Origin of the sequence: Oceanimonas baumannii, from assembly GCF_002245495.1 — a bacterium.
GTDB lineage: Bacteria > Pseudomonadota > Gammaproteobacteria > Enterobacterales > Aeromonadaceae > Oceanimonas > Oceanimonas baumannii.
Genome location: NZ_NQJF01000012.1, coordinates 1 through 114,202, shown reverse-complemented (window position 1 = coordinate 114,202; position 114,202 = coordinate 1). Strand labels below are relative to the sequence as shown.

The window sequence follows — 114,202 nt, the reverse complement described above, 5'->3', positions numbered from 1 at the left end:
GAGAAACTCCCGGTGCGGCCCACCTGAACGGCAATACCCTGCCCCTTCGCGGCTTCTGAACCGCACTTTAAGCACCAACAAAAACGCCAGCCTTACGGCTGGCGTTTGACTGCGTGCGTCGAAGAATCAGGCTTCGAACGGATGACGCAGAATCATGGTCTCGGCGCGGTCCGGACCAGTAGAGATGATGTCCACGGGTACGCCAGTCAGCTCTTCGATACGCTTGATGTAATCACGAGCAGCCTGAGGCAGGCCTTCAACCGTGGTCACACCAAAGGTGCTATCGCTCCAGCCAGGCATGGTTTCGTACACCGGGGTCACGGTCTCGTAGCCTTCGGCAGCCATGGGCGGTACGTCCTGTACGGAGCCATCAGGCATCTGGTAGCCGGTACAGATCTTGATCTCTTCCAGACCATCCAGCACGTCCAGCTTGGTCAGGCAGAAGCCGGTGATGGAGTTAACCTGAATCGCGCGCTTCATCGCCACTGCATCCAGCCAGCCGGTACGACGCTTACGACCGGTGGTCGCACCGAACTCGTGACCTTTCACACCCAGGTGCTCACCCACGTCATCGAACAGCTCGGTGGGGAACGGGCCAGAGCCCACGCGAGTGGTGTAGGCCTTGATGATACCCAGCACATAATCCACGTAGCAGGGACCAAAACCAGAGCCGGTGGCCACACCGCCGGCGGTGGTGTTGGAAGAAGTCACGTAAGGGTAAGTGCCGTGGTCGATGTCGAGCAAAGTGCCCTGGGCACCTTCAAACATGATGCGGTCACCGTTGCGACGTGCCTTATCAAGCATGTCGGTCACGTCAACGACCATGCTGGTCAGCAGTTCGGCGTAGCCTTTGGCCTGCTCCAGAACTTCATCGTAGGACACTTCATCAGCGCCGTAGAAGCCCTTCAGCTGGAAGTTATAGTAGGCCACGATTTCCTTCAGCTTTTCGGCAAAGGAAGCCATGTCAAACAGGTCACCTACGCGCAGACCGCGACGGGCTACCTTGTCTTCATAGGCAGGACCGATACCACGACCGGTAGTGCCGATGGCCTTGGCACCACGGGCAACTTCCCGGGCCTGGTCCATGGCAACATGGTAAGGCAGGATCAGCGGGCAGGCTTCACTCAGCTTGAGGCGCTCGCGCACCGGTACACCGTTTTCTTCCAGACCGGCCATTTCCTTCAGCAAGGCGTCAGGAGACAGCACCACGCCGTTGGCAATGATACAGGTGCAATTGTCGCGCAGGATACCGGAGGGGATGAGATGGAGGACGGTCTTCTTGCCGTCGATGACCAGGGTATGTCCGGCATTGTGGCCGCCCTGATAACGTACAACATAACGAGCCTTGTCGGTCAGCAGATCGACAACTTTGCCCTTGCCTTCGTCACCCCACTGGGTGCCAAGTACAACAACGTTTTGTCCCATTTTCACTAACTGTCGAGTTGTTAAAAATGGAGTCTACCAAATTTTGACCAAAGCCGGAACTGCCAGACGGCCAGATTGCTGAAAATATTACCAGGTAATAAAAAAGCCCGGTTACCCGGGCTTTTTTTGTTAGTTGGATCCGGAGGGATCCTTGAGGAAGCGGAAGAAATCCCCTTCAGGCTTGAGGATCATCATATCGCCGCCCTGCTCGAAGCTCTTGCGATAAGCTTCAAGGCTGCGAATGAAGGTGAAGAATTCAGGATCCGCCGCATAGGCATCAGCATAAATCTTGGCTGCCTCGGCATCGCCTTCACCACGCAGAGTACGGGAGTTGCGCTGAGCATCGGCAATCATGACCGTTACCCGGCGATCCGCTTCGGCTTTGATAATCTCGGCCTGCTCGCGACCTTCAGAGCGATGCTCCCGGGCGACAGCAGTACGTTCAGCACGCATACGCTGATAAATGGAGTTGGACACTTCAGTAGGCAGGTTAATCTGCTTGATACGCACGTCCAATACCTTGATACCCAGCTCGGATGACGACTCCAGCAGCCCCTTCAGCGCGCTTTCCATCACATCACCACGCTCACCAGACACAATATCGCTGATGGTACGGCTACCGATTTCTGAACGCAGGCTGTTATTGATCCGCCGGCGCAACAGGCTTTCGGCCTGCAGCCGGTTACCGCCACCGGTGGCCAGATAGTACGAAGCAAAGTTATCAATACGCCACTTCACGTACGAGTCGATAATCAGATCTTTTTTCTCGGAAGTCACAAAACGATCAACCTGGTCATCCAGAGTCTGGATACGGGCATCAAGTTTGCGCACCTGATCGATCATCGGCACCTTGAAATGCAGACCCGGCTGATACACCACCGGCAACTCCGAGTCCTGTTCGCGCTTCACCTTACCAAATTGCAGTACGATACCCCGCTCGCCTTCGGCTACCACAAAGACCGAAGAAAACAGCAAAATCGCCAGCAGGGCCAGCACCACGATTAATAATCTTTTCATCGCTTAGTTTCTCCCTGACGTCGGACGAATGTTGGTTCTGTCGGTAGTCGGCCGAAGCTGGCCACTGTCCTGACCGGAAGAAGTGTTGGTGTTGTTCAGGTAATCTGACGTGATCACATTGGGATCCACCTTGGTGTCGCGCCGTGCCTGTTGTTCCATGAGCTTATCGAGCGGCAGATACATCAGGCTGTTATTACCTTCGGGCGTATCAACCACGACCTTGTTAACCTTGCTGTAGATTTCTTCCATGGTTTCAAGGTAAATACGCTGACGAGTCAAATCAGGCTGAAGCTCATAATGAGGCAGCAGCTCACGGAAACGGGCCACTTCACCTTCTGCACGCAGAGAGATCTGTTGTTTATACGCTTCCGCTTCCTGCAACAGACGCTGAGCCTGACCCCTTGCCTTGGGTTCAATTTCCCGGGCATAGGCTTCGGCTTCACGAATAAAGCGCTGTTCGTCTTCCTGGGCAGCAATTGCATCGTCAAAGGCATCTTTTACTTCTTCCGGCGGACGAGCCGGCAGGAAGTTAAGATCCAGGATCATCAGGCCCAGCTGATAGGGTTCGATAATCTCTTGCAGCAACTCTCGGGTTTCCTGTCGTACCCGTTCACGCCCCACCGTCAGCACGTCGTCCATGGTACTGTGACCAACAACATAACGCAGCGCACTGTCGAGCGCCTGATGCAGGCTGTCATCCGCATTGGTCACGTTGAAAAGATAGTCACGGGGCTCGATAACCCGGTACTGCACATCCATTTCAACACGCACCAGGTTTTCGTCCCGGGTCAGCATAAAGCCGGACGCAGGCAGAGAACGCACGGTTTCAACATCCACCGGATACACCCGGTCAATAAAAGTGGCTTTCCAGCTCAGACCTGGCTCTACCGTCTGATAGAACTTGCCAAAGCGCAGCACCACACCTCGCTGGGCTTCACCAATGGTATAGAAACCACTGACCACCCATACCGACAGTGCAATCACCAGCGCGACTATCACTCCGAAAGAGCCAAGACCACCACCGCCGCCGCCAGAACTGCGACCGCCCAATAGTCCGCCCAGTTTTCCGCTCAGGTTACGAATCACCTTGTCCAGATCCGGCGGACCCTGATGCTTGCCGTCATTCCCCCAGGGATCACGGTCTTTGCCACCATTTCCAGGCTCATTCCAAGCCATTTGTATCTCCGTCTTTCCGGTTTATAAAATTAACTCTATCAAGTAATCGATCATTCAGGCAATCAATCACTTATAAAGCGTTCCAGTTGTTCACCTTCCTGTTTGAGCAGCCGGTGCCAGTCGGCCTGCTGCAAACGTATATCCACCACATACTCACCCTGCTCACCAAAGCACTCCGCCACGATGCCATTCAGCGCATAAAGCCGGCTGCGCAGACGCGAAGCCGAAGGTGGCAGTGTCAGCCGATGCTCAACCAGAGTGCCGGCCAAGCGCTCATTCAGCGCTTCCAGCAAGCCATCAATGCCCAGGCCTTGTTGTGCCGAGACCCACACCGCACGGGGCCGGCCCTCATCATCACGTTCAGTGCGGGGCAAGGGTTGGTCAAGCTTATCGATCTTGTTGTAAACCATCAGCACCGGAATTTCATCAGATTCGATTTGTTCCAGTACCGAGTTCACTTCATCGATATTATCGCGCATCTGTTCGTCGGCACAGTCCACCACATGCAGCAGCAGATCCGCATCACGGGTTTCCTGCAGCGTAGCTTTAAAGGCCGCGACCAGATCGTGAGGCAGATGACGTATAAAGCCAACGGTGTCTGCCAGAATGGCCGCTCCCACATCGGGCAGCTCGATTTTACGTAACGTAGGATCCAGCGTGGCAAACAGCTGATCTGCGGCATACACCCCAGCCTGTGTCAGGCGATTAAACAGGGTTGATTTTCCGGCATTGGTATATCCCACCAGAGACAGCGTGGGAATCTCATTACGCTGACGTGCCCGTCGTCCCTGCTCCCGCTGACGTGACACTTTTTCAAGACGCTTACGGATATATTTAATACGTTCGCGCAACAGGCGGCGGTCGGTTTCGAGCTGGGTTTCACCCGGCCCGCGCAGACCTATCCCCCCTTTTTGCCGTTCAAGGTGGGTCCAGCCCCGCACCAGCCGGGTAGACAGGTGACTTAACTGGGCCAGTTCAACCTGCAGCTTACCCTCGTGAGTACGGGCTCGCTGGGCAAAAATATCGAGAATAAGACCGGTACGATCCAGTACCCGGCATTTGACTTCCCGCTCCAGGTTTCGCTCCTGAGCCGGTGACAGGCTGTGGTTGAAGATAACCACATCCGCCTGATGCATCTGCACCAGTGCAGCCAGCTCTTCTACCTTGCCGGTGCCGATAAAAAATTTGGACTGAGGGGCCGCCCGACTGGAGGTCACAACGGCGCAAGTCGTGACACCCGCCGAGTCAGTCAGCAGCTCAAGTTCTTCAAGATCTTCCCGTTCGCTGTCGTCGGTAAAATTGATATGAACCAAAATGGCGGACTCACCACCCTGATAACGCTCAAACAAAGGGGCTCCTCCGTCGCCTGGCCGGTGTCAGTGCGACATGCTGGCTGCTGGTAAAAGTGTTCAGATTCAAGCTTGATCCTGCTGCTCGCTGTCCGCCTGATCCTGATTGCCACCAGTCGCCGTCAGGTGCTGTACCGGCCGGGCTGGAACCACGGTGGAAATGGCGTGCTTGTATACCATCTGGCTGACCGTATTTTTCAGCAGAATAACGAATTGATCGAAAGACTCTATCTGGCCCTGCAACTTGATGCCATTCACCAGATAAATAGAGACGGGTACCCGTTCCCGGCGCAGTGCGTTCAAAAACGGATCCTGCAGTGATTGCCCCTTAGCCATTTTTGTTGTCCTTATCTTTTGTAATAGTGGAAAGTTATTATTGTTCTGTTGATTGAGCCAGCATTACCTGCTCAATCAGCTGCCGTCCGGCGTCCTTGTCGTCAGTATCGAGCCAGGTCAGCTCGGGCCAGCCCCGTAACCAGGTCAATTGCCGTTTGGCCAACTGACGGGTGGCGGCAATGCCTCGCTGTACCATTTCATCATAGCCAACATTGCCGGCCAGGTAATCCCACATTTGCCGGTAGCCCACACAGCGAATTGAAGGCAGTTCCGGGTGCAGATCCCCTCGTTCATACAGAGCCCGGACTTCCTGTTCAAACTCCTGCTGCACCATCTGTTCAAAGCGCTCGGCAATACGCTGATGCAGGGTGGCACGCTCTGCCGGTGCAATCGCAAACTGTAACACTTTGTAAGGCAAGGGATCACCCTTGCTTTGAGTCAATTCTGTGAGCGTTTTACCGGAAATCCGAAAAACTTCCAGCGCCCGGGACAGCCGCTGAGGGTCGTTGGGATGAATGCGTGCAGCCGAGATAGGATCGATACGCGCCAGCTCGTGATGCAGCGCCTGCCAGCCATGTTCGGTGGCCTCACGTTCAATGTCTGCTCTGATGGCGGCGTCCGCCGATGGCAAGGGCGACAATCCCTCCAGCAGCGCCTTGAAATACAGCATGGTGCCACCCACCAACAACGGAATACGGCCGGCAGCGGTGATGTCGCGCATGGCTTCCAGGGCATCACGGCGAAAGTCGGCAGCGGAATAAGCCTCGGCCGGGTCGATCAGATCGATCAGCCGGTGCGGTGTGGTGACCAGCTCCTCAGCCGTGGGTTTGGCGGTGCCGATATTCATGCCTTTATAGACCAGTGCAGAGTCGACACTAATCACGTCACAAGGAAGCTCACGACACAGCTGTGTCGCCAGGCCTGTTTTACCCGAGGCGGTCGGCCCCATCAGGAATATTGCCAGGGGCTTAGTCCCCATATATCCACCTGTTCAGTTGCGGTTGCAGGTCTACCGGGCACATAAACTCCGGAAGCGGTTCGCTCAGCTCGGGCAGCAGTTGCTGCCACAGCACAGTGGCACGCTGCCAGTTCCACTCTTCTCTGGCAATCGCCTGCTGTGTCAGCCAGTGACACAGGGCGTCAGGCCGGCGAGCCTCTTCCTGCTCCAGCCGCACCAGCAGTTCAGGAAACAGGCGGGCCAGATCCGCATGACGCAGTGGCTGAGGTACCCGGGTGAGAATAATGGTGTCACCAGGGCCCGTTTTCAACTCCAACCCCAGCTTTTGTAATAAAGCTTCATGAGTCGTGATGAGATGTTTTTGCCCGGCCGGCAGCGACAAACGAACTGGCAACAACAGTGGCTGGGGCGTTAATCCCTGTTGCCAGGCTGCCAGCAGAGCCCGGCCGTTAAGCCAGGCGCTGGCCAGATTCAGCTCGCACACCCACAACCGCTCGCGATAACGCACCACCAGTACCCGGTTCTGTTCCAGCAATAAGGGAGCCCCGTCTGCCGGAGCTCCAGCTGGGGTAACGGCTGGCGGTTCAGCATTGTCCTCTTTAGGCAAGGTGGTCATCAGGCTGTCTACCCCCTGCCACTGGCGCTGACTGAGAGCGCTGTCACTGCGTTCTGGTCTTTTCCCGTAGCCATGTCCGGCAGGTGTATAACGCGGAGCCGATGACACCGCTGCCGAATCATACTGAGCGTCGTATCCTGCATCGGGCTCGCCGGAAAAGCCTATTGTTTCCGTTTGTTCCGCTGACCCTGCAGGCGCACTCTCCTCCTGCTCCAGGGTTTGCTGCAGTACCTGATAGATAAAGTCGTGCACCAGCCGGGCCTGATGAAAACGCACCTCATGCTTGGCGGGGTGCACATTGACATCCACCTCATGGGCATCCAGCTCCAGATAAAGCACAAAGGCAGCGTGCCCTTCCGCCGGCAGCCGCTCCCCATAGGCCTGACGCACGGCATGATTAAACAGCTTGTCACGCATCATGCGGCCATTCACATAGGTGTACTGTACATCGGGCTGATTGCGGGCCGCCGAGGCGGGTGCCAGCCAGCCCCACAGGCGCAGGCCGTGATGCTCACTGTCGAATTTCAGGGACGGACTGACAAAGGCCTGACCACACACTGCCGCCAGCCGCTTATCGTGCTGAGAAGGCAACGTGCCGGCCCGGTACTGACGCACCGGTTTACCGTTGTGCCGCAGCGTAATACTGACATCGAAACGGCTGAGCGCAATGCGCCGCAGTACCTCGTCAATATGGCCAAATTCGGTTTTTTCGGTGCGCAGAAAGCGCCGTCTCGCCGGTGTATTAAAAAACAGATCGGCCACTTCCACCGTAGTCCCTTGCGGATGGGACGCCGGTTGCAGCTGAACCGCCATATCCCGGCCTTCGGCCATGGCCTGCCATGCCTCCTCCTGCTCAGCAGTGCGGGACGTAAGCAGCAGTCGGGATACCGAGCTGATGGAAGCCAGCGCTTCGCCGCGAAAACCCAGGCTGACAATCGCCTCGAGATCATCCAGCGTACTGACTTTGGACGTAGCGTGACGGGACAATGCCAGCGTAAGCTCGTTTTTGTCGATGCCACAACCATTGTCACGGATACGGATCAGCTTGGCTCCGCCTTTTTCTATATCAACGTCAATGCGGGTGGCACCGGCATCCAGGCTGTTTTCCACCAGTTCCTTGACCACTGAAGCCGGCCGCTCGACCACTTCACCGGCGGCAATCTGGTTAGCCAGCCGGGCCGGCAGGATCTGTATTCCCATGCTTAGCTACCCGGTATATTCAATATTTGTCCGACCCGGACCACATCACTCCGCAGATCGTTATGGCCCTTGATGCGATTCACCGAAATGCCGTAACGCTTGGCAATCACCGAAAGACTTTCACCATTTCTCACCGTATGACGAATGGACGATCCCGGAGCAACCTTGGCAGCCATCATGGTGCCATTGGGTGGATTCTGACGATAATAGGACTTGATACCGTTCAACAATGCCCTGGCAATTTTTTGCTGATGAGACGAGGTCAGCAGCAACTGTTCTTCATGGGGGTTGGAAATAAACCCTGCCTCGATCAGCAGCGAAGGGATATCCGGCGACTTGAGCACAGCCAGGCTGGCGTGCTCGGGCTTGCGCTTGTGCAGCCGAACGACCTTGGCCATTTCTGCCAGAATATGTTCACTGATGGCATAACTGTCGGCCCGGGCTCGGTCCATCGACAGATCAAGAAACGTCCGGGTGAGATAAGGATTACCATCGGTCTGGGAAATGACTTCGCCCACCCCACCCAGCAATTCAGACTGACGCTCCTGCTTTTCCAGCCAGCCGGCCATTTCCCGGTTGGCCCGGTTCGATGACAACAGCCAGACAGAAGCACCGCGCGGGCCCTGATTAGCCACGCTGTCAGCATGAATAGACAACAGCAGATCGGCACCGGCCTTCCGGGCAATTTCCGAACGCTGATTCAGGTTAACGTAATAGTCACCGGTGCGGGTCAGCACGGCCCGCAACCCAGGCTCCTTATTAATCAGCTCGGCCAGCCGGCGGGAAATGGACAGCGTAATGTGCTTTTCATGGTTCTTTTTGGGACCCACCGCGCCGGGATCTTCACCACCGTGACCAGCATCGATGGCCACCACCAGCTCACGCAACCCGGCCGGGGCGAGTTTGTGCACCGCTGGCTCTGGCTTACGGCTTTGATCCTGGTAGGGCAGGTCGATCACCAGCCGGTGACCATAATTCCCTGCCGGAGCCAGTGGAAATACCACCGGCTTGACCTGTGTCGTCAGCTCAAACACCAACCGGTAGCTGCCTGGCTGAGCAGGCTTGCTGTCACGAATACGGGTGATCAGCTCACTGCTGTTTTTAATGGCTGAGAAATTTACCTGACTCCGGGTTTGCGCCAGATCCACCACCAGCCGGTGCGGACCATTCAGCATAAAATGATCAAAACGCGGGCTTCCCTGCATATCCAGCACAATGCGGGTACTATCGGGAGAGGGCCAGATACGAATGCCTTCCAGCTGATTGGCCCAGGTACCGACAGAACACAATAAGCAAAACAATCCCAGTAAGGCTCTCATGACTGCACCGCCTTAAGCATATTGCGGCCAGTGTCGGTGCTGGCATGCAATACCACACGACGGGCATCGCCGTCATAACTGAAGGTAATATCCAGATCCGGAGCAGGCAGCATGCCCGTTCCTCGCTCAGGCCACTCCACCAGACACAGGCTGTTGTCGGTAAAATAGTCGCGAATGCCCATATACTCGAGTTCTTCCGGATCCGCCAGGCGATAAAGATCGAAATGATAAATCGCGCGCTCACCACACTGGTAAGGCTCAACCAGGGTATAGGTGGGGCTTTTTACGTTTCCCTGATGCCCCAGCGCCTGAATAACGCCACGGCTGAACGTGGTTTTTCCGGCCCCAAGCTCACCATGCAAAAAAATGACACAGGCAGCGTCACTGCTATGGGCCAGGGCATCGCCCAGCGCCAGGGTGGCGGCCTCATCGGCCAGTGTCAGAGTCAGGCTTGTTGTTGTCATATTCGTCCGTTCGATTGATAAGGCTTCTTATGGGGTTGAGCAAATCTGATGCCAGCATGCCTACCATGCCAGACTGGGCGGCCATATCGCCGGCTTTGGCATGCAGACACACTCCCAGCCGGGCGGCTTGCTCCGGTGCCAGTCCCTGGGCCAGAAAAGCGCCGATTATACCAGATAACAGGTCACCCATACCTCCTGATGCCATGCCGGGATTACCATACGGGCACAGCGCCAGCCCCTGTTCACCGGCAATCAGGGTTCCCGCCCCTTTCAGGACCACAACGGCACCGGTTTGTTCCCTGAGCCGCTGTACCGCCAGCAGCCGGTTTGACTCTATTTCTGCCGCCGTGCACCCCAGCATGGCAGCCGCTTCCCCGGAGTGCGGAGTGATCACCGTACTAGCCGACACCCGTTCTTTAAGCAAATGCAGAGCATCTGCATCGATCACCATCGGCTTGCCCGCCGCGAGCGCAGCAGTCAGCAGTTGCCGGCTCCAGTCATGGCGCCCGAGCCCGGGGCCGACAATCAGGGCATCAGACCAAGCCCACTGCTCAAAGCCGGGGAACACAGCCGTCATCAGTTCAGGCCGGGTCAGATTCAGCCAGTGAACATGGCCTGCATGGCTGAGCAGCCGCACCAGGCCGGTCCCACAACGCAATGCTGCTTCGCCCGCCAGCCGGATGGCCCCGCTCATACCCTGGTATCCTCCCGCTACCAGCAAACGGCCGGTTTCTCCTTTGTGAGCACCACACCGCCGCACGGGCAACAGGTTCCGCTGATGGTGCCAGTGTAATAACTGTACCGCCGGCTGCTGCTCCAACCGGTGCTGAATGCCGAGATCTGCCAGCCACAGGCGACCACAGACATCGGGCCCCCGACCGGTCAGCAGTCCGCTCTTAAGCCCGACGAAAGTAATGGTGGCAGCAGCAGACACCGATTTTACGGGAATGCAGCCGGTACCGGCACACAGTCCTGAAGGAACATCAATGGCCAGTACCGGTACATGCTGCCGGTTGATAACATCAATATGCTGTTGTGCTACCTCTCTAGGAGCTCCATTCAGGCCGGTCCCAAGCACCGCATCGATTACCAGATCAGGCGCTCCCTGCAACGCTCCCAGCCTTTCTATGGCTCCACCGTCGGCACGGTAATGATCCCGGGCAATGGCCGCATCGCCAGTCAGGGCATCTGCATCGCCCATTTGCACCAGTTGCACCTTGATACCGGCAGCCCGGGCCAGCCGGGCAACCACATAGCCATCACCGCCATTATTGCCCCCTCCGCAAAAAACCCACCAGTGCCGGCTACCGGGCCACTCCCGCCGGGCCAGTTCAAAGGCAGCCAGCCCGGCACGGGACATCAGTTCAAACATGGCCATGCCCATGGCCGCGGCTGCTTGCCGCTCACCCTCTCTAATCTGCTCCGGCAGCCAGAGTCCTTGTGTTAGAATATGGGGCTTTTCCAGACCGGTAATGCTCATGACCACTCCCGATTTCGATGCATTGGCTCACGATATCAAGCTCTGGGCAGCAGAGCTAGGATTTGACCAGGCCGGCATTACCGATACCGATTTGTCTGATCAGGAGCCGTTGCTGGCAGAATGGCTGGCAAAAGGGTATCACGGGGAAATGGAGTATATGGCTCGCCATGGCATGATGCGCGCCCGCCCCCATGAACTGCTGCCGGGCACCTTACGGGTCATTTCGGTACGCATGAGTTATCTGCCTGAGCAGGCAGCCATTGCCCATGTACTGAGTAATCCGGACAAAGGCTATATCAGCCGCTATGCCCTGGGCCGGGACTATCACAAAGTGCTGCGCAACAGACTGAAAAAGCTGGCAGACAAAATTCAGGAGCGGGCCGCCGAGCTGGTAGCCCGCCCTTTTGTTGATTCGGCACCAGTGCTTGAGCGGCCGCTGGCTGTTAATGCCGGCCTGGGCTGGACCGGCAAACACTCACTTATCATCAACCGGAAGCAGGGCTCTTTTTTCTTTTTGGGGGAATTGCTGGTCAACCTGCCGTTGCCGGTAGACTCACCGGTAGAAGAAGGCTGCGGCAACTGTGTGGCCTGTCTGACCATCTGCCCCACTCAAGCCATTGTGGAGCCCTATGTGGTCGATGCCCGGCGCTGTATTTCCTATCTCACCATTGAACTGGACGGCCCCATACCGGAAGCCCTCCGCCCGCTGATGGGTAATCGTATTTACGGCTGCGACGACTGTCAGTTGATCTGTCCCTGGAACCGCTTTGCCAATGCCAGCAAGGAGCCGGATTTTTCCCCAAGAGAGCAATTGCATGCGCCGCAATTGCTGGCGCTGTTTGACTGGAGCGAAGCCCACTTCCTGAAAGTAACTGAAGGCAGTCCCATTCGCCGGATTGGCTACCGCCGCTGGCTGCGTAACATTGCCGTAGCGCTGGGTAATGCACCGGCAAGCCCCATGGTGATACAGGCACTGGAGCAAAAGCGGGATGAAGTGGATGAGATGGTACAAGAGCATATTGACTGGGCACTGACTCAGCAGACCGAGAAGCTGGCAAGCCAGAACCGTAAAACTGCCCGTTTAATCCGGGCCGTAGACAAGGGCATGCCGGCTCATGCGCGCTAACGCCCGCCCCATTTCCCAGTCGACACGGGAAAACACCCGGAACTGAGGGCAAACGGCATTCGGTGAAGGCACAGGGGCCGCGGCGCCCTTTTAAACTTTTTGCTTTTAAAACGCAAAAAACCGACCTAAGGGTCGGTTTTTTTAATTTGGAGCGGGAAACGAGATTCGAACTCGCGACCCCAACCTTGGCAAGGTTGTGCTCTACCAGCTGAGCTATTCCCGCGTAAACTTTTATATTGTGTATGGCCGCGGTGCGACCCTTATCAACTTCAGCAAGGTCAAGCTCTGTATCAGCCGAGCTATTCCTGTTTAACGCTGCTTTAGATACCGTTCTGGTCAAACGACATCTTGTAATTTGGAGCGGGAAACGAGATTCGAACTCGCGACCCCAACCTTGGCAAGGTTGTGCTCTACCAGCTGAGCTATTCCCGCGTAAACTTTTATGTTGTGTATAGCCGCGGCGCGACCATCATCAACTTCAGCAAGGTCATGCTCTGTATCAACCGAGCCATTCCTGTTTAACGCTGCTTTAGATACCGTTCTGGTCAAACGACATCTTGTAATTTGGAGCGGGAAACGAGATTCGAACTCGCGACCCCAACCTTGGCAAGGTTGTGCTCTACCAGCTGAGCTATTCCCGCGTAAACTTTTATGTTGTGTATAGCCGCGGCGCGACCATCATCAACTTCAGCAAGGTCATGCTCTGTATCAACCGAGCCATTCCTGTTTAACGCTGCTTTAGATACCGTTCTGGTCAAACGACATCTTGTAATTTGGAGCGGGAAACGAGATTCGAACTCGCGACCCCAACCTTGGCAAGGTTGTGCTCTACCAGCTGAGCTATTCCCGCACTTACCGTAACCAGTGGCTTGCTTCACAATTCCTCTTGGCTACGGGTGGCGAATTATAAGCACCCCCCGATCGAATGCAAGCCTTTTTTTGAAGGTTATTTCCGTTTGCCGAAAATGTCGCCAACCGGTTTAAATACACCGGAAAACCGCTTAAATGGTAAACACATGCTGACGGTAGAACTGCAGTTCGGCAATGGACTCCCGAATATCGTCCAGCGCCTGGTGACTGCCCTTTTTGGTGAACTGCTCCAGCAATGCCGGCTGCCAGCGGCGCACCAGCTCTTTTACCGTGCTGACATCCACATTACGGTAATGGAAAAAGGCTTCCAGTACCGGCATGTGCCGCACCAGAAAACGACGGTCCTGGCCAATGGAGTTACCACACAAGGGCGAGCTGCCTTCCGGCACCCACTGACGCAAAAACGCCAGCGTCTGTTCCACTGCCTCATTTTCGGTAATGGTACTGGCCTGCACCCGGGCGATCAGACCGGAGCCGGTATGGGTGTGTACATTCCAGTCATCCATTTTTCCAAGTTCGGCTTCACTCTGATGAATAGCCAGCACAGGGCCTTCAGCCAGAATATTCAGCTCCTTGTCGGTCACGATACTGGCAATTTCAATCACACGGTGTTCATCCGGGTCAAGCCCGGTCATTTCCAGATCGATCCACACCAGATTTTCTGCACTTTGACTCATGGTTTGCTTTCCTGCGGCTTGGCAAATAAGGACAAGATTGAACGGGAAAGTGTATCATAGCCGGCAGTGAAAACAGGTTCGAGGACAGCGTGACCAAGAAGAAACGCCTGAGTAAAGGCCAGAAGCGCCGCGTTAGCGACAATCACAGCCGCCGGCTGAAAAAACAGCAGGCCGAAACGATTGACGATACCTTGCTGGGCGCACCGGAAGAAGGGGTGGTGATCAGCCGTTTTGGCCAGCATGCCGATATAGAAGACAACACCGGCAACATTCATCGCTGTAACCTGCGCCGCACATTGGGCTCGCTGGTCACCGGCGATCGGGTCGTCTGGCGGCCGGGTACCGATGCCCTGCAGGGCATCAGCGGCGTAGTCGAAGCAGTGCATCCGCGCACCACCGTGCTGACCCGCCCGGACTATTACGACGGCATCAAACCCGTGGCCGCCAATATCGATCAGATAGTGGTGGTCTCCGCCGTCTTGCCCGAGCTGAGCTGCCATATCATCGACCGCTACCTGGTGGCCGCCGAAGATGTGGACATGCCGCCCATGCTGGTGCTCAACAAGGTCGATCTGCTGAGCAACGAACAACGACAACAGGCCGAGCAGGATCTGCAGCGTTACCGTGATATCGGTTACCAGGTGTTGCTGGTGAGCTGTGATAGCGGTGAAGGGCTGGCCGAATTGCAGCAGGCACTGAGCGATCACACCAGCATTTTTGTCGGCCAGTCGGGCGTGGGCAAATCGTCTCTGGTGAATGCCATTATGCCGGATGTGGAAGCCCAGACCGGTGCCGTGTCTGATAACTCAGGCCTGGGCCAGCACACCACTACCACTGCTCGTCTTTATCACTTTGCTACCGGCGGCTCATTAATTGACTCTCCCGGAATCCGAGAATTTTCTCTCTGGCATCTGGCACCCGAGCGGGTTGCCTGGTGTTTTCGTGAGTTTCGCAACTATCTGGGCGGTTGCCGCTTTCGTGACTGCAAACACGGCAATGATCCCGGCTGCTTGCTGCAGGAGGCCGCGGCCGATGGCCGTATTCATGCCGAACGCCTGGAAAGCTATCATCGCATTATGGACGCCATGGCGGATAAACCCGACCGCTACCACCCCAATTCCTGACGGTATAAAACCAGAATGAAAGATCACCTCAAAATTTTACTGCAATATCTGCTGCCCAAACATGCAGTGTCCCGCCTGGTAGGCAAACTGGCTGCCGCCGAGGCCGGTGCACTGACCCAATGGCTGATTAAACACTTTATTCGCCGGTATAAGGTGGATATGAGCGAAGCCGCCCATAGCGAACCCGGGCACTACAAAAGTTTTAATGCGTTTTTTACCCGCCCGCTGAAAGAAGGTGCCCGTCCGGTCGTGGATGATCCCACAACACTGGCCATGCCGGTAGATGGAGCCATCAGCCAGCTGGCTCCCATCGAACAGGGCCGCATTATCCAGGCCAAAGGCCACGACTACAGTGCCCGAGCCCTGCTGGGTGGCGATAAGGCACTGGCTGCTCCTTTTCTGGGCGGTGACTTTGCCACCATCTACCTGGCCCCACGGGACTATCACCGTATTCATATGCCGCTCGACGGCGTGCTCAGAACCATGGTGTATGTGCCCGGTGAGCTGTTTTCCGTCAACCCGCTGACCGCATCCCGGGTACCGGAGCTGTTTGCCCGCAACGAACGGGTGGTGTGCATTTTTGATACCAGTGCCGGCCCCATGGCCATGGTGCTGGTCGGTGCCACCATCGTTGCCAGTATTGAAACCGTATGGGCCGGCACCGTCACCCCGCCGCCAGGCAAACAGGTACAGCGCTGGGACTATCATCCAGACACTGCGCCACGCCTGAGCAAAGGGGAAGAAATGGGCAGATTTAAACTGGGAAGCACCGTTGTCTGCCTGTTCGGCCCCAACAAGGTCGCCCTTAACGAAGAGCTGGAGCCCGGCACTCCCACCCGAATGGGCACCAGTTTTGGCCACCTAGTTCAACCATAATTAAACCAGCCTAGCTGAGAGAGGCCGTCGTGTTTGTCCCTATTCTGTTGTTTTTCACGTTGTTATTTCTGCCGGCTACGGTACCGGCAGATCAAAGCGTGGCCGATATTGAGGCACTGCTGAAAGAAATTCCGGAAGGGGACAAACCCGAACTGCAAAAGCTGCGTGACAGCTATAGTCAGGCGCTGCAACTGGTGCGTGAAGGAGAACGCTATCGCAGCCAGACCGACAGTCTGCGCAAGTTTATGGATGAATTTCCGGCGGCACTGAAAAAACTGGAACAGCAAAAAGCCAGCCTGAAGCAGACCACGACCGAAAACATTGCCTTGCTTGACGGTGTGGATCTCGATCAGGCCCTGGTAGATGCCCAGGCCCGCCGGCTGGAACTGCGACGTCAGCGGGAAGAACTGACCAACACCCTGAACCTGCAGGAACTGAGCAGCGGTGGCGTACACAGCCAGCTTGATGAGTTACGTCAGCAACTGCGCCAGACCCAGCAAACCCTGGATCAACAGCAATTTACCGAAAACCCCAGCCGGCAGCAAAATGCCAACCGCATTCTGACCATGGTCCAGGAGCAGACCCTGCAACGACGCCTGCAAATGCTGGAGCTGGAACAACTGTCAGCAGGGAACCGCGACACTCTGAATAAGCTCAGGCTGGACATATTACAAAGCCGGCTGAACGACCTCGAGCAATACATCGACGCCCTGCAAAACCGCCAGAACGAGCTGCGCAGGGCAACCACCGAAGCGGCCATTGCCGAAAGTGAACGACTGCTGGATGAAGTCGAAACCAGCTCACCTCTGCTTGCCCGGGAGCAGGAACGCAATCAGCAATTATCCTCGTCACTGGCAGAACGCAGTCGCACCATTGAGGCCCTGCAGCTGGAAAACCAAACGGTGGAAAATGCCGTCAGTGAACTGAGTACCCTTAAAAGCAACCTGAAAGAACAGCTGGAATGGCTGGAGATAAGCCGGGGCTTCGGGGAAAACCTGCGTAATCGTCTGAGTGAGCTCCCCGCCTCTTACCCTCTGCGCCAGCTTGAAGCCCGCATAGTACAAAGCAGGGTAGATCGTTATGGCTATCAGGAAGCGCTCGACGACATTAATAATCATATTTACCACAATCGCCTGCTGACCCAGGAACAGGAGCTGAACGAAGAACAGCAATTGCTGCTGGATGAACTGCTTAACACCCGCGCCCGTTTGCTGGAGCGGCTGCTGTCTGTCACCGATAAAGAAATTCATGAGCAAACCCGACTTAAGGTGGCCTACAGCCGCCAAAACAGTCAACTGGAAGAAATCAGAACCCTGACCGACGAGCGTCTGTTCTGGCTGCCCGATCTTCGCCCGATCGGCAGCAGCTTCCCTGCCGCCATGATGGAAACCCTGGACTGGCTTGCCCGTACCGCCACCTGGACCGCTCTGCCCCGCGCTCTGCAGCAGCAAAGCGGCGCCAGCCTGACACTGTATGGTATCAGTACCATGGTGGTCCTTTACTTGTGGCTGCTCAGCCGGCGCAGCCAGAAAGACTATCTGGAACGCATCCATTCGCGTATCGGGAACGTCACCCTGGACAAATACGGTTACACCTTCAACACCCTGTTGCTGAGCCTGCTGACCGCAGTACCGATACCGGCCTTGCTGTCTTTACTGTCGCATGCCATTGACTCCCCGCTGGCATCCCCCATTGTGGTCTCGCTGTCGGTCGCCCTGCGTGCGCTGATGCTGCCCGTGTTTATTTTGCTGCTGGTTGGCAACCTCACCCAGCCGAAAGGCTTGTTGGTCATGCACTTTAATCTGCCTGCCGAACGAGTCAGAAAGGTATGGCGGCAATTCCGGGCCCTGATGCTGAGTCTGCTGCCCATGCTGCTGCTGTTTTATACCGCCAAGGAATTCAGAGAGTTTTCCCTCTACGATACCCTGGGCCGGCTGGCATTTATCTATACCTGCGTCCTGCTCAGCCTGTTCTCCTGGCGGTTATATCGCCAGGATATGCCTCTGTTGGTCTCGGCACCGCAAAAGGAACACCTGACACTGGCCAATCACCTGCTCTGGGGACTGCTGATTATCGCCCCGCTGCTGGCCGGTGCCGCTGCTACTATGGGATATCTGTTTACGGCCCATACATTACTGCGCCAGCTGGAAATTTCGGTGCTGGCCGGTCTTGGCTTCGTGATGGCCTATTACTCGGTGCGCCGCTGGATGCTGCTGCAGCGCCGCCGGCTCGCCTTTGAACGGGCCAAAGCCCGCCGGGCAGAAATACTGGCCCAGCGCAAAGAAAAAGAGCGTGACGAACCTCAGGAAACCCCTCCCAGCCCGGAAGCCGAAGCCGCGGCCGTGGCAGAAGTGGATCTGGATGCCATCAGTGCTCAGTCACTGGGGCTGCTGCGCTCGGTGCTGATGCTGGGTTACATTCTGACCCTGATGCTGCTGTGGTCAGAAATCAACACCGCTTTCAGCTTCCTTGACAGCATTAATGTCTGGCATGTTTCCAGCAGCCTGGCAGGCGAAGACACCCTGGTCCCCATTTCCCTGAAAGATCTGGTTTTAACCCTGTTCCTGGCAATAATGACACTGATCACCGCCCGTAATCTGCCCGGATTAATGGAGCTGAGTGTACTGCAACACCTTAACCTGTCGCCTGGCACCGGCTTTGCCATTACTACCATTTCCAAATATCTGGTGCTACTGTTCGGAGCCTTTGCGACCTTTGCCATGCTGGGCATTGACTGGTCCAAACTGCAGTGGCTGGTGGCGGCGCTGTCGGTCGGTCTGGGCTTTGGCTTACAGGAAATCTTTGCCAACTTTGTATCTGGCCTGATTATTTTGTTTGAAAAACCCATTCGCATCGGCGACACCGTCACCATTCGTGACCTGACCGGTACCATTTCCAAAATAAAAACCCGGGCCACCACCATCGTAGACTGGGACCGGCGTGAAATTATTGTGCCCAACAAGGCGTTTATTACCGAGCAGTTTATTAACTGGTCGCTCTCCGATGCCATTACCCGGGTCAAGCTCTATGTGCGGGTACGGCTGGATGCGGATGTAGAAACAGTACAGCAGCTACTGCAGGATGCTATTAGCGAGTGCAGCCTCATTCTCGATAACCCGGTTCCGGAAGCCTTTCTGATAGAACTCACCGACTCGGCACTGGTCTATGAAGTACGGGTATATGTTAATGATATGGGCCACCGGATGCCCATGACACACGAGCTGCACCACTTGCTGCTTGAGCGGCTGCGCCGGCACGATATCCGCATTCCGCATCAGCAGGTGGATATTCGGCTGGTCGGTGAACAGGGCCAGGCCGTCGCTCAGGAAGACAATAACAGGTAAAGATACCGGGAGGCGGTGATGTTACGGATATTAGCGTTAGCACTGTTGTTGAGCGGTTGCGCTGCTCCTTATGATTACGCGGAAAATACAGACTTCAGCCAGTTTGATACCGTTGCGCTATCCCCGGATGTCGATACCAACAGCCTGGATGGTGCCCGTATTACGGCTGCCGTTCAGGCCCTTCTTCCCGGCCGGGGCCTGATACTCAGTGAGCCGGAGCAGGCCTCACTCTGGCTGAGCTACCGGCTTGATGAAAGTGTGCGGGTACTCAGCACTATGCCCAATATGTTCGGCCAGAGCCGGTTCTGGGATGAAGAGCGAATATACGGCACCCGGCGCGAGCAACACCTGACACTGTTGCTGATTCAGCCTGGCTCAGGCAAAGTGCTGTGGAAAAGCCGTCATCCCAGCGCCTTTCCCGGAGAAAACATGCATGGCGCCGCCCGCCGGGACAAAATCAGGCAACAGGTAGCCGCGTTACTGGAAAACTACCCGCCGCCCCCTTCGGGGGAGCTGTAAGCAACACAGCGGTGCTTACAATCACGGCGCCGTGATTGCGCTCCACACCGACCTGCTTATAGCTGACAGCTATAAGCAGGTGTTTTACGCCCGGGTAACCGGAAAAGCAATCACCTGATCCAGCCGCTCGGCCCCCAGTGCCAGCATAATCAGCCGGTCAATGCCCAGCGCCACCCCTGCGCAGTCGGGCAATCCCGCCTGCAGTGCGGCCAGCAGATATTCATCCACCGGCTTCTCTTTCAGTCCTCTGACACGGCGCAAGTGATTATCCTGTTCAAAGCGGGCACGCTGTTCGGCAGCATCGGTCAGTTCATGAAAGCCATTGGCCAGTTCAATCCCTTTGAAATAAACCTCAAACCGTTCAGCCACCCGTCCGTCAACAGGGCTGATCCGTGCCAGCGCCGCCTGGCTGGCCGGAAAGTCATACACAAAACAAGGTGAGTGCTGACCAATCACCGGCTCCACCCCAAAGGCAAATAACAGCTGCAGCAGCGTGTCTCTGTCTTCTTCCCGGGCCACCAACTCATCAGCCCCCAGCCCCTGGCCAGCAGCCTGCAACTCCGCCATCGATGCGCTCAGCGGGCATACCCCAAGCACTTGTTCAAACGCCATGGCATAACTGAGGCGTACCGGCTCATCACAGCCCAGCACACACTGCAGCAACTCAGCCATTTCATCCATTAACCGGTGATGATCAAAGTCCGGACGGTACCACTCCAGCATGGTGAACTCCGGATTATGCAGCCGGCCCGACTCTTCATTACGGTAAGATTTACAAATCTGATAGATAGGGCCGCAGCCGGCAGCTAACAGCCGCTTCATATGAAATTCCGGCGACGTCTGCAGGTAAAGCGTCTGGCCCTGCGCCATGCCCGGGCCAGTGAAGTCGGTCACGAAGTTTTCCAGGTGCAGGTCCGTAACACCTGCCGCCGCCATGGTCGGCGTATCCACTTCCAGTACGCCTCGTCCGGCAAAGAAAGTACGAATAATATGAAGCAGCTCGGCCCGCCGGCGCAGCAGGGCAAGATCAGCGGAAGGAGACCAGGTTGGCATCGTCATAACAGGCACTCGGCAAAAAGGCGAGTTTAGCCGGAATCACTCTTAACTGGCAGATCCGATATCGCCTTTCAGTTCAATCTGGTTGCCTTCAGGATCAAACAAATAGATGGACAAGCCTTCACCCTGGGCACCATAGCGCACAGACGGCGGTTCACAGATCACCCCCGATAAGCTGAAATAGTTGAGCAAGGCATCGGGATCGAAGGGATCAATACGCAAACAAAAATGATCCATATTGGCCCGGCAGGGATCAACCGCTTCACCATCTCCGCCCAGCGGTCCGCGGATATCCACCAAATCAATGAGCTGATCACCGGCCCGTAACTGGTAAAGCCCGATATCGGTTTTTTCCCGTTCCAGGGCGCATCCCAGCACCTTGCAGTAAAAGTTCAGCATCCGCTGCGGGTTGCGCACCCTCAGCACCAGATGATCCAGCCCGGTAATCCTGAACATAGCCCCACCCTCACCCTTTGGTTTGACCAATAATGGCGTAAATTTACACAAAATAAAAGCACCGCTGACACGCCCGGACAAGCAGCAACAGGGCGTGTGAGCCACGTTAACGGAGCCTGACAAGAAAACTTCTGAACTAAAAGTCAGGAATTGTTGCAAAAAAGTTCGCCGTGGCTAGAATGCCTAAAACCGGGGGCCTAAAAACCCCCGGTTTTTTTATGCCTGTCATTTACTGAGGTAATACCAATGCGTATCGAAGAAGACTTGAAACTGGGCTTTAGGGATGTGCTGTTTCGCCCCAAGCGTTCTACGCTAAACAGCCGCTCTCAGGTCGAACTGAACCGCGAGTTCACCTTTAAGCATTCAGGTCGCCGCTGGTCCGGTGTACCGGTTATCGCCGCCAACATGGACACAGTGGCCACCTTTGAAATGGCCCGCGCCCTTGCTGGGCACGAGATGCTGACCGCAGTTCACAAACATTATTCGGTTGAACAATGGCAGGCATTTGTTAACAACGCCGGCACTGACGTACTCAAGCACGTGATTGTGTCTACCGGCACCTCCGAGCGTGACTTTGAAAAACTGCAGCAGATCCTTTCCCTGTCCGACGACCTGGGCTTTATCTGCATCGACGTGGCCAACGGTTACAGCGAACACTTTGCTGCCTTTGTTTCCCGTGTGCGTGAACAGTGCCCCGGCCACACCATCATCGCCGGTAACGTCGTCACCGGTGAAATGGTGGAAGAGCTGATCCTGTGCGGTGCCGATATTGTTAAAGTCGGCATTGGTCCCGGCTCTGTATGTACCACCCGCGTGAAGACCGGTGTGGGTTATCCTCAGCTGTCCGCCATTATCGAGTGCGCCGATGCCGCTCATGGTCTGGGCGGCCAGATCATCGGTGACGGCGGCTGCACCTGCCCCGGTGATGTCGCCAAGGCCTTTGGTGGCGGTGCCGACTTTGTCATGCTGGGCGGTATGCTGGCAGCCCACGAAGAATGCGGTGGCGAATTGATTGAACGCGATGGCCGGCAGTTCATGAAGTTCTACGGCATGAGCTCGGCCAGCGCCATGGACAAGCATTCCGGCGGGGTAGCCAAATACCGTGCAGCGGAAGGAAAAACGGTTGAGCTGGCCTATCGCGGCCCGGTCGACAACACCGTTAACGACGTGCTTGGCGGCGTGCGTTCCACCTGTACCTATGTGGGTGCCCAGCGCCTGAAGGAACTGACCAAGCGCACCACCTTCATTCGCGTACGCGAGCAGGAAAACAACGTTTACGGCAAGGAATAACAGCTATAAGCGGTAAGCTATCAGCAATCGGCCCGGTTGGTACAGCCCTCCGGGCCTACTGGCACAGGGGTTATGTTTGACTTACAGCTTAAAGCTGATGGCTTACAGCTGCTTTACATAAAAAAACGGCGCCGAAAGGCGCCGTTTTTTTATGTAAAGCCTGAGCTTATTTTACGCGGGAAACATACTCACCGGAGCGGGTATCCACACGCAGAACTTCACCAATCTGAATAAACAGCGGCACACGAACCACCGCACCAGTGCTCAGAGTAGCGGGCTTACCACCGGTACCGGCGGTATCACCCTTCAGGCCCGGATCGGTCTCAACCACTTCCAGCTCGACGAAGTTGGGCGGCGTCACGGAGATAGCAGCGTTGTTCCACAGTGTCAGGGTGCAGACATCCTGCTCTTTCAGCCACAGTCTGGTCTCGCCCACGGCTTTTTCATCCGCAGCAATCTGTTCAAAGGTGTCGTTGTTCATGAAGTGATAGAACTCGCCATCGTTGTACAGATAAGCCAGCTCTACGTCCATCACGTCGGCCGCTTCCACACTATCGCCGGACTTGAAGGTCTTTTCCAGCACCTTGCCATTGAGCAGGCGACGGATCTTCACGCGATTGAACGCCTGTCCTTTACCGGGCTTAACGAATTCGTTTTCGATAATGGCACAAGGCTCGCCGTCCAGCATAATCTTGAGACCGGACTTGAATTCATTGGTACTATAAGAGGCCATTTTACCCTCGTAGATTGACAGAGTTGCAGAAAATGCCGGCAATGATACTCCCAAATGCGGGCGATTTACATATTTCCTGGCAAAAAGAACTGGGCCAGTCCTTTACTCACCCAGAACAGTTGCTGGACTATCTGGGCCTGGACCCGACGCCCTGGCAGCAAGGGCTGGCTGCCCGTAAATTGTTTGCCATGCGCGTCCCCCGTCCCTTTGCCGACAAGATGCGCCCGGGCGACCCGTCGGATCCGCTGCTGCGGCAGGTGTTACCCCTGAACGAAGAGTTTGCGCAGGTACCGGGCTTTGTTACCGATCCGCTGGAGGAACACGACAGTGCTCTGCCCGGTCTGCTGCACAAATATCGCTCCCGGGTACTGCTGGTGCTGCGCGGCGGTTGTGCGGTGAACTGCCGTTACTGTTTCCGCCGCCACTTTCCCTATGCCGATAACAGCCCCGGCCAGAGCGGCTGGCAGCCGGCCGTAAACTATATTGCCGCCCACCCGGAAATTAACGAGGTGATCCTGTCCGGCGGCGATCCGCTGATGGCCAAGGACCACCACATTGCGGCCCTGCTGAGCGAGCTGGAAGCCATTCCTCACCTGCGCCGGCTGCGCATTCACAGCCGGCTGCCGGTGGTGATTCCGGCCCGTCTTACCGAAGAGCTGCGTGAACGACTGAATCAGAGCCGGCTGCGCCCGGTGCTGGTGCTGCACGTTAACCACGCCAACGAAATCGATGATGACATGGCCAGGCGTCTGCAGGGCTGGCAGCGGGCCGGCATTACTCTGCTGAATCAGAGTGTGCTGCTGGCCGGAGTCAACGACAATGCCGATGTCCTCGAAGCACTCTCGGAGCGGTTGTTTGAAGCAGGTGTATTGCCCTATTACCTGCACCAGCTGGATAAAGTAGCCGGTGCGGCACACTTTGCGGTGAGTGACGAACAGGCAAGAGCCCTGATGGCACAACTGCTGGCCCGCCTGCCAGGCTTTCTGGTACCCCGTCTGGTACGGGAAGTCGGCGGCGAGGTCAGTAAAACTCCCCTCGATTTACATCTTGAACCTGTTAAGGAATAAAGCATGCACGACTCGGTAACAGACCGGCTTAACGATACCCTGAAAGAGCTGTATCACCAGGCTATCGACGCTGACAAAAAACTCGCCGCGCTGCGCGCCAAGGGACAGGCCAAATTCAACGCCGTGCTGCGTGAAGACAGTCAGTTCACCACCCATGCCGACCACTTTATGCCCTATGTCGCCGAGCTGGCGGATGAACTGGAAATGTTGTCATCCAGCTCGGAGACCGAATATCAGGCGCTGCTGGCACGCATGGTGCACAAAATCCAGTTGCTGGCCTCCACCCTGAGTCAGTTTATGCGTCTGAATTGATCTCAAAGTCGGTGAGCCGGGCCGGGCCGCGGTTTTCCAGCCACTCCCTGACTTCCATAGCGGCCAGTGACGTGCTGATATAAGGTCCCTGCAACAGGACATTGTTGCCAAGGGCCGTGACCTGGCCCGCTTCCACCGCACTGCTGATCCCACAGCATACCACCGGCAGTTTCAGCACCCGGGCCAGTTCAAACAGTCTGCCCAGCTGTTCTTTTGCCACTTCATTCTGCTCAATGCCACAACACCAGGATGCATCCAGCTGCAGCCAGTTCAGTGGCAGCTGGAGCAACTGCCCCCATTGCGAGCACCCGGAGCCGAACCCGGCCAGCAAAATACCGATCCCCCGGTGGTTCAGGCTATTCAGCAGTGTTGAGGCCTTCGGACCGGCTTCTCTGATCATCTTTTCCGTCAGCTCCAGTACCAGCGCGTCTCCGGGTAATCCGTGGCGATTGAGCAGATGGGCAAGCCGCTCTCGCAAAGACAAGCGGAATGCCGATGCCGGTAACGGTAAAGAGATAAACAGCCCCGGATTTACCGCTCGCCACTCGGGCAGCAATTCGCCCACCCGGTTCATCACCCACTGCAATAAACGCTCCGACAGCTGGTATTGTTCGGTCATGCGCACCAGCTCGTTATCGGTGATTTCACCAAAGCGAGGATGTCGCCATTGCAGCGATAGCCTCAGACCGGCACAGTGCCCCACCGGAGTGACCAGCGGACTGAAGTACAGGCTGAGGCTATCACTTTCCAGTGCCGCCGGCAGATCACGGGCCAGCTGCTGACGACGTTCAATGTCTTTCAGCATGGAAGGGTCGAAAATCACATAGGGCAGGTTATCCCGGCGACATAACTCCAGCGCCAGCTCGCCCCGGGCCAGCAAATCCACCATATTTCCGGCATCCGCCGGATATAACACCACGCCGATTTGAGGTGCGGGATAAAAATCATGGCCACCAATGGTTTCAGAAGAAAGTAACTCCTGGCGAATACGTGCCAGCTGAGCGCGTATTTCGCTCAGTTCCAGCATGCCCTCCGTCATCACGAGCAAACCATCACGTCCCAGCGAAGACAGATATTCACCGGGTAACAGACATTGCTCCAGCCGCTGCGCCAGCCGCTGTTGCAACAGATCCGCCACTTTAAAGCCAAATTGTTGCCGGATGCGGGAAAAGTCTTCCAGCTCCAGCAATGTCAGACAAAATGGCCGGCGGCGTACAATCAAATGTTCCAGCCGGTGCTGCAGCGAAAAGCGGTTGGGCAGCCCGGTCAGGGGATCATGCAACAGCCGGCGGCGATAGCCCCACAGCTCGGCACCCAGCATCCCCAGCAGCAGCAAACCGCAAACCGCTAGGCTGACGATACAGACAGACAACTGTCTGCCAAGCTCCTGATAGGCCTGATCATACTCGGCATAAAACAGCACGTTACTTTGCATAGTCGCCGTCATGGTCCGGGACAGAGGCTCGGTATAGGGACTAAGTTCAGCCAGCAGCAACTGATATTCCGGAATACCGGGACGGATGGCCTTCACCATGGGCTCCATCGACCTGACCCGGTTTTCAATTTGCTGGACAAGTTGCCACAGTTCGGGCCTGTCGGTCAGCGTATCTCTGAGCTGGTTACTGAGCAACGCCGGTGTGCGGCTCCATAAAATATCGTAACGCAGCATCAGCTCATCGTGACTGATGGCCCCCGCATGCAACAGCCTGACGCCATCCAGAAAACGGTTCATCTCCAGTTTCAGCTGCATCAATGACCAGGGCAACTCGTAGTTGCGCTGTTCTAGCAGCATATTATGTTGTTTTATGCCCTGCAGTGAGTAGGCAGCCCCCCCACCAAATAACAGCATGCATAATACAAGCAACGGGATAACGGCACGCTTTACCGAACGAGAAATCCCCAGGGGATCCGTGCCAGGAATCGGGATCAAAAATCGCTTCACAGGGGTTCCGTTCTTACCGTAATGTGGCTGAGCTGCCAGGTCATATAATGCAGAAACTCCGCCTGCTGCAGCTCGGACAGAGTGTCGTAGGGCAGCATCAGCCACAGCGGTCCTTTACCGCGTCTGCTCATCACCTTTTCATCTTCACTCCAGGCCAGTATCGGGTGATAAGGTGCCAGTTCCTGCCAGTTTGCAGCCACACTGAATCCGTTCAGCGCCTGCAGGTAAATCGTTTTAATCCGCTCTCCGGAAAACAGTCTCTGGAGCAGTACAGACAGATCCGGCCCCTTATAGGTGTGAAACTGCCGGGACCAGGGGTGAAGGATGGCCATTTCTTTTTGCGGCAACGCCTGCAACTGAGACAGTGTATATTCAACTTGCTCATAATGATGGCCATCTTTTTCGATGTTGCCGGAAATGGTCAGTATAACCGGTTCGCCCGCCCGGGCTGCCCATGACATCAGGCACAGAATAATGACGCTAATGCGCTTCATAGTGCGTTCCTTAGGCCGCAGCGGCCGCTGCCGGCAGATCCTGAAAACTACAAAGGCTCATCGGCCCCCATCAAGATAAGGCTGTCATCATACCCAAAACATTTCGTGTCACCGAAGTGTAATTGAAAGACCGGTACCTGAAGCACATTAAATAAAAAAAGCCGGACCTTTCGGTCCGGCTTTTTGAGGATAGCCTGAAAGGCAATAGTGTGATTTAAATCACATCATGCCGCCCATGCCACCCATTCCGCCCATACCACCCATGTCAGGCATGGCCGGGGCATCGTCCTTCGGCAGGTCGGTCACCATCGCTTCGGTGGTGATCATCAGACCAGCTACAGAAGCGGCGAACTGCAGCGCAGAACGGGTGACCTTGGTCGGATCCAGGATACCCATTTCCAGCATGTCACCGTAGGTGTCGTTACCGGCGTTGTAACCGTTGTTGCCTTCGCTGGCCTTAACCTTGGAAACCACCACAGAGGCTTCTTCACCGGCATTGGTAACAATCTGACGCAGTGGAGCTTCCATGGCGCGCAGGGCAACCTTGATACCCACGTTCTGGTCTTCGTTGTCACCGGTCAGGTCAACCAGCTTGGACGCAGCACGTACCAGCGCTACACCGCCACCGGGCACCACGCCTTCTTCCACCGCAGCGCGGGTCGCGTGCAGGGCGTCGTCAACGCGGGCTTTCTTCTCTTTCATTTCTACTTCGGTGGCAGCACCCACTTTGATCACGGCAACACCGCCGGCCAGTTTGGCCACACGCTCTTGCAGCTTCTCACGGTCGTAATCGGAAGAAGACTCTTCGATCTGCTGGCGAATCTGCGCCACGCGAGCATTGATGGTCTCGGCTTCACCCACACCGTCAATGATGGTGGTGTTGTCTTTGCTGATCACTACACGCTTGGCACGGCCCAGATCTTCCAGAGTGGCTTTTTCCAGCTCCAGACCCACTTCTTCGGAGATCACGGTACCACCGGTCAGAATGGCGATATCCTGCAGCATGGCCTTGCGACGGTCACCAAAGCCCGGGGCTTTAACACCGGCTACTTTCACGATACCACGCATGTTGTTGACTACCAGCGTGGCCAGGGCTTCGCCTTCCACATCTTCGGCAACGATCAGCAGCGGTTTGTTCTGCTTGGCCACACCTTCCAGTACCGGCAACAGTTCGCGGATGTTGGATACTTTTTTGTCAACCAGCAGGATGAAGGGGTCTTCCAGCTCAACGGTGCCGGTTTCCTGCTTGTTGATGAAGTAGGGAGACAGGTAGCCACGGTCGAACTGCATGCCTTCTACCACGTCCAGTTCGTCTTCCAGGCCCTGGCCTTCCTCAACAGTGATAACCCCGTCGGTACCCACTTTTTCCATGGCTTCAGCGATCAGGGTGCCGACTTTTTCGTCGGAGTTGGCAGAGATGGTACCCACCTGAGCAATGGCCTTGGTGTCTTTGCACTCAACAGACAGGCTCTTCAGCTCAGTCACCGCCTGAATCACGGCCTTATCGATACCGCGCTTCAGATCCATCGGGTTCATGCCCGCGGCAACGGCTTTCAGACCTTCATTCACGATGGCCTGGGCCAGCACGGTAGCGGTGGTAGTGCCGTCACCAGCTTCGTCGTTGGCCTTGGACGCCACTTCTTTCACCATCTGGGCGCCCATGTTTTCGAACTTGTCTTCCAGCTCGATTTCCTTGGCCACTGACACACCATCTTTGGTGATATTGGGAGCACCGAAGGACTTGTCCAGTACCACGTTGCGGCCTTTCGGGCCCAGGGTTACCTTAACGGCGTCGGCCAGGATGTTAACGCCTTTGAGCATTTTTACACGGGCGTCGTTACCAAATTTTACGTCTTTAGCTGCCATTGTTTATCTTCCTTAAAAGTGGATGAACCGGATTATTCTTCGACGATAGCGAGAATGTCGCCTTCAGACAGGATCAGTACTTCCTGACCGTCCAGCTTCTCGGTTTTAACGCCAAACCCTTCGTTAAAGATCACCTTGTCACCGACCTTTACAGACATGGCTTTCACTTCACCGTTGTCCAGCGTGCGGCCATTACCCACTGCCAGTACTTCTCCACGAGTGGATTTCTCTGCGGCAGAGCCGGTAAGAACGATACCGCCGGCCGACTTGGCCTCGGCTTCAATACGCTTGATAATAACGCGATCATGCAATGGACGAATGTTCATCGATAACTCTCCTGGTGAGTTTTGTTACCTTGTTAGATAAACGGCCAAAGGCCGATACTTGTTCCGTTGACTTCCTATATGGGAGCGCATTTCCGGCCTTCAAGAGGTCAAGGAAAAAATTTTTTAAAATCCATGTACCAGCGGCGTTATCATGGCCGCCATGTTTCCGGCCTGCGCCCGCAACACAAAGGTTATTTTTTGGAACGCACCAACTCTCTGCTCACTGCTCCCATCGGTCCCAAACTGGCACGCATGACCGGCCCCATGGCGCTGGGCATAGTAGCAATCCTGGCGTTCAATCTGGTTGATACCTTTTTTATTGGCCTGCTGGGAACAGAGCCGCTGGCGGCGGTGACTTTTACCTTTCCGGTCACCTTTGTGGTGACTTCCCTGGCCATGGGGCTGGGTGCCGGCCTGTCGGCCAGTCTGGGCCAGGCCCTGGGAGCTGGCCAGCATGGACAAGCCGCCCGCTTTACCAGCAACAGCCTGCTGCTGTCATTGCTGTTGATTGCCGGCTTGTCGGGCCTGGGCCTGGCAAGCATGGATATATTGTTTGCCTTGCTGGGTGCCGGCCCTGAATTAATCCCCCTGATTAAGGATTACATGGTGGTCTGGTATGCCGCCTCTCCCATGCTGATCGTGCCCATGGTATGCAATGCGGCAATTCGCGCGACCGGAGATACCAAAACACCGGGGCTGGTGATGCTGGTGGCCGGACTGGTAAATGGTGTGCTGGATCCCTTACTGATTTTTGGCCTGGGCCCGTTTCCGGCCCTCGGCATTCGCGGTGCTGCCATTTCCTCGGCCCTCTCCTGGCTGATGGCCATGGTGGTCGCCCTGTATTTATTGCAGCACAGGGAACAGCTGCTGAGCTGGCAACCTCCGGCTTTTCGCCAGATGCTGGCGCACTGGCGTCAGCTGTTACACGTAGCCATTCCCGCTTCTTTTACCAGCGTCTTGAACCCGGTCGCCACCGCGCTGCTGATGCTACTGCTGGCGGATTTTGGCAACGAAACCGTGGCCGCATACGGTGCCGCCTCACGGATTGAAGCCGTGGTACTGATTGTGATGATGGCTCTGAGCTCGGTGCTGGCTCCCTTTATTTCCCAGAACACCGGTGCGGGTCAGCATGAGCGCAGCCGTCACGGCCTGCTGCTGGCCATGCGCTTTGCACTGATATTCCAGCTGGTTGTGTTTATGGTGCTGTGGTTGCTGGCACCCCGGATTGCAGAATGGTTCACCGACAGTCCGGACGTCAGTGCACTGTTGCAGCAATATTTGCGACTGGTGCCGCTAAGTTATGGCTTACAGGGCTGCTTTATGTTGCTGGGAGCCGCACTGAACGGTCTGCGGGTGTCGGTCATTTCACTGATGTTAAACGGTCTGCGTCTGTTTGGCCTGCTGTTACCGCTGGCCTGGCTGGGTGCCGGAATGGCCGGTGCCGAAGGGATTTTTACCGGCATCCTGCTGGCCAATCTGCTGGCAGGCACGCTTGCCTGTCTGTATGCCTGGCGGCGATTTCCCTGGCGTATTCGCCACCCGCTGAGTTAACAACTGGAGAAACAGAGCTCAGGACTGTGACTTTTTACCAACCAATTCATGGGCCGAGTATTGCGCACGGCCCTCACCAGCAAACACCATGTATCGCTTCCGGCTCCCCAAGGGAGGTTACTTCTCGTCTTTGCGCTCGGCTTCACCTTCAAAGGTGATGCCTTTGCGATCGTCATCCTCATGGATACGAGTTTCGGTGTGATAGTAATATTCAGCACTGAAGGTGTGGCCCTTATCGCCACGGACATGTGCCCGGGACAGAAAACGATCGGCCAAGGCGGTACGAACCGGCGGCAACAACAGTAATACACCGGCAAAGTCGGTCACAAACCCCGGCAACAGCAACAGTACGCCACTCAACGCCAGCATCATGCCAGAGACCATTTCCCGGGCGGGTGTTTCGCCACGATTAACTTTTTGCTGAGCTTCCATCAGGGTTTGCAGGCCCTGAATACGCACCAGACTGAGGCCGATAATGGCCGTCAGCAGGATCAGGGCGATGGTGCTCCAGGCACCGATGGCCGAGCCCACCTCGATAAACACGAAAATTTCGAGCAAGCCGGCACCAATAAAAAATAACAGTATTCTGCCCACAATCACCTCTTTTTGCCGTTAACGGCTTACAATGGGTCAAGTTAATGCAAATGGGGACGTGCAACCCCTTTTTCAAATGCCGATATTCAGCCGGCCACAGGAGACATATTTTGAAACCTGCCTTGTTTATTGCCGCTATGGCCGGATTATTACTGATACTGGCCCCTTTTGCACTGAAGCATTTAACTGTGTCAGCACCGCCCGAAGACCACATTATGACGGTAGACGAGGCCTTTGCCGTCAGCTTGGAACGCCATCAACACGCCCTGCAGCTGAATATTGATATCGCCCCCGGTGCCTACCTGTATCGCGACAAGCTGCACATTGAACCGGAAGGCCTCGCACTGGGTCAATGGCAATTGCCCGCCGGAGAACCTTATGAAGACGAGTATTTCGGTAAAAGCCAGGTTTACCGCGAGCAGCTTGCACTGGAATTGCCCTTGTTGAACGGCTCCTCTGATGGCCATCTGATGCTGCATTATCAGGGCTGCGGATACGGCCTGTGTTATCCGCCGCAGCAGCGGAAACTTGAGGTTAACTGACTCATTCCAGCAAGTATTCCACACTGGTCACAACCCGGATTTTCTTAATTTCGGGTGTATAACTGTCCAGATCGGTAATGGAAAAATAGCCCTGCTGAGCCGAGCGGATACCACCCACCTGAGCATCGGCATCACTGGCAAACTGGCGGGCCGCTTCCCTGGCATTGGCCGTTGCGTCAGCGATCATGTCGGGTTTAATATCGTTGAGGCCGGTAAAAATATACTGGGTTTTATGCTCATAGTTCTGGGTCAGCAAGACCCCCTGGCTCACCAGCCCGGCCACCGCTGGCTGCGCATTTTTAACCAGTGCAACCTTGTGGCTGCGTACCAGCAACACGGCATCAGCACGATAGCGCTGAGGTGCCCGCTGCTGACCATACTGATTGGCCCAGACATCATTCACCACTGGCGCGGAAAAGCTCAGTTCGCTTTGCTCAAAACCCTGCTGTAATAAAAACCCGGTAATGTTATTTCTGTCTTTATCAATGGCAGTGTAAAGACTTTCCAGACTATCGGCCGACACCGAAAAGCTGAGCGGCCATAACACCAGATCCGCCTGCACCTCCCGCTCAGCCAGGCCCTTGACCGACACCACCCGATCAGACTGCTTCCAGATTTGCACAGCATCCTTCAGATAGCTGCCACCCCATATCAGGCCAAGAGCGATAAGCCCGCCCAGCAGTGCTGCCTGACCGTTTCCATTTGCTTTCATACCAAACCCCGTTAGCATTTGCTGACATTCACGTTTCGATTGTAACCCATTCCATGACTGATGCTGCGTTCACCGCTCAATGGTACCTTTATCTGCTACGCTGCCGGGATAACAGCCTGTACGGAGGGATTACACTTGATCCCGTCCGCCGCTGCCATGAACACAATGAAGTACGAGGGCGCGCCTCGCGCTATGTCTGGGCACGTCGCCCCGCCACGCTGGTCTGGCAACAACCGGTCGCCGGCAAGTCTGTCGCGCTGAAACTGGAATACCGGCTTAAGCGCTTGCCCAGAAAACAAAAGGAGCAATTGCTGGCCCAGCCCGAAAGCTGGCAACAATTGCTCCTTGCTCAATCCGGCACCGTCGGTGCCGACTCAATCATTACTGTTGAGTAGCTTCTTCCTTCTGCGCAGCAACGGCTTCTTCTGCATCGGCCGCCTTTTCAATCTCCAGCAGCTCAACTTCAAAAATCAGCACGGCATTGCCGGGAATGCTACCGGCACCGGTTTCACCATAGGCCAGATCAGCGGGAATAAAGAACTTGTACTTGGCACCGACCGGCATCAGCTGAACACCTTCAGTCCAACCCGGAATAACCTGATTCAGCGGGAAGCTGGCGGGCTCACCACGCTCTACCGAACTGTCAAAGGTAGTACCGTCAATCAGGGTACCGGTGTAATGCACAGTCACCACATCTTCTGCCGCCGGCTTGTCACCTTCGGCATCGGTCAGCACTTCATATTGCAGGCCGGATTCGGTGACCTGAACGCCGTCACGCTTGGCGTTTTTCTCCAGAAACTCCTGACCTTCTTTCAGCGTGGCCGCAGCTTCTTCCTTGGATTTGGTTTCGATCAGCTCGTTGATATGAGTGTCGTAATCCATCAGCGCCTGCTTGACTTCCTCTTCGGTCATTTTGGCATCGGTACCGAAGCCATCTTTTACACCCTGCAGAATAACGTCATTATTGAGCGTGATCCCCAGCTCCTGCTGCTTCTCCAGGGTAGAGCCGATGTAACGGCCCATAGACAGACCGATGGCATAGGCTGACTTGTCCTCGAAATTCCCCAGCTCCGCAGAACCTTCGGCTGACGGTGCCACTGTATTTTCAGCGGTTTTGTTTTCAGCAGCAGTGGCGTTTTCTGCCGCCGGAGCAGCCTTGTCTGCCGGTGCCACAGAGGCAGCCTGCTCTTCATTACAACCACTTAACCCCGCCATCACGGCGGTTGCCAGCAAACTGACCTGTAACAGCTTTTTCATTATCAACTCCGAATCGGGTGCACAGACACCTTGGAAAATGAGAGACTTATACTCAGGGATTTATACTAACCTTGCAACTTGTCCATGCGAAACCCTTTCTCGGCAAAAAACCGCCCCAGCCTTGTTGCTGCGGCAATCATTGTCCTGACCCTCTCCGGTTGTGACTCTGCAGAGCCGCCCCTGAGCCGTCAGCCGCTTTCCACTGGCAGCATATTGGCAGCACAGACCAATGGCCATTTTACCCTGGTTGCCCCCGGCAATGGTCCGGTACAGGTCTGGCAGCAGGGCGACGCAGCCCCGTTGTATCAGTGGCACCAGGGGAAAGAAACCGATCCCGTGGTCTTGCTGGCCATCAGCCCTGACGGTCACACGGCTGCCACCGCCACTGAACAAACCGTGGCAGTCTGGTCGCTGGAAAGTGGCCGGAACCTGGGATTTTACAGCCTGGATCATACCCTGCGGGCCTTGTCGCTGGCCGACAGTGGCCAGGCACTGTTACTGGGCTACCACAGCGGCGAGGTGGAATTTGTGGAGCTGAACAGCGGCCGCCGGCTGCTGTTTCTCGGTCATGACGATGTCATTAACAGCCTGGATTTATCTGCCAACGGCCAGTATGCCTTAAGCGCCAGTCAGGATGGCAGGGTGATTTTCTGGCAAACAGAGAATGCTGCCATGCTGGCGGACTGGCAGCATGAGAACAGTGTCAATCTGGTGACTCTGGATCAGGGCGGGCGTTACGCCTTCAGTGCCGATGCTCAGGGACAAGGGCAAGTACACCGCCTGCCCGGCGGTGAGCTGCAGGCACAGCTTGAGGTACCGGCCCGAGGTCAGACCTTTGTCAGCGCCCGCATTGACGCCGCCCGGAATCGTCTTGCCACCGGCGGCACTGCCCGCCGGCTGGATTTATGGCAACTCAGCGATGGGGCTCACCTGAAACAATGGCAAGTAGGACTGCACACTCAGCTGAGGCCAGCCAGTGCCATGGTGTATAGTGTTGCCTTTACCGCACCCGACCAGCTTTACAGTGCCAGCTCTGCCGGCCTGGCGGAAACCTGGACCATAACCAACAGAGAACACCATGATGAATGACGAACTGCTGCAACGACTGGAGCAGCTGGAAACCAGGCTGGCCTTTCAGGACGACACCATCGACCTGCTTAATCAAGAGATTACCGCCCAGGGCGGCGAAATCGCCCGTCTTAAACAGCAGCTCAGCCTGCTCAGCAAGAAATTCAGGGAAATACAACCCGGCCAGATAGCCAGCCAGGCGGAAGAAACCCCGCCGCCCCATTACTGACGGAACGGAGCAGGAAAGACAGCGACTTCCGCCTCCCGCGCTTAAATGTCACGCAGCGCTGACAGATAAAACGCAAAAAGGCGCCGAAGCGCCTTTTTTTCTGTTTGTGTCACGCTTAGTGGTGGTGGCCACAGCAACCGCCGTCGTGGTCATGCTCATGGCCATGATCATGTTCGCCATGAACATGGCCATGGGCCAATTCTTCTTCGGTGGCTTCGCGCACTTCGCGCACTACGCCCTTGAAGCACAGGGTCATGCCTGCCAGCGGGTGATTGCCGTCTACCTTTACGTATTCCTCGGCTACTTCCAGAATGGTCACCGGACGCTGACCGTCATCGGTCTCCGCCACAAAGGTGTCACCTTCCGACACTTCCATGCCGTCAAACAGCTCGCCGGGAACAGACTGCACCAGCGCCTCGTCGTAATCACCATAAGCCTGATCCGGGGTCAGGGTAACATCAAAATCTTCGCCTACTACCTTGCCGGCCAGCTGGTTTTCAAGGCCAGCCACCAGATAACCGGTACCGTGCAGGTATTGCAGCGGCTGCTTGTTTTCGGTGGTGTCCAGAATCTCGCCATCGGCGTTGCTGACGGTAAAGTCCAGTGTCACCACTGCATTATCGGATACTTTCATAGGAATGAGCCCTGCATATAAATGGTAAGGAATAGAATACATGATGGGCCGGCCGGATGAAATGAAGGCCTGAATTGACAGCGGCCCCGAAGGGCCACCAACGGCAGAATTCAAGGGAACACAGGGAATGAGACTTGCTCTCTGCCAAAGCCAGTCTAGCCTGAAAGGCAGGTCACAACCAAGCCCTGCAGACGGCAAACGCCGATAAAGCCGACAATATGCAGGGATTTGTATTACTCGGGCCGGAATATGCCGATAATATCACCACCAGCGGCAGATTCTGTTTTGGCTTCCGCCTGACTTTGGTGGTGACCACAGTTCACACACTCGACTTTCTCGACACCATGCTCCATATACAGCATCATGGTATCTGCCGACTGACACTGCGGACAGACGGCACCGGCAATAAACCGCTTTCTGCGACGGGTTTCCACAACAGGAGATCCTGTACTATTCATCATATTGAAAATTCTCCGCCAAAAACGAACCAATCACAATGACCGCAAGCGCCCATTACAGCATTCATTACCAGCTTTTCGATCTGCCTCACTTAACGCCCGGCAAGCGCCGCCGACACCTTAAAGGAGTGTTGCTGCTGGTACACCGGGGCTCAGGCCTGCTGCAGCTGGGCCGGCAGTATTTTCCGCTGACCACCGGGGAGGCGGCCTTTTTGCCCGCCGACACCCTGTTTGCCTGGCACGCTCTGGCGGACAGTCACGTCAGCCGGATTGAACTTTCCTGCCGGCTGGATCAGCCGGCGCAACCCGGCCGTTGTCAGCCCAGCGGACTACTGGCGGCCATTGCCGGTAAACTGGCCGCCTGGCAAGGCGAAAAGCACTGGCAAGGAGCCTATGGCCGCCTGTGCCGGGCTTTGTATGACGAGCTGCCGGCACAGCAACTGTTGCCTTTCGAAGCCATGTCTCCCCTGCTCTCTCAGGTGAGCAAGGCGCCCGCCGGCTTCAACCTCAACCAAGAGCAACAGCAGGTTTTTCGCCGGCAGTTCGGTTGTGATCTGGCAAGCTGGCAGCGTCAGCTCGCTCTGCTACATATGCTACGGGATCTGTCCAAAAGTGCAGACCCCGACCAGCTGGCCAGGGAGCATGGCTTTGCTTCCTTTCCTCAATTTGAACAGGATTGCCGTCACTGGCTGGGAAGCCCCTGTCATACCGGGGGCAAAACCGGCTAAAATACGCCTTTTGCATTTTTCCGGGTTTCTATGATCACCCTCAGCCAGATTGAATTGCTTCGGGGCGGCCGCCCCCTGCTGAAAGACGCCAGCGCTACCATTCACGGCGGCCAGAAGGTCGGTCTGGTAGGCAAGAACGGCTGTGGCAAGTCCACCCTGTTTTCCCTGCTCAAAGGTGAGCTCACCATCGACAGCGGCCAGTTTGGCCTGCCTGCCGACTGGCAACTGGCCAGCGTAGCCCAGGAAACGCCGGCGCTGGACTGCTCCGCCCTCGACTACGTGATTGACGGTGATCGGGAGTACCGCCGGTTGTGCCGGGAGCTTGAAGCGGCCGAAGCCCGCCACGACGGTATTGCCATCGCCGAGCTGCACGGCCGGCTCGAAACCCACGGCGGTTACTACATTCACGCCCGCGCCGCTGCCCTGCTGCACGGCCTGGGCTTCGCCAACGAGGCCCATGCCCGCCCGGTGAGCGATTTTTCCGGGGGCTGGCGCATGCGCCTCAACCTGGCCCAGGCACTGATCTGCCGCTCCGACCTGCTGCTGCTTGATGAGCCCACCAACCACCTGGATCTGGATGCGGTGATCTGGCTGGAACGCTGGCTGAAAAGCTACGATGGCACCCTGATTCTGATCTCCCATGACCGGGATTTTCTCGACGCCGTGGTCGGTCGCATCATTCATATCGAAAACAGCCAGCTCAACGAATACACCGGCAACTACTCCGATTTCGAGCGCATGCGCGCCGAGCAGCTGGCGCTGCAGCAATCGCTTTATGAAAAGCAGCAGCGGGCGCTGAGCCACATGCAAAGCTATGTGGACCGCTTTCGCTACAAGGCCAGCAAGGCCAAGCAGGCCCAGAGCCGGCTCAAAGCCATGGAGAAGATGGAGCGCATCTTGCCCGCTCACGTCGACTCACCGTTCAACTTCAGTTTCCGTCCGCCGGCCAGCCTGCCGGTGCCGCTGATCGCCATGGAAAAACTGGCCGCCGGCTATGGCGACAAAGAAATTCTGTCGAACATCAAACTCAACCTGGTGCCCGGCTCACGTATCGGTCTGCTGGGCCGCAACGGTGCCGGCAAGTCCACCTTTATCAAACTGCTGGCGGGCGAGCTGACACCACTTTCCGGCAAGCTGGAAGCGAGTAAGGGCGTGGCCCTGGGGTACTTTGCCCAGCACCAGCTGGAAAGCCTGCACCCGCAGGAATCGGCGCTCACCCATCTGGCCCGGCTCGACCCACGAGCCACCGAGCAAAGCCTGCGCGACTACCTGGGTGGCTTCGATTTTCACGGCGACAAGGTAAAGGAGCCTGTCGGCCCATTCTCCGGGGGAGAAAAGGCCCGGCTGGTGCTGGCGCTGATCGTCTACCAGAAGCCCAACCTGCTGCTGCTGGACGAACCCACCAACCACCTGGATCTGGACATGCGCGAGGCTCTGACCCTGGCGCTGCAGGCCTTTGAAGGTGCCATGGTGATCGTGTCCCACGACCGCCATCTGCTGCGCGCCACCACCGACGAGTTCTATCTGGTGGACAGTGGCCGGGTGCAGTCCTTTGACGGCGACCTTGATGACTATCACCAGTGGCTGACCGAGCAGGACAAGGCCGAGCAGCCCGCCGACAATACCCCCGCCGGCGACAACTCGGCCCAGGCGCGCAAGGCGGAAAAACGCCGCCAGGCCGAACTGCGCCAGCAGACCCAACCGCTGCGCAAGGCCATCACCAAACTGGAAAGCCAGATGGAGCGCTGCCAGCAGCAGTTGGCGGACATTGAAACCCAGCTGGCAGATCCGGATATTTATGCGGCCGAGCACAAGGCCCGGCTGCAACAGTTGCTGAAAGATCAGAGCCCACTGCAGCAACAACTGACCGAGAGCGAGCTGGAATGGCTGGATCTGCAGGAACAACTGGAGACACTGGAACAGTCATGATCACCACCGATACCCTGTGGCAGTTCAGCGAACAGCATTATGGCCGTCCCGGGGTCGCTGCCGCCTGCCTGAGCCTGCAGGACGAGCACGGTGCCAACGTCAACCTGCTGCTGCTGCTGCTGCTGCTGGAAGAGCAAGGGCTGACGCTCGACATTACGCCCTTTCTGCCAGTGCTTGAACGCCGGCGCGGACTGTTTCAGCACTGGCGCGCCCTGCGCCGGCGACTCAAGCCCGGGCTAGATGCTGACGACTATGCTCAGCTGCTGCAACACGAGCTGGAGCTGGAACGCTGGCAACAGCAAGAGCTGCTCGCGGTGCTGGCCAGTCATACACCCGAACCCGGCAGCGGCGCTCTGCTCACCTACCTCAATCTGCTACAGGTGACCGACGCTCACCTGTGGCAACTCAAACTTGCCGGTTAAGAGACACCATCATGCTTAGTTATCGTCATGCCTTTCACGCCGGCAATCACGCCGATGTGCTCAAGCACGCAGTGCAGGCCTTTATTCTTGAATCACTGTGCGCCAAGGACAAGGGCTACAGCTATATCGATACCCACTCCGGCGCCGGCGGTTATACCCTCAGCCATGAGTGGACCCAGAAGAAGGCGGAATACCAGGGCGGTATTGCCCGGTTGTGGCACGAACAGGAAGAGTGGCCACAACTGGCCGGCTATTTTGCAGCGATCAAGGCCATGAACCCGGGTGACGGGCTGGAGCACTATCCGGGTTCCCCCCTGGTGGCGGCACATTTTCAGCGCCAGCAGGACAGAGTCAACCTGATGGAACTGCACCACAACGAAGTGGAGCTGCTGCGCCAGAACCTCGCCGGTGATGGGGTGGCCATTCACCATCGCGATGGTTTTGAAGGTCTGGTGGGCCTGCTACCGCCCACGCCCAAGCGCGGTCTGGTGCTGATTGACCCGCCCTATGAACTGAAAGAAGACTACCAGCGGGTGGCAACAACCCTGCAAAAGGCATACAAACGCTGGCCCATCGGCATTTACTCCGTCTGGTATCCGCTACTGGCCAAAGCCGTGGATCGCAGCGAAGGGCTGAAAGCGGCCCTGGCCGGACTGGGCTTTGAGCAGGTGCTGTGCGCCGAGCTCAGGGTACAGGCCCAGGCCGACGATTTCGGCATGCACGGCTCCGGCATGGTAGTGCTGAACCCGCCCTGGAAACTGGATGAAAAGCTCGCCGGGCTGCTGCCTTCCCTGAGCCAGACCCTGGCCCAGGACGAACAGGCCGGCTTTACCCTGGAATGGCTGAAATAAACTAATCGCTTGCAAAGCAGTGCACTACCATCGGGCAAAGCGCACTGCTGCGCCCCCTAGCGCAGAGGGCACGGCGAAGCAGACACCCTTTGCCCTCCCTAGGACACTTGGAGCTGACTGGGGCTTGCAGACGACGCCGATGTTCCCAGAAGCAGCAGTGGGGATTGCCGGAGCCGACCGTCACATGCCAGGGAAGGCATGTGCCGAGCGCCCCATGGACGGGCTCGATGCGTGTCGGCGGAGTGCAGCGGCACTGCTGCTTCGAGGACTCAGACTCAACAAGCGGCCACCTGTTCCAGTCCCTCATCCCCAATCCTTATTCCCGGCCTTGCAGTGCTTCCTCCTTGAGCCAATCACGTAGAGCGGCAATGTCATCAAGGCGTGAAGAGTCGGGCCTCCACACCAGATAGTAACGATGGTGAGGTACGAGTTCGGTGGCAAAAGGCCGGCACAGCCGCTCCTGACGCAGCAAATCCGCCACCAGCACCGAGCGACTGAGCGCGACACCCTGCCCCGCCAGCACCATTTCCAGCCCCAGGTTACCGTCATCCACCGTCAGCTGACGGCATTGTGACAGTATGCGCTCATGACCACTCAGGGCCAGCCAGTTGGCCCAGCTGACCCCGGCATACTCGGGGCCAGACACCAGCGGCAGACTGATCAAATCCTCCACCAGCTGCAGCCGGGACACCAGCGCCGGCGCGCACACCGGAAAGGCGGTGTCGCTCATCAACAGCTCGCTGTGCAGCCCCGCATAACTTCCTTCACCATAGCGGATGGCAAGATCCACCTCTCCACCGGCAAAATCGGCCAGTTGCTGGCTGGGGTGCACACGAAGCTCAATATGAGGATGACTTTCGGCAAAACGCCACAGCCTTGGCATAAGCCAGCGCGCCGCCAGGGAGGGAAGTACACTGAGTTGCAGCGGACCGGCATCGGGCTGAGTAAGCTGGCTCAAGCCGCGTTCCAGCTGAGCCAGCCCCTGCTCCACAAAGGGCAGCAGCTCGCGGCCCTCATGGGTCAGCACCATGCCGGTCCCCCGGCGCACAAACAGGCGACAGCCAAGGGAGGTTTCCAGATTACGGATCTGCTGGCTGACTGCTGCCTGGGTCACACACAGCTCGGCAGCAGCAGCAGAATAACTGCTGTGGCGGGCTGCCACGGCAAACACCCGTAACCCGCTCAGGCGACTGGCGGTAATCAGCCGGGGATTCAGGGTTCAGCCCTTGTTCAGCACCGGCTGAGCATACATGGCCAGTACGCGGTCACGCAGTTCGTCAGGTACCTGGCTGATATGATGTTCAAACTCCCGGCGGGCGTTGTCATCTACTCCCTCAACCTGCCCTGCCGCCAACAAATTACTGGGAAACAGATGGTAATTGGCGTGTATTTCCCGATCCACCGCCTGCGCCAGTTCGTCGGCATTATCGAAGTCACCGGTCATCGGCTGGCCAAAAGCCACGTGCACCCGGCCCTTCTGGCCGGTAATGCCTTGCACAATGCTCTGAATATCTTCGAACTCACTTTTTTCGTAGGCACCGGCAGTGTCTTTGGCGTGCAGTTCCCGGGCCTTGGCTACATCACCGGGATCATATTCATAAGAAATAGACACCGGCACCAGATTCAGGCTGCGAATATAGTCGCTGAAGGGAATCTTCTGCCGCTTGCCTTCCATGTAGAACATTTTAAGAATGGCCGGATCTGTCTTGTCGTCACCGTCTTTGGCCCGGCCTTCCTTTTGAGCGATCCAGATTGAGTGTTGTTCATCAAGGGAATGACGCAGATAGGCCGACAGCTCACTGAAGGCCTTCATCATCTCCCGGGGCCCCTTGGCGGAGCGCTTGACGATAAAACTCTTGTTGAGCTTCATCAGCTCAGTGGCACAGGGTTTGCGAAGCAGGTTATCACCGATGGCTATTCGCACCGTATGCAACTGGTGGGTATAGAGACCCCAGTTAACAAAAGCCGGATCCATGGCGATATCTCTGTGATTAGAGATAAACAAATAGCCGGTATCAGGATTCAGGTGCTCCAGCCCGGAGTAGGTGACGCCCGAGGTCGTGCCGGAAATCATCTTTTCCATAAAGCGGGCTACTTCCAGCTGCACCTGATGCACACTGGTTACACGACGCCAGCGCCAGGTCAGATAAAGGCGGATCAGCCCTTTAACCAGACTGCCTCCCATCCGGGACAAGCCAGCATAGCGATAACGGGCAATCGCGCCGATAAATTCGTCGTCTGCAATCAGCCGGGCAATGGCACCGGCCACCTCATCATCGCGGTAAGGGCGAATCTCTTTAAATAAATCTGTGTCAGAAACCATGAAAGCCTTGGGTCGAAGACAAAAAAACGGCCAGATTTTACACCCTTTACGCCCAAACTCTAACGGTTAACCACAAATCAATACCAGATCATCACAACACAGGCCGCAGTCAGCACCCCCATTACGGCATTAAAGCGCTGCCAGTGGGTATCGGTATGCAGCCAGCGGCGAACGCGCATGCCTATCAGTGTCCACAGATGGCCGGTGACCATACCACATATTAAAAATACCCCCAGCACCCCCCAGGCCGAGGGCCAGTACTGCTCTCCGCTCAGGGTAAAACCGCTGATGGCGGAAACAGCCATCAGCCAGGATTTCGGGTTGAGAAACTGGAACAATGCTCCCTGATGCCAGCGCATACTACGTTCATCATCACCCGGAGGCGGTGCAGTGGCGATACGCCAGGCCAGCCACAACAAATAACCACTGCCAGCAATTTTCAATCCCCATTGCAGCACCGGCCACATTTCAAACAGCCGGCCCAAGCCCAGCGCAGTCAGTAACAGCAACAGCTGCAGCCCCAGCATAATACCCAGCAACAACTTCAATGAGCTCCGGTACCCACTGCGGGTGCCGGCGCTGGCCAGCAGCATATTGTTGGGGCCGGGTGTGCCACAGGCCGCCAGTGCAAAGCCCGTCACCGGGCCCAGCAGAGTAATGTCCATCATGTTATTGTCAGTCAGTAAGATATGCCGGTTGAGGGCATTGTTTTACTCGATTTTCCCGTCAGGGCCCAGTATTTTAGGTTTATAGAAGGCCGCTCTTTTATCAGCATTTTAATCTTATACAGGACATCATGATCCATCCAAGCCGGTTTCAGCCATCCTGGTGGGCTCGACATGCGCACCTGCAAACCATTCTGGCCCGTTATCTGCACCGCACCCGGCAACCATACCGGAATGAGCGTCTGGAATTGCCTGATGGTGATTTTGTGGATCTGTCCTGGGCGACCCCTTTGCAGGATGAGAGCAGGCCGCTGGTGGTATTGTTTCATGGCCTTGAAGGCAGTGTGCAGTCTCATTATGTACAGGGCATGATGGCAGTATTGCATAGCACAGGCTGGCAGCCGGTACTGATGCATTTTCGCGGTTGCAGCGGCGAACCCAATCGCCTGTTGCGGGCCTACCACTCCGGGGAAACGGAAGATCCAGCCTTTTTAATCAACACCCTGCGGCAGCGCTTTCCGGATCGCCCTATGGCAGCCATTGGTTATTCCCTGGGGGGAAATATGCTGGTGAATTACCTGGCTCGTTACCGCAATAACCCGCTGAGCACCGCCATTGTGATATCGGCTCCCCTGCAGCTGGCCGCCTGTGCCGATCGCATTAACCGCGGCACCTCACGCATTTATCAGCGCTACCTGCTGAACCGCATGAAACAAAACTGGCAACGGAAGCTGGCCCGCCACCCCGCCGCCGGCATCCGCAACGATATATATGCCATTCACAGCCTGCGGGAGTTCGACCATTGCCTGACGGCTCCGCTGCACGGCTTTACCGATGCCGATGAGTATTACCGCCGCTGTTCTGGCCTGCCGAGGCTGCCAGATATCGTGACCCCCACCCTGATACTGCACGCCGCCGATGATCCTTTTATGACCGATGCGGTGATCCCCGAAGCCGATGCACTGCCACCGGCCATCAGCTATGAACTCAGTCGCCACGGCGGCCATGTGGGGTTTATGCAAGGCCCCCCCTGGCGTCCCCGTTACTGGCTGGAACAACGGGTTCCGGCCTGGCTACAGCAATATTTACCGTTAACTCAGGAAACTGAATGATTATTCCTTTTCGCGATTTGCCCGAAGATACGCTTAATAATTTAATCGAACATTTTGTACTGCAGGAAGGCACCGAGTACGGCGACCATGAAGTCTCTCTTGAGCAAAAAGTATTCGAGGTAAAACAACAACTTGAACGAGGTGAAGCCGTCATTGTCTACAGCGAGCTGCACGAAACCGTAAACATAGTACCCGCAGAGCGTTTGGCTCACAGACCTTGACCTTAGCCCTGAGCACTGCGTATAAACACTCTCGGTTTCATCAATTTTAAGGGTTTTCCATGTCTGCCAAGCACCCCATTATAGCGGTGACCGGCTCTTCGGGTGCCGGCACATCGACCTCTACCGAGGTGTTCCAGTCCATGTTTGCCCAGCTGGGTGTGCAAGCTGCCATGCTGGAAGGCGACAGCTTCCACCGCTATACCCGCCCGGAAATGGACGTGGCCATTCGCCGGGCCCGGGAACAGGGACGGCATATCAGCTACTTTGGCCCGGAAGCCAACGATTTCGAGTTGCTCGAACAGTTTTTCAAGGAATATGGCAACACAGGTACCGGCCAGTTCCGACGCTACCTGCACACCTTTGATGAAGCCGTGCCCTTTAATCAGATGCCGGGAACCTTCACTCCCTGGCAGAAATTGCCCGATGATACCAGCCTGCTGTTTTATGAAGGGCTGCACGGTGGAGTGGTCACCGGTGAACAAAATGTCGCGCAGCATGTGGATTTACTGGTGGGCATGGTTCCCATCGTAAACCTGGAGTGGATTCAGAAGCTCATCCGTGACACCGCCGAGCGCGGCCACTCACGAGAGGCAGTCACCGATTCCATCGTCCGTTCGATGGAAGATTACATCAACTTTATTACCCCGCAGTTTTCCCGCACTCATATCAACTTTCAGCGGGTGCCGACGGTGGATACTTCCAACCCGTTCAGTGCCAAGGTCATCCCCAGCCTGGATGAAAGCATGGTGGTCATTCGTTTCCGTGGCATCAGGAATGTGGATTTCCCTTATCTGCTGGCGATGATTGACGGCTCTTTTATGTCTCGGCGCAATACCATAGTGGTACCCGGCGGAAAAATGGGGTTTGCCATGGAGCTGATTTTACGGCCCATGCTGGAGCAACTGCTGGAAACCGGAAAAATACGCTAAGCCGGTTTATGGTTTGCCGCACGTCAACATGCCGGGAGATATCCGGCACGAGCGTGGGCAAACCCTGTCAGAGCACCGGCTCAACGCTCACGGATTTCGTAAGACGACGAGACCTTCACCGCTTTTTCCAGCATTTTCATCACTGAACAATATTTCTGCATGGACAAATCAACCGCCCGTGCCACCTGTTTTTCCGGCAGGTTTTCACCGGTTACCACAAAGTTCAGATGAATGGCGGTAAACACTCTGGGCGGATTCTCGGCCCGCTCGGCCTGAAGCTCCACTTCGCAACCGGTCACGGTCTGACGGCTTTTCTCCAGAATAGAAACCACATCAATGGCGCTGCAGCCACCGGCACCCAGAAGCACATGTTCCATGGGGCTGGCTCCCTGACCGGGGTTGGTGCCATCCAGCACAATTTTGTGACCGGATTCTGATTCGCCTTCAAAACACATGCCCTGCAACCAGCTGACCTTGGCTTTCATAACACCTCCTTATTAAAACAGGTATAATACCCCATTGCTCTGGCCGTAAAAACCGGTGTGGCTCTTGATGAAGACCGCCAAGCCTTTTATGCTAGCCGCTCACCCATGCAATTAGGTATAAGGCCGGGCCCTTGCAGCCCAGCTAGTCTCAAGAGGAATATTCATGGTTATCGGCAAGCCCCAAAGTGACCCGACCCTGGAATGGTTTTTGTCACATTGCCATATTCACAAGTACCCGGCCAAAAGCTCCCTGATCCATGCAGGCGAAAAGGCCGAGACCCTCTACTATATCGTCAAGGGCTCAGTTGCCGTACTGATCAAGGATGAAGACGGAAAGGAAATGATCCTGTCTTACCTTAATCAAGGTGACTTTATCGGCGAGCTGGGTCTGTTTGAGGATACCGACAACCCGGTGCGCACCGCCTGGGTACGGGCCAAGTCCCCCTGTGAAGTAGCAGAAATTTCCTATAAAAAATTCCGTCAGCTGATCCAGGTGAACCCGGAGATTCTGATCCGACTGTCTGCCCAAATGGCCAGCCGCCTGCAGACCACCAGCCAGAAGGTCGGCGATCTGGCCTTCCTCGATGTGACCGGTCGCATTGCTGAAACACTGCTGAGCCTGGCGCGCCAGCCCGATGCCATGACCCATCCCGACGGTATGCAAATCAAGATCACCCGTCAGGAAATCGGTCAGATTGTAGGCTGTTCCCGGGAAACCGTGGGGCGTATCCTGAAGATGCTGGAAGAGCAGAACCTGATTACTGCCCACGGCAAGACCATCGTCGTGTTTGGCACCCGCTGAGCCTTGCCTGCCGTTTGTTGCGACGCCACCAATTCTGGTGGCGTTTTTGTTTTGATAATAAGGAAAAATGATGTCGAGCCGAGTTTATTGCATTGCTTCTTTTAAACCCAAGCCGGGCAAGGAACGCGAACTGTTTCGGGTGTTACAGGCTCTTGAGGCCGATACCCTGCGCGAAGACGGCTGCATTCAGTACCGGGTAACCCGTCATATCGACAGCCCCTTTGCCGGCGGCAATAGCTTTCCTCTGGTATTTAACGAGATCTGGGCCGATATGGCGAGTTTTGAGGCACACTGCCAGCGCAGTGGCATTCAGGCATTTTTTGAGGCTCATTGCGTCAGTACCGAAGGGCTGGTAGCCGAGCACAATGTCTGCATCTACAGCGATGAACCGGAAGACTTTGACGCGCCGCGTTTTTGAATAAAGGCAGCGGAATAAATAACAGCAGTAGAGTTACACTTCGCCGGCTCGCTGCGCAGGAATGGCGCAGCGAGCTCTCATGGAAGAAATTACAATGTGCCAAAGCGGCAGTGCCCATGCTCCCACAAGGCTGCACGGCACTGCAAACGGCAAAAGCTGGTAATTAATCCACCAGGCCGTAGTCGTCGCGCAGAATGGCGATAATATCGGCCTTGGGATTATCGGACAGTACCAGCTTCTGGCCGGTGATCTTTTCGGCAATGCCCACGTAGGTACTGGAGATTTTCATCAGAACCTCCACCGGCAGGGCGTTATCACGGGCCAGCGCTTCACGCTCCGGCATCCGCTCCTTGTTAAGCAGAATGTCCGGATCGGGAAAATGTCTGAGCAGCAACTGCCGGAAGTCCTCTTTCGAGTTTTCCACAATGCGCCCTTCCCGGTATGCCGGACCATCCCAGATCCGAGATGAGTCGGGGGTTCCTACCTCATCCATGTAGATCAGTTTTTCATTGCCCTGGTCATCAGTGACGTAGCCAAACTCAAACTTGGTATCCACAAATACCTGATCGATTTTCGCCAACTCGTTACTGATGACGTCAAAGCCTTCCTTCAGTAAACGCTCATACAGGGCAATGTCGTCCCGGCTTTTAAAATTAAAGGCGGCGAAGTTGTCTTCGATGTTGCCACGGGTAATATTGACATCGTCCGCTTCCGGCACCCCGGGAATACCACGCAGAATCCCCTTGGTGGATGGCGTCATCAGCAATTCGGGCAGCTTTTGATCCTTGTTCAGCCCCTCGGGCAGACGAATACCGCAAAACTCCCGCTCGCCCTTTTCGTAGCTGCGCCACATGGAGCCGGTAATGTATTGACGGCAGATGGCCTCAATTTTTACCGGTGTAGCCTTTTGCACGATCCACACAAAAGGATGAGGAATATCAAGGATATGACTGTCGGCCAACCCCTGCTCCTGGAACAAGCGGAACCAGTGATTGGAAATAGCGTTCAGGGCAGCACCCTTACCTGGTACGCCATTCAGGCCCTCTTCGCCATGCCAGATACAGTCAAAAGCAGAGATACGATCGCTGATCACCATGATCGCCAGGGGGGCATCGGAAGCCACCTTATAGCCTTTCTCCCGGATCAGCCGACGGCTGTCTTCTTCAGTCAGCCAGTAAACGGAACGCACCTTACCGCTGTGTACCGGTTGACGGGTTCGAATGGGAAGGTCGTTGTTAACGGCCAAAACCTTGTCTGCGAGACTCATCACTTATGTCCTGTGTGTGGAAATATTGAAGCATCGCTGCACACACGCCCGGTATTGTTTTGGAGTTATAAAAGGGGCGGAGCAGTCAGCGCCTCCAGTTTACCAGATGTGGGAAACCGGCAATAGCCGCGCCAGCAGCCCATTCCAGTCCGGGCTGGCCGGTGCCAGCCACCACCCTCCCGCCAGCAAAAGCAGCAACAGCAGATTAGGCAGGGGAGCCGGCCACTCAATCACCTTAAGCGCGGTGCCAAATGACCTTTTAATACGTCGTCCTTCCAGGTCAATGCTGTACAGCTCATCCAGTAGCAGATGAATACAAGCCCCCAAAAACACAAACAGGCCAGTAAACCAGGCCATGTCTGTATCCAGCCCCAGCAGACGATCGCCCAGCACCACCGCCAGCAGCCCGAATACCAGATTGGCGAGAATAGAATGCAGGCTGGCACGATGCACGGTGAAGTGGGCAAACGCCCAGCACAGCGGATAGCGCACCAGCCCGTAGCCCACCGCCCCCAGCACCAGTGTATCCACCAGTGTCAGATGTTGCTGGCCAAACAACAGCACCAGCATCGCCGCCAGGGCACCGAACAAACGGAACACAATATCCAGCGAACGGGACGAGTCCGAATCCATGTCCGGCAATATGCCCCCCAGGCTGCCTGCCAGCCATAACACACAGGCCTGGCTTAAACTTGCTTCTCCCGCCCACACCATACCGGCAGCGAGCAGGCCGCTGGCACCACTGGCCACCTGAATATGCGTTCTGAAATTCGCCATCAACTACCTTCCTCAACTACCTTCTGCGGCGCTGAAAAAGAGGCGAGTCTAGCATGGTCATACTGGATAAAAAAACAGGGGCTGCCGAGGCAGCCCATAACGCAACACTGTGCGTCCAGCCTGAACCTGGTAAAGTTGTATGCGTTGACCAAAGGGCTGGCCTGAGCATCCGGGTCGTTAAGCTTGATGGCTTCATCATATAAACTGAGCCCTGACGCCAGCGTCGCTTCATGGTTAACCCGCTGCAGCCCTGCCGGTGAAGGAATCGACTTAAATTAGCTTTCGCAGCGGCTCTGTACAAACAGGTAGTGGCAGAATGGCTCAACTCTTGACCGTGTTTTCTGTCCTTCAAGTAGTGCACGCTGTTAACTCTTCCGATATCGAATGCATGGAATAGCCGACGGCGATGTTTGAATTCTCGCCGTTATTCAAATTAAATTTGTTGTTGAGGCGTGGATTCGCCTGTTACTGATATTCAGCCTCCCACAAAGTCAAAGGTTCGGCAGAGCACCATTGCCAGAATTTCTTCTCAACCAAGTCACTTGCCTCGGCAGCATCCCGCCCCTCAAACAAGCGCCAATTTTCCTCTGCAGATTTCAGGGCATACTGTCTCAAGTGACCGGTGACCCTCTCGAAATCGGATGGCTCGAGGAGAAATATACTGCCATCCCTGTAAGACTCCCAGGACATCTGATCTTCGGGTTGTCGTTGATGATTCTGGAAGAACGCTTCGCTGTAGATGCTGGCCGAAGCGCCCGCAGACACACAGTCGTCCCAACGTTGGCAGCGAAAGAAATACTCGTCCTCAGCTTCAGCAGTGCCTGTTAGCTCTCGATAGGGGCAAGCCCTTTCCCAAGGCTTATCGATATTGGCTTCCGCCACACCTTTGCGCGCCAATTCAATCTCATGAGGCTTAGGGGTCATTTCCAATAACAAGTCATAGCCGGATTTTTCCTCTGCCATTAAAGTGAAGGTAGCTCCCAAAAGAAACATACCCAGTGCGACGCGGGTGCAAGCTGATTTTGAGAACGATGGCATCAAGCGAAATGACATATTACAAACCTCTGAAGAACTAAGTTATTTATCCAGAAACAGGAATAGGCCATTTATAACAATGGCCTTTAACCTTACTTGTGCTGGTTACTTACGCGTACTGGCCTTTGAAACAGTCTCGCTGTAAGCATTCAAGCCACCAGCCTTGGCGGCGTCAGTTACTGCCTTTTTGCCCTCAGCAATTCGACTTCGATTTGAGTATCGAGGTGATTTACTATCGCAATATAGTCTTTAGAGGTCGAAGAGACGCAGGGCTCTGGCTTTTGTGTTTAATCTGAAAAACACGCGACTGATATGCTGTTCATCCGTGTATGATAATGTTTTGCTTAAAAACCGTCCATTCGCAATGGTAAAGTTGCTTTAACTCAGCTAGTAAGTCAAAACTCTCTCCAAGTGTACGCTGGTGCAAGTTCGTATACCCATATATTTATCATGATAAATATTTAGATTAAACATAAACTTAGGCTATCATCTTGATTATTTTGTAGTATCATCCTGCTCTCTTAATTAATACGCTAAAGTAAGATTCAGCCCGCTGAAAAGGTTTTTTATGGGACAAAATACTTTATTGAGTGCAGTATTTTTGGCTGTTACTGCCTTCAGTGCCTCTGCCAGTACGCTTTTCAGCACCTTCCCGGATGCCAAATACCCCGCAGAAAAACACATTCATTTTACGCCATTCGAACTCATTACCGCCGTTGATGAAGACAAGCTCTCCGTTTTGCCGGTGTCAGGCAAACTGACCCAACACAGTTTCGAGCTTCCAGACAGCTATACGTTGGAGCTGGTTATCAATAACTATCTGGCACAACTTAACAAACTAAATGCTGAGATAGTGTTTCAATGCCAGCAGGAAGCCTGCGGTGATCCTTATGCCCTAAGGGACCAGTTGGCACCTAGGATAACCGTAGATACCAGTTATCCCGGCGCATATGTGGCGGCAAAGCTAACTGGTTCCAGCGGGGATGTTTACAGCGTCATCTATGCCTTTCACCGAGAGGACCGTTATACCAAGGTACAGCTTGTTACCCTTGAGAGTATTCCCGAGCCACTGGGTCTGATTGAGGCAAACCCGGCGTTTTTACTGCAGGCTCCACAAGAGGTGGAGATAAAAGACAGACGCAGTGAAGATAGTCAGGACTCGGCAGATCATCCGCTGCTTGGCCGCATGCCCGGCAGTTTCATCAGTCGCTACAAGCAAACCAATTTTACCCAAGTCCCTGTGATCGTCGGCATGTCTGCAGCCGGTTATCAGACCCAGCCACTCGATGCCAAACTCACCGAGATACGTTATCAGATGCCAGAAGAATACTCGCTGTTTGAAATCAGCAGTAACTACGCCGCCGCTGCCAACAAGCTGGCCGCTGAGTCCGTATTCCATTGCGAGGGTAAAGCCTGTGGTGACGATGCCGAACTGATAAAGTCCATGGGGTTACATCAGGATGATAATACCGATGAATGGCAGGACTATCAGCTATTTAAACTGAGCCGCCCTGGCGGTGATGTATATTTCGATATCTATGCCCAGGGCCGCTACGATGGCACGCCAGCAGACACCACTGTGCGAGTGATGGAGCTCTCGGCACTGAAAGACGACAGGGTTGTCATTGACCTCAATGCCCTCACCAAGGCCATTACCCAATCCGGCAAGGCTACCCTGGAAGGCTTGCTATTCGATTACGACAGTGACCAGATGCTGCCAGAGTCCAAGCCCGTACTGGAAGTGCTGGCAAGCTATCTTAAGCAGCACCCGAAGCTGGATTTTTACGTGGTCGGCCACACCGACGATAAGGGCGACAACCGCTATAACCAGAGCCTGTCACAGCGCCGCGCGGCGGCAGTGATAAAACAGCTCACCGAGCAATACCAGATCGCCGCCAGCCAGTTAGCAGCCCATGGTAATGGCGAGTACAGCCCTGTTGCCAGCAATGCCAACGAAGCAGGCCAGCAGCTGAATCGCCGTGTGGAGCTGGTGCTCCGCTCTGACAAAAAGTAACCTACAGAACCTTCGCAGCCGGTTGCATTAACAGTGTTGCCGGCATAAAACGCCGTCGCACCGGCGCTCCACAAGCCGGTGCGAGTGGATAGCGCACTTCTCCCGCCCACATCATACCGGCAGCGGGCAGGCCAATGGCCACCTGAATATGCGTTTTGACATTCGCCATCAACTACCTTCCTCAACTACCTTCCGCGGCGCTGAAAAAGAGGTGGCTCCAGTATGGTCATACTGGATAAAAAAACAGGGACTGAGAAGTCAGTCCCATAACGGTGCACTGTGCGTCCTGCATGCTCCGCCTTAGAAATTGAGTTGTCCTTCCAGTACATAAGTACGGCCCGGCATCGGCACCCGCCCCACCGGGCTGACATCAACACCGCGGAAATACGCCTCGTCATCCAGCAGGTTGTTTACGCCCACACCCACATTCAGGATCATGCCGTTATCCAAGGGGAAATCCCGGCCCAGTCGAGTATTGACCAGGGTGTAAGACGGCAGTTCACCAACGCTGCCCATGCCGTCCTCATTAACGGTATTGGCAGCATCACTGAAACTGTTGCCGGCATAAAGCGCCGTCGCACTGGCGCTCCACAGACCGGTGCGGTAGACAGCATCGGCGCTGGCCTGATGGCGAGGCGCATTAGGCAGTTCTTTGCCGATGTTGTCTCCGCTCAGTTGCTCACTGTCGAGGAAGGTATAACCCAGGCCCAGTTCCAGCCCGGTCATGGGGGACCAGCGGCCTTCCAGCTCAAGACCCTGCTGACGGGTTTCGCCCAGGTTCTCGTACCGGTTTTGTGCCTTGTTGTACTGAATTTGATCCTGATAATCGATGCGGAACACAGTGGCCGTTGCTTCCAGGTTACTGTAGGGCTGCCAGCGGGCCCCCAGCTCGTAGTTCCAGGCGGTTTCGTTAGCTACCGAGCCTTCGCGGATCACCTGGGCGGTCTGCACCGGCACCAGTGAACGCTGGGCATTGGCAAACAGGAACACCTCATCGGTAGCTTGCAGGCCCACGGTCAGGCCAGGTAGCCATTCGGAAGCATGGTTGTCGCTGAGTGCACCGGAGTTCTCATCCCGGTAATCGGTCCGCACCGCTTCGTAACGGATCCCCGGGGTCAGGGTCAGCCGCTCATCCAGAAGACTGATGGTATCGCTGATATAGGCAGCATAGGCATTGGTGGTGAAGTCCCAGTCCCGCACTGTATCGTTGTAGCTGCCATCGGCCAGGGTCAGACGGTTAACGTCGAACTCCACTTCTTCCCGCACATAACGTCCTCCCAGCATCAGTGTATGGTTACCCAGCTGTTTGGTTACTCGCGGCTCGGTACCGTAAACATGAAAAGTACGGGGTGAGTCGGCGACATGGCTGGCTGCCGCCTCGGGATTGGCCCAGTTACCGCCGGATGTCAGATCCTGACCAAAAAAGAAGGTCCGATCCGCCCGGTGAGCGAAGTTGCGCCACTGAAATTCCAGCGAGTCATCAGGCGTATGAATCCAGGTCAGGTTAGCCCGCCACATATCGGCATCATAGCTATCGTAAGGACGCTGAGACCGGTTACGGTTATCCTCATAAGCCGCCGGGCTCAGGGCACCGGGTAAATCGGCGGTCACATCGTAATACTGCAGCTGGGCCTTGAACTCGTTAATGTCGTCGGCGAAATAGTCGACATCGAGAATGTAGTTCTGCACCTCGGTATCGGAATGATCCCGAAAGCCGTTGCCCTTTTGCAGGTTGGCCTGAAACTGCAGACCCAGATTATCGGTGACGAAACCACCGGCACGATAATAGGTATCGGTAAGCACATGGCCACTCCCCTCGGCGATCAATAACCGCTCGCGCAGGGTTTGTTCAAACGTATTGGGAATGGGTTTGGTGATCAGATTGAGTACGCCGCCCACATTATTGGGCCCATAGTGCACGGCGGCTCCGCCACGCACCACATCCACCGCCTCCAGACTGGGCAGGGTTACCGGGAACAACGATACGCCCACATTGGTGTAGGGGCCAATGGCCACCGGATAACCATCCACCAGCAGTTGCACTCGTTCACTACGCAGCGGGTTCAGACCACGTACCCCGATATTGGGCAGAATGCCGGTGCCGGTTTCATCCAGCACCTGAACCCCCGGCACCTGGCGAAGGGCGTCTTCCAGGTTCAGGGCCCCGCGCTCATGCAGCTGTTCGCTGTCGACCACATTACGGGCACCGGTATAGGTTTTTACGGCTTTCTTATCGGGTGTCCCCAGCCAGTCTCCTTCCACCACGATCTGGTTCAGCTGAGTACTGGCCATCTCCTGCGCCGCCACTGGCATGGGGGGCATCAGTGCCATGGTGATAAAAATACTGAGCGGACGACGACGAAGCCCGGTCGGCTTCACTTTCCCTGAAAAAGACATACAACAAACCCAAATGATAACGGTTAACTTTTTGCGTATTGTTTTTTATTTGTAATGTTATTTCAATTTAATTTTTAACTTTTTAACAACTGAGAGTCATGGTCCTGATCAGCAATTCATCCCCCCATAAAAAAAGCTGCCGAAGCAGCTTTTTTAAACAGATAACTCACTATATCAGTGGCTGGGCAGTAGCCCCGGCGGTACCAGGTGACTAAGCACGTTATCCTTGAGCAAGGCGTTAGCCTGCTCGATATCCGGGCCAAAGAAACGGTCCTTGTCGTAATAGCTCACTCGCTCACGCAGGGTCTGGCGCGCCTGCTCCAGCGACTCGGTGGTCTTCATGCCACCGCGGAAATCCAGCCCCTGACAGGCCGCCAGCCATTCGATAGCCAGCACGCCGCGGGTGTTCTCCGCCATGTCCCACAGCCGGCGACCACCGTTGGGAGCCATGGACACATGGTCTTCCTGATTGGCGGACGTGGGCAGTGAGTCCACCGAGTGCGGATGTGCCAGTGCCTTGTTGTCGGACGCCAGTGCCGCCGCCGTGACCTGGGCAATCATAAAGCCGGAATTAACGCCGCCATTTTCCACCAGGAAGGGAGGCAGTCCCGACATATGTGTATCCATCATCAGCGACACCCGGCGCTCACTCAAAGAGCCGATTTCGGCAATGGCCAGCGCCAGGTTGTCGGCAGCCATGGCCACCGGCTCGGCATGGAAATTACCACCGGAGATAACGTCGTTGTCGTCGGCAAACACCAAGGGGTTGTCGGACACGGCATTGCCTTCAATCAGCAGCACTTCCGCGGCCTGACGCAGTTGCGTCAGGCAGGCACCCATCACCTGGGGCTGACAGCGCAGGGAGTACGGATCCTGCACCTTGGCACAATTAACGTGAGAGCGGCTGAGCTCGCTCGCCTCGCCCAGCACATGGCGGTAAGCTGCGGCGGAGTCGATCTGCCCCTGCTGGCCACGCACGGCATGAATGCGCGGGTCGAACGGACGGCGGGAACTCAGGGTGGCTTCAACCGTCAGGCCGCCCACAGCAATGGCACTGGCGAACAAGTCTTCCGCCTCGAACAGGCCGCGCAGGGCAAAAGCGGTGGACACCTGAGTGCCGTTAAGCAGCGCCAGGCCTTCCTTGGGTGCCAACCCCATGGGCTTGAGGCCGGCGATCTCCAGCGCCTGACCGGCACTGATGATATCGCCCTGGTAGCGGGCATGGCCTTCGCCCAGCAGCACACAGCTCATGTGCGCCAGAGGTGCCAGATCGCCGGATGCTCCCACCGAGCCCTTACCGGGAATGCAGGGATAAACCTCGTGATTAACCAGCGCCATCAGCGCCTCCAGCACTTCCAGCCGGATGCCGGAAAAGCCCCGGGCCAGGCCGTTGATCTTGAGCACCATGATCAACCGCACCAGATCATCGCTGACCAGTTCCCCCAGGCCGGTGGCATGGGACAGCACCAGAGAGCGCTGCAGGGTTTCCAGATCCTCGGGCTGAATGCGGGTGTTGGCCAGCAGGCCAAAACCGGTGTTGATGCCGTACACGGTGCGATCCTCTGCCACCATACGGTTCACACAGTCCACAGAGGCCTGAATTGCGCCATGAGTGGCGCTGTCCAGCGCCAGCTTGACCGGCCGCTGATAGGCTTTGCGCATCTCGGCCAGGGTCATTTTTCCGGGATTGATAACAATGTTTGACATAAGTTAACTACCTCAGGCATTCAGTTGAGGAAATAGCCGGCACAGTGCCGCTAACGATGATTCATCCCGCAGCAATTCATAGGTTGCGCGAATATCCAGGTGAAGCGAGTGTTCTTCTTCATAGAAGGCAACACGCTCTCTCAGTTGCCGCCAGGCCAATCCGGTGCCGCAGCCAAATAACGGTTGTTCAATCAAGTCAAATGCTTGGGCGGCCAACAGGTATTCGATGGCCAGTACGTGGAATGCGTTATCCAGCGCCTTATCAAGCTTCAATGCACTGCTTTCCCCCAAACTCAGGTGGTCTTCCTGCAACCCCGAAGTCAGGTAATTATCAGTCACTGCCGGTTGCGCTAGGCGCTTGTTGTCAGCCACCAGAGACGAAGCCGAATATTGCGCTATCATCATGCCTGACTTGACCCCACTGCCGTAGGTCAGGAAGGGTGGTAACTTGTTGGCTTGAGGAGTAACCAGACGGAAACTACGCCGCTCGGAAATAGAACTCCACTCACAGACGGCAATCGCCAGCAGATCGCAGGCCATGGCCACGGATTCTCCATGGGGATTAGCCTGGGAAATAACGCGATATTCTCCCTCTTCCTTGATCAGCATTGGGTTATCAGTTGCAGAGTTCAGCTCGGCATTCACCTGTCCCACAGCGTGTGTCAGTTGATCTCGACAAGCCCCGTGCACCTGAGGAATGGATCTCAAACTAAGAGCATCCTGCAGATGCTCTCCCTGACTCCGGGCCAGCACCTGGCTGTCCTGCAACAACCGGCGCAAATTCTCACTACTTTGCTGAACGCCTCTGTGCGTCTTGCGTTGAATCACCGCCGGCGACAAGGCATCGAGTTGACCCCGCAAAGCCTCAAAGCTCATGGCACCGATAACATCAGCCCAAAAGGCCAGCCGAGTGGCGTCTGCAAGTGTCAGGCAAGCCAGGCCGGTCATGGCCGGAGTACCGTTAACCAGGCTGAGGCCATCCTTGGGCCCAAGTATCACCGCCTCCATTCCGATAGCATCCAGCGCCTGCCGAGCCGGCATTACCCGGCCGCGGAACTCAACTTCCCCCTCACCCAGCAGGGCCAACCCTATGTGTGCCATATGACTCAGGTAGCCGACGGAGCCTTGGGCAGGCACCCGAGGCACAATATCCTCGTTGAGCAGGCGGATAAGCCCCTCAACAACCTCTGGACTAACCCCGGAGCAACCGTGACTGTAGTTAATCACCGCCGCACAAATGATGGCTCGTACCTGCTCCCGCTTGAGTGGTTCACCGATGCCACAGGAATGACTCATCAGGGTGTGCCAAGAGAGTTGCTGTAGCTGGCTACGGTCGAGCACGACGTGACACAGGGCACCCAGACCAGTATTGATACCATAATAGGGTTGGCCAGAGTCAGAGAAAGTCTCAACAGCCCGGCGGGCTAAGTTAATCCGCTCCCAGGCACAGGCAGACAAGGAAAGATGAGCCCCTTGACGTGCTACCTGAACCACATTTCTCCATTCTGCTGTTTGTTGCCCGATAATGACCGGTGATGGCTGATTATTCATGAACGCCTCCCGGCAAGAGAGCTGAGTCCGGCTGCTCGACACGTTCTCCGTCCTTCTTAGTGATGAACACCCTAATGCTGGACGCAACGATCAGAACGAATAGGAATAGCACGGTGAAACCGCCAGCTGCGGCAAGATATTTGATCCCATCAACCCCTTGAGCACCACCTCCGAAAGCCACCATGATGTAGGCAATTACACTGATGGACACACCCCAGATTACCTTCTGGGCTTTGGGGGATTCTTCCTCTGCATTGATATTCTTAGTACAGATGGTAGCAATGGTGGACGACATGGAGTCGGCTGCGGTAGCAAAAGAGATGATCAGTGTGAAAATCGCCAAGGGAACCAACACGGTCGAAAAAGGTAAGTGTTGCAGGAAGCCCCACAGCCCCGAAACGGCCCCGTTTTCGGACACAACCTTCACCAGATCCAGAGTACCGTCCAGCTGCCACTTAAGAGCGGATCCCCCCCAAATAGCAAACCAGACAATGCCGAATACAGAAGGCAGGATCCAGTTAATGATCAGAAACTCACGCAGGGTGCGACCGTAGGAAATACGCGCCAGAAATAACCCCATCAGAGGAGCATATGCAATCCAGATGGACCAGTCGTACATGGTCCACCAGGTGACCAGGGCCTCACCACCAGATTCCTTGGTATCAAACGCCCATAGAAAGAAATTATCCAACCAGTAGCCCAAGCTGGTCACTGACAGGCTCAAAATATAACTGACGGGTCCTACCAGCAAAAGAATTACCACAAACGCATAGAAAATATAGGCATTGATCGACGAAAGAAACTTGATGCCACGCTTCAGCCCGGATAGCGCAGAAGTAATAAAAATGGCAGCAATGATCAGCGTCAGCACCAGCCAGGTAATGGGGTTCGACTGAATGCCGTACTCTGCTTCAATGCCTGAGCTGATCAGGGCTAAGCCTGCCCCCAGAGAAGAAGCCAGACCCAGTGCAATCGCCAGTACCGAAATAATATCGATCAAGGAACGAACTACCGGCTTGCGTTCCTTGCTGCCTATAACCGGGGAGATGGTAGAGGCAATGGAGAAGGCCTGCTTACGGTTATAATGCATATAGCCGATCATCAGACCGACAATGGAATAAATCGCGTAGGGTATAAAGCTCCAGTTATGGAAGCTTCTGGCAATGGCGAAGATCGCGGCTTCGGCGCTATTGGCTGAAAACGACTGGTTACCGATTTCCCCGTATATATTTCCCATGTAGATAATAGGTTCGTTCACGGAATAGGTAACGACGCCGGTCGCAATTCCCCCGGTCAGGGCCATCGCAAAGTTGGATGCCATCGAGAACTTCGGCTTGGCATTTGCTCCGCCCAAACGAATATCTCCAGCTTTGGAGAAGAAGATGTACCCCACTACCCCCAGTGCCAATACTGCCAGCAGCTGATACAACCAGGCAAAATCAGAGAGCGAAAAATAGAAAATATTCTTGGCTACGTTCACCAGTAGCTCATTGTTGATCAGGCCCACGGCCACGGCGATAAGTACAATCGCAAAAGCCGGGGCAAATACCCCGACATTAAGGCTTTTCTTTCCGTTTACAGACATGATGTCTTCCTTGTACACATTGCATCAAAACCGGAACGAAAGCCGACCCTCCAGGCCGGCTCCCTTTTTATTGCAAAGTTTGTACTCAGCTCACAGTAACCATCGGCAGATCCAGCCCCTGCTCGCGGGCACAGTCAATGGCAATATCATAACCGGCATCGGCGTGACGCATGACTCCGGTACCCGGGTCGTTACGCAGCACCCGGCCCAGACGGGCGGCGGCGGCATCGGTACCATCGGCGACGATCACCACTCCCGAGTGCTGGCTGAAGCCCATACCCACACCACCGCCATGGTGCAGAGATACCCAGGTGGCACCGCCGGCGGTGTTCAGCAGGGCGTTCAGCAGCGGCCAGTCGGAAACCGCATCAGAGCCGTCCTGCATGGCTTCGGTTTCCCGGTTGGGGCTGGCCACCGAGCCGGAGTCCAGGTGATCCCGGCCGATCACGATGGGTGCCTTGAGTTCGCCGCTTTTGACCATGTCGTTAAAGGCCTGGCCGAGACGGGCACGATCCTTGAGGCCAACCCAGCAGATCCGGGCCGGCAGTCCCTGGAAGCTGATCCGTTCCCGGGCCATATCGAGCCAGTTGTGCAGGTGCGGATCGTCGGGGATCAGCTCCTTCACCTTGGCGTCGGTCTTGTAAATATCTTCCGGATCACCGGACAGCGCCACCCAGCGGAACGGGCCGATACCCTGGCAGAACAGCGGGCGAATATAGGCTGGCACGAAACCGGGGAAGTCAAAGGCGTTCTCAACACCCTTTTCCTTGGCCATCTGGCGAATGTTATTGCCGTAGTCGGTAGCGGCCGAACCACGCTCCTGCAGCGCCAGCATGGCGCGCACCTGAATGGCCATGGACTCCTTGGCGGCATCCACCACAGCGGCTTCGTCCTTCTGACGCATTTCAGCGGCGTATTCCATGGTCCAGCCCTGCGGCAGGTAGCCGTTCAGCGGATCGTGGGCACTGGTCTGATCGGTGGTCACATCCGGCACGATGCCGCGCTCAACAATCTCCGGGAAGATGTCGGCACAGTTTCCGAGCAGACCCACAGACACCGCTTCGCCCTTGGCGTGGGCTTCATCGATGATGCCCAGAGCCTCATCCAGGCTGTGCGCCTTTTTGTCGACATAGCGGGTACGCAGACGGAAATCGATACGGGTCTCGTCGCATTCCACCGCAATACAGCTGAAGCCGGCCATGGTAGCAGCCAGGGGCTGGGCACCGCCCATGCCGCCCAGACCGCCGGTGAGGATCCAGCGGCCTTTGGCTTCGCCGTTGAAGTGCTGCTTGGCCATGGCCACAAAGGTTTCGTAGGTGCCCTGCACAATGCCCTGAGAGCCGATGTAGATCCAGGATCCGGCGGTCATCTGGCCATACATCATCAGGCCTTTTTTATCGAGCTCGTTGAAGTGCTCCCAGTTGGCCCAGTGGGGCACCAGGTTGGAGTTGGCCAGCAGTACCCGCGGTGCATCGGCGTGGGTCTTGAACACGCCCACCGGCTTGCCGGACTGGATCAGCAGGGTTTCGTCGTCTTCCAGCCGGGTCAGCACATCCTTGATACGATCAAAGCAGGGCCAGTTGCGGGCCGCACGGCCAATACCACCGTATACCACCAGATCTTCGGGGCGCTCGGCCACGTCCGGGTGCAGGTTGTTGTGCAGCATGCGGTAAGCGGCTTCGGTGAGCCAGCTTTTACAGATTTTGTTAACGCCGGTGGGCGCCTTGATAACACGGCTAGTATCGTGACGATCGTGTTGCTGTGACATGGAAAATTCCCTCTTCGGTTTCGTAATAAATACGGTGGTGTCAATTCAGTGTGTCTTTCCGGCAATAACTCGCTGTGCCAGAGTGGGCAGACCCACGCTGTAAGCCAGCTCGGCCGGATTGTTCGTGTTCCACAGGCAGAGATCCGCCTGCAAGCCAGGGGCAATACGCCCGGTCTGCTCCTGCAGCCCCAGTGCCCGCGCACCGTGAGCAGTGATTCCGCACAGGGCTTCCTGCGGCGTCAGCCGGAACAGGGTACAGGCCATGTTCAGCATCAGCCGCAGGCTGAAAATAGGTGAGGTACCGGGATTAGCGTCAGTGGCCAGGGCCATGGGCACCTCATAGCGGCGCAACAACTCAATGGGCGGCACCCGGGTTTCTCGCAGCATATAAAAGGCACCGGGCAACAGGGTGGCAACGGTCCCGCTCTCGGCCAGCGCCTTCACTCCGGCTTCATCCAGATATTCAATATGATCTACCGACAGAGCCCCGGCCCGGGCCGCCGCGGCACTGCCGCCGAGGTTGGACAATTGCTCGGTATGGCCCTTGATGGCCAGACCATGTTCTTTGGCGACGGCATACACCCGCTGGCACTGTTCCACCGAAAAGGCAATGCCTTCACAAAACACGTCCACTGCGTCGGCCAGCCCCTCGGCGGCCGCCGCCGGGATCATGTGATTGCACACCAGCTCGATATACCCGTCGGCGTCGTCTTTATATTCCGGCGGCAAGGCATGGGCACCCAGCAGAGTGGTCACCACCCGCACCGGCCGTTCCCGGCCCAGACGGCGGGCTACCCGCAACATTTTGAGCTCGTGTTCTACGGTCAGGCCATAACCGGATTTGATCTCCACCGTGGTTGCCCCTTCCGCCATCAGTGCCTCCAGCCGTGGCAAGGCGGCGTTAAACAGCTCGTCTTCACTGGCAGAGCGGGTTGCGCGCACCGTGCTGATTATGCCGCCGCCGGCACGGGCAATCTCTTCGTAGCTTTTGCCTTCCAGCCGGGCCTCGAACTCGCCGGCACGGTTGCCGCCAAACACCAGGTGGGTATGGCAGTCCACCAGCCCGGGGGTCAGCAGCCTGCCTCCGGCATCAATCACCTCTACGGCTACCTGCTCGCTGGCCGGCAGTTCGCGCATCGGGCTCACCCGGGTAACGAGGCCGTTTGTTACCGCCACCGCCATGGGCTCAACGGCGGTATTAAGGCCATTGAACAGGGTGACGTTGATCCAGAGGCGATCCGCTTGTGACATGACTGGCTCCTTGCTGCTCTATTTGTATATACATTTAAACTCATAAAATAAGACTATCAAGGCAAAATTTAAAAAACCATACATTTTTTGACAGTGATCACATGAAACAAAAACATACCATTAACATTAACAGCGTTTATGTATATACATTAAATAAACAAAATACAGGGAGGTTTATTCAATGCAGTACGCCACCACCGATTCCCGCGCTTCCCTGCAGGCAAACCTTCGCCTGCTTGGGCTCAGCGCCGTGGGTATCTTTATCTTTTTTATTCCTGTCACCCTGGCCGGAAAAACCAGTATCCCTCTGGATCATATGGTGGGCTGGTTACGCACCGCTCTGGGAGACACCGGTGCCGGCTGGTATGCCATGGCCATGATACTGGCGGGAGCCCTGCATCCGCTGGTCAGCGGGCAATGGCGACGCAGCCTTACCGATAAGATATTTATGTTGCTCAAATGGCTGGGCGTGATTGCCGGCGCGCTGGCCCTCACCGGCGCGGGGCCGGCGGCACTGCAAACCCCGGACATGCTGCCCTTTCTGTTTAACAAGCTGGTGATTTCGGTCGGACTGATTGTGCCGGTCGGCTCTGTGTTTCTCGCCTTTCTGGTTGGCTACGGCATGCTGGAAGCCATCGGTATTCTGGTACAGAAGCTGATGCGGCCGGTCTGGCGCACCCCAGGGCGCTCAGCCATTGATGCGGTGGCCTCCTTTGTGGGTAGTTATTCCATCGGGTTGCTGATCACCAACCGGGTATACCGCGCCGGGCACTACTCCGCCCGGGAAGCCGCCATTATCGCCACCGGCTTTTCCACCGTCTCTGCCACCTTTATGATTATTGTGGCCAAGACCCTGGATTTGATGGATATCTGGAATCAGTATTTCTGGCTGACGCTGCTCATCACCTTTGTGGTCACTGCCATTACCGTCAGGTTACCCCCCCTGTCCCGCATGGATGACAGCGCCGAGCACCGGGAGCCGGTGGGAGAGCCCGGAAAACGTCTGGCGGTCGCCTGGCAAAACGGCCTGCGGGTTGCAGAGCAGGCCCCGCCCCTGCCCCGCAACGTACTGGAAAACTTTCGTGACGGCCTGATGATGACCATCAGCATTCTGCCTTCCATCATGTCGGTAGGGCTGCTGGGACTGCTGGTATCAAAATACACCCCCCTGTTCGACTGGCTGGGTTATCTGTTCTACCCGGCCACCCTGATATGGGGACTGGAAGAAGGCATGGCGCTATCCCGGGCAACCGCCTCGGGCCTGGCGGAAATGTTTCTGCCGGCACTGCTGATGGCAGAAGCTGATTTTGTCGCCCGCTTTGCCGCCGGCGTCGTGTGCGTGTCGTCTGTACTGTTTTTCTCGGCATCCATTCCCTGCATTCTGGCCACCCGCATCCCTCTGAAAGTGGGCACCCTGGTGCTTATCTGGTTTATCCGCGCCTTTTTGAGCTTGTTGCTGGCCATTCCGGTAGGCATGTTGATTGCTCCCTGAATCCGCTTCAGTCATTTTACCGGCCCGTCCTCGACGGGCTTTTTAATGGCTCATCAGGCCGCTTGCCGCTACTATGTCCGCTTTTACACGGAACCCGTTCATGGCTCTCTCCGCCACCCTGCGCAAGGTGCGCATCAATATCAGCGATCTGACCCGCCACTATTATCAGGCTCATAGCCTGACCGTGGCCCAGCATCCGTCCGAAACCGATATTCGCCTGATGGTACGGCTGCTGGCCTTTATCCGCCATGCCGATGAAGATCTGAGCTTTACCAAGGGCCTGAGTACCGACGATGAGCCGGAGCTTTGGCAAAAAGCACCCGATGGCCGCATCGTGCTGTGGGTGGAACTGGGTGAACCCAGCGTCAAGCGGATCAAGCAGGCCCTGTCCCGGGCTGAGCAGGTAGTGATATACAGCTATGGCGGCCGCAGCGCCGACGAATGGTGGAACAAACACAAGATAGAGCTGGGCCAGCTACCCAGACTGGAGATCTTCCATCTGGCGGATCCCCAGCCGGCCCAGCTGGGAGAGCTGTGCCAGCGCAGCATGGATCTGTTTGCCACCTTGCAGGATGAGGAAGTTCAGCTCACCGACGGCAGCCACAGCCTGGATCTGCAGCTGATCCGCTGGCGGTAACAGGGGCTTGGGAGTCGTGAATTCCCGGCTCCCTACAGCTTCAGGGTTGATCTCAGCTTGTAGCGGTTGCCGGGATGCCAGAGCCGGGCAAAACTCACCAGCTGGTTGAGAGACCAGGTACGGCGGGTAACCAGCAGGCAGGGTTGCTGGTGTGGGATCTGCAGCCAGTCACCAATGTCTGCCGGGGCCAGCCGGGCTTCAACAATGTGCTCCATGTCAGACAACGGGCATTGTGTCACCAGATACGCATTAGGGGTCTGACGGCCAAAGTCACACTGCAGGTAACCCGGTGCCAGTTGCGGATTGACGAAACGTTCCTCCACCTGAATGGGCACGCCGTTTTCCAGATGAACCAGCACCGAATGAAACACTTTTGAATTCAGCCGCATCCCCATATTGAGCGCCACTTCCTCGTCGGCGCGCCGGCTGTCCAGCACCACTACCCGGTTACCATAGTCATGACCGCGGCTGCGCACTTCGTCAGCGATATTGTTGATATCGGCCAGGGGAGATTCGGCCTTGGGCTCGGTAACAAAGGTACCCAGTCCGGCCCGGCGCATCAGATAACCTTCCTGTACCAGATCGCGAATGGCCTTGTGGGCAGTCATGCGGCTGACTTTAAACTGCACCGCCAGCTCCTGCTCGGGAGGGATCTGCTGATGCAGCGGATACTCGCCCGACTCGATACGAGCCAGAATATGCTGCTTGATCTGCTTATAGAGTGGAATCGACTGGGTCACATGGCCTCCTGCTGGTGGAACTCAATTGTACATACAATTGACCATGAGTCACGATACTGACCCGCAAACCATGAGGCTGATCTTTCCACTTCACCGGTTTTGCGCTATGGTGCGCGCAATTTCGGCACGCGCCCCTTTATTACATCAAGAGATAGCAGGTTGATTGTGGAAAAACATGAAGAGGTACTGGTGGCCCTGCGCCAGATCATTCGCGCCATCGATCTCCATTCGCGCCAGCTCAGCAAAGCGTCCGGCCTGACCGGCCCTCAGCTGTTATTAATGCAGTCCATCAGCGAGCATGGTGATATCACCATGCGCAAGCTGGCCCAGGCAACCAATATGAGCCAGGCTACCGCGACAACAATTATTGATCGCCTGGAACAGAAAAGTCTGGTTCGCCGGGAGCGCAGCCAGACCGATAAGCGGAAAGTGCATGCCGTACTGACCGAAGACGGCATAGAAAAACTGAAAACCGCGCCACGTCCGCTGCAGGAAAGCTTTATTCAGCGTTTTCAGTCGCTGGAAGAGTGGGAGCAGAACCTGCTGCTCTCATCGCTTCAGCGTATCTCCTCGATGATGAACGCCCACGATCTGGACGTGGCCCCCATGCTGCAGGTAGGCAGCCTGCTGCACGAGTAACGGCACCAAAGGTGCCTTATTCCAACCCGATACCAATATTGGATACCCCTCCCTGGGCAGCAAAATCCCGTACTGCCAGTATGGTATCGGCTTCCCGGGGTTGTGCTACCCGCTCCAGCAGCTCTACCTGAAACTCCATTTCAGCTTCCATCAGTTCATGGTCGTAAAGCTCGGCCTCTTCCAGCTCACGTTCAGCCATCAGCTCGGCAAAGCCGGCTACCGTACCCAGTGAGGCACTGCTGGCTTCCTGGGCTTCTTCGCCAATACGGCAAATCACGGAATTATAGGCAGCTCCCAGCGCCACACAGGCATCCAGGGCCGGCCAGGCACCATAGGATTCAAATTTGTTTGGATCCGGAATAACATTTTCAAATGACTCAAGCTCAGCAGACAGATCCACCCGGGAGCCTTTTACGGTCAGATAAGTCCAGAGCTCATCCAGGCAATGGCGAAAACGTTCTCCGTCACCAAAGCCGGAGGTGTCGGCAAACAGCCGGTAATTGGGATACATACGCTCAGCCAGTGCCAGCGCAAACACGGTTTGCTGCCAGGGAGTCAGTTTACTGAGTTTTTTATAAAATTTATCGCCGAACACACAAAATTCCTTGTCGTTGGGTTAGCCCCGTTTACTCAGGGAGCGTTTGCCTTCAGGCTCACAGTTTACGGAGCTAACACTGGTATAAGATTTTTCCTGTGTCATTGTCTCACAAAACCAGCAAACACCCCATTTCAAGGAGATACAGGTATGGCCAATCATACCCTGATGCTGCTCAGCCAGGACAATCATCACTATCAGGATCTGCTGGGCAAGGCCTATCTGCCGGGCCTGACCGTGCTGATGCCCGGCAACGACAACGAGATCCGTGCCGCTCTGGAACGGGCCGACATCCTGCTGGGTGAACCTGCCCGCATTCGTCCCTGGCTAAAGGAGGCCCGCCAGCTGAAGTGGGTACAGTCCACCTATGCCGGCGTTGATGCCCTGCTTAAACCCGGTACCCGCCAGGACTATCAGCTCACTAATGTGCGCGGCATTTTCGGCCCGCTGGTCAGTGAGTATGTGTTTGCTCACCTACTGTCCCTGACCCGCCATCTGCGCCACTACCGGGAGCAGCAACGACATCACAACTGGCAGCCCATCGCCTATCAAAGCCTGGCCGGGAAAACCATGCTGATTCTGGGTACTGGCAGCATTGGCCAGCATGTGGCCGGCACCGCCCGTCATTTTGGCATGACGGTACTGGGTATGAGCCGAACCGGCCGTGAAGCTCCCAACTTTGAACGCACCTTTCAGCCCCCCGCCCTGAACAAGGTACTGCCACAGGCAGATGTGGTGGTGAGTGTGCTGCCATCCACGCCCGAAACCCGTGAATTGTTTAATGAAGACAGGCTGAATCATATCAAGCCCGGGGTTATTTTCTGTAACGTGGGCCGGGGCGATGCCGTAAACGAAACAGCCCTGCTGCACGCACTGCGCACCGGTCGCATTGGCGCTGCGGTGCTGGATGTATTTGCGACCGAGCCTCTGCCCGAAAACAGCCCGCTGTGGGATATGCCCAATGTGGTGATTACCCCCCATAACTCGGGTTATAGCTTTCCGGATCAGATCGTGACCCGCTTCAGCCGTAACTACCTGAAATTTATCGAAGGCAAAACCATGGAAGGCCTGGTGAATTTCGATCTGGGATACTAATGAAAGCCCTGCTTGCCGAGGTGCGTACCTGCCGGCTGTGTGAAGCCCAGCTCCCCCTTGGCCCACGGCCCGTGGTACAGCTGGGGAAAAACGCGCGCATTTTGATCATCGGTCAGGCACCGGGCACCCGGGTACATGAAACCGGCATTCCCTGGAACGATCCCAGCGGCGACACCCTGCGCCGCTGGCTGCAGGTAAACCGGGATACCTTTTATGATCCTGAACAGATCGCCATTATGCCCATGGGGTTCTGTTATCCGGGACGGGGAAAAAGCGGTGATCTGCCTCCCCGTCCGGAATGCGCACCGACCTGGCACGAACGTATTCTGTCCGCCTTGCCGGATATTCAACTGACCCTGTTCATCGGCCTGTATGCGCAGCGCTATTATCTCGGCAAGCGTTACTCCACCCTCACCGAAACAGTGCGCCACTGGCGGGAGTTTTCCCCCGAGCGCCTGCCGCTTCCCCATCCATCTCCACGCAATCGCCGCTGGCTGATGCAAAACCCCTGGTTTGAGCAGGAAGAGCTGCCCGCACTCCGGGCGCGGGTGCATGAGGTTCTGAAGAGCTAGAAGCCGGAAAACTCAGCAATACGAAGCGACAGCGCGGTTGCGATACGCTTCAAGTACCTCCATGTAACGCCCGTCAAATGCCATCCATGGCATTTGACGGGCGGCTACGGCAATCCCCGCTGTCACTTCGTAAAATGGCGGAGCTGCCGGTTAGAAACTAACGGGCAACTGGGTGCTAGCCCAAGGAGGGCAAGAGTGTCTGCTTCACGCTACAGGTTAGCCCCGCTTTGGCACTACCTGAGACAACAGAAACAGGGTGGCAGCGGCCACCACCACCGACGGGCCGGTGGGGGTGTCGTAACTGACCGAGAGTTGTAACCCCCCAATCACCGCCAGCACACCAATGCCCGAGGCCAGGGCGGCCATCTGCTCCGGAGTGCGGCTGAAACGACGGGCGGTGGCGGCAGGAATAATCAGCAATGAAGTAATAATCAGTGCCCCTACAAACTTCATCGCCACTGCAATCAGCACGCTGATCATCAGCAACAGCAGCAACTTGAGCCGCTCTACTTTAAGCCCTTCCACCCGGGCCAGTTCCTCACTCACGGTAATCGACAGCAGCGGACTCCAGAACTGGCGCAACACCAGCAGCAACAGAGCACCACCACCATATATCCAGGCCAGATCCGAAGCCTGGATCGCCAGCAGATCACCGAACAGGTAAGCCATCAGATCGACCCGGACGTTATCCATAAAAGCCAGTGATACCAGCCCCAGAGACAGGGCAGTATGAGCCAGGATCCCCAGCAAGGTGTCGGTTCCCAGCCGGCTGCCCCGCTGTAATCCCGCCAGCAATATTCCCAGCAGTACACAGGCCACCAGCACTGACAGCGTCAGATTGACCTGCAACAGCAGCCCCATGGCAACCCCCAACAGCGACGAGTGCGCCAGGGTGTCACCGAAATACGCCATGCGCCGCCACACTACGAAACTCCCCAGGGGGCCGGCCAGCAAGGCAATACCCAGACCAGCCAGCAGCGCATAAAGCAGAAAACTATCCCACATGGCGTACATCTCCGTGGTGTTCCTCGTCACAATGGTGATGGTGGGTATACACCGCCAGCTGAGCAAGCTCGGGCCGGCCGAACAGACGGGCAAACTCGGGATGACGGGCTACCTGCTCAGGCTCGCCATGACAGCAAACATGGCGGTTAAGACAGATGACTCTGTGGGTGCTGGCCATCACCAGGTGCAAATCGTGGGATACCATCAGCACGCCGCACTGCAGCTCTTCGGCCAGTTGCTGAATCAGAGCATACAGCTCGGTCTGTCCATGTACGTCGACTCCCTGGGCAGGCTCGTCCAGAATCAGCAACTCGGGTGCCATCATCAGGGCCCGAGCCAGCAGAATACGCTGCATCTCTCCACCGGAAAGCGCCTGCATGGCACGCTCAGCCAGTCGCTCGGCCCCCACCCGCGCCAGCGCCTGTGCCACCGTCAGCCGCCGTCCGCGGGACAAACTCAGAAAACGTGCCACAGTCAGCGGCAACACGGGATCCAGATGCAGTTTCTGGGGCACATAACCCACACGCAGGCCCGGCTTGCGCCACAGCCTGCCCTGGGTTGCCCGGCGCAGTTCCAGGACCAGTTTGATTAACGAACTTTTGCCGGCCCCGTTAGGACCAACTACGGTCAGAATTTCACCGCGATGCAGGCTGAGAGATATACGATCAAGAATGACGTTACCGTCAGCCTCCAGGCCGACTTCCGTCAGCTCTACCAGTTTGGTCATTGGAGATGTGCCTTTACTTCGATGTTTGTAATATTATAACATTCCGTTTCAGGTAAATTCCATTCACCATCATCAGAGTATGCCCGCCATGAGAGCCCTGCTTTTTCTCGGACTGCTGCTTGCCGGTCAGGCCAGCGCCGTTGAAGTTCTTGCCACCGTTAAGCCCCTGCAACTGATTGCCAATGCCATTACTCAGGGAGGAAAGCCCGCCGGACTATTATTGCCACCAGGTACCTCCCCCCATGACTATGCCCTTAAACCGTCAGATTTGCGCAGGATAAAAAACGCCGATCTGGTGGTCTGGACCGGTCCGGAGCTGGAGCGCTTTCTTGAACCTTTGCTGGCACAACGCAGCAGCAGCCTGGCACTGATGGCATCCCTTCCTCACGAGCACGAGCACGAGCACGAGCACGAGCACGAAGATCATCATGCGCACGGCCATCATGATAACGATAAAATCGTGATTGCTCAGCAGGAAGATGACGATCATCATGGCCACGATCATGGATCACGGGATCCGCATATCTGGCTGGATCCACATAACGCCCTGCAGATCGCCCGCTTGATCACTGCTCGCCTGAGCGAACTGGATCCTGCCAACCTTGATCGGTATCAACAAAACCTGACGCAGTTTGAGTCAAAATTGTCCGAAGCCGATCTCCGTGTTGAAACCCGTCTGGCCCCCGCCAGAAACAAGGGATACTTTGTGTTTCACGATGCCTATGGCTACTGGGAAGAACACTATAACATTCCTTCTCTGGGGCACTTTACCATCAGCCCGGAGCGTGCCCCCGGCGCTCAGACCGTTGCCGGCATTCATCAGGCACTGCAACAGTCCAGCGCCGAATGCGTGTTTGCCGAGCCTCAGTTCCGCCCGGCCGTGGTCAATGCCGTGGTACGCGGCACCCAGGCCCGGGTAGCCGAGCTCGACCCACTGGCAGGTGATATCGGCGAAGGTCCGGAAGGGTATTTTCACTTTATGCTAAAGATGGCCGATGACATGGCCGCTTGCTTGCTGAATGAAAGATAAACACCCGGACACAATTTTTTTGTATAATGCAGAACTTTCTTATGAAGTGATGCACTAACCTTGGTGGCCCGTCGTATAACGGGCCATTTTGTAACTAAAAACAGTGTTTTTATAGCTTGTTTTAATAAAGAACCGGCAAAACACCGCTTCCATGCATCGTGTAATTATTTACAGGCACAGGTAAACCGGATGAAGTTTCTCCGCCCGATACAAAGCAGACTGCAGGACATACCCACTTCCCTGCCCAAGCGTCACCTGTACGGCATTGTCCTGCTCAGTGGCCTGACCCTTTTCACTGCGGCCCTGATCCCGACTCCGGGTGAACTGATGGATAAGCCGGTACGCATCAGCATCCCGGCATCACTGCACGTTCCCCAACAGGAGCGTGTCGACAGCACCGAGTTTTATGCCCTGCCCAACGATGATATCGGTGCCGCCGAGCCGGTGGATGCACTGGATGAAATTGCCGCCAGTGAGCCGGAATGGCAGGAATATGTGGTGCAGAACGGCGATACCCTAAGTACCATTTTTAACGGCCTGGGCTTGCCTCTGGCTACCATGTACAAGCTGCTGGATGCAGATAAGGATCGGGCCCTCGATGGCCTCCGCCCGGGACAGACCCTGTACCTGCTGATTGACCAGGATAACCTGCTGCAGGAATTCAAACTACAGCGTGATATTCTGCACACTCGTATTTTCAGCCGCAGCGGCGATAGCTATACCAGCCGCCTGAAAACCGAAGAAAGCCGCTGGGAAAGCCGCAGCCTTAGCGGCACCATTAACGGCAGCTTTTATCTCAGTGCACGCAGTGCCGGACTGTCGGCAGGGCAAATACAGAAAGTGGCCAACCTGTTTCAGTGGCAACTGAACTTTGCCCGTGACCTGCGTCAGGGCGACACCTTCAGAGTAGTGGTCAAGCGCGAGTTTGTGGAAGGAGAGAGCACCGGAAAATCCGAGCTGCAGGCAGTCGAGATCGTCAATGCCGGTCGCAGTTACCAGGTGTTCCGCCATGAAGACGGCAATTTCTATGATGCTAAAGGCAACAGTATGGAGCGCGGTTTTATGCGTATTCCGCTCAAGCATCGCTCCCGTATCAGCTCCAGCTTTAATCTTCACCGCAAACACCCGGTAACGGGTCGTGTTCGTCCTCACAAGGGCACCGACTTTGCAGTGCCTACCGGCACTCCGGTCGTCGCCCCCAGTGACGGCGTGGTCGTCAAGGCTACCCGGCATCGCCTGGCCGGTAACTACCTGGTTATTCGTCATGGCCGTAAATACACCACCCGCTTTCTGCACCTGAGCAAATTCCTGGTCAAACCCGGAGACAAGGTACGCCGCGGTGAACAGATCGCGCTGTCCGGTAACACCGGCCGCTCTACCGGACCGCATCTGCATTACGAGTTTCTGGTAAATAACCGGCAAGTGGATCCTATGCAGGTGAAACTTCCCATGGCGGAAGGCCTGACCGGTAATGATCGTCAGCAATTTCTTACCCGGGTAAAGCAACTGAAGCTACAGTTATCAGCCGGTTAACCTTCAGCTACGTATAAAAAAAGCGCCTTGAGGCGCTTTTTTTATACGTCTTGTCTAATCCTGAATATGGTTTACACCTTTCCCCCGAATATAGGAAGTTCAGGACTAGACATCACTCTCTTACCCGGCGTGATAAGACCGTGACAGACGGTGTACCGATTCAATAAAGGCACCTGCATGCTCCGGCTCAACATCCAGATGAATGCCGTGGCCCAGGTTGAATACATGGCCGGGCCCATGGCCGAAACCTTCCAGAATGCTGGCCACTTCCTGCTCAATACGCTCGGGTGAGGCATACAGCATGGACGGATCCATATTGCCCTGCAGGGCCACTTTATCGCCCACACGGCGCTTGGCATCGGCAATATTAATAGTCCAGTCCAGGCCCACGGCATCACAGCCGGTGGCCGCAATGGCTTCCAGCCATTGTCCGCCATTTTTGGTAAACAGGGTCACGGGCACACGTCGGCCGTCACTTTCACGGGTCAGGCCGTCCACGATTTTTGCCATGTACTGCAACGAGAACTCATTGTAATCCCGCGGAGTCAGCACACCGCCCCAGGTGTCGAAGATCATCAACGACTGGGCACCGGCAGCAACCTGTGCATTCAGATAACTGGTCACACTGTCGGCCAGCTTGTCGAGCAGCAGATGCAGGGTCTGCGGCTCGGCATACATCATTTTCTTGATTTTGGTGAAGGCCTTGGAGCTGCCGCCTTCCACCATATAGGTGGCCAGGGTCCAGGGGCTGCCGGAAAAACCAATCAACGGCACCTCGCCCTGTAATTCCCGGCGAATGGTACGCACGGCATTCATCACGTATCCCAGCTCACCTTCCGGATCGGGAATCCCGATACGCTGCACATCGGCGGCACAGGTGACCGGACGTTCAAAACGCGGGCCTTCACCGGTTTCAAAATAGAGCCCCAGCCCCATGGCATCAGGGATGGTCAGAATATCGGAAAACAGAATGGCCGCATCCAGCGGAAAACGGCGCAACGGCTGCAGGGTAACTTCGCACGCCAGCTCGGCATTACGGCAAAGAGACATAAAGTCGCCGGCCTGGGCACGGGTCGCTTTATATTCCGGCAGATAGCGACCGGCCTGACGCATCATCCATACCGGAGTGTAGTCAGTCGGCTGACGCATCAGCGCACGCAGATAAGTATCATTCTTAAGTGGTTTCATTCCGTGGTTCCGCATCTGTGGCAAAATTTGGCCGCATTGTACCACCACCGCACAGGAACGCGAAAAAGCCGGCCTGCCCCCCATAATGGTTACAAATCCACCATAAGCTATTGACCCCGGCACCACTTTTCATTAGTTATAGATAGTGAGCCCATCAGGCAGCCCACGGAGGGAATCATGCTCGGGAAACTGGAACAAACCAAAGCCAGGCTTGGCGGAATACATAAGGCACTGGACGCCTTTCTTAATGCTCGCCAGCATTTACTCGTCGAATATATTCGCCTTTCCACCAATAAAAACCTGCCCGCGAAAGAAGAACTGCATGAATTCTGTGGCCAGCTGATAGATTATGTCTCAGCTGGCCATTTTGAAATTTACGACCACGTGCTCGCCGCTTATGAAGCCTCCAAAGGCAATGCCCGGGTACTGGCCGAGCGTATTTATCCGCGCATCAAACGCAATACCGATGAAGCCCTTAACTTTCATGACCGATATCATGAGGCCGATGACGATCTCATGATGGAAATGGAGCTGGATCAGGATCTGAACAGACTGGGTGAGTTGCTGGAAGAGCGCTTCTCACTCGAAGACCGGCTGGTATCGGCTATTCGTCTTGCCGATCACCTGGACACCGGTGAACCGGCCTGAGAGGAGGCTCTATGAGTGAACGCCGCGCCTTCAGCCGCATTGAATTCAATGCCAGCGCCCTGTTGCAGGATGACTACGGCACCTCTTTTCCTGCCGAAGTCAGGGATATCTCTCTTCACGGAGCCCTGCTGACACTGCAGCATCCCTGGCCAGGCAGCAACGGTGACAGGCTGAGCCTGCAGCTACTGCTCGATGATGGCAACCGGATTACCATGTCTGGCCACCAGCGCCATCATCAAGGTGATCATATAGGGCTGGAGTGCGAGCAGCTGGATCTGGACAGTGCCACCCGGCTGCGCCGGCTGGTAGAGCTGAACCTGGGCGAGGAGCAACTGCTGCATCGCCAGTTGGAGCAGCTGCTCAAGGAAAACTGAACGATTACAGCGCCTCCAGGGCGTCTTCCAGCTTTTTCACCGCGATCACTTCCATGCCTTCAGGGGCCTGTTTGGGTCGGTTAGCCCAGGGCACGATGGCACGGGTAAAGCCGTGTTTGGCAGCTTCCATCAACCGTTCCTGACCGGACGGCACCGGCCGGATTTCTCCCGACAGACCAACTTCACCAAACACCACCAGCTCCTTGGGCAAAGCCCGGTCACGAAAGCTCGACACCAGCGCCAGCAGCAAGGCCAGATCGGCACTGGTATCTTCCACCCGCACCCCGCCCACCACATTGACAAACACATCCTGATCCGCCATCTGCATGCCGCCATGACGATGCAGCACCGCCAGCAGCAACGCCAGCCGGTTATGCTCCAGCCCCACCGTGACCCGGCGGGGGTTGGCCAGCTGAGAGTAATCCACCAGCGCCTGCAACTCCACCAGCAGCGGGCGGGTACCTTCCCAGATAACCATCACCACCGAGCCGGTCACCAGCTCTTCGCCCCGGCTGAGAAAAATAGCGGAAGGATTACTGACTTCCTTCATACCGGTTTCGGTCATGGCAAATACGCCCAGCTCATTCACCGCCCCAAAACGGTTTTTATGGCTGCGCAAGGTGCGGAACCGGCTGTCAGTGGCACCGTCCAGCAGTACCGAACAGTCGATACAGTGTTCCAGCACCTTGGGCCCGGCCAGGGTGCCGTCTTTGGTCACATGACCCACCATCAGGATCACCACACCCTGTTGTTTGGCAAAACGGGTCAGCTGGGCCGCCGCCTCACGTACCTGGCTGACCGAACCCGGTGCCGACTGCACATCGGACACATGCATAACCTGAATGGAGTCGATCACCATCACCGCCGGTTTTTCTTCCCTGGCCACATGACAAATCTGCTCCACACTGGTTTCCGACAGCATACGCAGCCGATCCCGGGGCAAACTCAGCCGCTGCGCACGCATGGCCACTTGCTGCAACGACTCTTCCCCGGTGACATACAGCGTTTTCATGCGTCCGGCCAGACCACACATCACCTGCAGCAACAGAGTACTTTTACCAGCTCCGGGATTCCCCCCGATCAGAATGGCCGAGCCCGGTACCAAACCGCCCCCCAGCACCCGATCCAGCTCACGAAAGCCACTGTCTATGCGCGGAATTTCGGTCATGGCAATTTCGTCCAGCGTCTGCACTTTGCTTTCCTGCAGACCGGCATACCCGGAAAAACGCGCGTTACGGTTTGATGAGGTAGCCGGTGCCAGCCGTATTTCACTGATCGTATTCCACTCTTTACATTCGGAACACTGCCCCTGCCAGCGGGGAAACTCGGCACCACACTCACCACACACAAAGGCAGTTTTCGACTTGGCCATGCTCTCTCACTCATTAATTCACAAGCTGCTATACTGGCTGAAGTTTTTCGCTCACTCAAGCCTGTACCTGGATGGACTTCAGCCCTTACAAAGCCCTGCTAAACCGCCTGGTTACCCTGAGCTATCAGCAAGACACAGAAACACTGCTGAACAGTCTGCTGCCTGATGCTGACACTCAGACTCGCTATCAGCTGGTGGCCGAAACCAACCGGCTTAAGGCCCCTTGTCTGCGGGTTCTGGATCTGCGCCAGCTGTTTCCCGAGCAATGCCGCTCGGTGTTCCACCGGGGGCTGAGCCATATGTTACCGCCCAGGCTCGAGCAACGCTTTATGCAGTTACTGGGGCAATATAATGGCGAGTATACCCGCGGCCTTTACGAAACCCTGCTGGCCGACCTTGCCGCCATGCGCAAGCAGCCAGCATTACTGAATACGACCTCCTGGCATCAGCCTACCTTTGGCACCCGACGCAAAGAACTCAGACTGCAGTTTGTGACACCGGTTGAACTTCATCTGCCCGAGGGCTCCATTCAGGCCAATACTCTGGACATCTCCCTTCATGGCCTCCTGCTCACGTTGCCTGCCGGGCTTTCACTGCCGGATGAGGTCGCGGTGTCCTTTCCTGTACTGGCAGAACAACCGGAGTTTGTCTGCCTGGGCGAACCGAAACGTTTTCAGTTAACCCCGCCGGCCCCGGCCAGTGAACACAGCCATCCACAACCCGACGCCCCTCGTCAGGATCGGGCCCGCCTGCGCCGCATTGAGCAGGACGACGCCTGGGGTCAGGCACTGATTCGGTTTATTGAGCAAAACCGCGGCCGTTACGGCCAGAATGCTGAAGATCTTTACGGCACCACTCTCGCTCAATGCTGGGGCCAGACACTATTGGAGTCGGGGCTGGGTCAGTCATTATTTTTTGATGAGCAAGGCTGCCTGCAGGAAGTACTGTGCAACCGCTTTGGTAAAAAGCTGCTGGAATTCTGGCGTCAGGAGACGCCGGGCGATCTGCTGGCGGCACTTCTTTCCCCACAGCGAATACTCGCCATGGCGGCCCGGCAGCATGAACCGGTGTTTTTATACAGCTTCAGGATCACCGGCAAAAAAGGCACCTATTACTTTGCCGCAGAGCAACGCCAGCTGGAGCAACAACAGCACTTCCGACAGTTTATCAGTGAAGGGCAGCGTGCCGGCACGCTTCAGCTTTATCATCTGAGTATCCGTCCGGTGTTGTTTACCGATCAGATCACCGACAACCTGGACATACTGGGCCGGGAGCGATTGTCTCCCCTGAAGTGGCAACTTTGGCTGACCCCCCTGCCCGCCCCCGAACTGACAGAGCCCCTGCCCCCCAATGGCCGCCAATTACTGCCATGGCTGCTGTCCCCTGTCAGTGGTGCAATCAATCCGGTTTTTTTGCACCAGCACCCCGCGCGCAAGGAAACCCGCTTTCGTTTTGAAACACCAGCCGAGTTGCTACAGGACGACACACCACTCAATGGCGTAACGGAAGATATTTCCGTGGCCGGGATAAAACTGATTCTCCGGCAACCGGTTTCGCTGACACTACCCGCTCAGGTACTGGTTAGCCTGCCGGAACTCAGCAAGCTGAGCCCGGACTGGAATCTTAAAAAGCTGCCCTATGAGGTTGTGAACATCAGCAAGGGCGGACGCATTTTACATCTTCATGCCATTGATAGCGGCAAGGGACATGGAGGCAGCCGTTTCTTTACTGCGTTGCTGGCGCAGAATCAGGACAAACTGCGGGCCCGGGCCGAAACCACCCGGCAGCCGGCCTGGATGATGTGGCTGACCCGGCAGGCACTGCAGCAATTATCCGGTCCGGTATTTTTGCTGGGACGCAATGACGGCGGCTTTTATGTTCAGGGCAGTATGGCCAGTCCGGTACGTCAACGCCTGATGGCACTGCTCACCGACAGCAATGGACGAGCCCAGTTGGGACAGCTTATTTCACGCCAGTTATTGCAGTCCATGGCCAGCGCACTGCAACGGCCCGATGGTAAAAGCCACCTGGTGGCAGAAGTATGGGTAACGGAAGAGCAACCACATTCCTTGCTGATCAACCCGTCCCCGGAGCGCCAGCAACAGCTACTGGCAAGCGACGGCCGGATTACCGTCTGCCTGACCATCATCAACCGGCTGCAACTGCGCCAGCTGAAATTTAATGTGCCGGAGTGGCAACAGCTGACCGAAGTATCGCTTTATAAAACCCAGCTGCTGGAGCAAAGCCTGGCGGAGCTGGCCATGCAATGCCAGATCTTTAATATCACCGATCTGGCACAAGCCCGGGGACGACTTAGCGCGCCTGCAGCAGCCCCAACACCCCTTCCAGGCTGAGTCGGTTAAGACACACGGGAGCCTGTTCCTGCACCAGCGGCTTGGCATGCAGGGCCACTCCCAGTCCGGCTCTGGCAAGCATTTTCAGATCATTGGCACCGTCACCAATGGCCACGGTCTGGCTCAGAGGAATACCGTGCTGCTGTGCCAGCTCTTCCAGGATACGGGCCTTGGCATCGGCATCGACAATATCGCCCAGCACTTTGCCGGTCAGTTTGCCATCCGCCATTTCCAGAGTATTGGCAAACACCGCATCCAGCCCCAGCTGCTGCTGAAGGTGGCGGGCAAACGGCACAAAACCACCGGAGGCAATGGCGACTTTCCAGCCCATGGCCTTCAGACCAGCCACCAGCTCGGTCAGACCGGGCATCAAGGGCATACGACCAATCACCTCATCAATAATACCGGCATCGGCACCGGACAGCGCCGCCACCCGCCGGCGCAGGCTTTCGGAAAACGGCAACGCCCCTTCCATGGCTGCTCGGGTCACCGCCGCCACTTCTTCGCCGACTCCGGCCAGGGCCGCAATTTCATCAATGCACTCAATCTGAATGGCAGTGGAGTCCATGTCCATCAGCACCAGGCCGGGGTCATCCCCTTGTGGTAACGCAGGGACACATGCCATATCCCAGCTGTCCGATACCTGTTGCAGGGCCGCCTTGAGCTCGGGCGACCAGGCCGATAACCGCAGGCTGGCCAGTTCACGCCCGGCCACGGCTGCCACCCGGTAAAGTTCAGCCTGAACACCGGCATCATCCAGTACTTGCAGACTGGTCATCAGCGCATGTTTATCCAGTTGCTCCGCCAGCAATACCAACTGGCCTTCCGCTGCAGGTAACTGCCCGGCTACCCATTTTCCTTGTTGCCACAGATATGCCTGCTGGGCCAGCGCGCCCTTCCACTCCACCACACGGTCGTGCGGTTCATTAAGAAACAGTGCCACTTTTTTTCCTTTATGACGACAAACCGGCGCTCAGGGTAGCGTATTGCTTTTTAAGCAGGCAAGAGACAATATGGACAGCCATGGGAAACCTTAAATTACACTTCAGAAAATGGCACTGGCCCGGACTGCTGGCAGTGCTGCTTTTGTTACTGGCCGCCCGCCAGTGGCTGGCGCTGGATGAACTGGGCCACCGCTGGCGGGGACTGCCATATCAGACCTCGGCGTCTGCCCTGGCAGACTTTGCCGAGCTGCAGGCGCTGCGCTCTCTGAGTGCAGAAGACAGCGATGCCCAGCAACAGCTGGTAACCGAACTGAGCCGGTCACCTTTGGTGCTGAGTGCCCGCCTGTATGATGGCGGAGGCAGGCTGCTGGCCGACAACAATAATGGCGACAACGACGACGCCCGTGTTTATGTCCGGCCATTGTATGAGCAGGAGCGCATTGCCGGATTTTTACAGCTGAGCCTTGCCGGCTCTGCACTCTCCGGTGAGCAACAGACAATTTGGCAGGCAGTTTATCGCCACCTTGGTTGGCTGCTGCCTCTGACCGGTGCCCTGGGTGCGCTGCTGACCTGCGTCTTGCTCAGACTACGCCGGCGCTGAGCCGTCAGGCATCCAGCAGTACCGACTCCAGCGCCACTTCCATCATTTGATCAAATCCCGTCTGACGTTCATCGGCACTGAGCAGCTCACCACGGGTGATGTGATCCGACACCGTACAGATGGTCAGAGCCCGGGCCCCGTATTCCGCCGCCACGCCATACAGTCCGGCTGCTTCCATTTCCACCCCGATAATGCCGTAGCGTTTCAGCAGCTCAAACAGTTCACTTTCCGGGGTATAAAACAGATCGGCAGAGAACAAGTTGCCCACCTTGACCGGCACCCCGAGCTTATTCGCCGCCGCCACCGCATTCCGGGTCAGCTCAAAGTCAGCAATGGCGGCCAGGTCGTGCCCCATAAAGCGGGTACGGTTAACTTTTGATTCGGTGCTGGCTCCCAGCCCAATGACCAGGTCCATCAGGTTAACATCGTCACGTACCGCACCGCAGGAGCCCACCCGGATCAGGTTTTTCACCTCAAACTCGGTTATCAGCTCCTTGGCATAAATGGAGACCGACGGAATCCCCATGCCGTGTCCCATCACCGATACCGGCCTGCCCTTATAGCTGCCGGTAAACCCCAGCATATTGCGTACAGCGTTAACCTGGCGCACATCCGCAAGAAAGGTATCGGCAATGTATTTGGCCCGCAGCGGATCGCCCGGCATCAGTATGGTTTCGGCAAAATCGCCGCGTTCAGCCTTGATATGAGGAGTCGCCATGCTGTGTATTCCCGTTAACAGGTAAAAATTCAGAGAAATGAGCGCCCGTATTCCATGGGGCTGGTACCAAAAAAATCCGCCAGACTCTGACCGATATCGGCAAAGGTCTCCCGTTTACCAAGCGAGCCAGGCTGCAGTCCGGCACCGGTGCAGAGTACCGGAATATACTCCCGGGTATGCTCAGTGCCGGCCCAGGTCGGATCACAACCGTGATCGGCAGTGAGGATCAGCAGATCCTCCGGCTCCAGCAGGCCCAGCAATTCGGGCAGACGCCGGTCAAATTCTTCCAGGGCAGCGGCATAGCCAGCCACATTGCGGCGGTGGCCAAAGCTGGAGTCAAACTCCACGAAGTTGGTCATAATCAGGGTATTGTGCCCCGCCGCTTTCAGCTCGCTCAGGGTGGCATCAAACAGGGCATCGTGTCCGGTCGCCTTGACACTGCGGGTAATGCCGCAATGCGCATAAATATCGGCAATCTTGCCAATCGACACCACATTGCCATCCAGCTCTTCTGCCAGCTTTTGCAGCACGGTAGGAGCCGGCGGCGCTATGCTGTAGTCCTTCCGGTTACCGGTGCGCACAAAGCCGGTAACCGGGTCACCGACGAAGGGACGGGCAATCACTCTGCCGATGTTGTACGGCATCAGCAGCTCTCTGGCGATTTCACACAAGGCATATAGCCGCTCCAGCCCAAAGTGCTGCTCGTGGCAGGCTATCTGAAAAACCGAGTCTGCCGAGGTGTAGCAAATAGGCTTGCCGGTGCGCACATGTTCCTCACCCAGTTGCTCAAGAATCGTTGTTCCCGAAGCATGGCAGTCGCCAAGAATCCCCGTTAATTCAGCCTGCTCTGTCAGCGCCTGAATAAGCGACGGTGGAAAACTGTGTTGAGTGTCGTGAAAGTAACCCCAGTCAAACAAAACCGGGACACCGGCCATCTCCCAGTGTCCCGAGGGCGTATCCTTGCCGGAAGACAGCTCCTGCGCGTAGCCATAACTGCCGGTCACATCGGCTGGCAGTTGCACACCTTGCGCCACCGCCCCGGTACTGCCGGCATGAGCATGAAACAGCCCCATCCGAGCCAGGTTGGGCAGCCTGAGCGGGCCGCTGCGGCCTTCATCCGCCCGTCCTTCGGCGCAGGCGGCGGCAATATGTCCCAGTGTATCGGCACCGGCATCGCCGAACCGGTCGGCATCGGCAGAGGCACCAATACCGAATGAATCCAGAACCAGCACAATTGCGCGTTTCATCATCTCTCCTTCAATTATTACGGCCGTCTTGTTCAACACGGAAAGATCAGTAACCATCCTGACTTTCGCTGCTGTTTGCCGGCTCTTGCAAAATACGCAGCAGATCCGTCAGCAGGCCAGAGGCCCCGAAGCGAAAATGCGCGGGAGTCACCCACTCCGGCCCCATCAGCCGGTCGGCCAATACAAGGTACTCCGCAGCCTGAGCCAGCGTGCGTACGCCACCGGCAGCCTTAAAACCCGTGGTGCCTCCCGCCGCCCGGATCACCTCCAGCATAATGCCTGCCGCTTCGGGAGTCGCATTCACCGTGACCTTACCGGTGGAGGTTTTAATAAAGTCGGCCCCGCCCTCAATGGCCAGCTCACTGGCTCGCCGAATCAACGCCGGTTCGGACAGCGCTCCACTTTCAATAATCACCTTGAGCAGCTGTTCACCACATGCGGCCTTGCAGGCACTCACCAGTGCCAGACCAGTCTGCTCATCACCGCTTTGCAGCGCCCGCCAGGGAAAAACCAGATCCACTTCATCGGCACCGGCAGCAATGGCGGCCTGGGTTTGCTGCACCGCACCGGCAATATCAGCACTGCCATCGGGAAAATTGGTCACTGTCGCCACCCGGACTTGCTCAGCCACGCCCAGCGCAGCCAGGGCTGTTTTTGCCAGAGACACAAACTGCGGATAGACACACACCGCTGCCGGTGTGCCCGCCGCCGTCACAGCCCGGCGACACAAGGCGGTAATGTCTGCATCAGTGTCGCTGTCATTCAGGCTGGTCAGATCCATCAGGCTTAACACCCGGCGGGCTGATAATGCGACCTCTGTCATCTGTGCTCTCCTGCTCTGGTCCCGTCACGACATTGGACCCTTGATGTAGTAAAAAGTGCTCAGTATTACAGTGCTCCCAACGCCAGAAAAAAGCCCGCCAGAGTGGCAGACATCAGGTTGGACAGCGTGCCCGCCAGTACCGCCTTGAGGCCCAGCCGGGCAATATCATGGCGGCGGCCAGGTGCCATCCCCCCCAGCCCGCCCAGCAGGATGGCCACCGAGGCCAGGTTGGCAAAACCACACAAGGCAAAGGAAATAATCGCCCGGGTATGCTCACTCATGGCCTGTCCGGTGCTTTCCAGCACCAGTTCATCCGACAGATAAGGTGCAAAATTCACATAGGCCACAAACTCATTCAGCACCAGCTTCTGGCCGATAAAAGAACCTGCCAGCCGTGCTTCTTCCCAGGGGACGCCCAGTAAGAAGGCCAGCGGCGAGAACAACCAGCCCAGCAACCATTCCAGGCTGAGCTCTTCCATGCCAAACCAGCCACCGATACCACCCAGCATGCCGTTGATAAGGGCAATCAACCCGATAAAGGCCAGCAGCATGGCACCGACATTCATCGCCAGCTTCATCCCGGCACTGGCCCCCGAGGCAGCGGCATCAATCACATTGGCCGGACGTTCGTCATCGGCCACAGCGGCTTCCGCCTGATGCTGCTCTGCCGGCTTTTCCGTTTCCGGCAACAGTAACTTGGCAAACAGCAGACCGCCGGGGGCCGCCATAAAGGAAGCGGCAATCAGATATTCCAGCGGTACACCCAGCGAAGCATACCCTGCCAGCACGGACCCGGCCACCGAGGCCAGACCGCCGCACATGACCGCGAACAGCTCCGACTCGGTCATACGGGCAATATAAGGCCGCACCACCAGCGGCGCCTCGGTCTGACCCACAAAAATATTGGCAGTGGCCGACAACGACTCGGTACGAGAGGTGCCCAGCGCCTTTTGCAATGCCCCACCCAGAAGCCGGATCACCCATTGCATAATGCCAACATAATAAAGTACTGCGATAAGTGATGAAAAAAAGATAATCACCGGCAGTACCCGTACCGCAAAAATAAAGCCCAGGCCGCTTTCAAAGGCGGCGTCCCCCACCAGGCCGCCAAACAAGAAACTCATGCCGTCATTGGCGTAGGCGATAACCCGGGCCACGGCATCGGACAATGACGTTAACAGTTCGCGTCCGGCAGGCACATACAGCACCAGCGCGCCCAGCCCCGCCTGAATGGCAAATGCCCCCGCGACGGTGCGAAACCGGATGGCAGCACGATGACTGGAAAACAGCAGGGCTATCAGCACCAGTACCGCCATACCCACCACACTCATGATCAGGTTCATCGCCATGTTCCTTCCACTGAAGACCGACTCTCACAGCGTAGAAAAAAAGCAGGCTTTTTCGAGTTTTATACCGATAGATTTATGTTTTTATCAATAATCTGCATTCACCAACGAAACAGTCGGGCCGCATTTTGCTCAAGGATGGGAGCCAGCTCCCCGGCCGGCTCGGCCCGGATGTCTGCCAGCGCCTGCAGTACCAGCGGTAATTGCTCGGGATGATTGGGCCGGCCCTGATACCCGCATAACGGCATATCGGGGGCATCGGTTTCCAGCACCAGGGCATCGGCGGGCATGGCCGCAATGGTGTTACGGGTCTTGTTAGCCCGCTCATAGGTGATGGTGCCACCGACGCCAAGATGAATGCCCAGCTTCCAAAAAGCCTCGGCCTGCTGCAATGAGCCGGAGAAACCATGTACCACGCCCCCCACCGGGGTAAAACGGCGCAGCCATTTCAGCAGCAGATCATGGGCCTTGTGGCTGTGCATGATCACCGGCAGCCCACGTTCGCAGGCGAGCCGGAGCTGAACCACAAAAGCGTCTTCCTGAACGGTCATTGGCAGCGCGCAGGCTGTATCCAGTCCGGCTTCACCGATGGCCACACAGGCCGGTCCGGCCTGATCCAGCGCCGCCACCAGCCGTGCTTGCCAGCGGCTCGAGGCCTGTTCAACCCACCAGGGGTGCAGACCGAGCGCATAATGGGTACCAGCCAGGGCGGCGCACAGACCGGGCAGCCGGCACCACTGCCCTTCCTCCACACCCGGGATCACCAGTCGGTGTACGCCGGCCGCCCGTGCCCGGTGCCAGTGTGCTTGCCGGTCATCGGCAAAGGCGTCAAAGTCGAAATGGCAATGGGTATCGGTGAGCAGCATGGCAGCACCTGAGCAAGGGAATCGATTACTCAAGGGTATCAGAGATGCAGAGGCAGGAAGACCAATGTTGCGGACGACATAAAGTCTGACTGTTTCAGAACATACCAATGAATACGATTCAACTGACTTGCCATTTTTTATGCAAAAAGTGTGATAAAACTGCCGACCTGGCAGCATGCTCCATTAACGCCTCAGGCCTGAAGCTCACTCTAAAAATTAGCTCCAATAACAGGAAGTGAAGATGCCTTATAGAACAGGGAAGGCTGATGTTTCCCCTAAGTCAGAAACTACCTCGCGTTGGCCATTATGTCAGGCTTGCTTACCGCATGTGGAGGGAGCTCTGGTGATGGTGAAAAAACGCCACTTTCACAGCCGCAAAACAAAGTGTCTTCCGTAAGAGCCGGTCCGGATAAAACAGTAAGTGAGTTGTCTAACATTGTGTTAAGCGGTAGTGGCTCAGATAGTGATGGTAGGATATCTGGCTACAGCTGGAATCAGACTACGGGTACAAGGGTATTTATCCAAAATCCAGGTAGTGCAGCAACATCATTTAAAGCTCCCGCAGTGGTTACTGATGAGCAATTAACTTTACAGCTCACCATAACGGATAATGAAGGTGCTATCAGCTCTGATTCGCTGGTGGTGACGGTTACCCTATCAACACCGGAGGAAGCGGCCTTAGCGCTTGAACTTGCGAGTCAGAATACAGGTTATTTATCGGGTGCAGTAAATTTACCGCCTGTACCTGATGACTCCAAGGCTAAAGCCACGGTAGCAGGGGTTGACTCGAACAGAAATGGGACAACAGAGCTTCCTTTGAGTTGTCTATATTGCATAGTGCTCGATACCCAAGCTAGGAAAAATGCCTTTTATGGTTCGCTGACCCCATCAACTAGAAACCTGGGGGCAGAATCATGCGAATAAAAGCAATTAATCTCTTTTATGTTCTTGTCAAGTAATCGGAAGTGTTATATGGCATTGATGCTGATACCGCTAAAGCAGTCACCAGAACTGTGAGGACAGGTTACCTATCTGGAAGAGCATATGCCAAACGGAAAAATAGTAGTTACAGAAAGGGCAAAAGAACGACTTTCGGCAATATCAGAGACAACATCACATCATTCAGGGCCGGGTCATGCCCGGCCCTGAATAAACGGCGTCTTAGTGCTCCCGGGTCTTGCTGAACTGAATATCCGGGTAACGCTCCTGGGTCAGGTTCAGGTTGACCATGGTGGGCGCGATATAGGTAAGGTTGTCACCACCGTCCAGAGCCAGGTTGGCAGACACCTTGCGCTGGAACTCGTCCAGCTTTTTGGCATTGTCGCCATACACCCAGCGGGCGGTCGACACGTTCACAGACTCATATAATGCATCAACATTATATTCTGCCTTCAGGCGGGCTACCACTACATCAAACTGCAGAACACCCACGGCTCCCACGATCAGGTCGTTGTTATCCAGCGGGCGGAATACCTGTACGGCACCTTCTTCCGACAGCTGTACCAGCCCCTTAAGCAGTTGCTTCTGTTTAAGCGGATCCCGCAGCCGGATACGGCGGAACAACTCGGGGGCAAAATTGGGAATGCCGGAGAATTTGAGATCTTCTCCCTGTGTGAAGGTATCTCCAATCTGAATGGTACCGTGGTTATGCAGACCGATAATATCGCCAGCATAGGCTTCTTCAGCCCGCTCCCGATCGCCGGCCATAAAGGTAACGGCATCGGAAATACTCACCGTTTTACCAATGCGCACATGTTTCATCTTCATGCCCTGGCTGTATTTGCCCGAGACGATGCGCATAAAGGCAATACGGTCCCGGTGACGGGGATCCATGTTGGCCTGGATCTTGAACACGAAGCCGGAAAACTTGTCGTCATCCGCGCCGACTTCCCGCTCATGAGTCTGACGTGGCTGAGGGGCCGGAGCCCACTTGGTCAGTCCGTCGAGCATATGATCCACACCGAAGTTCCCCAGCGCGGTACCAAAAAATACCGGGCACAGCTCACCAGCCAGAAACAGCTCCTGATCGAACTCGTGAGACGCCCCCATCACCAGTTCCAGCTCCTCACGCAACTGGGCCGCCAGGCCATCTCCCACGGCTTCATCCAGCTCGGAGTTATCCAGCCCCTTGATGATGCGCACGTCCTGAATGGTGTGGCCCTGGCCGGTCTGATACAAAATGGTTTCATCCCGGTGCAGGTGATAAACGCCCTTGAACAACTTGCCGCTGCCAATGGGCCAGGTCACCGGCGCACACATGATATTGAGCTCGGTTTCAACCTCATCAAGCAATTCCATGGGGTCCCGGATATCCCGGTCGAGCTTGTTCATAAAGGTCACGATGGGCGTATCCCGCAGCCGGGTCACTTCCATCAGCTTGCGGGTCCGGTCTTCTACGCCTTTGGCGGCGTCGATCACCATCAGACAGGAATCCACTGCGGTCAGTGTACGATAAGTATCTTCCGAGAAGTCTTCGTGCCCCGGCGTGTCGAGCAGATTGACCAGGCAGTCATTATAGGGAAACTGCATCACCGACGTGGTTACCGAGATGCCCCGCTCCTTTTCCATTTCCATCCAGTCTGATTTGGCATGCTGGCCCGAGCCGCGGCCCTTGACGGTGCCGGCGCTCTGAATGGCCTGACCGTGCAGCAGTACTTTTTCGGTGATGGTGGTTTTACCGGCGTCCGGGTGAGAGATAATGGCAAAGGTACGGCGCTTGGCAATTTCCTGCGCTATGGTGCTGTTTGACATGGTGTAATCTTCTGGGTTGTCACGGACCTGCGCTGCCGGCGAAAGCGCCTGAAAACATGAAATCCGCTGGGTTTATCTGAACTGGCCGTTATTTTCGCCTATTCGGCGGTGCTTAACAATGTATCTGTTTACCGGCATGCGCTTTCTTCCCTTTGGCGGCACCGTTAACATGGTGTTTTTCAGTCCGGATTTTATGCATGTCCCGCTTTATCTGCCCCCACTGCCGGCTGCCTGAACGCACCTGCCTGTGCACCAGTGTTCAGCCTCAGATCTGTCCCTTACCGGTAATTGTGCTGCAACACCCGCAGGAAGCAAAACATGCCAAAAGCACGGTGCCCCTGCTGCAGCTGGCACTGCCCGGACTGGAGCGGGTGGTCACCGAACAGATGCCGGCACCACCGCTCCCAGCCACCGGACGCTGGTGGTTGTTGTATCCCGATGCGCAAGCGGTGGATATCGACCAGGTCACCCCTGCCGGGCTCGGTATCGGCGGTCTGATCGTGCTGGACGGCACCTGGCGCAAAACCCGGCTGTTACGCCATCTTAACCCCTGGCTGAATACGCTGCCCGCACTAAGCTTCAGCAACGCACCTGCCGGACGTTATGACATCCGCAAGGGCCCGGGGGGGCAGGCATTGTCTACTCTGGAAAGTGTGGCTCATGTACTGAACCGGCTGACCCCGGCTTTTGACCCCGATCCACTGCGCCATTTGCTGGCCTGCCGGGTCGCCCAGTTTCGCGCTCACCGGGAAAATTGAATACGTCTGAAAGACCTATCTGTAAACAGAATGGCGACATGACAGTCTCCATCTGATGGCTGAGCACGGTTGCAGCAGCAACCAGATACGCTATGATGTCGCCCGCTTAAAGTTTACTTATCAGTCAACTTGGTGAGCTGGCGCATTGCTAAACTTTAAGAACCTGATTAACAACAGCTTTTCTTTAATATTCACTATAAAAACCAACCCAATAGTTGCAAGTGCAAGAAAAATAACTGTTAATGAATGTTGACAAAGTTCATGTTTTTGAAAAAAATCACCACACAAATTGTCAACAGTTTAATTTTTGAACTGTATACAGTTTGAAAGCACACGGCAGCGCATGTGGTCTCAGCTCCCGCCAGTGGCAGGACATCTGTTTCGATGCGCTAGGGTCTCAAACAATACAAAATGAAACAGAGAAGGTAAGACCATCATGGAAGCATATCTGCTGGATTTTGGTAACCTGCTGCTCCGTTGGCTGCACGTGATTGCCGCCATCGCCTGGGTGGGTGAATCCATTTATTTCGTCATGCTCGACAACGGCCTGCGTCCGCCCAAGTCCGAAGAGTGCAAGAAAAAAGGCGTGTTCGGTGAAATGTGGGCCGTACACGGCGGTGGTTTTTACCACAATCAGAAATATGCAACCAGCCCCGAGCAGCTGCCGGAAGATCTGCACTGGTCCTTCTGGAAATCCTACACCACCTGGCTGTCCGGTTTCGGTCTGTTTACCCTGCTGTATCTGACCAAGCCCAGCTTCTATCTGGTTAACCACAATTCCCCCTGGGAATGGGCTGCCAACATGACCGGCTGGCAGGCCAACATTGCCGCGCTGGCATTCCTGCTGCTGGGCTGGATCGTCTACAACGAGCTGTGTAAGCGTATCAGCCCCAACATGGAGCGCGATGGTATTCTGTCTGTCGCCGTTGCCGTGATGATGGTTGTAGTTGCTTACCTGAGCACCCACATCTTCTCTGGCCGTGCAGCCTTCCTGCTGACCGGTGCGGTCATGGCCACCGCCATGTCTGCCAACGTATTCTTCTGGATTATTCCCGGTCAGCGGCGCATGGTTAAAGCCCTGAAAGCAGGTGAAACGCCAAACCCGATCGACGGCAAGCGTGGTAAACAGCGTTCAGTACACAACACCTACTTTACCCTGCCGGTAGTACTGCTGATGCTCAGCAACCACTACTCTTTCACCTACAGTCATGAACTGTCCTGGGTGATCATGACCCTGTTCATTTTCGCAGGCGCCCTGATCCGCCAGTACTTCGTGCTGATGCATGCCGGTCACATTCGTCCGGGCTATCCGATCGCTGGCGTGGCACTGATCCTGGTAGCCATCTGGGTAGGTGCACCTAAATCTGCCCCGGCACCAGCCGCCACCGCGCCTGCCGAGACTCAGTCCGGAACTACCGCCGCCGGTGAAAACGCAGCAGCCACTTCTGTTACTGCCGTCACCACCGCTCAGGTACTTGATGTCATGGAAGCCCGTTGCGTGCAGTGCCACGCTGCCAGTCCCTCTCAGCCCGGCTTTGCCGCTGCTCCCCTCGGCGTCATACTGGACACCGAAGCGCATTTGCTGCTGCAGGCTGAAAATGTAAAAAAAGTGACTGCCAACAAGTATATGCCGCTGGGTAACATCACCGGCATGACCGATGAAGAGCGCGCCCTGGTTGCCGCCTGGAACGCTCAGTAAGTCATCCGCAACTCTCACTGTTTGAAGCCCGCCTTGTGCGGGCTTTTTTATTCCTCCCCCACCATGATCCCCTACTCAAAATTACCGCACCGCACAATAAATATAGATAAAATCATTTTTTATAAGATCAAAATATATATTGCATCGCAAAAATTAAGCTAGCATTGGCTGTGCTCGGTTTTAAATGACACCAAATTTAAAAGGATATCGATCATGACTGGTATTACTCAGGATATGCAAGGCAACGTCTGCGTCGTCACCGGTGCAGCCCGGGGGCTGGGCCGCTGCATCAGTGAAACCCTGGCTCAGGCCGGTGCAGCACAGGTCTACGCCTGCGACATTGACATGGCCCCGGCAGAATCCTGGCTTGGCGGGTATGATAACGTCAGCGCCATAACCCTTAATGTGTGTGACAGCAACGCACTGAGCCGCCTCAGCGCCCGCCTTCTGGAAGAGCAGGGCCGCCTGGACGTGCTGGTAAATAATGCCGGCATTACCCGCGATGCCTTACTCGGAAAAATGACCGAGGCCGACTGGGACAGCGTGCTGGATGTTAACCTGAAAGGCGTATTTCTGATGACGCGGGCCATGCTGCCACTTATGCAGATCCACCAGAGCGGCAGCATTGTCAGCATCTCTTCCATTGTGGGCACCGACGGAAATATTGGCCAGAGTAACTATGCGGCCAGCAAGGGCGGGATCATCTCCATGACCAGGGGCTGGGCCAAAGAACTGGTCCGGGGCGGCGCGCAAATAAGAGCCAACTGCATCGCTCCCGGCTTTATCAACACCGAAATGACCCAGGCCGTTCCGCAAAAAGTGCTGGACAAAATGACCGCTCGCATTCCCCTCGGCCACCTTGGCGAGCCTACCGACATTGCCGAAGGTGTGCTGTTTCTGGCCAGCCAACGTGCCCGTTACATTACCGGTCAGGTGCTGAAAATTGATGGCGGACTGGTGCTTTAAAGAACCTCGGCACGGTTACCCAGGTGCAGCCGCTGGCGCAGTCTCCGGGCAAGCACATCAACCACGATGTTAAGCCAGGCACACACCAGCAGTAACGCCATGGCCCGGTCAAAACGGAACTCGCTAAAGGCTGAATCGATAAAAAAGCCCAGTGTCGGAATCCCCAGCATGCCAAGGATGGCAGTTTCACGAATGAGATTTTCAAACCGGTACAGGCTGTAGGCCATAAAGGCACGATATAACCGGGGCAACACTTCAAAAAAGTACAGGTTCAGACCTCGGGGAGCGTCTTCACGCAGACTCAGGGTATTGAGGTGATGCCCCAGCAAATGGGCGATAATGGCCCCGTTGTGCAAACTCAGCGCCAGCATGGCTGGTAGCATGCCCGGCCCCAGCAACAGCATACCTACGAATGCCAGCAGATATTCCGGCAGCGAGCGCATCAGCACCAGCCAGCCATGACTGGCACTGCGGCTGATACCATTGCCGAAACGGCGGGAGATCGTCGGGAACCATAACAGCGCCAGCGCCCCCGTCACCACCAGCGATACCAGCGCCAGCACCAGGGTATTGGCCAGCCCCGGGCCTGCCTGTTGCTGCCAGAGCGCCACCCACCAAGGCCAGAGTCCGGCCCAGTCGCCGGTCCGCAAAGGGGCCGGAATAATGTCTTCGGTAAAAAAGCGGGCCATCAGCGCCCAGTTGAAACTTGCTACCGGTGGCAGCCATAGCAGCGCCGCCAGCAGATAAACAGGGACCAGACGGCCCCGAAGCCACCAGCGTAATGTGGCGATGATCAGCACCAGAGCATAGAAAAAAGCGGCGGCTTCATCGTAGTAGCCCTGCCGCAGCAACGATTCCAGGTGGTACCCCAAGGTAGGCAGGCCGATAAAGCCCAGCACTGCCGAGCTGCGAATGCCACATTCCAACCGGTAGCCGGTATAGGTGGCCATCTGCCGCCAGCACAGAGGTAACTGCAGGTAAATAAGCCGGGTCAGCCGGCCAAACCCCGCAGGCAGAGCCTGCTCGGGAGCAGGATCCGCCTCTTCAAACAGCTCACCGTAAATCTTGGCAAAGGTGCCAGCATAGGGCAGCGCAATGGCCAGCACCCCGGCCAGCGCCGACAGTCCCAGCAGTTGCATAAACAACAGGGCCCAGAACAACTCGTGCACCGCCCTTAGCCCCGCTGCCAGACGACGCACCCAGGCTGAACGATAACTACAGGCCAGTCCCAGTCCCAGCAACGCGCCCAGAGCCACCCCCTGCAAGGCAAAAGCCAGAGTATTGAACAGCGCCGACAGCAACACGGAAACATCAGGCCAGGCCGGCAACAGCAGGCCCGCTCCCAGACGCCTGAGTTCAAACCATGGTTCAACGGTAGAAGTGGAAAAATCAGCCCAGGGCAGGCACAGCAGCGCCACCACGACAAACAGCAGGCTGGTACGCCCCATGGAAGCAGAAGAGATCATGATAAGGAATACAAGGTCCGCAACTGGGCAGCCGTCAGCTCCCGGCTGGGGGCATCCAGTACCAGCTGACCCTGACGCAGTCCCACAATACGAGTACAGTGTGTCAGTGCCTGCTCTACATTGTGCAACGCCAGCACCACCGTCTGGTGACGTTCGCACACCAACTGCAGCAACTCGGCAGCCTGCCGTTCGTCCAGCGCCGATACCGGCTCGTCACCTACAAATACCGGCTTTTGCTGATACAACGCCCGGGCCAGGCTGACCCGGCTTTGCTGACCACCGGACAGCAGACCGGCTGGACGCCACAACTGCCCGCTGAGCCCAAGCCGGCTGGCCAGTCCGGAGACCTCCTCCCGGGGGGTGGCCAGCGGTTTTATCAGGTTGACCAGGTTGTACCAGAAAGGATTGCATGCCAGCCTGCCCATATAGATATTGTGAAAGGTGCTCAGCACCGGCACCAATCCAGGCTGCTGCGGGCACCAGGCTACCTCATCAGGGCGAAGCTCACGCAGCCGGCGCAGCAAAGTGCTTTTACCAGTGCCCGATTCGCCCAGCAGGGCAATTTTCTCTCCCTGCTTCACTTCCAGATTCAGTGCCTCAAGCACAGGCCTGCCAGCATAACCCAGGCTGGCATTATCAAAGTGAAACAGGCTGGCCGGCTCACTCATTACTGGGCGGGATCCATAATGCCGATGGCCACCGCTGTATCACGAATGGGGGCGTAATCGTCGTTAGTGGCATTCACGAAACCGGAACGGGGGAAAGACGCCAGCAGATCAGGATCTTTCATTTCCAGCAGCGCCTGCTTGACCTTTTCCTTAAAGCCCTTACCGAAGCGAGTGTCCACATCGCCACGAATGCTCCACTGATAGTCAGGATATTCCGGGCTGGTCCAGATCACGTTTACCTTGCTCTGGTCAATATTGCCTTTTTCCAGTTCGGCATCCCACACTGCATAGTTCACTGCGCCCACTTCATAGGCACCGGACTGCACCAGGCTGATGGTACGGTTATGATCGCCGGAAAAGCCAACCCGGGAGAACAGCTGCTCAGGACCTTGCTCAAAGTGTTCGCGCAAAAAGAATTCGGGCATCAGCCGGCCGGAAGTAGAGCCCTTGTCACCAAAGGTAAAGCGTTTGCCGGCAAGCTCCGCTGGTAACTGCTCACTTTTACTCAGACCGGTGCTTTCATGGGCAATAAGATAACTGACAAAAGCAGTATCTTCCGCCCCTTGGGCAATGGCTTCACTGCCTGGTACCAGCTCCCGAGCCTGCACACCGGTCAGGCCGCCAAACCAGGCCAGCTGCACCTGATCGTTACGAAAGGCACTTACCGCTGCCGGATAGCTTTTTACCGGAACATATTTCACTTCGACATCCAGTTGTTCAGACAGGTAGTCGGCAATTTTTCCGAAACGCTCGGTCAGACGGCGTTCATCCTGATCCGGAATGGCAGTAAATACAAACGTCTCGGCCTGAGCCAGACCACTCACCCCCAGGGCCGCAAGACCCAGTAAAGGTACACGCAGAGAAACAGTCATCATCGATTCCATTTGATAAGAAGGACGGCAATTATAGCCAAGATCAAAGCCCCAGCCAGCCGTTTACCAGTGACATATAGACTAAAGTACCGGTCAGAATACTGGTCAGTGCCTGCCGCCGCCACAATTGCAAGCCGGCTACCACCACCACGGCAATGACCTGGGCCTTGCCGTCGGCCGGAGCATGCCAGTTATGCACTCCCATGGCGTACAGGGTCAGCAGCACCATCATGGCGACTGGCAGCCGCCGGCCCAGCACCTGAATACGGTGATGATGAGCAATAAACCCCCGAGCCAGAAAGGGAAAGGCACGCAGGGAAAAGGTCACGCCGCCCATAATCAGGGCTGCCAACAAATACTCAAAATCAGACACGCGCAGCATTCCCCCCGCTATTTCGCTCGGGCCAGGACAGCAATACCAGCACCAGTATAATGGAGGCTGCCAGCAGGAAGTAATCACTTACCCAGACCCCGGCCACCACGGCAGCTACGCCCCCTAGGATCACTGCGCCCCAGTCTCTTCTGGCACGGATTTGCTCTACCGCCAGCACGGTAAACAATGCCGTCAGAGCAAAGTCGAGCCCCTGCAGACCAGGAGGCAAGCCCCTTGCCAGTACCATTCCGATGAGCGTACCCACTATCCAGTAACTCTGGTTGAGCAGTACCACCCAAAGCGCAGTTTCACTGTTTTTCACCTGGCCCGAGGCACTCAGCAAGGAATAGGTTTCATCTGTAATGCCAAACATGAAATAGTGCCGGCCAATTACCCCCTTGGGCAACAGATGATAAAGCGACACCCCGTAGAAAAGGTGGCGAAAGTTCACCAGCAGCGTGGCTACAGCCAGATCAATCCAGCCGGTACCGGCAGCCAGCAAGCCTACTGCCAGATATTGCATGGCACCGGCATAGACCAGCACGCTCATCAAGGGGGCCCAGTACCAGGTAAGCCCTGCATCCACCCACAACACACCAAATACGGCCCCGAGAGGCAAATATCCCATCATCACCGGCAGGGTCATGGACACCAGCCCGCGTTTGCTCATCATTGCTATACTCCTTTTTCAACTTTCCGGAAATTAAGGTTTTATTTTCTGGTAAGCAAGTATTACACCCTATTCCCGCTGATCTCGGCGGCTTTCCATACAAATAAATATCGGCATGTACTGGCACAATAAACTCGCTGTACATAACCTTGAATCCATTCTTTTTAAACGGGCATATTCTGATGACGACAGATCAAGTATTCATGGGCGGGCTACAGCGCGTTCGTTCAGCTATCTGGTATGCGGCTTTGCTGGTACCGGCCATGGCAGCACCGGCTTATTCTGCACCCGCTGTTCCTGACATTACTGATGAGGCCGTACAGGCGGCACTGAAAAAACTCCCCGAACAGATTGCCAGCACTCACCAGCGAAGCGGTGTTCCCGGTATGGCAGTAGCCGTGATCTACAAGGGAGAGACCCTGTTTGCGGAAGGGGCTGGCGTCAGAGCCGCCGGGCGGGCGGAGCCTGTTGATACGGATACAGTATTTCAGCTGGCTTCCTTATCCAAGCCCATCAGCGCCACCATTACCGCTACGCAGGTCACGCAGGGAAAACTGGACTGGAATGACCCGGCAGCCCACTATTTACCCTCACTCAGACTCGCCTCCTCTTATGTAACCGAACAAGCCACCATTGGCGACTTTATGGCACACCGCTCCGGACTGCCGGGTGCGGCCGGAGATGATCTGGAAGATATCGGCTTTTCAAGAGTACAAATCCTCGCCCGGCTGCAGCAACAACCGCTGACCGCTTTTCGCCTGTCTCACGCTTACGCGAATTTCAGCACCACCACCGCCGCCGAAGCCGTCGCTGCCGCTGCCGGAAAACCTTGGGATGAGCTTGCCGAAACCAGCCTGTTCAAGCCGCTGGGCATGACCCGAACCAGTACCCGCTATCAGGATTATCTGGCACATGATAACAGAGCCACCCTGCACGCCTTTGAAAACGAACAATTTCAGCCATTGTATCAGCGCAACCCGGATGCCCAGTCCCCGGCCGGAGGGGTATCATCATCAGTAAACGACCTGACTCACTGGCTTCGGCTGTTATTAAGTGCCGGAAAAGGCAATGAACAGCTTATCTCCCAGGCAGCTTTGCTACCCGCCATGAGCCCGCAAACTCTTCATGCCCCGCTTGCCAGCCTGCTGCAACAGCCCTCTTTTTACGGCTACGGCTTTAATGTGGGTTTTGATGATCAGGGCCAGCTCCGGCTGAGCCATTCTGGTGCTTTTTTGCTGGGAGCCAGCACGTCGTTTCATCTCTGGCCGGCAGCAGACCTAGGGATGGTCGTACTGACTAATGGCGGCCCGGTAGGAGTGCCCGAAAGCCTGATTGCTGACTTTATGGACACGGTTCGCCATGGCGAACCTCAGCGTGACTGGTATGCCGTCTATCATGAGCCAATGAAAGCCCTGTACCAGCCCGTGGGAGACCTGGTCGGCCAAGCCCCGCCCTCATCTCCGGCACCGGTCAAGTCTGCCGGTCATTATATTGGTGACTACGAAAGCCGCTATTTCGGGCAAGCCGCCATTTATCAACAGGACGGCACATTATGGATAAAACTGGGACCAGACAACAAGCCACAGCCGCTTACACACTGGGATGGTGATACCTTCGCCATCGAGCCCAATAATGAAAATGCGCCCGCGGGCTCACGCAGCTCAGTGCATTTCACTATAGAGCAGAATGCTGCGACCGGCTTTACCATTGAATATCTGAACCAAAACGGACTGGCCCGCTGGCAACGCTTATCGCCGGCGGACAGCTGAATAATAACGACGGCGATGGCCTGAAACCGGTTATGCAAAAAACCGGCTGGCCCTGAGCAGATCAAAAAAGGGACGCCGAAGCGTCCCTTAAATAACACATCATCCAGCATTACAGTGCTTTCAGAATATTATCCACGCTGTCCTTGGCGTCACCAAACAGCATCACGCTGTTTTCACGGAAGAACAGCGGGTTCTGCACACCGGCGTAACCGGTATTCATGGAGCGTTTGAATACCACCACCTGCTGCGCTTTCCACACTTCCAGCACCGGCATGCCGGCGATGGGGCTGGCCGGATCTTCGGACGCTGATGGGTTGACGGTGTCGTTGGCACCAATGACCAGCACGGTATCGGTGTCGTCGAAGTCGTCATTGATTTCGTCCATTTCCAGTACCACATCGTAAGGCACCCTGGCCTCAGCCAGCAGTACGTTCATATGGCCGGGCAGACGACCCGCTACCGGGTGAATACCAAAGCGCACCTTGACGCCGGCTGCGCGCAGCTTGGAGACCAGCTCGGCTACCGGATACTGGGCCTGGGCCACTGCCATGCCGTATCCGGGAGTGATGATCACGGAGCTGGAGCCTTTCAGCATCTCGGCCACGTCTTCAGCGTTGACTTCGGTGTATTCACCGTCTTCTTCCTCACCGGAGGCGGCAACACCATCGGAGCCAAAGCCGCCGGCAATCACCGAAATAAAGGAGCGGTTCATGGCCCGGCACATAATGTAGGACAGAATAGCGCCGCTTGAGCCCACCAGCGCACCGGTTACAATCAGCAAATCATTGGACAGCATAAAGCCCGCCGCTGCCGCCGCCCAACCCGAGTAAGAGTTGAGCATGGAAATGACCACCGGCATATCGGCACCGCCGATACTGGCCACCAAGTGCCAGCCAAAGGCCAGCGCAATCAGGGTCATCACCAGCATGGCAAAGGTAGACCCTTCAACCTGGACAAACCAGATCAACAGCACGACCGAGACCACCACCGCCAGCAGGTTGAGCTTGTGACGATGGGGCAATGTCAGCGGCTTGGACGACACCAAACCACGCAGCTTGCCAAAAGCGACGATAGAGCCAGTGAAGGTGACCGCGCCGATAAACACGCCCAGGAAGATCTCGGTATTGTGAATGTTGAGCATGGCACCCGACAGCTCACCGTGATCCATATAGGTGTTGTAGCCCACAAACACCGCGGCCAGACCCACGAAGCTGTGCAGAATGGCGATCAGCTCCGGCATTTCGGTCATTTCCACCTTGAGCGCAAAGCGCACACCGATGGCACCACCGATGACCATGGCCACGATGATCCAGCCCAGGCCGGTGACCTCGGGGTTAAAAATGGTGGCCAGCAGGGCAATGGCCATGCCCGCGACGCCATACCAGTTACCGGCTTTGGCCGACTCCTGCTTGGACAGACCGGCCAGGCTCATGATAAAGAGCACGGCGGCCACGATATAAGATGCAGTTACTAGTCCTTGTGACATTTGAATCAGCCCTTCCTAAACATCTTCAGCATGCGGTGTGTCACGGTAAAACCGCCAAACACGTTAATTGAGGCGATCAGCACTGCCACAAAGGCGAGGAAGCTGACAAAGCCACCCGATCCCACCTGGGACAGGGCTCCCACCACGATAATGCCGGAGATGGCATTGGTCACCGACATCAGTGGCGTGTGCAGGGAGTGGGACACGTTCCAGATCACGTAGTAACCCACAATACAGGCCAGTACGAATACGGTGATGTGCGACAGAAACTCCGCCGGGGCCACTGCAGCCAGCCAGGCAAACAACAGTACGCCGGTTCCCCCCAGGTAATACTTGAGGTTGCTTGGTTTCTTGGCGTGAGTCTCGGCAGCAGGCTGAGCGGCAGCCTTGGCCTTGGGTGCGGCCGACACGCTGATGGCCGGCGGCGGGAAGGTCACTTCGCCGTCGCGGGTCACGGTCATGTTACGCAGCACCACATCGTCGAAGTCGACATTGATGTTGCCGTCCTTTTCCTTGCACAGCAGCTTGGCCAGGTTGACCAGGTTGGTGGCGTACAGGGTCGAGGACTGGGTCGGCAGCCGGCCGTTGAGGTCGGTGTAACCGATTATCTTGACGCCGTTGTCGGAAACAAACAGTTCGCCCGGTTTGGTCAGCTCGCAGTTGCCACCGTTCTGGGCAGCCAGATCCACGATCACCGAGCCCGGGGCCATGGCGGCCACCATGTCGGCGGTAATCAGCTTGGGTGCCGGCTTGCCGGGGATCAGCGCGGTGGTGACGATGATGTCCACTTCCTTGGCCTGCTCCATGAACAGGGCCATTTCGGCGTCGATAAAGGCCTGGCTCATTTCCTTGGCATAACCGTCGGAAGAGTCGCTGTCTTCTTCGTAGTCCAGCTCCAGGAACTCGGCACCCATGGAATTGATCTGCTCTTTTACCTCGGGTCGGGTATCAAAGGCGCGCACGATAGCACCGAGAGAACCGGCGGCACCAATGGCAGCCAGACCGGCCACACCGGCACCGATCACCAGCACTTTGGCCGGCGGTACCTTGCCGGCGGCGGTGATCTGACCGGTAAAGAAGCGGCCAAACTCATGGGCGGCTTCCACCACAGCACGGTAGCCGGCGATATTAGCCATGGACGACAGCGCATCCAGTGACTGGGCACGAGAAATACGCGGCACCATGTCCATGGCGAGCACGGTCACGCCCTTGTTCTTGAGCTGCTCAACCAGCTCCGGGTTTTGTGCCGGCCAGATAAAACTGACCAGGGTAGTGCCAGCCTGCAGTCGCTCAATCTCGTCGGCAGTGGGGGCGTTCACCTTATAAATGATGGCGGCTTGCCAGACATCGTCCTGGCTGGCCAGTTGAGCCCCGGCAGCCTCATAAGCGGCATCTTCAAAGCTGGCCTTGCTGCCCGCGCCCTGTTCGACGCTGACCTCAAAGCCCAGTTTACGCAGTTGTTCGACCGACTTGGGGGTCGCGGCCACCCGGGTCTCTCCACTGAGCGTTTCCCTTGGAATTCCGATTAACATAATAATTCCCTGATTCATGTTGGTATCGTACCGGATGCATCCGCGTCCGGTATTCAGCAAGCTGTTCCTTCAACTGCCCGGCAGCCTTGCCTGTGTTGCGCCAGCAAAATGACGTTGTTTTACAACGGCGTTATATCAACAATGCATATTCAATGATGCATTTTGTATTTTTAATCATAATTGCATACAAAGTTTCACCAAAACCTGTACAACAAGTTTTATGTGAAGATACATCGTAAGAAAGATACAGCGCGGAAGTCAATATACTGGCTGTTCCGGAAAAAGATAAATCGATCTTTCCTCGAGCCTCGATAGGCTCTGTCTTTCAATCGTTAAGGTATCATTTATCGCCAGCACGCCAAGTGGTCATTTGTCGAGCAGGATCACAGAAGGCAGGAATGTCTCAGGATGCAGAATCAGAGAAGCGGGACTGTAGTTAACCATCTTGTGGCTGCCGTTCCAGCGGTGACTGCCCAAAAAACTGCGCCAGCTGGCAGTAGACCGCCGGGTAAGTAATGTGCAACAGGCGCGGGGCAGTAAAGAACAGCTCGGTGGTGACCGCCAGGAATTCCGCCGGATGGGTGGCGGCATAAGGATCAATGGGTGCCTCATGGCGCTCGGCCCGCACCCGCAAATCATCAAAGGCGACCTGCAAATCGCGCCGCCACTCGCTCATGTTCATGCCGGGCCGCATGGGCGGCACCCCATCGGCCTCACCCCCAAGCATATCGAGCTTGTGGGCCAGCTCGTGAATAATGAGGTTATAGCCACTCCAGCCGCCGTCATCAGCCAGTTCGCTCCAGGCCAGCACCAGAGGCCCCTGCTGCCAGGACTCGCCGGCATGCTCCTCAATGACCTCGCTGACCAGGCCGTATTCATCCTGAACGGTTTCATGGCGGGTAACCGGCTCGGGGATCAGAATGATCTCGTGAAAGCCGGCATACCAGTCCAGTCCCAGATGCAGCACCGGCAACACCGCCTGCAATGCCAGACTGGCCTGCTGCAACGGACTCAGGCTCACACCGAGCTGAGTCAGCGTTTTGCGCGCCAGCAGCGCTTGCGCCAGCTCGCACAGCGTTTGCTGCTCGGGAGCTTCCAGTCCCTGCAGTATCGGCAGTCCGTTCAGCGCCTCATTCCAGGGCAATGACGGTGACGATGACCGCCTGGAAGTTAACCAGTCAAACCAGCTCACGAGCTTACTTTACAAAAAGATACCAGTACCCAAACAACAGGTTGAAACCGGCAAAGAACAGAATACCAACCCTACTCAGCATGACCATGCCCCGGCCCAGCCGGTATTGCGATGGTACCTGAGGCAGCTGCATCAGCCGGAAGTTGAGCCAGGCAAACACCAGCGCGCTGATAAAGGCGGAGATCATCGCGAACTCCAGCATGGCCAGCAACGCCCCCTTGAAAAACATGATGATAAAGGCCGCCACTACCCCCATGGCCACCATCAGCGGGTAGGTATAGCGGGCACCATGCCCGGTGGGGCCACTGCCCTTGGGCTGGCCAAACTGCACCAGACATTCACTCAGCGCCCGGCTGTAGCCATCGAGCACAGTGACAGTGGTGGAGAACATGCACAGAAAGGCCACCATGGCGATAAGCCACCGGCTCCACTCTCCCATTACGCTGGCATACACATTCACCAGCTGATGGGCAAAGGCGATACCCGATGTGGCCATGACCTCACCACTGCCGTGCAGTACCAGAGCGCCCAACGCAACAAAAGCAATGGCCAGTAAGGTGGAAGTAAAGTAACCCACGTTAAAGTCAACCAGGGCACCCTGATAATCCAGCTCGTCCCCCAGTTCCTTTTGCTTTTGCCGCAGCCAGACGCTGTTCCAGGAAGACAGCTCAATCGGTGCCGGCATCCAGCCCATCAGCGCTACCAGAAAGCCTACCGAGGCCAGATTCCAGGGGCTGGGGGCCACAAAATCCGGTGTGGCTACACCGCCCCGGTTAAGTGCGATGAATACCGCAGTGACGGTAGCCACTGCCAAGCCCACGATAATCCATTTGGTGACCCTGTCCAGGGTACGGTAATGGCCGGTGATCAGAAAGGCCAGCGAACCCGCCAGCACGATCATGCTGAGTTGGGTCACATTCAGACTATCACCCACAAACAGCCCCAGAATACTGCCACAGAGCATGGCCACACCCGCGGTACTGATCACCGACGCCAGCAGGTTAAGCAGGGTAAATAACCGCAGGTAGCCGCGGCCAATGCGATCATAGCCCTGGATAAGACTCTCGTTGGCAGCCATGGTGTAGCGGGCACCAATCTGAAAGAAAGGATATTTGAGCAGGTTGACCAGCAGCAGTAGTCCCACCAGCTGCCAGCCGTAAATGGCACCGGCCTGGGTGGAGGCCACCAGATGGGAGCCACCGATGGCCGCCGCTGCGCCCAGGATACCCGGGCCTAACACCCGAAAATAATGACTGATACTGCGAGGGGTCCTCTGTGCTGCTTCGGCTGTCTGCGACATACGGATATATCCTGCCTTGTTACGTTGTATTATCCAAAGAAAGACAGTTAAAAAGCCACAGCGGACAGCATAAAGCAACTGTCCCGCCCCCCATCAGCAGACCAAATAAAGAGTGATCATCTGACATCACTCAAAACACAGATATTTAAGTTTGTACAAGAGAGCTCTGACAGCGCATAGACACCGTTATTGCCCCGATAACAAAATGAAATAATTTCATTTGTTACCAGTGCGCCATGGTCACTGACTGGAGTCACTGTCACCGCGGGCCAGCAGCGCGTTACCACTGCCGGGTATACGGCCATTGAGCGTAAACGGAACAGACTCCATTCTGCCTTTATTATTCACTTGTACGGCCAGATGCAGATGGGGGCCTGAACTGTACCCGGTATGACCAGAGGCTGCCACCACCTGACCGGCACGCACTCGCTCGCCTTTTTTAACTTTCAGCGACCCCGTATCAAGATGAGCGTAAAGGGTCATGGTGCCGTCAGCATGACGCAGCCGCAAGTGATTCGCCTTGCCCCGGTATTTGGCATTAAGGCCTCCGCCTACGTGATGGTCTACCGCCGCCACCACAATACCATCTGCCGTTGCCAGCAAAGGTGTGCCCACCGGCAATGCAATATCAAGCGCATAGCGGTTGGCCGGTTTATTGTGACTGAAGTCACCGTTGAAACCCTGAGATATCCGGTAAGCACCGGCTACCGGCGGCAGCATATTCACGCTGCCTCCGGCAGAAGGAACGATGACTTTGTTATGATGCTGTTTCCAGGCCTCTATGCGCGGACTGACAACGGTGCTTCCGGCAATTTTTTGTACCTGATGGCGCCCTTCTACCTGATTGCGGCCATGATGGCTGCTGTAAGCAAAGCCATAGTCATAATGCCAATCACCGGCTGCGGCCGCTGTCAGCTTGCCGATAAACTTTTCTTCTCTTGCGGGCAGAATAATCGCTTGCTGCAGGACGTCGGGCACAGACACATTTTGCTGTGAGGTAAACTTAAGGTTCAGTCGCGCTTTGCTGGCCAGCCGGTTGAGGGCAAAAAAGTAGTGTCCATCGGACTTCTTGACCACTCGGATCAAGATGCCATCCTTGTTAATGGCATCCTGATGCCAGCGCTGACTGATGGTGGCCCTGAGACGGTTGTCGGTATAATGCACCACACCAGCGGCGTCGCGATACTGATAAACAGTGGCATGAACCGGTGCTATTCCCGCCAGCACCAGCATAGTGGCGAGTAAGCCTCTCATAATGCTTCCTTGCGAGAGTGTGTGACTCTCAGTATAGAAACTAACCCTGTTTTTGCATCATGATCGCGTCTTCAGCGCCGTTGGCTGCAGGATAATAATTACGCCGGCGGCCGTTCTCTGCATAGCCGGATGAGAGATAAAGGTTGATGGCAGCCCGGTTTGATGCGCGCACCTCCAGCCATAGTTGCTGCAACCCCATCGCCGTGCATTGGTCAAAGTAGGACTGCAGCAGCTGTCGCCCCAGGCCTTTTCCCTGCCATTCCGGTGATACACAGATGTTCATCAGTGTGCTCTCATCCAGCACACGATCGGCAATAAAATAGCCTAGCAGCTGTTCGCCGAGCCATAGCGCCCCGGTAAAGTAACGCTCGTCAAAAGCCCCCGCCAGCAATGAACGACTCCATGGGTGGTCGTGAGCAAGCTGCTCAAGGGCTTGCATGGCATCGAGATCCTGCTCGTTCAGTGCTCGGAATTCAGGTCGCATAGCCGGTGCCAGAGTTCACGTTTTTGGGAGGAAGAAAGGGGCAAAGTACCCTGCCAGGAAAAACCGTCGGCAGATGAGGTCAGATTAAAGCCCAGTATAATGCGGGCACCGGGCCGGCCGGCGGCCAGCCAGGCATTTTCATCCTGTATCTCAGGCTGAACACCAGCAAGTGCAATAACAAGATCTCTCAGCAGAGAATTCGGCAGCTGACAGCCTCGCCCGATAATCAGGCGAGCACCGGCTAGTATCGGATCCGGTACAGGAGCATAGGGCAAACGCTCGGCATGAGTGCATTTCCACACCGGTAAATCAAGGAATTGCCACAGCCTGGATTGTAATGGTTTCATGAGTACTCCATAACGAAAAAGGCCAGCACGGAGGCTGGCCTTTTCGGTGAAGCTGGCAGGGGCAGAGGGATTCGAACCCCCAACCGTCGGTTTTGGAGACCGCTGTTCTACCAATTGGAACTATGCCCCTGCAACACGAGGCGAATTATAACTACCCGGGATCAAAGGTAAAGCGCTTTTTACTCTGCACCGATGCGTTCGCTCACTCTTTCACCGTTTATGCATGCTGTATCCGGGGTTTTGCTTTGCCGACACATTTCTCTATAATTCCGGACGATTTGCAAATATCCGGAGCCTGTCATGTCAAAGACCCCTAGCTGCTGCCCGCTCGTAGCGGTGCCTTGTACCGGCACCGGCGTTGCTGTTTGCAATTTGATCTTTTAATGGCCCCATTCAGGGGCTTTTTTACGGCCTGAATTTCACTTCAAGAGCATTGCTGATGGCGAATCCCTTATATAAAAAGCATGTCATATCCATATCTGATTTCACCCGTGCCGAGCTGGAACTGGTTATTGATACCGCCGTCAAGCTCAAGAGCCAGCCTCATCCCGAGCTGCTGAAGCAAAAGGTGGTAGCAAGCTGCTTTTTTGAAGCATCTACCCGCACCCGGCTGTCATTTGAAACCGCCGTGCATCGTCTGGGGGGCTCTGTCATTGGTTTCTCCGACAGTGGCAGTACGTCGTTAGCCAAAAAAGGGGAAACACTGTCCGACTCGGTACGTATTATCAGCTCATACAGCGATGCCTTCATCATGCGCCACCCGCAGGAAGGTGCTGCACGGCTGGCAGCTGAATTTTCTTCGGTCCCGGTAATTAACGCCGGTGACGGCTCCAACCAGCACCCCACCCAGACACTGCTGGATCTGTTTACCATCTATGAAACCCAGGGCACCCTGCAGGGCCTGACGGTCGCCTTTGTCGGCGATCTGAAATACGGCCGAACCGTCCACTCTCTTACCCAGGCGCTCAGCCTGTTCGGTTGCAAGTTCTACTTTATTGCGCCTCAGGCGCTGGCCATGCCTGACTACCTGTGCGATGAACTCAAGGAGAAAGGCATTAATTTTGAGTTCCGTGACAGCATGGAAGAAGTGATGGACGAGCTCGACATTCTGTATATGACCCGGGTACAGAAAGAGCGTTTTGACGAAACCGAATATATGCATGTGGCTTCTCGTTATGTTTTAACACCTCAGGTGCTCGAAAACGCCAAAGACAGCCTCAAGGTGTTACATCCCCTGCCCCGTATTGACGAAATCACGGTAGACGTAGACGAGACCCCCTACGCCTATTATTTTGAGCAGGCCGAGAACGGCGTATATGCCCGCCAGGCATTGCTGGCCCTGGTATTGAACGAAACCCTGTAAGGAGCAGTCGTGAATAAAACTCAATTGCAAGTCGAGGCCATTCACAACGGCACCGTCATCGATCATATTCCTGCTGGTCAGGGCATTCGTATTCTGCAGCTGTTTGGTCTTGCCCAGAACCGTGAACGCATCACAGTGGGGCTTAACCTGCCTTCAAAAGCACTGGGTGCCAAAGACATTATCAAAGTGGAAAATGTACGGCTCTCTTCTGTCCAGGCTAACCAGCTGGCCCTGTTTGCCCCCGATGCCACCGTTAACCTGATTGAAGACTTTGAAGTAGTCGAAAAACTGCAGCTGCATCTGCCGGAAAAAATAAAGGGCGTATTTGCCTGCCCCAATGTTAACTGCATCAGCCGCCGGGAGCCGGTCAGCAGTCAGTTCAGAGTGAGGGCTGTCAGCGGTCAGGTTCATTTCCGCTGCTGTTACTGCGAAAAATCGTTTCACCAGGACTTTATGGCAGTCTGAGCCTCGCTTCTGTATGGGGCTGGAACCTCGGAGCGAGGCCGGCCCTGTTAAAATATGGCACTCACCCGGAATAAAACCTGCGCGGAAGGTGTTTCCGTCTCTTTCGGGGTATACCAGGGTAACCCTGTACTGACTTCAAATAACAACTTACCGGCAATGGCTCCTCCCAGGGTCAGCCCATAAGAACCCAGTTCACTGTGTTCAGTCCCCCCCCAGGGCCGGTGCTCCCAGGCTGCGCCATAATCAATAAAAGGCGTAATAAATATAACCGGCAAGACCGGCAGCCCGGTGGTGGCTTCATAGCTGATTTCGGCTGCAGCGGCGACACCACTGTCGCCACTCACAGTGCCGCTGTCGAATGCCCTGCCATAAGAAAATCCCCCAGCTGAAAACTGCAGAGAAGCAGGCAACATTATCGGTGAATACTGACTGACACTGCGCACTTGCAGGCTTAAACTGTCACTCAGAGGCCGGAGAAAACTCAGCGAGCTGCGCCAATAGTGATAATCATCAGGTAAATCGCCCAGGTCCAGATCCGAGATATGACCAAAACCAAACCCGCCCATAAGCGAGAACTCTCCCTGCTCCAGCGCTCGCTCATAATCCAGTGAAAGCTCCGCCCGACGAATATGGCTGCGTGAAACAGGCGTATTCATGATGTCGACATCATCATGCTGAAAGGTCAGCTCGGCGTTACCGGAAAGGCTCTGGCTCAGGGTGCGCACAAAAGGATAGTTCAGGCTTCCTGTGGCAACCACGGAAGCGATATGAATGTCCTGTTCATCGAGCGGCCCCCCGGGCTGTTGCTCAATATAAGAAAAGTTATAGCCGGCAAACAGACCATCATGGCCTATCGGCATTCCCTGAGACAGCTGCAGAAACAGCATTTCTTCCGGGTTATCCGGTATGGTTACGCCAAGCAGGCCTGTCCTCTCAAAATACCCGAAGAGATCGTTGAACTCCGCCTGGGCAGACAGTTCCAGCGGCCCTACGGCATCGTTCCCCAAATTATCGAGCGCCATCATGCCAGAGCGTGGAGAGAAGCCGATATTCAGCTTGAGCAGCCCACCGGCACCCGGCATTTCCGGTCGTACAAAGGTCCCTTCAATATCCACCCCGGCCAGATCACTCATCAGCAGTAAAACCCGTTCTGCTTCTTTTACGCGGATCGGCTGCATGGCCATGATGCGATCTATATAAGGTGCCAGTCGCCGCTCAATCCCGGGTATCGGGCTGGTAATTTCCACCCGCTGCACATAACCTTCATAAACCTGAAAACGGATCTGACCTGATTCAATATCCTGTACCGGTACGACGGTCATGGAAAAATAGCCTGCCGCCAGATAAGCGTCATCAATAGCCCGTGCAATATCATAAAGATCGGCCAGCGTGATCTCTGTCCCTACCCGGCTCTGCCAAAGTGGCTGCAATACATCGGGTGAGACGCTGTAAGCACCGTCCACACGAACCGACTGCAAGAGCAAATGAATGTCTTTTGCTTGCTCGTCTGAAATACGATCACGCTGATCCTCAACGGAAAGATCAACCACACCACGCTTTTGCGGAGGAGTAAACCGCTGCAGAATCACCGTCTGCTCAATCACAGTACGCTCTGCCGCTGCAGATTGGGCAAAGGCAACCTGAGGCAGTACAAAAACCGGCAGCATACCGAGCACTGAAACAGCAGAGAGGACACCCGACGCAGAAGCCGGGTCTGAATGTCCGCCTCGGCCCGGAAACAAGGTCATGTTTGTGTTCACACTGATTTACTCTGCAACTTTCATCGAAAAAGGATGTTTCAGTGCAATAGAAACGGCTTCAAATACCCGGGATGCCGGCGAAGAGCAACTTATTCCTGTCGGGTTGTCCGGTAACACCTCTTCATCATCACAATCGCCCGAACGAATATCACTGTTTGCCTGCACCACAACGGTAGTGTCACTGGCGGCGTGGTAGAAAAGCGTGGTGTTATAGCCTGGCAACTCACCGGTATGCCCCACCCAGCCTGTTGCACACCCCAGGCCAATCCCGTAGCCCATGGGAACAGGAAACGAGCTTAAACGCTCCTGCTGAGATACTGGGGAAAGCAATCCCTGCCCGGTACCCAGAGCCCGGCCATAAATCAGCAAATCATCGAGGTTTGATATCATCTCACCAGCGGTCCAGCCCCAGGAAGGGTTCCAGTGTGTTGCATTGGACGGACGTTCCGGTGTTGCTGCATTCCCTTGCAGAGTGAGGCCTTGCGGAAAGGGGGCAGGTATTTCCGTGCTGTTACCGGGCCAGACTGTATTTTTTAACCCCAGGGGTTCGAAAATCATGGTTTCAAAAGACTTTTCCACCGGCATGCCTGTCACCTTTTCAATGACCATCCCCAGCAGTACCGTATTGGTATTTGAATAATCAAACGCTTCCCCCGGCTCAAAGAGCGGTGACTCCGGAATGGCAAAATCCAGCAGTTGCTTTGGAGTATAAGTCTGATGCGAGTCATCAAAGAAAATATCCAGAAATGACTCTGCGCGCGTATAACTTGATACACCACTGGTCATATTCGCGAGATGGCGGAGGGTAATTTTGTCACCATTAGGTACACCGGCAACATAGGTGTCGATTGTGTCATTCAGAGAGAGCTTTCCGGCTTCGGCCAGCTGCATCAGTACCGTACCGGTGAACGTTTTGGTCACCGAGCCGATGCGAGTGTGCATACCTGCCACCATGGGGCTGCCGGTTCTGGTATCGGCCAGCCCCCACGCTCCTTTCCATTCCCCTTCCGGTGTTTTCACACCGACAATAGCCCCGGGAGCTGCAGCCTGGCTCAGTGCTCCCCGCACGGCTGCATCAAGTTCTTTCACAAGCGTTTCAGGAAGCGTTTTTTGCTTCATCTCTGCAGCGGGAACGGCAACGCTAACAACCGAAGGGTCAGCCACACAAGCCTGTGATGCCAACACAGCGGATGAAGGAAAAACAGCAAGTAACACAGAGAGGCAAAGCCCCCCCTGCTTATCCCGAATAACAGTTCTAATCATTTTGCCTGTCCTTAAGCCATAGAGTGCTTTTAAATTTAAAAGCAGATAAATCCATCAATTTTTACAGAGGTGAGTATAGTTTGGTCATTCCTCAAGGGAAATAAAATTATTTTCCATCTGCAGCATGGTTACCGAACACCGGCCAGTACCACTGCTGACAACAATCAAAAAGCCCGGACTTTTATAAGTGACAGTACTAATACAAGCTGTTTCGGTAACAAATAGCGCAAACAATCGATTGAGACTCAAACAAACTGGTTCTAAGACACTACCATTGCTCTATCCAATCTGAGAAATTAACCGAGTTAAGAGCCGCTGCATGTTACGGTCACAGATTATGATCGCTTTGGCGTCCCCTTCTCAGCCTGACTTAAAAATAGTCGGCACAACGCACGATAATGCGCTGTGACAGTGACATAGCACTATGGCTTTCATGATAGGCAGCTTCATTAATAAACAGGGGGTACGCTGTATAGTTTCCTTCCCAGTGAATCGGTACCCCCTCAAACGTTTCCATAATAGTCTCACCCGGTTCAACCGGATGGAAATCTTTCTGTTCAAGTCGCTTTGACACCATGGCGATCCGCTGCCCTCTATCATCCGTTGGCAGAACCAGATCTTCTGTATACTGGAAAGCCTCAAATTCTGTCGGTAACGAGCCCAGGTTACCTTCGTTATAAAGCACCACGTAGTCTAGAATGTGCCGGGTCATCGTTTCCATCAACTCCAGAGTTTCCTGCTGCAACACCGAGTTTGGCTGAGGCCCGACTTCTACAGTCACGCCCTGCTGAGCCACCGACACCAGAAACCGCTTACGTTGCTCTGGCAAATTATCCTGGAAGAAGATGGTGGCTTCTGGCATGCGCTCCTTAACATAGGCCGCCATGCCGATATTGAAAACGTCCTTGCGCAACAACATCAAGCACGCCCCCATATTGGAAGTGGTGTTATGCAAGTCTATCATCAGCTCAACCGGTGAATTGCCTTTGGGGCCAAACTGATAGTTGAGCTTCTTCGCCAATAATTGCTCGTAGCCCACCCGCTGGCTGTCCAGCAGGCCTTCAATAGCAAACTCCCGGTTCAGATCAGTTTCTATGTAACGGACTGAGCGCTCACAGGCCCTGGGATTAGCAATAGTCTGCGTGAGATCAAGCTGAGGCCAATGCGAAAACAGATTATTCTTTCCCCATTTTTTAAGAAGATAGATCCCGGAAAGCTCGTTGCCGTGAGTGCCACCGATAAGGGCGACACGAGTGATATTGTTCATGATGTTCTCCATCACTGGACCATTGACGCCATGGCCAAGTGAAAAAAAGTAAAGCCGGTGCAATAAAAGCAATATCGGTCTGAATAGAAATACCAGCGCCCTCCCACCAGAGGGCACCGGTTTTCCGAAAGAAAAGTGTAAGAAAAGTCAGGACCACTGCATCCACTGCGCCAGAATGATAAAACCCCAGCTAAGTACGTAGATGAGTGCAACAAGTGGCAAAATGATCTTCAGCCAGTCCGAATAGCCGACCCGGGCCAGAGCCAACATAGCCAGAGTCCCTCCCGATGTAGGTACTATCATGTTGGTGAGACCATCACCTACCTGAAACGCAAGAATCATCACCTGATAAGTAATGCCCACCAAGTCGGCCAGAGGAATCAACACAGGCATGGTCACTAACGCCTGGCCAGAGCCACTTGGAATGAAGAGATTAATCACTCCCTGAATAACACTAATACCTACTGCTATCAGCGACTCAGGCATAAAGTCCAGGGCCAGATTCAGGGTATTGACGATGGTATAGATGATCTGACCATCTTCCAGTACTACCTTGATCGATGCTGCCAGGCCTATGACCAGGGCTCCGCCGGTAACTTTGGATGCGCCTTCGACCATTTGCGCCACATAACGATCAGGCGCAATACGGCAGATAGCAGCGATAACAATCGACATCAGGATAAAAACGGCGGTAATTTCCTTGATATACCAACTCCTGCCCAATGCCCCCGTACCAGCCAGGTAAGAACAGCCTGCAATCACCAGAATACCGAAAAAGAAGACCGAGATAATTCCCAGATCCCTGGAGCTAAGACGATAGTCCTCGATCCTTTTTGAAAGCGCACCGGTACCGGCATCTTGCTCATTCAGCTGATGCTTGGGTGCCACAAAGGTGGTGATATACCAAGCCAGCAAACTCAGGGCGACAAGAGCCATGCCAAAGCGCAGCAAGCCACCAGAGAAAATGGGCAGGCCTGCAATGCTTTGTGCAACACCCACGGTATAGGGGTTTATCGGTGACAGGGTAAAGCCGATACCGATACCGCCAATAGCAATACAGGCACCTACCAAATTCGAGTAGCCAAGCGCACTGGATACCAGCAGGGCAACAGGTACTAGAGCGATATTGTTTTCATAACCTACCGAAATTCCGAACAAACCATATAGGTAAGTGGCCAGCCAGATCAACAGATTACCCCGGTTCAGCCCGATACGTTTGACCGCAGTGCCAACCAGATTTTCCAATGCATGGGTACGGTAAAGAATATTGAACAGACCACCGGCAATAAAAACGATAAACAGATATTGGCCGGATTGGATCAAACCTTGGGGAATCGCCACAAAGAGGTCAAACAACTGGTTGAGAACGCCACCAACAGAAAAGGTAGTACCACCATCCTCAAGATAATGAAATGAATCCGCCACTACCCGCTGCCGCCCATCCACCGACTCAGTATCGTAAGCCCCTTTCGGTACGACCCAGGTCAGAAAGCCAGCCAGGATCAGAATATAAAAAATAAGAACCATGGGATCGGGAAATTTCTGATACCAGCGCTTTCTCTCCTGAATAGACACATTCCCTGTTTCATACTGTTGCTCAAGGTTTCCTTGCATTATTACGCTCCATGTTGCTTGTTTCATTGTCAGTCAAAAATGCCGACAGCGACTATTCCACAACCAAAACATTTGAACAATGCCATTTTTTGTTTGGTATCATTCATAAATACTATATGGAGTGAATATGAGATACCGTCAGTTACAGGCATTCCTGGCCACTGTTCAGCAAGGCAGCTTTTCTCGGGCAGCCCTTGTACTTTCCTTATCTCAACCATCGATAAGCAGGTTAATCAATGATTTACAAGAAGATGTAGGATTTGAACTATTCAAAAAACAAAAAGGCAGAATGATACCGACACCGGAAGGTGTGGCATTTTACGAAGAAGTCAGCAATATTTTTCATGGTATTCATCACCTTGAAAGTTTTGCCGATAAACTAAAAAGGTCAACTCACGGAAGCCTTACCATTGGTGCAACTCCGGCCTTGGCAACTATCCTGACGCCCATGCTGATAAAATCGTTCATCGATGAGCATCCACAGGTACACGTCAACCTGCTGGTTGACAGTGTGGAACAACTGGTACGCGGCCTCGGCAAGCAAAAGTACGATTTGATTATGACCAATCAAACCGAGGCTAATTCCGGGTTCATTGAAGAGCCACTGGCAGAAGTTTCCTGGGTGTGTGCCATACCTGCCTCACACCCCTTGGCCGAAAAGGAAATTATTGTTCCTACCGACCTTCAGGATGAATGTTTACTTAAACTGGTTGACGAGAACGGCATGGAATGGAGCAGCCATAAAAAACTGCTAAAGGAGCATCAAATCAAGGTCAACGAGCAGTTTTCTACCCAACGCTCCTTATCAGGCTACGGCATGGTGGCCGCCGGTTTGTGCCTTGCTCTGCTCGAGCCTTTCAATGCCCCCCTATGGGAAGGTCGTAACCTGGTTATCCGCCCTTTTTCCCCTCAGCTCAAATATCGCTATTCCATGTATTATTCTGCCGGCCAGGTCCGCAGTGAGCTGTCCCGAGCCTTCACCTTGAGCGCCCGGGACTCGATAAACAAGCTGCCGCTCTATTCACGCCGCTCCTGAAGCACTGCGCATTCACGATACGTTTTCGCTTCAGGTAGTCATAAGATATTCGGCTTTATCCCGCAAGTTATGCGCAGCTAATACATAAAAACCCCAACCATTTGGCTGGGGTTTTTAATCATGGCAGTGTGGCAAACACGCCGTATTTGAAGACCAATGAAGCCTAAACGAAAAAACCCCAGCATTTCTGCTGGGGTTTTAAATAATGGCGGAGCGGACGGGACTCGAACCCGCGACCCCCGGCGTGACAGGCCGGTATTCTAACCAACTGAACTACCGCTCCGCAAAAGCTGTATAGTCAGTGTACTAAATTGGGTGCCTGGCAGTGACCTACTTTCACATGGCAGCTGCCACACTATCATCGGCGCGGTCGCGTTTCACTACTGAGTTCGGCATGGAGTCAGGTGGTTCCACAACGCTATGGCCGCCAGGCATAAATCGTAATTCGGAAAAAGCTGTTTGATGAATGCTGCTTGTAGTCTCGACCTGCAAGGCCTCACACTTCTTGGGTGTTGTATGGTTAAGCCGCACGGGTAATTAGTACAGGTTAGCTGCACGCCTCACAGCGCTTCCACACCCTGCCTATCAACGTCCTGGTCTC

At 55.7% G+C, this 114,202-nt stretch carries 108 protein-coding genes, 6 tRNA genes and 2 rRNA genes; 42 read left to right on the top strand and 74 right to left on the bottom strand.

Features of this window, described 5'->3' with window-relative positions; translation table 11 throughout:
- Window positions 1-126: 126 nt before the first annotated feature.
- The 10 genes from B6S09_RS14550 to B6S09_RS14505 form a co-directional block, all read right to left on the bottom strand.
- Window positions 127-1,425, bottom strand: a complete 1,299-nt coding sequence (locus B6S09_RS14550) for an adenylosuccinate synthase (protein ID WP_094279216.1) — start codon at window positions 1,423-1,425, stop codon at window positions 127-129.
- 129 nt (window positions 1,426-1,554) lie between these two features.
- Window positions 1,555-2,442: a protease modulator HflC gene (hflC, locus tag B6S09_RS14545; RefSeq protein ID WP_094279215.1), complete on the bottom strand. Its 888-nt coding sequence runs from the start codon at window positions 2,440-2,442 to the stop codon at window positions 1,555-1,557.
- Window positions 2,443-2,445: 3 nt separating this feature from the next.
- Window positions 2,446-3,618 (bottom strand): FtsH protease activity modulator HflK, encoded by a 1,173-nt coding sequence (gene hflK / locus B6S09_RS14540; protein WP_094279214.1) that lies wholly within the window; start codon window positions 3,616-3,618, stop codon window positions 2,446-2,448.
- 62 nt (window positions 3,619-3,680) lie between these two features.
- Window positions 3,681-4,967 carry a ribosome rescue GTPase HflX gene (gene hflX / locus B6S09_RS14535; RefSeq protein WP_094279213.1) on the bottom strand — a complete coding sequence of 429 codons (1,287 nt, stop codon included), beginning with the start codon at window positions 4,965-4,967 and terminating at the stop codon, window positions 3,681-3,683.
- Between the two features lie 66 nt (window positions 4,968-5,033).
- Window positions 5,034-5,303, bottom strand: coding sequence for an RNA chaperone Hfq (gene hfq, locus B6S09_RS14530; protein WP_094279212.1), 270 nt, complete (start codon window positions 5,301-5,303; stop codon window positions 5,034-5,036).
- Window positions 5,304-5,340: 37 nt separating this feature from the next.
- Complete coding sequence (gene miaA / locus B6S09_RS14525; protein ID WP_094279211.1) at window positions 5,341-6,282, bottom strand: tRNA (adenosine(37)-N6)-dimethylallyltransferase MiaA; 942 nt, start codon at window positions 6,280-6,282, stop codon at window positions 5,341-5,343.
- Window positions 6,272-8,077, bottom strand: coding sequence for a DNA mismatch repair endonuclease MutL (gene mutL, locus B6S09_RS14520; RefSeq protein WP_094279210.1), 1,806 nt, complete (start codon window positions 8,075-8,077; stop codon window positions 6,272-6,274). Before mutL ends, miaA begins: the two co-directional genes overlap by 11 nt.
- Before the next feature lie 2 nt (window positions 8,078-8,079).
- A complete protein-coding gene (locus B6S09_RS14515; protein WP_094279209.1) occupies window positions 8,080-9,396 on the bottom strand; it encodes an N-acetylmuramoyl-L-alanine amidase in 1,317 nt (438 codons plus the stop codon).
- On the bottom strand, window positions 9,393-9,860 hold the full coding sequence (gene tsaE / locus B6S09_RS14510; protein ID WP_094279208.1) for a tRNA (adenosine(37)-N6)-threonylcarbamoyltransferase complex ATPase subunit type 1 TsaE: 468 nt from the start codon (window positions 9,858-9,860) through the stop codon (window positions 9,393-9,395). The genes B6S09_RS14515 and tsaE overlap by 4 nt, the downstream gene beginning before the upstream one ends.
- Window positions 9,823-11,340 carry an NAD(P)H-hydrate dehydratase gene (locus B6S09_RS14505; protein WP_094279207.1) on the bottom strand — a complete coding sequence of 506 codons (1,518 nt, stop codon included), beginning with the start codon at window positions 11,338-11,340 and terminating at the stop codon, window positions 9,823-9,825. The genes tsaE and B6S09_RS14505 overlap by 38 nt, the downstream gene beginning before the upstream one ends.
- Here B6S09_RS14505 and queG point away from each other — a divergent pair.
- Complete coding sequence (queG, locus tag B6S09_RS14500) at window positions 11,339-12,466, top strand: tRNA epoxyqueuosine(34) reductase QueG (protein ID WP_094279206.1); 1,128 nt, start codon at window positions 11,339-11,341, stop codon at window positions 12,464-12,466. The genes B6S09_RS14505 and queG overlap by 2 nt on opposite strands.
- Before the next feature lie 147 nt (window positions 12,467-12,613).
- On the opposite strand, the gene B6S09_RS14495 is transcribed toward queG, so the two are convergent.
- The 5 genes from B6S09_RS14495 to orn form a co-directional block, all read right to left on the bottom strand.
- Window positions 12,614-12,689, bottom strand: a tRNA-Gly gene (locus tag B6S09_RS14495).
- 133 nt (window positions 12,690-12,822) lie between these two features.
- Window positions 12,823-12,898, bottom strand: a tRNA-Gly gene (locus tag B6S09_RS14490).
- 133 nt (window positions 12,899-13,031) lie between these two features.
- A tRNA-Gly gene (locus B6S09_RS14485) sits at window positions 13,032-13,107 on the bottom strand.
- Window positions 13,108-13,240: 133 nt separating this feature from the next.
- A tRNA-Gly gene (locus B6S09_RS14480) sits at window positions 13,241-13,316 on the bottom strand.
- A 151-nt stretch (window positions 13,317-13,467) separates the two neighbouring features.
- Complete coding sequence (gene orn, locus B6S09_RS14475; protein WP_094279205.1) at window positions 13,468-14,013, bottom strand: oligoribonuclease; 546 nt, start codon at window positions 14,011-14,013, stop codon at window positions 13,468-13,470.
- Between the two features lie 89 nt (window positions 14,014-14,102).
- Here orn and rsgA point away from each other — a divergent pair, with 89 nt between their 5' ends.
- The 4 genes from rsgA to B6S09_RS14455 are packed head-to-tail and all read left to right on the top strand — an operon-like array spanning window position 14,103 to window position 19,876.
- Complete coding sequence (gene rsgA, locus B6S09_RS14470) at window positions 14,103-15,137, top strand: small ribosomal subunit biogenesis GTPase RsgA (protein WP_094279204.1); 1,035 nt, start codon at window positions 14,103-14,105, stop codon at window positions 15,135-15,137.
- A 15-nt stretch (window positions 15,138-15,152) separates the two neighbouring features.
- The gene (gene asd, locus B6S09_RS14465) at window positions 15,153-16,013 is read left to right on the top strand and encodes an archaetidylserine decarboxylase (RefSeq protein WP_094279203.1); all 861 of its coding nucleotides are present in this window, start codon (window positions 15,153-15,155) and stop codon (window positions 16,011-16,013) included.
- A gap of 29 nt (window positions 16,014-16,042) precedes the next feature.
- A complete protein-coding gene (gene mscM, locus B6S09_RS14460) occupies window positions 16,043-19,357 on the top strand; it encodes a miniconductance mechanosensitive channel MscM (protein ID WP_094279202.1) in 3,315 nt (1,104 codons plus the stop codon).
- A gap of 18 nt (window positions 19,358-19,375) precedes the next feature.
- Window positions 19,376-19,876, top strand: coding sequence for a DUF4136 domain-containing protein (locus tag B6S09_RS14455; RefSeq protein ID WP_094279201.1), 501 nt, complete (start codon window positions 19,376-19,378; stop codon window positions 19,874-19,876).
- 84 nt (window positions 19,877-19,960) lie between these two features.
- Here B6S09_RS14455 and epmA read toward each other — a convergent pair whose 3' ends face one another.
- Together epmA and B6S09_RS14445 are read right to left on the bottom strand one after the other, a co-directional pair.
- Window positions 19,961-20,935 (bottom strand): elongation factor P--(R)-beta-lysine ligase, encoded by a 975-nt coding sequence (gene epmA, locus B6S09_RS14450; protein WP_094279200.1) that lies wholly within the window; start codon window positions 20,933-20,935, stop codon window positions 19,961-19,963.
- 42 nt (window positions 20,936-20,977) lie between these two features.
- Window positions 20,978-21,388: a VOC family protein gene (locus tag B6S09_RS14445; protein WP_094279199.1), complete on the bottom strand. Its 411-nt coding sequence runs from the start codon at window positions 21,386-21,388 to the stop codon at window positions 20,978-20,980.
- A 246-nt stretch (window positions 21,389-21,634) separates the two neighbouring features.
- On the opposite strand from B6S09_RS14445, the gene B6S09_RS14440 reads away from it, so the two are divergent.
- Window positions 21,635-22,678: a GMP reductase gene (locus tag B6S09_RS14440; RefSeq protein WP_094279198.1), complete on the top strand. Its 1,044-nt coding sequence runs from the start codon at window positions 21,635-21,637 to the stop codon at window positions 22,676-22,678.
- Window positions 22,679-22,844: 166 nt separating this feature from the next.
- Here B6S09_RS14440 and efp read toward each other — a convergent pair whose 3' ends face one another.
- The gene (efp, locus tag B6S09_RS14435) at window positions 22,845-23,411 is read right to left on the bottom strand and encodes an elongation factor P (protein WP_094279237.1); all 567 of its coding nucleotides are present in this window, start codon (window positions 23,409-23,411) and stop codon (window positions 22,845-22,847) included.
- A gap of 41 nt (window positions 23,412-23,452) precedes the next feature.
- Between efp and epmB the strand changes: the two genes are divergently transcribed.
- Both epmB and B6S09_RS14425 read left to right on the top strand, forming a co-directional pair.
- Window positions 23,453-24,478 carry an EF-P beta-lysylation protein EpmB gene (gene epmB, locus B6S09_RS14430; RefSeq protein ID WP_243832873.1) on the top strand — a complete coding sequence of 342 codons (1,026 nt, stop codon included), beginning with the start codon at window positions 23,453-23,455 and terminating at the stop codon, window positions 24,476-24,478.
- Window positions 24,479-24,481: 3 nt separating this feature from the next.
- Window positions 24,482-24,790 carry a hypothetical protein gene (locus tag B6S09_RS14425; RefSeq protein WP_094279196.1) on the top strand — a complete coding sequence of 103 codons (309 nt, stop codon included), beginning with the start codon at window positions 24,482-24,484 and terminating at the stop codon, window positions 24,788-24,790.
- Here the strand turns inward: B6S09_RS14425 and B6S09_RS14420 are convergent.
- From B6S09_RS14420 to B6S09_RS14405, 4 genes are all read right to left on the bottom strand, one after another.
- Entirely contained in the window at window positions 24,774-26,732 is a 1,959-nt protein-coding gene (locus tag B6S09_RS14420; RefSeq protein ID WP_094279195.1) for an EAL domain-containing protein, read from the bottom strand. The two genes, B6S09_RS14425 and B6S09_RS14420, sit on opposite strands and share 17 nt — an antisense overlap.
- Entirely contained in the window at window positions 26,729-27,226 is a 498-nt protein-coding gene (locus tag B6S09_RS14415) for a putative pterin-binding protein (RefSeq protein ID WP_094279194.1), read from the bottom strand. Before B6S09_RS14415 ends, B6S09_RS14420 begins: the two co-directional genes overlap by 4 nt.
- Before the next feature lie 219 nt (window positions 27,227-27,445).
- A complete protein-coding gene (groL, locus tag B6S09_RS14410) occupies window positions 27,446-29,092 on the bottom strand; it encodes a chaperonin GroEL (protein WP_094279193.1) in 1,647 nt (548 codons plus the stop codon).
- Between the two features lie 32 nt (window positions 29,093-29,124).
- Entirely contained in the window at window positions 29,125-29,418 is a 294-nt protein-coding gene (locus B6S09_RS14405; RefSeq protein ID WP_094279192.1) for a co-chaperone GroES, read from the bottom strand.
- A gap of 198 nt (window positions 29,419-29,616) precedes the next feature.
- Here B6S09_RS14405 and B6S09_RS14400 point away from each other — a divergent pair, with 198 nt between their 5' ends.
- Entirely contained in the window at window positions 29,617-30,969 is a 1,353-nt protein-coding gene (locus B6S09_RS14400) for an MATE family efflux transporter (protein ID WP_243832874.1), read from the top strand.
- Between the two features lie 117 nt (window positions 30,970-31,086).
- Here B6S09_RS14400 and B6S09_RS14395 read toward each other — a convergent pair whose 3' ends face one another.
- A complete protein-coding gene (locus B6S09_RS14395; RefSeq protein ID WP_243832875.1) occupies window positions 31,087-31,563 on the bottom strand; it encodes an FxsA family protein in 477 nt (158 codons plus the stop codon).
- Window positions 31,564-31,673: 110 nt separating this feature from the next.
- On the opposite strand from B6S09_RS14395, the gene B6S09_RS14390 reads away from it, so the two are divergent.
- Window positions 31,674-32,105, top strand: coding sequence for a protein-disulfide reductase DsbD domain-containing protein (locus B6S09_RS14390; RefSeq protein ID WP_094279190.1), 432 nt, complete (start codon window positions 31,674-31,676; stop codon window positions 32,103-32,105).
- A 1-nt stretch (window position 32,106) separates the two neighbouring features.
- Here B6S09_RS14390 and B6S09_RS14385 read toward each other — a convergent pair whose 3' ends face one another.
- Window positions 32,107-32,817 carry an SIMPL domain-containing protein gene (locus tag B6S09_RS14385; RefSeq protein ID WP_094279189.1) on the bottom strand — a complete coding sequence of 237 codons (711 nt, stop codon included), beginning with the start codon at window positions 32,815-32,817 and terminating at the stop codon, window positions 32,107-32,109.
- 53 nt (window positions 32,818-32,870) lie between these two features.
- Between B6S09_RS14385 and B6S09_RS14380 the strand changes: the two genes are divergently transcribed.
- A complete protein-coding gene (locus B6S09_RS14380) occupies window positions 32,871-33,212 on the top strand; it encodes a GIY-YIG nuclease family protein (protein WP_094279188.1) in 342 nt (113 codons plus the stop codon).
- Here B6S09_RS14380 and fkpA read toward each other — a convergent pair.
- Entirely contained in the window at window positions 33,199-34,074 is an 876-nt protein-coding gene (fkpA, locus tag B6S09_RS14375) for an FKBP-type peptidyl-prolyl cis-trans isomerase (protein ID WP_094279187.1), read from the bottom strand. The genes B6S09_RS14380 and fkpA overlap by 14 nt on opposite strands.
- Before the next feature lie 84 nt (window positions 34,075-34,158).
- On the opposite strand from fkpA, the gene B6S09_RS14370 reads away from it, so the two are divergent.
- Together B6S09_RS14370 and B6S09_RS14365 are read left to right on the top strand one after the other, a co-directional pair.
- Window positions 34,159-35,163: a WD40 repeat domain-containing protein gene (locus tag B6S09_RS14370; RefSeq protein WP_094279186.1), complete on the top strand. Its 1,005-nt coding sequence runs from the start codon at window positions 34,159-34,161 to the stop codon at window positions 35,161-35,163.
- Window positions 35,153-35,371 (top strand): SlyX family protein, encoded by a 219-nt coding sequence (locus B6S09_RS14365; RefSeq protein ID WP_094279185.1) that lies wholly within the window; start codon window positions 35,153-35,155, stop codon window positions 35,369-35,371. The genes B6S09_RS14370 and B6S09_RS14365 overlap by 11 nt, the downstream gene beginning before the upstream one ends.
- Before the next feature lie 115 nt (window positions 35,372-35,486).
- On the opposite strand, the gene slyD is transcribed toward B6S09_RS14365, so the two are convergent.
- Window positions 35,487-36,005, bottom strand: coding sequence for a peptidylprolyl isomerase (slyD, locus tag B6S09_RS14360; protein WP_094279184.1), 519 nt, complete (start codon window positions 36,003-36,005; stop codon window positions 35,487-35,489).
- A gap of 233 nt (window positions 36,006-36,238) precedes the next feature.
- Window positions 36,239-36,439, bottom strand: coding sequence for a YheV family putative zinc ribbon protein (locus B6S09_RS14355; RefSeq protein WP_094279183.1), 201 nt, complete (start codon window positions 36,437-36,439; stop codon window positions 36,239-36,241).
- Window positions 36,440-36,501: 62 nt separating this feature from the next.
- Here B6S09_RS14355 and B6S09_RS14350 point away from each other — a divergent pair, with 62 nt between their 5' ends.
- The 4 genes from B6S09_RS14350 to B6S09_RS14335 are packed head-to-tail and all read left to right on the top strand — an operon-like array spanning window position 36,502 to window position 40,393.
- Window positions 36,502-37,191, top strand: a complete 690-nt coding sequence (locus B6S09_RS14350) for an AraC family ligand binding domain-containing protein (RefSeq protein ID WP_094279182.1) — start codon at window positions 36,502-36,504, stop codon at window positions 37,189-37,191.
- Between the two features lie 30 nt (window positions 37,192-37,221).
- Window positions 37,222-39,120 (top strand): ABC transporter ATP-binding protein, encoded by a 1,899-nt coding sequence (locus B6S09_RS14345; protein ID WP_094279181.1) that lies wholly within the window; start codon window positions 37,222-37,224, stop codon window positions 39,118-39,120.
- Window positions 39,117-39,542 (top strand): TIGR02444 family protein, encoded by a 426-nt coding sequence (locus tag B6S09_RS14340; RefSeq protein WP_094279180.1) that lies wholly within the window; start codon window positions 39,117-39,119, stop codon window positions 39,540-39,542. The genes B6S09_RS14345 and B6S09_RS14340 overlap by 4 nt, the downstream gene beginning before the upstream one ends.
- 11 nt (window positions 39,543-39,553) lie before the next feature.
- Entirely contained in the window at window positions 39,554-40,393 is an 840-nt protein-coding gene (locus B6S09_RS14335; protein WP_094279179.1) for a 23S rRNA (adenine(2030)-N(6))-methyltransferase RlmJ, read from the top strand.
- Between the two features lie 316 nt (window positions 40,394-40,709).
- Here B6S09_RS14335 and B6S09_RS14330 read toward each other — a convergent pair whose 3' ends face one another.
- From B6S09_RS14330 to B6S09_RS14320, 3 genes are all read right to left on the bottom strand, one after another.
- Window positions 40,710-41,564, bottom strand: a complete 855-nt coding sequence (locus tag B6S09_RS14330) for a LysR substrate-binding domain-containing protein (protein ID WP_279586677.1) — start codon at window positions 41,562-41,564, stop codon at window positions 40,710-40,712.
- Window positions 41,565-41,612: 48 nt separating this feature from the next.
- Window positions 41,613-42,716 carry a 1-acyl-sn-glycerol-3-phosphate acyltransferase gene (locus tag B6S09_RS14325; RefSeq protein WP_094279177.1) on the bottom strand — a complete coding sequence of 368 codons (1,104 nt, stop codon included), beginning with the start codon at window positions 42,714-42,716 and terminating at the stop codon, window positions 41,613-41,615.
- Between the two features lie 77 nt (window positions 42,717-42,793).
- Window positions 42,794-43,381 carry a LysE family translocator gene (locus B6S09_RS14320; RefSeq protein WP_094279235.1) on the bottom strand — a complete coding sequence of 196 codons (588 nt, stop codon included), beginning with the start codon at window positions 43,379-43,381 and terminating at the stop codon, window positions 42,794-42,796.
- Window positions 43,382-43,512: 131 nt separating this feature from the next.
- Here B6S09_RS14320 and B6S09_RS14315 point away from each other — a divergent pair, with 131 nt between their 5' ends.
- The 3 genes from B6S09_RS14315 to B6S09_RS14305 are packed head-to-tail and all read left to right on the top strand — an operon-like array spanning window position 43,513 to window position 45,643.
- Entirely contained in the window at window positions 43,513-44,493 is a 981-nt protein-coding gene (locus tag B6S09_RS14315; RefSeq protein WP_094279176.1) for a hydrolase, read from the top strand.
- Window positions 44,490-44,714: a YheU family protein gene (locus B6S09_RS14310; RefSeq protein ID WP_094279175.1), complete on the top strand. Its 225-nt coding sequence runs from the start codon at window positions 44,490-44,492 to the stop codon at window positions 44,712-44,714. Before B6S09_RS14315 ends, B6S09_RS14310 begins: the two co-directional genes overlap by 4 nt.
- A gap of 59 nt (window positions 44,715-44,773) precedes the next feature.
- The gene (locus tag B6S09_RS14305; protein WP_094279174.1) at window positions 44,774-45,643 is read left to right on the top strand and encodes a phosphoribulokinase; all 870 of its coding nucleotides are present in this window, start codon (window positions 44,774-44,776) and stop codon (window positions 45,641-45,643) included.
- A gap of 80 nt (window positions 45,644-45,723) precedes the next feature.
- On the opposite strand, the gene B6S09_RS14300 is transcribed toward B6S09_RS14305, so the two are convergent.
- On the bottom strand, window positions 45,724-46,128 hold the full coding sequence (locus tag B6S09_RS14300; RefSeq protein WP_094279173.1) for an OsmC family protein: 405 nt from the start codon (window positions 46,126-46,128) through the stop codon (window positions 45,724-45,726).
- A 163-nt stretch (window positions 46,129-46,291) separates the two neighbouring features.
- Between B6S09_RS14300 and crp the strand changes: the two genes are divergently transcribed.
- Together crp and B6S09_RS14290 are read left to right on the top strand one after the other, a co-directional pair.
- On the top strand, window positions 46,292-46,930 hold the full coding sequence (gene crp / locus B6S09_RS14295; RefSeq protein ID WP_094279172.1) for a cAMP-activated global transcriptional regulator CRP: 639 nt from the start codon (window positions 46,292-46,294) through the stop codon (window positions 46,928-46,930).
- Between the two features lie 70 nt (window positions 46,931-47,000).
- Complete coding sequence (locus B6S09_RS14290; RefSeq protein WP_094279171.1) at window positions 47,001-47,348, top strand: putative quinol monooxygenase; 348 nt, start codon at window positions 47,001-47,003, stop codon at window positions 47,346-47,348.
- A 163-nt stretch (window positions 47,349-47,511) separates the two neighbouring features.
- Here the strand turns inward: B6S09_RS14290 and B6S09_RS14285 are convergent, their stop codons facing one another.
- The 3 genes from B6S09_RS14285 to B6S09_RS18545 form a co-directional block, all read right to left on the bottom strand.
- Entirely contained in the window at window positions 47,512-48,615 is a 1,104-nt protein-coding gene (locus B6S09_RS14285; RefSeq protein WP_094279170.1) for a phosphoribosylaminoimidazolesuccinocarboxamide synthase, read from the bottom strand.
- A gap of 99 nt (window positions 48,616-48,714) precedes the next feature.
- A complete protein-coding gene (locus tag B6S09_RS14280; protein ID WP_094279169.1) occupies window positions 48,715-49,392 on the bottom strand; it encodes a metal-dependent hydrolase in 678 nt (225 codons plus the stop codon).
- A 465-nt stretch (window positions 49,393-49,857) separates the two neighbouring features.
- Entirely contained in the window at window positions 49,858-50,445 is a 588-nt protein-coding gene (locus tag B6S09_RS18545) for a hypothetical protein (protein WP_208321787.1), read from the bottom strand.
- A gap of 550 nt (window positions 50,446-50,995) precedes the next feature.
- On the opposite strand from B6S09_RS18545, the gene B6S09_RS14270 reads away from it, so the two are divergent.
- Window positions 50,996-52,441: an OmpA family protein gene (locus tag B6S09_RS14270; protein WP_094279168.1), complete on the top strand. Its 1,446-nt coding sequence runs from the start codon at window positions 50,996-50,998 to the stop codon at window positions 52,439-52,441.
- Window position 52,442: 1 nt separating this feature from the next.
- Here B6S09_RS14270 and B6S09_RS18480 read toward each other — a convergent pair whose 3' ends face one another.
- The 7 genes from B6S09_RS18480 to hutI all read right to left on the bottom strand — a co-directional run bounded on the left by B6S09_RS18480 (window position 52,443) and on the right by hutI (window position 62,700).
- On the bottom strand, window positions 52,443-52,610 hold the full coding sequence (locus B6S09_RS18480; protein WP_166670349.1) for a hypothetical protein: 168 nt from the start codon (window positions 52,608-52,610) through the stop codon (window positions 52,443-52,445).
- A gap of 131 nt (window positions 52,611-52,741) precedes the next feature.
- Entirely contained in the window at window positions 52,742-54,838 is a 2,097-nt protein-coding gene (locus tag B6S09_RS14265; protein WP_243832877.1) for a TonB-dependent receptor family protein, read from the bottom strand.
- A gap of 174 nt (window positions 54,839-55,012) precedes the next feature.
- A complete protein-coding gene (gene hutH / locus B6S09_RS14260; RefSeq protein WP_094279166.1) occupies window positions 55,013-56,545 on the bottom strand; it encodes a histidine ammonia-lyase in 1,533 nt (510 codons plus the stop codon).
- A 12-nt stretch (window positions 56,546-56,557) separates the two neighbouring features.
- Window positions 56,558-58,096, bottom strand: a complete 1,539-nt coding sequence (locus B6S09_RS14255) for an HAL/PAL/TAL family ammonia-lyase (protein WP_094279165.1) — start codon at window positions 58,094-58,096, stop codon at window positions 56,558-56,560.
- Complete coding sequence (locus B6S09_RS14250; protein WP_094279164.1) at window positions 58,089-59,681, bottom strand: BCCT family transporter; 1,593 nt, start codon at window positions 59,679-59,681, stop codon at window positions 58,089-58,091. Before B6S09_RS14250 ends, B6S09_RS14255 begins: the two co-directional genes overlap by 8 nt.
- Before the next feature lie 85 nt (window positions 59,682-59,766).
- A complete protein-coding gene (gene hutU, locus B6S09_RS14245; RefSeq protein WP_094279163.1) occupies window positions 59,767-61,449 on the bottom strand; it encodes a urocanate hydratase in 1,683 nt (560 codons plus the stop codon).
- A 45-nt stretch (window positions 61,450-61,494) separates the two neighbouring features.
- A complete protein-coding gene (gene hutI, locus B6S09_RS14240; protein WP_094279162.1) occupies window positions 61,495-62,700 on the bottom strand; it encodes an imidazolonepropionase in 1,206 nt (401 codons plus the stop codon).
- A gap of 181 nt (window positions 62,701-62,881) precedes the next feature.
- Between hutI and B6S09_RS14235 the strand changes: the two genes are divergently transcribed.
- On the top strand, window positions 62,882-64,192 hold the full coding sequence (locus B6S09_RS14235) for a YjiH family protein (protein WP_094279161.1): 1,311 nt from the start codon (window positions 62,882-62,884) through the stop codon (window positions 64,190-64,192).
- A 100-nt stretch (window positions 64,193-64,292) separates the two neighbouring features.
- Window positions 64,293-64,829, top strand: coding sequence for a YaeQ family protein (locus tag B6S09_RS14230; RefSeq protein WP_094279160.1), 537 nt, complete (start codon window positions 64,293-64,295; stop codon window positions 64,827-64,829).
- 32 nt (window positions 64,830-64,861) lie between these two features.
- Here B6S09_RS14230 and hutC read toward each other — a convergent pair whose 3' ends face one another.
- Window positions 64,862-65,569, bottom strand: a complete 708-nt coding sequence (gene hutC / locus B6S09_RS14225; RefSeq protein WP_094279159.1) for a histidine utilization transcriptional repressor HutC — start codon at window positions 65,567-65,569, stop codon at window positions 64,862-64,864.
- Between the two features lie 165 nt (window positions 65,570-65,734).
- Between hutC and B6S09_RS14220 the strand changes: the two genes are divergently transcribed.
- On the top strand, window positions 65,735-66,208 hold the full coding sequence (locus tag B6S09_RS14220) for a MarR family winged helix-turn-helix transcriptional regulator (RefSeq protein WP_094279234.1): 474 nt from the start codon (window positions 65,735-65,737) through the stop codon (window positions 66,206-66,208).
- Window positions 66,209-66,224: 16 nt separating this feature from the next.
- Here the strand turns inward: B6S09_RS14220 and B6S09_RS14215 are convergent, their stop codons facing one another.
- A complete protein-coding gene (locus tag B6S09_RS14215) occupies window positions 66,225-66,803 on the bottom strand; it encodes a YjaG family protein (protein WP_094279158.1) in 579 nt (192 codons plus the stop codon).
- 150 nt (window positions 66,804-66,953) lie between these two features.
- Here B6S09_RS14215 and B6S09_RS14210 point away from each other — a divergent pair, with 150 nt between their 5' ends.
- Together B6S09_RS14210 and B6S09_RS14205 are read left to right on the top strand one after the other, a co-directional pair.
- Window positions 66,954-67,898, top strand: coding sequence for a D-2-hydroxyacid dehydrogenase (locus B6S09_RS14210; RefSeq protein ID WP_094279157.1), 945 nt, complete (start codon window positions 66,954-66,956; stop codon window positions 67,896-67,898).
- A complete protein-coding gene (locus B6S09_RS14205) occupies window positions 67,898-68,470 on the top strand; it encodes a uracil-DNA glycosylase family protein (RefSeq protein WP_094279156.1) in 573 nt (190 codons plus the stop codon). The genes B6S09_RS14210 and B6S09_RS14205 overlap by 1 nt, the downstream gene beginning before the upstream one ends.
- 216 nt (window positions 68,471-68,686) lie before the next feature.
- On the opposite strand, the gene znuB is transcribed toward B6S09_RS14205, so the two are convergent.
- Both znuB and znuC read right to left on the bottom strand, forming a co-directional pair.
- Window positions 68,687-69,475, bottom strand: a complete 789-nt coding sequence (gene znuB / locus B6S09_RS14200; RefSeq protein ID WP_094279155.1) for a zinc ABC transporter permease subunit ZnuB — start codon at window positions 69,473-69,475, stop codon at window positions 68,687-68,689.
- Window positions 69,465-70,202: a zinc ABC transporter ATP-binding protein ZnuC gene (gene znuC, locus B6S09_RS14195; protein WP_094279154.1), complete on the bottom strand. Its 738-nt coding sequence runs from the start codon at window positions 70,200-70,202 to the stop codon at window positions 69,465-69,467. The genes znuB and znuC overlap by 11 nt, the downstream gene beginning before the upstream one ends.
- A gap of 88 nt (window positions 70,203-70,290) precedes the next feature.
- On the opposite strand from znuC, the gene znuA reads away from it, so the two are divergent.
- Both znuA and mepM read left to right on the top strand, forming a co-directional pair.
- The gene (gene znuA / locus B6S09_RS14190) at window positions 70,291-71,232 is read left to right on the top strand and encodes a zinc ABC transporter substrate-binding protein ZnuA (RefSeq protein ID WP_094279233.1); all 942 of its coding nucleotides are present in this window, start codon (window positions 70,291-70,293) and stop codon (window positions 71,230-71,232) included.
- Between the two features lie 189 nt (window positions 71,233-71,421).
- A complete protein-coding gene (gene mepM, locus B6S09_RS14185; RefSeq protein WP_094279153.1) occupies window positions 71,422-72,765 on the top strand; it encodes a murein DD-endopeptidase MepM in 1,344 nt (447 codons plus the stop codon).
- A gap of 120 nt (window positions 72,766-72,885) precedes the next feature.
- Here mepM and hemE read toward each other — a convergent pair whose 3' ends face one another.
- Window positions 72,886-73,953: a uroporphyrinogen decarboxylase gene (hemE, locus tag B6S09_RS14180; RefSeq protein WP_094279152.1), complete on the bottom strand. Its 1,068-nt coding sequence runs from the start codon at window positions 73,951-73,953 to the stop codon at window positions 72,886-72,888.
- A gap of 177 nt (window positions 73,954-74,130) precedes the next feature.
- Here hemE and rsd point away from each other — a divergent pair, with 177 nt between their 5' ends.
- Both rsd and B6S09_RS14170 read left to right on the top strand, forming a co-directional pair.
- Window positions 74,131-74,601 carry a sigma D regulator gene (gene rsd, locus B6S09_RS14175; RefSeq protein WP_094279151.1) on the top strand — a complete coding sequence of 157 codons (471 nt, stop codon included), beginning with the start codon at window positions 74,131-74,133 and terminating at the stop codon, window positions 74,599-74,601.
- An 11-nt stretch (window positions 74,602-74,612) separates the two neighbouring features.
- Window positions 74,613-74,975, top strand: coding sequence for a PilZ domain-containing protein (locus tag B6S09_RS14170; protein ID WP_094279150.1), 363 nt, complete (start codon window positions 74,613-74,615; stop codon window positions 74,973-74,975).
- A 4-nt stretch (window positions 74,976-74,979) separates the two neighbouring features.
- On the opposite strand, the gene radA is transcribed toward B6S09_RS14170, so the two are convergent.
- On the bottom strand, window positions 74,980-76,347 hold the full coding sequence (gene radA, locus B6S09_RS14165; protein ID WP_094279149.1) for a DNA repair protein RadA: 1,368 nt from the start codon (window positions 76,345-76,347) through the stop codon (window positions 74,980-74,982).
- 71 nt (window positions 76,348-76,418) lie between these two features.
- On the opposite strand from radA, the gene B6S09_RS14160 reads away from it, so the two are divergent.
- On the top strand, window positions 76,419-78,701 hold the full coding sequence (locus tag B6S09_RS14160; RefSeq protein ID WP_094279148.1) for a PilZ domain-containing protein: 2,283 nt from the start codon (window positions 76,419-76,421) through the stop codon (window positions 78,699-78,701).
- Here the strand turns inward: B6S09_RS14160 and serB are convergent.
- On the bottom strand, window positions 78,661-79,644 hold the full coding sequence (gene serB / locus B6S09_RS14155; RefSeq protein ID WP_094279147.1) for a phosphoserine phosphatase SerB: 984 nt from the start codon (window positions 79,642-79,644) through the stop codon (window positions 78,661-78,663). The two genes, B6S09_RS14160 and serB, sit on opposite strands and share 41 nt — an antisense overlap.
- Before the next feature lie 80 nt (window positions 79,645-79,724).
- Here serB and B6S09_RS14150 point away from each other — a divergent pair, with 80 nt between their 5' ends.
- Window positions 79,725-80,246, top strand: a complete 522-nt coding sequence (locus tag B6S09_RS14150; protein ID WP_094279146.1) for a hypothetical protein — start codon at window positions 79,725-79,727, stop codon at window positions 80,244-80,246.
- A gap of 4 nt (window positions 80,247-80,250) precedes the next feature.
- On the opposite strand, the gene deoD is transcribed toward B6S09_RS14150, so the two are convergent.
- The 5 genes from deoD to B6S09_RS14125 form a co-directional block, all read right to left on the bottom strand.
- Window positions 80,251-80,964 carry a purine-nucleoside phosphorylase gene (gene deoD, locus B6S09_RS14145; protein ID WP_094279145.1) on the bottom strand — a complete coding sequence of 238 codons (714 nt, stop codon included), beginning with the start codon at window positions 80,962-80,964 and terminating at the stop codon, window positions 80,251-80,253.
- 29 nt (window positions 80,965-80,993) lie between these two features.
- On the bottom strand, window positions 80,994-82,211 hold the full coding sequence (locus B6S09_RS14140) for a phosphopentomutase (RefSeq protein ID WP_094279144.1): 1,218 nt from the start codon (window positions 82,209-82,211) through the stop codon (window positions 80,994-80,996).
- A 46-nt stretch (window positions 82,212-82,257) separates the two neighbouring features.
- Window positions 82,258-83,034: a deoxyribose-phosphate aldolase gene (gene deoC / locus B6S09_RS14135; RefSeq protein ID WP_094279143.1), complete on the bottom strand. Its 777-nt coding sequence runs from the start codon at window positions 83,032-83,034 to the stop codon at window positions 82,258-82,260.
- A gap of 65 nt (window positions 83,035-83,099) precedes the next feature.
- Complete coding sequence (locus B6S09_RS14130) at window positions 83,100-84,377, bottom strand: NupC/NupG family nucleoside CNT transporter (RefSeq protein WP_094279142.1); 1,278 nt, start codon at window positions 84,375-84,377, stop codon at window positions 83,100-83,102.
- A 104-nt stretch (window positions 84,378-84,481) separates the two neighbouring features.
- Entirely contained in the window at window positions 84,482-85,246 is a 765-nt protein-coding gene (locus tag B6S09_RS14125; protein ID WP_094279141.1) for a TatD family hydrolase, read from the bottom strand.
- A gap of 384 nt (window positions 85,247-85,630) precedes the next feature.
- On the opposite strand from B6S09_RS14125, the gene B6S09_RS18330 reads away from it, so the two are divergent.
- Complete coding sequence (locus B6S09_RS18330; protein ID WP_134114011.1) at window positions 85,631-86,170, top strand: PKD domain-containing protein; 540 nt, start codon at window positions 85,631-85,633, stop codon at window positions 86,168-86,170.
- A gap of 237 nt (window positions 86,171-86,407) precedes the next feature.
- On the opposite strand, the gene prfC is transcribed toward B6S09_RS18330, so the two are convergent.
- Window positions 86,408-87,997, bottom strand: coding sequence for a peptide chain release factor 3 (gene prfC, locus B6S09_RS14120; protein WP_094279140.1), 1,590 nt, complete (start codon window positions 87,995-87,997; stop codon window positions 86,408-86,410).
- Window positions 87,998-88,194: 197 nt separating this feature from the next.
- Between prfC and B6S09_RS14115 the strand changes: the two genes are divergently transcribed.
- From B6S09_RS14115 to fabG, 3 genes are all read left to right on the top strand, one after another.
- Complete coding sequence (locus tag B6S09_RS14115; RefSeq protein WP_094279139.1) at window positions 88,195-88,755, top strand: tRNA-uridine aminocarboxypropyltransferase; 561 nt, start codon at window positions 88,195-88,197, stop codon at window positions 88,753-88,755.
- A 436-nt stretch (window positions 88,756-89,191) separates the two neighbouring features.
- The gene (locus B6S09_RS14110; protein WP_094279138.1) at window positions 89,192-90,454 is read left to right on the top strand and encodes a urate hydroxylase PuuD; all 1,263 of its coding nucleotides are present in this window, start codon (window positions 89,192-89,194) and stop codon (window positions 90,452-90,454) included.
- A gap of 213 nt (window positions 90,455-90,667) precedes the next feature.
- On the top strand, window positions 90,668-91,420 hold the full coding sequence (gene fabG / locus B6S09_RS14105) for a 3-oxoacyl-ACP reductase FabG (protein WP_094279137.1): 753 nt from the start codon (window positions 90,668-90,670) through the stop codon (window positions 91,418-91,420).
- Here fabG and B6S09_RS14100 read toward each other — a convergent pair.
- Genes B6S09_RS14100 through B6S09_RS14080 form a run of 5 tightly spaced genes read right to left on the bottom strand, consistent with a single transcriptional unit; the run spans window position 91,417 to window position 95,472 of the window.
- On the bottom strand, window positions 91,417-92,886 hold the full coding sequence (locus tag B6S09_RS14100) for a PhnE/PtxC family ABC transporter permease (RefSeq protein WP_243832879.1): 1,470 nt from the start codon (window positions 92,884-92,886) through the stop codon (window positions 91,417-91,419). The two genes, fabG and B6S09_RS14100, sit on opposite strands and share 4 nt — an antisense overlap.
- On the bottom strand, window positions 92,883-93,554 hold the full coding sequence (locus tag B6S09_RS14095) for an ATP-binding cassette domain-containing protein (protein ID WP_094279135.1): 672 nt from the start codon (window positions 93,552-93,554) through the stop codon (window positions 92,883-92,885). Before B6S09_RS14095 ends, B6S09_RS14100 begins: the two co-directional genes overlap by 4 nt.
- On the bottom strand, window positions 93,554-94,426 hold the full coding sequence (locus tag B6S09_RS14090; protein ID WP_208321788.1) for a putative selenate ABC transporter substrate-binding protein: 873 nt from the start codon (window positions 94,424-94,426) through the stop codon (window positions 93,554-93,556). Before B6S09_RS14090 ends, B6S09_RS14095 begins: the two co-directional genes overlap by 1 nt.
- Window positions 94,427-94,469: 43 nt before the next feature.
- Window positions 94,470-94,808: a branched-chain amino acid transporter permease gene (locus B6S09_RS14085; protein ID WP_244900105.1), complete on the bottom strand. Its 339-nt coding sequence runs from the start codon at window positions 94,806-94,808 to the stop codon at window positions 94,470-94,472.
- Window positions 94,792-95,472: an AzlC family ABC transporter permease gene (locus B6S09_RS14080; RefSeq protein ID WP_094279133.1), complete on the bottom strand. Its 681-nt coding sequence runs from the start codon at window positions 95,470-95,472 to the stop codon at window positions 94,792-94,794. Before B6S09_RS14080 ends, B6S09_RS14085 begins: the two co-directional genes overlap by 17 nt.
- 179 nt (window positions 95,473-95,651) lie before the next feature.
- Between B6S09_RS14080 and B6S09_RS14075 the strand changes: the two genes are divergently transcribed.
- Window positions 95,652-97,238: a serine hydrolase gene (locus B6S09_RS14075; protein ID WP_243832880.1), complete on the top strand. Its 1,587-nt coding sequence runs from the start codon at window positions 95,652-95,654 to the stop codon at window positions 97,236-97,238.
- A 109-nt stretch (window positions 97,239-97,347) separates the two neighbouring features.
- Here B6S09_RS14075 and pntB read toward each other — a convergent pair whose 3' ends face one another.
- The 8 genes from pntB to B6S09_RS14035 all read right to left on the bottom strand — a co-directional run bounded on the left by pntB (window position 97,348) and on the right by B6S09_RS14035 (window position 104,963).
- Window positions 97,348-98,724, bottom strand: a complete 1,377-nt coding sequence (gene pntB, locus B6S09_RS14070) for a Re/Si-specific NAD(P)(+) transhydrogenase subunit beta (RefSeq protein ID WP_094279131.1) — start codon at window positions 98,722-98,724, stop codon at window positions 97,348-97,350.
- Between the two features lie 5 nt (window positions 98,725-98,729).
- Window positions 98,730-100,256 (bottom strand): Re/Si-specific NAD(P)(+) transhydrogenase subunit alpha, encoded by a 1,527-nt coding sequence (locus B6S09_RS14065; protein WP_094279231.1) that lies wholly within the window; start codon window positions 100,254-100,256, stop codon window positions 98,730-98,732.
- A gap of 436 nt (window positions 100,257-100,692) precedes the next feature.
- Window positions 100,693-101,448 (bottom strand): M90 family metallopeptidase, encoded by a 756-nt coding sequence (locus B6S09_RS14060; RefSeq protein WP_094279130.1) that lies wholly within the window; start codon window positions 101,446-101,448, stop codon window positions 100,693-100,695.
- Window positions 101,449-101,452: 4 nt separating this feature from the next.
- A complete protein-coding gene (locus B6S09_RS14055) occupies window positions 101,453-102,748 on the bottom strand; it encodes an NRAMP family divalent metal transporter (protein ID WP_094279129.1) in 1,296 nt (431 codons plus the stop codon).
- Window positions 102,749-102,988: 240 nt separating this feature from the next.
- Window positions 102,989-104,002, bottom strand: coding sequence for a peptidoglycan DD-metalloendopeptidase family protein (locus tag B6S09_RS14050; protein WP_094279128.1), 1,014 nt, complete (start codon window positions 104,000-104,002; stop codon window positions 102,989-102,991).
- Between the two features lie 40 nt (window positions 104,003-104,042).
- Window positions 104,043-104,486 (bottom strand): ribosomal protein S18-alanine N-acetyltransferase, encoded by a 444-nt coding sequence (gene rimI, locus B6S09_RS14045; RefSeq protein WP_094279127.1) that lies wholly within the window; start codon window positions 104,484-104,486, stop codon window positions 104,043-104,045.
- Window positions 104,462-104,833, bottom strand: a complete 372-nt coding sequence (locus tag B6S09_RS14040; RefSeq protein WP_094279126.1) for a hypothetical protein — start codon at window positions 104,831-104,833, stop codon at window positions 104,462-104,464. Before B6S09_RS14040 ends, rimI begins: the two co-directional genes overlap by 25 nt.
- Window positions 104,834-104,886: 53 nt before the next feature.
- Window positions 104,887-104,963, bottom strand: a tRNA-Trp gene (locus B6S09_RS14035).
- Window positions 104,964-105,272: 309 nt separating this feature from the next.
- Between B6S09_RS14035 and pyrB the strand changes: the two genes are divergently transcribed.
- Both pyrB and pyrI read left to right on the top strand, forming a co-directional pair.
- Window positions 105,273-106,196 (top strand): aspartate carbamoyltransferase, encoded by a 924-nt coding sequence (gene pyrB / locus B6S09_RS14030; protein ID WP_094279125.1) that lies wholly within the window; start codon window positions 105,273-105,275, stop codon window positions 106,194-106,196.
- Window positions 106,197-106,205: 9 nt separating this feature from the next.
- Window positions 106,206-106,661 (top strand): aspartate carbamoyltransferase regulatory subunit, encoded by a 456-nt coding sequence (gene pyrI / locus B6S09_RS14025; protein WP_094279124.1) that lies wholly within the window; start codon window positions 106,206-106,208, stop codon window positions 106,659-106,661.
- A gap of 47 nt (window positions 106,662-106,708) precedes the next feature.
- Here the strand turns inward: pyrI and B6S09_RS14020 are convergent, their stop codons facing one another.
- The 4 genes from B6S09_RS14020 to B6S09_RS14005 form a co-directional block, all read right to left on the bottom strand.
- Window positions 106,709-108,328, bottom strand: a complete 1,620-nt coding sequence (locus B6S09_RS14020; RefSeq protein ID WP_166670350.1) for a ShlB/FhaC/HecB family hemolysin secretion/activation protein — start codon at window positions 108,326-108,328, stop codon at window positions 106,709-106,711.
- A gap of 99 nt (window positions 108,329-108,427) precedes the next feature.
- A complete protein-coding gene (locus B6S09_RS14015) occupies window positions 108,428-109,540 on the bottom strand; it encodes a serine hydrolase domain-containing protein (RefSeq protein ID WP_094279122.1) in 1,113 nt (370 codons plus the stop codon).
- A 514-nt stretch (window positions 109,541-110,054) separates the two neighbouring features.
- Window positions 110,055-110,951, bottom strand: coding sequence for an aspartoacylase (locus B6S09_RS14010; RefSeq protein WP_094279121.1), 897 nt, complete (start codon window positions 110,949-110,951; stop codon window positions 110,055-110,057).
- 147 nt (window positions 110,952-111,098) lie between these two features.
- Window positions 111,099-112,592 (bottom strand): YfcC family protein, encoded by a 1,494-nt coding sequence (locus tag B6S09_RS14005; RefSeq protein ID WP_208321789.1) that lies wholly within the window; start codon window positions 112,590-112,592, stop codon window positions 111,099-111,101.
- A gap of 100 nt (window positions 112,593-112,692) precedes the next feature.
- On the opposite strand from B6S09_RS14005, the gene B6S09_RS14000 reads away from it, so the two are divergent.
- Window positions 112,693-113,601, top strand: a complete 909-nt coding sequence (locus B6S09_RS14000) for a LysR family transcriptional regulator (RefSeq protein WP_094279119.1) — start codon at window positions 112,693-112,695, stop codon at window positions 113,599-113,601.
- Between the two features lie 206 nt (window positions 113,602-113,807).
- On the opposite strand, the gene B6S09_RS13995 is transcribed toward B6S09_RS14000, so the two are convergent.
- The 3 genes from B6S09_RS13995 to B6S09_RS13985 form a co-directional block, all read right to left on the bottom strand.
- Window positions 113,808-113,884, bottom strand: a tRNA-Asp gene (locus B6S09_RS13995).
- Between the two features lie 34 nt (window positions 113,885-113,918).
- Window positions 113,919-114,033 (bottom strand): 5S ribosomal RNA (gene rrf / locus B6S09_RS13990).
- Between the two features lie 84 nt (window positions 114,034-114,117).
- Window positions 114,118-114,202 (bottom strand): 23S ribosomal RNA (locus tag B6S09_RS13985); the annotation flags it as partial.

What these genes read in the sequence shown, in the direction of transcription:
- B6S09_RS14550 (WP_094279216.1), bottom strand. Translation starts at nt 1,425, where the DNA reads ATGGGACAAAACGTTGTTGTACTTGGCACCCAGTGGGGTGACGAAGGC.
- hflC (WP_094279215.1), bottom strand. Translation starts at nt 2,442, where the DNA reads ATGAAAAGATTATTAATCGTGGTGCTGGCCCTGCTGGCGATTTTGCTG.
- hflK (WP_094279214.1), bottom strand. Translation starts at nt 3,618, where the DNA reads ATGGCTTGGAATGAGCCTGGAAATGGTGGCAAAGACCGTGATCCCTGG.
- hfq (WP_094279212.1), bottom strand. Translation starts at nt 5,303, where the DNA reads ATGGCTAAGGGGCAATCACTGCAGGATCCGTTTTTGAACGCACTGCGC.
- miaA (WP_094279211.1), bottom strand. Translation starts at nt 6,282, where the DNA reads ATGGGGACTAAGCCCCTGGCAATATTCCTGATGGGGCCGACCGCCTCG.
- mutL (WP_094279210.1), bottom strand. Translation starts at nt 8,077, where the DNA reads ATGGGAATACAGATCCTGCCGGCCCGGCTGGCTAACCAGATTGCCGCC.
- B6S09_RS14515 (WP_094279209.1), bottom strand. Translation starts at nt 9,396, where the DNA reads ATGAGAGCCTTACTGGGATTGTTTTGCTTATTGTGTTCTGTCGGTACC.
- tsaE (WP_094279208.1), bottom strand. Translation starts at nt 9,860, where the DNA reads ATGACAACAACAAGCCTGACTCTGACACTGGCCGATGAGGCCGCCACC.
- queG (WP_094279206.1), top strand. Translation starts at nt 11,339, where the DNA reads ATGACCACTCCCGATTTCGATGCATTGGCTCACGATATCAAGCTCTGG.
- B6S09_RS14505 (WP_094279207.1), bottom strand. Translation starts at nt 11,340, where the DNA reads ATGAGCATTACCGGTCTGGAAAAGCCCCATATTCTAACACAAGGACTC.
- orn (WP_094279205.1), bottom strand. Translation starts at nt 14,013, where the DNA reads ATGAGTCAAAGTGCAGAAAATCTGGTGTGGATCGATCTGGAAATGACC.
- asd (WP_094279203.1), top strand. Translation starts at nt 15,153, where the DNA reads ATGAAAGATCACCTCAAAATTTTACTGCAATATCTGCTGCCCAAACAT.
- B6S09_RS14455 (WP_094279201.1), top strand. Translation starts at nt 19,376, where the DNA reads ATGTTACGGATATTAGCGTTAGCACTGTTGTTGAGCGGTTGCGCTGCT.
- epmA (WP_094279200.1), bottom strand. Translation starts at nt 20,935, where the DNA reads ATGACGATGCCAACCTGGTCTCCTTCCGCTGATCTTGCCCTGCTGCGC.
- B6S09_RS14445 (WP_094279199.1), bottom strand. Translation starts at nt 21,388, where the DNA reads ATGTTCAGGATTACCGGGCTGGATCATCTGGTGCTGAGGGTGCGCAAC.
- B6S09_RS14440 (WP_094279198.1), top strand. Translation starts at nt 21,635, where the DNA reads ATGCGTATCGAAGAAGACTTGAAACTGGGCTTTAGGGATGTGCTGTTT.
- efp (WP_094279237.1), bottom strand. Translation starts at nt 23,411, where the DNA reads ATGGCCTCTTATAGTACCAATGAATTCAAGTCCGGTCTCAAGATTATG.
- epmB (WP_243832873.1), top strand. Translation starts at nt 23,453, where the DNA reads ATGATACTCCCAAATGCGGGCGATTTACATATTTCCTGGCAAAAAGAA.
- B6S09_RS14425 (WP_094279196.1), top strand. Translation starts at nt 24,482, where the DNA reads ATGCACGACTCGGTAACAGACCGGCTTAACGATACCCTGAAAGAGCTG.
- B6S09_RS14415 (WP_094279194.1), bottom strand. Translation starts at nt 27,226, where the DNA reads ATGAAGCGCATTAGCGTCATTATTCTGTGCCTGATGTCATGGGCAGCC.
- groL (WP_094279193.1), bottom strand. Translation starts at nt 29,092, where the DNA reads ATGGCAGCTAAAGACGTAAAATTTGGTAACGACGCCCGTGTAAAAATG.
- B6S09_RS14405 (WP_094279192.1), bottom strand. Translation starts at nt 29,418, where the DNA reads ATGAACATTCGTCCATTGCATGATCGCGTTATTATCAAGCGTATTGAA.
- B6S09_RS14385 (WP_094279189.1), bottom strand. Translation starts at nt 32,817, where the DNA reads ATGAAAGCAAATGGAAACGGTCAGGCAGCACTGCTGGGCGGGCTTATC.
- B6S09_RS14380 (WP_094279188.1), top strand. Translation starts at nt 32,871, where the DNA reads ATGACTGATGCTGCGTTCACCGCTCAATGGTACCTTTATCTGCTACGC.
- fkpA (WP_094279187.1), bottom strand. Translation starts at nt 34,074, where the DNA reads ATGAAAAAGCTGTTACAGGTCAGTTTGCTGGCAACCGCCGTGATGGCG.
- B6S09_RS14370 (WP_094279186.1), top strand. Translation starts at nt 34,159, where the DNA reads ATGCGAAACCCTTTCTCGGCAAAAAACCGCCCCAGCCTTGTTGCTGCG.
- B6S09_RS14365 (WP_094279185.1), top strand. Translation starts at nt 35,153, where the DNA reads ATGATGAATGACGAACTGCTGCAACGACTGGAGCAGCTGGAAACCAGG.
- slyD (WP_094279184.1), bottom strand. Translation starts at nt 36,005, where the DNA reads ATGAAAGTATCCGATAATGCAGTGGTGACACTGGACTTTACCGTCAGC.
- B6S09_RS14350 (WP_094279182.1), top strand. Translation starts at nt 36,502, where the DNA reads ATGACCGCAAGCGCCCATTACAGCATTCATTACCAGCTTTTCGATCTG.
- B6S09_RS14345 (WP_094279181.1), top strand. Translation starts at nt 37,222, where the DNA reads ATGATCACCCTCAGCCAGATTGAATTGCTTCGGGGCGGCCGCCCCCTG.
- B6S09_RS14340 (WP_094279180.1), top strand. Translation starts at nt 39,117, where the DNA reads ATGATCACCACCGATACCCTGTGGCAGTTCAGCGAACAGCATTATGGC.
- B6S09_RS14335 (WP_094279179.1), top strand. Translation starts at nt 39,554, where the DNA reads ATGCTTAGTTATCGTCATGCCTTTCACGCCGGCAATCACGCCGATGTG.
- B6S09_RS14325 (WP_094279177.1), bottom strand. Translation starts at nt 42,716, where the DNA reads ATGGTTTCTGACACAGATTTATTTAAAGAGATTCGCCCTTACCGCGAT.
- B6S09_RS14320 (WP_094279235.1), bottom strand. Translation starts at nt 43,381, where the DNA reads ATGGACATTACTCTGCTGGGCCCGGTGACGGGCTTTGCACTGGCGGCC.
- B6S09_RS14315 (WP_094279176.1), top strand. Translation starts at nt 43,513, where the DNA reads ATGATCCATCCAAGCCGGTTTCAGCCATCCTGGTGGGCTCGACATGCG.
- B6S09_RS14310 (WP_094279175.1), top strand. Translation starts at nt 44,490, where the DNA reads ATGATTATTCCTTTTCGCGATTTGCCCGAAGATACGCTTAATAATTTA.
- B6S09_RS14305 (WP_094279174.1), top strand. Translation starts at nt 44,774, where the DNA reads ATGTCTGCCAAGCACCCCATTATAGCGGTGACCGGCTCTTCGGGTGCC.
- B6S09_RS14300 (WP_094279173.1), bottom strand. Translation starts at nt 46,128, where the DNA reads ATGAAAGCCAAGGTCAGCTGGTTGCAGGGCATGTGTTTTGAAGGCGAA.
- crp (WP_094279172.1), top strand. Translation starts at nt 46,292, where the DNA reads ATGGTTATCGGCAAGCCCCAAAGTGACCCGACCCTGGAATGGTTTTTG.
- B6S09_RS14290 (WP_094279171.1), top strand. Translation starts at nt 47,001, where the DNA reads ATGTCGAGCCGAGTTTATTGCATTGCTTCTTTTAAACCCAAGCCGGGC.
- B6S09_RS14285 (WP_094279170.1), bottom strand. Translation starts at nt 48,615, where the DNA reads ATGAGTCTCGCAGACAAGGTTTTGGCCGTTAACAACGACCTTCCCATT.
- B6S09_RS14280 (WP_094279169.1), bottom strand. Translation starts at nt 49,392, where the DNA reads ATGGCGAATTTCAGAACGCATATTCAGGTGGCCAGTGGTGCCAGCGGC.
- B6S09_RS18545 (WP_208321787.1), bottom strand. Translation starts at nt 50,445, where the DNA reads ATGTCATTTCGCTTGATGCCATCGTTCTCAAAATCAGCTTGCACCCGC.
- B6S09_RS14270 (WP_094279168.1), top strand. Translation starts at nt 50,996, where the DNA reads ATGGGACAAAATACTTTATTGAGTGCAGTATTTTTGGCTGTTACTGCC.
- B6S09_RS18480 (WP_166670349.1), bottom strand. Translation starts at nt 52,610, where the DNA reads ATGGCGAATGTCAAAACGCATATTCAGGTGGCCATTGGCCTGCCCGCT.
- B6S09_RS14265 (WP_243832877.1), bottom strand. Translation starts at nt 54,838, where the DNA reads ATGTCTTTTTCAGGGAAAGTGAAGCCGACCGGGCTTCGTCGTCGTCCG.
- hutH (WP_094279166.1), bottom strand. Translation starts at nt 56,545, where the DNA reads ATGTCAAACATTGTTATCAATCCCGGAAAAATGACCCTGGCCGAGATG.
- B6S09_RS14255 (WP_094279165.1), bottom strand. Translation starts at nt 58,096, where the DNA reads ATGAATAATCAGCCATCACCGGTCATTATCGGGCAACAAACAGCAGAA.
- B6S09_RS14250 (WP_094279164.1), bottom strand. Translation starts at nt 59,681, where the DNA reads ATGTCTGTAAACGGAAAGAAAAGCCTTAATGTCGGGGTATTTGCCCCG.
- hutU (WP_094279163.1), bottom strand. Translation starts at nt 61,449, where the DNA reads ATGTCACAGCAACACGATCGTCACGATACTAGCCGTGTTATCAAGGCG.
- hutI (WP_094279162.1), bottom strand. Translation starts at nt 62,700, where the DNA reads ATGTCACAAGCGGATCGCCTCTGGATCAACGTCACCCTGTTCAATGGC.
- B6S09_RS14235 (WP_094279161.1), top strand. Translation starts at nt 62,882, where the DNA reads ATGCAGTACGCCACCACCGATTCCCGCGCTTCCCTGCAGGCAAACCTT.
- B6S09_RS14230 (WP_094279160.1), top strand. Translation starts at nt 64,293, where the DNA reads ATGGCTCTCTCCGCCACCCTGCGCAAGGTGCGCATCAATATCAGCGAT.
- B6S09_RS14210 (WP_094279157.1), top strand. Translation starts at nt 66,954, where the DNA reads ATGGCCAATCATACCCTGATGCTGCTCAGCCAGGACAATCATCACTAT.
- B6S09_RS14205 (WP_094279156.1), top strand. Translation starts at nt 67,898, where the DNA reads ATGAAAGCCCTGCTTGCCGAGGTGCGTACCTGCCGGCTGTGTGAAGCC.
- znuB (WP_094279155.1), bottom strand. Translation starts at nt 69,475, where the DNA reads ATGTGGGATAGTTTTCTGCTTTATGCGCTGCTGGCTGGTCTGGGTATT.
- znuC (WP_094279154.1), bottom strand. Translation starts at nt 70,202, where the DNA reads ATGACCAAACTGGTAGAGCTGACGGAAGTCGGCCTGGAGGCTGACGGT.
- znuA (WP_094279233.1), top strand. Translation starts at nt 70,291, where the DNA reads ATGAGAGCCCTGCTTTTTCTCGGACTGCTGCTTGCCGGTCAGGCCAGC.
- mepM (WP_094279153.1), top strand. Translation starts at nt 71,422, where the DNA reads ATGAAGTTTCTCCGCCCGATACAAAGCAGACTGCAGGACATACCCACT.
- hemE (WP_094279152.1), bottom strand. Translation starts at nt 73,953, where the DNA reads ATGAAACCACTTAAGAATGATACTTATCTGCGTGCGCTGATGCGTCAG.
- rsd (WP_094279151.1), top strand. Translation starts at nt 74,131, where the DNA reads ATGCTCGGGAAACTGGAACAAACCAAAGCCAGGCTTGGCGGAATACAT.
- B6S09_RS14170 (WP_094279150.1), top strand. Translation starts at nt 74,613, where the DNA reads ATGAGTGAACGCCGCGCCTTCAGCCGCATTGAATTCAATGCCAGCGCC.
- radA (WP_094279149.1), bottom strand. Translation starts at nt 76,347, where the DNA reads ATGGCCAAGTCGAAAACTGCCTTTGTGTGTGGTGAGTGTGGTGCCGAG.
- B6S09_RS14160 (WP_094279148.1), top strand. Translation starts at nt 76,419, where the DNA reads ATGGACTTCAGCCCTTACAAAGCCCTGCTAAACCGCCTGGTTACCCTG.
- B6S09_RS14150 (WP_094279146.1), top strand. Translation starts at nt 79,725, where the DNA reads ATGGGAAACCTTAAATTACACTTCAGAAAATGGCACTGGCCCGGACTG.
- deoD (WP_094279145.1), bottom strand. Translation starts at nt 80,964, where the DNA reads ATGGCGACTCCTCATATCAAGGCTGAACGCGGCGATTTTGCCGAAACC.
- B6S09_RS14140 (WP_094279144.1), bottom strand. Translation starts at nt 82,211, where the DNA reads ATGAAACGCGCAATTGTGCTGGTTCTGGATTCATTCGGTATTGGTGCC.
- deoC (WP_094279143.1), bottom strand. Translation starts at nt 83,034, where the DNA reads ATGACAGAGGTCGCATTATCAGCCCGCCGGGTGTTAAGCCTGATGGAT.
- B6S09_RS14130 (WP_094279142.1), bottom strand. Translation starts at nt 84,377, where the DNA reads ATGAACCTGATCATGAGTGTGGTGGGTATGGCGGTACTGGTGCTGATA.
- B6S09_RS14125 (WP_094279141.1), bottom strand. Translation starts at nt 85,246, where the DNA reads ATGCTGCTCACCGATACCCATTGCCATTTCGACTTTGACGCCTTTGCC.
- prfC (WP_094279140.1), bottom strand. Translation starts at nt 87,997, where the DNA reads ATGTCAAACAGCACCATAGCGCAGGAAATTGCCAAGCGCCGTACCTTT.
- B6S09_RS14115 (WP_094279139.1), top strand. Translation starts at nt 88,195, where the DNA reads ATGTCCCGCTTTATCTGCCCCCACTGCCGGCTGCCTGAACGCACCTGC.
- B6S09_RS14110 (WP_094279138.1), top strand. Translation starts at nt 89,192, where the DNA reads ATGGAAGCATATCTGCTGGATTTTGGTAACCTGCTGCTCCGTTGGCTG.
- fabG (WP_094279137.1), top strand. Translation starts at nt 90,668, where the DNA reads ATGACTGGTATTACTCAGGATATGCAAGGCAACGTCTGCGTCGTCACC.
- B6S09_RS14100 (WP_243832879.1), bottom strand. Translation starts at nt 92,886, where the DNA reads ATGATCTCTTCTGCTTCCATGGGGCGTACCAGCCTGCTGTTTGTCGTG.
- B6S09_RS14095 (WP_094279135.1), bottom strand. Translation starts at nt 93,554, where the DNA reads ATGAGTGAGCCGGCCAGCCTGTTTCACTTTGATAATGCCAGCCTGGGT.
- B6S09_RS14090 (WP_208321788.1), bottom strand. Translation starts at nt 94,426, where the DNA reads ATGACTGTTTCTCTGCGTGTACCTTTACTGGGTCTTGCGGCCCTGGGG.
- B6S09_RS14085 (WP_244900105.1), bottom strand. Translation starts at nt 94,808, where the DNA reads ATGCTGCGCGTGTCTGATTTTGAGTATTTGTTGGCAGCCCTGATTATG.
- B6S09_RS14080 (WP_094279133.1), bottom strand. Translation starts at nt 95,472, where the DNA reads ATGATGAGCAAACGCGGGCTGGTGTCCATGACCCTGCCGGTGATGATG.
- B6S09_RS14075 (WP_243832880.1), top strand. Translation starts at nt 95,652, where the DNA reads ATGACGACAGATCAAGTATTCATGGGCGGGCTACAGCGCGTTCGTTCA.
- pntB (WP_094279131.1), bottom strand. Translation starts at nt 98,724, where the DNA reads ATGTCACAAGGACTAGTAACTGCATCTTATATCGTGGCCGCCGTGCTC.
- B6S09_RS14065 (WP_094279231.1), bottom strand. Translation starts at nt 100,256, where the DNA reads ATGTTAATCGGAATTCCAAGGGAAACGCTCAGTGGAGAGACCCGGGTG.
- B6S09_RS14055 (WP_094279129.1), bottom strand. Translation starts at nt 102,748, where the DNA reads ATGTCGCAGACAGCCGAAGCAGCACAGAGGACCCCTCGCAGTATCAGT.
- B6S09_RS14050 (WP_094279128.1), bottom strand. Translation starts at nt 104,002, where the DNA reads ATGAGAGGCTTACTCGCCACTATGCTGGTGCTGGCGGGAATAGCACCG.
- rimI (WP_094279127.1), bottom strand. Translation starts at nt 104,486, where the DNA reads ATGCGACCTGAATTCCGAGCACTGAACGAGCAGGATCTCGATGCCATG.
- B6S09_RS14040 (WP_094279126.1), bottom strand. Translation starts at nt 104,833, where the DNA reads ATGAAACCATTACAATCCAGGCTGTGGCAATTCCTTGATTTACCGGTG.
- pyrB (WP_094279125.1), top strand. Translation starts at nt 105,273, where the DNA reads ATGGCGAATCCCTTATATAAAAAGCATGTCATATCCATATCTGATTTC.
- B6S09_RS14020 (WP_166670350.1), bottom strand. Translation starts at nt 108,328, where the DNA reads ATGCTGCCGGTTTTTGTACTGCCTCAGGTTGCCTTTGCCCAATCTGCA.
- B6S09_RS14015 (WP_094279122.1), bottom strand. Translation starts at nt 109,540, where the DNA reads ATGAAGCAAAAAACGCTTCCTGAAACGCTTGTGAAAGAACTTGATGCA.
- B6S09_RS14010 (WP_094279121.1), bottom strand. Translation starts at nt 110,951, where the DNA reads ATGAACAATATCACTCGTGTCGCCCTTATCGGTGGCACTCACGGCAAC.
- B6S09_RS14005 (WP_208321789.1), bottom strand. Translation starts at nt 112,592, where the DNA reads ATGAAACAAGCAACATGGAGCGTAATAATGCAAGGAAACCTTGAGCAA.
- B6S09_RS14000 (WP_094279119.1), top strand. Translation starts at nt 112,693, where the DNA reads ATGAGATACCGTCAGTTACAGGCATTCCTGGCCACTGTTCAGCAAGGC.